Source organism: Bradyrhizobium sp. GW821-FHT13H06 (assembly GCF_058803975.1).
Map to the genome: position 1 here is coordinate 1 of NZ_JBXAPN010000017.1, position 111,618 is coordinate 111,618.

The window sequence follows — 111,618 nt, forward strand, 5'->3', positions numbered from 1 at the left end:
CCTCTCCCGCAAGCGGGAGAGGCGGAGCAAGCCAGCGGACAATCCCCGTGAAATCCATATGCGATTGCCCTGCCCGCAAGGGGGGAGGGAACGTAGCGGAGATCGGAGCTGGCAGCTCGCCCTACAGCGCGACGCTGCGCAGGCCGAAGCTGCGGGCTTCGTTCTGCAGCACCGGCCGCACCGCGTCGATCAGGCGCGCGGCAGCGGCGTCGACGCTCAGTCCTGCCGTGTCCACGACCGCTGTGGCGCGCGAATACAGCGGCTCGCGGCTGAGCAGGATGTTGCGCAGCTCCGCCATTGCGGAGCGATCATCCGCCATCGGGCGCAGATCGCCCTGGCGGCGGACGCGCGCCATGTGCTCCTCGGGCTCGGCCTTCAGCCAGATCGTGTAGAACGAGGTCAGGACCTGGTCGAAGGTCAGGGGCTCGGACACGATGCCGCCGCCGGTTGCCAGCACCATCAGCTCGTTGCGTGCGAGCAGCTGTTGCAGCGCCGCCTGCTCCATGCGGCGAAAGCCTTCCTGGCCGTAGAGCGCGATGATCTCGGCGACCGAGAGGCCGTTCTGCTGCTCGACCTCCTTGTTGAGCTCGACGAAGCTCCAGCCGATCTTCTTCGCCAGGATCTTGCCGAGCGTGGACTTGCCGGCGCCGCGCAGGCCGATCAGGGCGATGCCGCAGAATGGCGCGCGCCGCGGCGCGGAGGTGCTGCCGCCGGCGAGCAAATCCTTGGCCTGTGCGATCTGCGCCGGGGTCGCCTTGCGCAAGAGGTCGCGAAACATCTGCCAGTCCGGCGTCGGATCGGCCGAGGGGAGCAAATCTTCGAGGTGCGCGCCCATCGCGTCCGAGACGCGGCGCAGCAGCACGATGGAGACATTGCCTTTGCCGCTTTCGAGCTGCGCGATGTAGCGCTCCGAAATCCCCGATACCTTGGCGAGCACCTTGCGCGACATGCCGCGCAATGCGCGCATGGTGCGCACGCGCTGGCCGAGTTGTTCAAGAAATCGGGATTCGGCGTCGGGACTTTCGGTCATGATCCTTCTTTACGGGTGTCCTGCGGCGCGGTTTAATGAAACATAATGCCTGCTGGCATTGACAGCAAGTCGCCGCAGTGTCTTTCTATGAATTATAATTCTAAATTCGGGGGAGATGTCCGTGAGCGAGGGATCCTACAACGCGGTGACCTGGCTGCTCGACCGTAATGTCGAGGAAGGCCGCGCCGGCAAGCTCGCCTTCGACGACACGGTCTCGCGGCTCAGCTATGGCGAGCTCTCGCGCGAGACCCGGCGCGCCGCCAACATGCTGCGCCGGCTTGGCGTCCGCCGCGAGGAGCGCGTGGCGATGATCATGCTGGATACGATCGATTTCCCGGTCGTGTTCCTGGGCGCGATCCGCGCCGGCATCGTGCCGGTGCCGCTCAACACGCTGCTGACCGCGGACCAGTACGCCTACATCCTCGCCGACTGCCGCGCGCGCGTGCTGTTCGTGTCCGAAGCGCTCTATCCGGTCATCAAGGACGTCGTCGGCCGCATGCCCGATCTCGAGCATGTCGTGGTCTCCGGCGCCAAGCAGAACGGCCACAAGCAGCTCGCCGAGGAGCTCTCAGGTGAGAGCGACCAGTTCACCACTGCCGCGACGCACCCGGACGAGCCGGCATTCTGGCTGTACTCGTCCGGCTCGACCGGCATGCCCAAGGGCGTGCGCCATCTGCACTCGAATTTGCAGGCGACCGCCGACACCTACGCGAAGCAGGTGCTCGGCATTCGCGAGAGCGATGTCTGCCTGTCAGCGGCAAAATTGTTCTTCGCCTACGGTCTCGGCAATGCGCTGACCTTCCCGATGTCGGTCGGCGCCAGCGTCATCCTCAACAGCGAGCGTCCGACGCCGGCCCGCATGTTCGATCTAATGAACCGCTACAATCCCTCGATCTTCTACGGCGTGCCGACGCTGTTCGCGGCGATGCTCAACGACGAGACGATGAAAAGCGAGCGCTGTGGCAAGGCGTTGCGCATCTGCACCTCGGCCGGCGAGGCGCTGCCGGAATCGGTCGGCTACAGCTGGAAGGCGCGCTTCGGCGTCGACATTCTCGACGGCGTGGGCTCGACCGAGCTCTTGCACATTTTTCTCTCGAACGCGCCCGGCGACATCAAATACGGCTCCTCCGGCAAACCGGTGCCGGGCTACGCAGTGCGGCTCGTCAACGAGGCCGGGCGGGAGGTTGCCGACGGCGAGGTCGGCGAACTGCTGGTCGACGCGCCCTCCGCCGGCGAAGGCTACTGGAATCAGCGGCACAAGAGCCGCCGCACGTTCGAGGGACCGTGGACGCGAACCGGCGACAAATATGTTCGTGACGCCGAGGGCCGCTACACCTTCTGCGGCCGCGCCGACGACATGTTCAAGGTCTCCGGCATCTGGGTCTCACCGTTCGAGGTCGAGAGCGCGCTGATCACGCATCCGGCCGTGCTGGAAGCCGCCGTCGTGCCCGAGGCCGATCCGGAAGGGCTGCTGAAGCCGAAGGCCTTCGTCGTGCTGCGGCCGGGCGTGACGACGAGCAATCTCCAGGAAATGCTGAAGGAGCACGTCAAGCAGAAGATCGGCCCATGGAAATATCCGCGCTGGATCGACGTGGTGGACTCGCTGCCGAAGACGGCGACCGGGAAGATCCAGCGGTTCAAGCTGCGCGAGGGCGCGAATTGAGCGAGACGGTGCGTCGTATGACTCGCGCTATCGCCGCACACACCGCTGCGCTCCCTCCCCCCTTGCGGGGGAGGGCGGGGGAGAGGGGTAGCCCAGCAATCGGCCTTCATCGTCGCGCGCACGGTGTTCTTCGTCACGCTGGGAGTCCCCCGTGTGGCACCCCCGTTGTTTCCCTCCCCCGCAAGGGGGGAGGGAACGACGGGGGGTGCCGACGCGTCTCGTCCTCATTGCGAACAAGAGTGACAGCATGACCAACCTCACCCCCACCGGTTTCCTCAGCATCGATGGCGCCAGCCTCGAATACAAATGGCTCGCGCCGCAGGCCGCCGACGCGCCGACCATCGTGATGCTGCACGAAGGCCTCGGCTCTGTTGGCCTCTGGGGCGACTTTCCGGAAAAGCTGCAGCAGGCCACCGGCGCCGGCATCTTCGCCTATTCGCGCGCGGGTTACGGCCAGTCCAGTCCAGTCGCGCTGCCGCGGCCGCTCGACTACATGCAGCGCGAGGCGCTGGACGTGCTGCCGAAGCTGCTCGATGCGATCGGCTTCAAGCGTGGCCTCCTGCTCGGCCATTCCGACGGTGCCTCGATCGCGACGATCTATGCCGGGACGCATCAGGATCATCGCCTGAACGGTCTTGTGCTGATCGCGCCGCATTTCATCGTCGAGGACATCTCGATCAAATCCATCGCCGCGATCAAGACGACGTTAGAGACTACGGACCTCAAGGCAAAGCTGGCGCGCTGGCACAAGGACGTCGACAACGCCTTCTACGGCTGGAACGCCGCCTGGCTCGATCCGAAGTTCCGCGACTGGGACATCTCGGAATACCTGGCCTATATCCGCGTCCCCATCATGGTCCTGCAAGGCGCCGACGACCAATATGGCACCCTGCGTCAGGTCGAGATCGCGCAGGAAGAATGCTACTGCCCGGTCGATCCGAAGATCATTCCAGGCGCGGGACATTCTCCGCATCGTGAAGCGCCCGGGCCGACGCTCGAAGCGATCGAGCAGTTCGCAGGGGCGGCCCTGCGCGACGATGAGGGCCTGCAAGGACGTGCCGCGTGATGGCGGCCGAGAATGAGTGACATGAAACAAAGTGCATGCTATGGGTATTGAGGGCTAGACGCATCCGAAAATATGCACTATTGTGCATCTAACGCTCAAGCCAAAACGCATAATCAAGCTCAGGGATGACCCATGGCCGGGGAAGATCGGCGCCTCGCAGGCGGCGCGACATTCATCGATTTCCAGACCGAACCGTCCCGCTACAAGCATTGGAAGCTGGCGGTCGAGGGCGACGTTGCGACCCTGACCATGGACGTCGACGAGAACGGCGGCCTGTTCGAGGGCTACCTGCTCAAGCTCAACTCTTACGATCTCGGCGTCGACATCGAGCTTGCCGACGCGGTTCAGCGGCTTCGCTTCGAGCATCCCGAGGTCAAGGTCGTGGTGATGCGCTCGGCCAAGAACCGCGTGTTCTGCGCCGGCGCCAATATCCGCATGCTGGCGGGCTCGACCCATGCCCACAAGGTCAATTTCTGCAAGTTCACCAACGAGACCCGCAACGGCATGGAAGACTCCTCGGAGAATTCCGGCCAGCGCTTCATCACCGTGGTAAACGGCTCGGCCGCCGGCGGCGGCTATGAGCTGGCGCTTGCGACCGATCACATCATTCTCGCCGATGACGGCTCGTCCGCCGTTGCGCTGCCCGAGGTGCCGCTGCTCGCGGTGCTGCCCGGCACCGGTGGTCTCACGCGCGTGGTCGACAAGCGCAAGGTGCGCCGCGACCACGCCGATTTCTTCTGCACCATCGAGGAGGGTGTGAAGGGCAAGCGCGCGGTGCAATGGCGCCTCGTCGACGAGATCGCGCCGAATTCCAAGCTGGAAGCCAAGATCGCCGAGCGTGCCAGGGAATTCGCGGCAGCCTCAAAACGCTCCGGCAGCGGCAAGGGCATCGCACTGACGCCGCTCGATCGCGTGATCGATGAGACCGGCATCCGTTACGGCTTCGTCACCGTCGACATCGATCGCACGGCCCGCATCGCCACCATCTCGATCAAGGCACCGGAGGCCGCGCGGCCTGCCGACATCGACGGCATGATGGCGCAGGGCGCGTCGTTCTGGCCGCTCCAGGTTGCGCGCGAGCTCGACGACGCCATCCTGCATCTGCGCATCAACGAGCTCGAGATCGCGATGCTGGTGTTCAAGAGCCACGGCGATCGGGCCCATGTGCTCGCTTGCGATGCCTTCCTCGAAGCCAACAAGGCGCACTGGCTGGTCAACGAAATCCGCCACTACTGGAAGCGCGTGCTCAAGCGCATCGACGTCACGTCGCGCACACTGGTGACGCTGGTCGAGCCCGGCTCCTGCTTTGCCGGCACGCTGGCCGAGCTCGTGTTTGCCGCCGACCGCTCCTACATGCTGATCGGCACGCGGCAGGGTGACAACCGCCCGCCGCCGTCGATCGAGCTTTCCGCGATGAATTTCGGACCCTACCCGATGAGCCATGGGCTGACCCGGCTACAGTCGCGCTTCCAGGCCGACCCCTCCGATGTCGAGCGCGCGGAAGCAACGCTCGGCACCAGCCTCGACGCCGAGCAGGCCGAGGAGCTCGGCCTCGTCACCTTCGCGCTCGACGACATCGACTGGGACGACGAGGTCCGCGTGTTCCTCGAGGAGCGCGCCAGCTTCTCGCCCGACAGCCTCACTGGCATGGAAGCGAGCCTGCGCTTCGTCGGCCCCGAGACGATGGAATCAAAGATCTTCGCGCGCCTCACCGCCTGGCAGAACTGGATCTTCCAGCGCCCCAATGCGGTCGGCGAGGAGGGCGCGCTGCGCCGCTACGGCAGCGGCCAGAAGCCGAAATTCGATATGACGCGGGTGTAGCGAATAGGGAGTGGCGAATAGCGAATAGGGATTTTCATTCGCTACTCGCCATTCGCCATTCGCGCGAAACGATCAGGTTCAACACGGGAGAGCTCCCAATGAATATGAACATCATGAACGTCGACTACTCGACCAAGATTCCGAACAACGTCAATCTCGCTGAAGACCGCCAGGTGCTGAAGGCGCTGGAAGGCTGGCATCCCGGCTACATGGATTGGTGGAGCGACATGGGGCCGGAAGGTTTCCAGGAATCGCTGGTTTACTTGCGCACCGCGTACTCGGTCGATCCGCGCGGCTGGGCCAAGTTCGATTACGTCCGCATGCCCGAATATCGCTGGGGCATTCTCCTTGCGCCGCAGGAAGAGAACCGCGTCGTGCCGTTCGGTGAGCACTACGGCGAGCCGGCCTGGCAGGAAGTCCCGGGCGAGCATCGCGCCATGCTGCGCCGCCTGATCGTGATCCAGGGCGACACCGAACCGGCCTCGGTCGAGCAGCAACGCCATCTCGGCAAGACCGCGCCCTCGCTCTACGACATGCGCAACCTGTTCCAGGTCAATGTCGAGGAAGGCCGTCACCTCTGGGCGATGGTCTACCTGCTGCAGAAATATTTCGGCCGCGATGGCCGCGAGGAGGCCGACGATCTGCTGCGCCGCCGCTCCGGCGATGCCGACGCACCGCGCATGCTGGGGGCCTTCAACGAGGCAACGCCCGACTGGCTGTCCTTCTTCATGTTCACCTATTTCACCGACCGCGACGGCAAGATGCAGCTGCACTCGCTCGCGCAGTCCGGCTTCGATCCGCTGTCGCGCACCTGCCGCTTCATGCTGACCGAGGAAGCGCACCACATGTTCGTCGGCGAGACCGGCATCACCCGCGTCGTGCAGCGCACCTGCGATGCGATGAAGGCCGCCGGCATCACCGACCCGACCGACATTGCCAAGGTCCGCGCACTCGGGGTGATCGATCTGCCGACCATCCAGAAGAAGCTGAACCTGCACTACACGCTGTCGCTCGACCTGTTCGGCTCGGAGGTCTCGACCAACGCGGCCAACGCCTTCAACGCCGGCATCAAGGGCCGCTATCACGAGACCCAGATCGACGACGATCACCAGCTCAAGAACGCCACCTATCCGGTGCTGAAGTTCATCAACGGCGAGATCAAGCTGGTCGACGAGCCGGCGCTGACCGCGCTCAACATGCGCCTGCGCGACGATTACAGCCAGGATTGCGTCAAGGGCATGCTGCGCTGGAACAAGGTGATCTCGACCGCCGGCTACGACTTCAAGCTGACCCTGCCCAACGTCGCCTTCCACCGCCACATCGGCGAGTTCAAGGATGTTCACGCGACTCCCGACGGCATCCTGATCGACGATGCCACCTGGGCCAGGCGCAAGGACGAGTGGCTGCCCTCGGCCAGCGACGGCGATTTCATCACCTCGCTGATGCAGCCCGTCACCGAGACCGGCCAGTACGCCTCCTGGATCTCGCCGCCCAAGGTCGGCATCGACAACAAGCCGGGCGATTTCGAGTATGTGAAGATCGAGTCGTAAGCATCGGGAGCCGACGCTCCCGCAACACAAACGGTATCACCACCCGCATAAGCGGGTGGTCCTGAGGCGGTCTCGTGGCGTCAGAGAAGCCGCGGCGTACAGCGCATGTGATGTGAGGGGAGAGGTCCCAGGCCGACGGTGTCTTGCCCGACGGGTCAACATCATCGCAGCTGCAAATGTCCTTTCCGCGCGGCCTAAAAAACCCTTATTGATCAAGGGGCATTCTACTGTGCATGGGGTTGTTTTCGACATTTTAGTCTGGAGCCCCACTGCGCGCGGCGAGGGATCATTCGATCAATCACTATCCCACCCGCTGCCCTTGATCCCCGGGTTGGCGTAGACGATCCCGCCATCGACCGCGATGGTCGCGCCCACCACGTAGTCGCCCGCGCGCGAGGCGAGATAGATCGCAGCGCCCGCCATGTCCTCGTCGGTGCCGATGCGGCCTGCAGGCACGCGCGTTGCGACCTCGTCGCCATGGTCGCGCGCGGCACGGTTCATGTCGGACTGGAACGGGCCCGGCGCGATGGCCGTGACCACGACATGGTCGGAGATCAGCTTCACCGCCATGCGGCGGGTCAAATGGATCAGCCCGGCCTTGCTCGCGGCGTAGGAATAGGTCTCCATCGGATTGACGAAGATGCCGTCGATCGAGGCGATGTTGATCACCTTCGCCGGACGCTCGGCGCTTGCTGCCGCGCGCAGGGGGCCGGCCAGCGCCTTGGTCAGGAAGAACGGCGCCTTGACGTTGAGGTTCATCACCTTGTCCCAGCCGCTCTCCGGAAATTCGTCGAACGCCGCGCCCCAGGCCGCGCCCGCATTGTTCACGAGGATGTCGAGCCTGGGCTCGCGCTTCCTGAACTCGCTGGCCAGAAGTTCGGCGCCGGCGAGCGTCGAGATGTCGATCGGCAGCGCGATGCATTCGCCGTCATATTGCGCGGTGAGCGCCTTGGCGGTCTCCTCGCACGGCCCAGCCTTGCGCGCGGTGATATAGACCTTCGCCGCGCCGGCGCTCAGAAACCCCGCGGCGATCATCCTGCCGATGCCGCGCGAGCCGCCGGTCACCAGCGCGATACGGCCTTTGAGCGAGAACAGATCGTTGAACATGGTGCCTCCCTTGGTTGGGAAGCTGTGTGAGCCGGGGGAGGGGTGGGAGTCAAGGAATGTGCCCCGGCTCGCCGCGTGGCGCGACAGCCGAGAGACGGGGCCTACGCCGCCGCGATCCGGCGAAAGCCGTTCCACATCGCGGTCGCGGCGCCCGAGGTCAGCACCGGCAGGATGCGCGCGTCCTGGTAGTTGCCATTGAGCGAGACGCGGGGCAGCGCGGTCATGTGGCCGGCATTCTCCGCGAACAGCATGCCGGGCCGTGTCGTCACCGCGGTCTTGAAGCCGGCGGATGCGGCAAGGGCAAACTCGCGCTCGGCCGCGGCCTCCCGATCGCCATAGGGATAGGCGAGGTGCAACACGGGGCGCTCCAACACCCGCTCGATTCGCGCGCGGCTCGCGGCCATCTCCTGCGCGGCGATGTCTTCCGCCTGCTTGGCGAGGTTGCAATGGCTGACGCTATGCGCGCCGATCGTGACCAGCGGATCGGCGGCAAATGTCTTCACCTCGGCCCAGGACAGGCACAAGCTGCGGCACAGCGCTTCCATGTCGACGTCGTACGTCGTGCAGAGCGCTTCGATCTCGCGCTTGAGGTCGTGCTCGCCCGGCAGCGCGCGCAGCCAGTCGTGGAGGCGATCGAACGCCGCCTGTTTGGCGGCAGGCGTCGTCGCATCGAGCCGCAGCGCGGAGTTGCCGATTCTGACGTCGATCTGCTCGGCTTTGGCGATCACGGCCTCCAGCGCCGTCCACCACAATCGTCCGGTGCCCTCGGCAAAATCGCTCGCGACATAGACCGCCAAAGGCGCGTCAAATTCGCGCAGCACCGGCAGGGCATAGTCCAGATTGTCGCGATAGCCGTCGTCGAGGGTGAAGGCGGCGAAGCGGCGGCCGAACCGGCCCTGCACCAGCCGCTCATGCAGCTCGTCCATGCTGACGATGTCGATGTCGCGCGAGCGCAAATGGCACAGCGTCGCCCGCAGGAATTCGGGCGTGACTTCGAGATGCCGGTTCGGCTGGAACGCAGCCTCGCGGGCGGGCCGCACATGGTGCAGCATGAAGATGGCGCCGACACCCGACAAAAGCGGGCGCAGCAGGTGGTGCGCTCCGCTGAAATAGAGTGCTCCCAGCCCGGCGCGGATGACGTTGTTACGCAATTGTTTCATGACGGCTGGGGGGACTCTGGCATTCCGCCCTCAACTTACGGAAGAACCCTTGAAGAAAGAGTTATTCTGATTGTCCACGCGGGGTCCTTGGATCGGCAGCATTTCCGGTTTGACAGCCTGCCAAGGGTTTGTTTTGTCTCCGTTTCCAGAGTTCGGGTCGTCGAATGCAGAAGCTTTTCAGGTGGGCCAGCAAATGGTGGCCAGGGCTGATCCCCCTGGCCGTCATGTGGGGATTTGCGGCCTGGAATAATACCTTACCGGTCGAGGCCGATCTGTCGGCGCGCAGCTCGGCGGCGCTGAAGGATACCGTTCTGGACAAGACACGGATCTTGGTCGATGGCCGCGACGTCGGCCTGGCCGCAGACGCCTTCTCCGAGGAGGGTCGCCGCGACGCCGTGATGGCGGTCGAGACGGTCCCCGGCGTCCGCCTGGTCGACGATCGGACCCGTCTTGTTCCCGAAGCCAAGCCCTTCGTCTGGACCGCCGAGCGCGACGTGGTGCGGGTGACTCTGTCGGGCTCCGCGCCCCTGCCGTCGATGAAGGCCCGGCTGACCGAGGCCGCCCGCAAGGAGGTCGGCGGCGTCGAGGTGGCCGACCAGATGGGGCTGGCGCGCGGCGCGCCGCCGCGCTTCGAGGCTGCCGCGATGCTGTTGCTGGATCAGATCGGCAAGCTCAAGGACGGCAAGATCACGATAACCGACACCAAGGTCAATCTGTCGGGCATGGCGCGCGAGCTCGGCGGCCGCGAGGCGATCGCGGCCGCGCTGAAGAACCTGCCCGAGGGCTTCTCGATTGCCGCCAACGAGATCAAGGCGCCGCCCTACATCTTCCAGGCCTACAAGGATCCGGTGGCCGCGACGGTGACGCTGACCGGCTATGTTCCCGACAACAACGTCCATGCGGCGATCGCCACCAGCGCCGCGCGAAAGTTTTTCACCGAGAAGGTCGTCGACAACCTCAAGGCCAGCATCGGGGCACCCGGCTCCTTCAGCACGGCCGTGGTCCCAGCGCTCGGCGCGCTGTCGCGGCTGTCGACCGGCACGCTTGTCGTCTCCGACCGCGAGGTGAAGCTGTCGGGCGATGCGCTCTACGAGGGCGCCGCCAACGATATCCGCGCAGGGCTCGGCAAGGACTTCCCGAAAAACTGGCAATACAAGCCGGAGATCACGGTGAAGCCTGCGGCAGGCCCGGTCGACGGCACTGTGTGCCAGCAATTGTTCTCGGAGCTTCTGACCAAGGGCAAGATCCGTTTCGCGACCAGGCGTGCGGACATCGATCCCGACTCCGCCGGCATCCTCGATCGTCTCATCGAGACGGCGCTGCGCTGCCCCACCACCAATATCGAGATCGCCGGGCATACCGACGCCGACGGCGAGGATTCCTTCAACCAGGCTCTTTCGGAAAAGCGCGCGCAGGCGGTGATCGACTATCTGGTCAAGGCCGGCCTGCCCGCCAGCCGCTTCACCGCGGTTGGCCATGGCAGCACGCAGCCGCTCGCCGGCAACGACACCGATGAAGGCAAGGCCCAGAACCGCCGTATCGAATTTCTGGTGAGGTGACGATGCCCTATCTCGTCTCGTTCCATCTGGGCTGGCTGATCGGCTCGCTGCTGCTGGGCTTCTGCATGGGCTGGATCTCGGTGGTCCAGCGCGGCAACGGCACCTCGAAGGTGACGGCGCGCTGGCTCGCCGCGCTCGCCGCCGCGCTGGTCGCGGCCTCGCTCGCCCATGTGGTCCCCGGCCGCTTCGGCTACTGGCTCGATCTCGGCCTGATCATGTTCGCCTGCTACCTCGTCGGCTGCACCGTCGGTGCGTGGCTGCGCGACCGCGTGGTCTCGCGCACCGCGCCACCGGCCGCTCTGTGATGTTGCTGCGCACCCTCACTGAAGGGACGGGGGGCGCGTCCGCCGCGGCCTTCCGGCGCGTCAGAACGCGTCAACTGGCCGCTTCGATCCTCCTCTTTCAACAGTCAGGCCTGCCCCATAGATTGATGTCGGCTTAAGGCGTGACGGAACATTGTGCGGCCGAAATCATCAAAACTTCATGGCGTCCGCGCAGGATTGCCATGGAGATTCGCGTCAAGCCTTGCCGCCGAAAGCGCCAAATCGTGCATCAGGAGCCGTAACCCTGCCTAAAATATTGAAGGCACGTGTTTTTGTTCGGATTGGCGAATTCCACTCCGCCCGAAAACGCGCTAGTGGAGGGGCAGGGGGTATGCGCGATGCCGGAGCCGACGGCGAGGGTTCGCTAGGTGCCTGTGCGTCGTCCGCCTGTCCGCCGGCCACCCTGGCCGCCGAAGCGTTGTTCGAGGTCTAGATGCTGGAAGCCATACGCAGGGCGATGTCGTTTCTGCGCCAGAAGCAAGTCCTGCATAAGCTTGGAGTTGTGATCAGCATCGCGGTCATCGGCATCGCTTGCTACGTGCTCTACCACATGCTCCGAGGCATCGATTTCAACGAGGTCCTCGAGGCGATCAAGAGCACCGAGCCGAGCCAGATTGCGATGGCGGCGCTGTTCGTCGCTGCGGGCTATTTCACCCTGACCTTCTACGACCTTTTCGCCACGCGCGCGATCGGCCATGCCCATGTGCCCTATCGCATCAATGCGCTCGCGGCCTTCACCAGCTATTCGATCGGCCACAATGTCGGCGCCAGCGTCTTCACCGGCGGCGCGGTGCGCTACCGCATCTATTCGGCCTATGGGCTGAATGCGATCGACGTCGCAAAGATCTGCTTCCTCGCCGGCCTGACTTTCTGGCTGGGCAATGCCGCCGTGCTCGGCCTCGGCATCGCCTATCACCCGGAGGCTGCCGCCTCGATCGACCAGCTTCCGCCCTGGCTGAACCGGACGCTGGCGCTGATGATCATCGTGGCGCTGATCGGCTACGTGGTCTGGGTCTGGACCCAGCCGCGGGTGGTCGGCCGCGGCCCCTGGACCGTGGTGCTGCCGGGCGGCCCGCTGACGCTGCTTCAGATCGCGATCGGCATCGTCGATCTCGGCTTCTGCGCGCTGGCGATGTATGTCCTGGTGCCGGACGAGCCCCATGTCGGCTTCGTCGTGGTCGCGGTGATCTTCGTCTCGGCCACCCTGCTCGGCTTTGCCAGCCATTCCCCGGGGGGGCTCGGCGTGTTCGACGCCGCCATGCTGGTCGGCCTCTGGCAGATGGACCGGGAGGAGCTTCTGGGCGGCATGCTGCTGTTCCGCGTCCTCTATTATCTGTCTCCCTTCGTCCTATCTGTAATCTTGCTGACGCTTCGGGAAGTTATCATCGGCGCGCGATCGAAGCGTTTGCATCAGGCGGCGCTCAAGCTGGACCCCGGCCCGGCGCGTGAAGCCGCCTATGTGCGAGAGCGTAGCGACAGCGGCGCCTGACCGGTGCCAGGTCCGTAGGACAAGTCCCCCAGGAGAAGCCCGCCCCGATGGCGATCGACGCCCCATCTTCTCCCCCCGCCCAGCCCTGGTCCGACCGGCTGCGGCACTCGACCATCATCCTGATCGCCGCGGCGCTGGCGCTGTCCGTCGTGGTCTCGCTCGGCGAATTGTCCGCGCTGCACGCCGCGATTGTGTTCCTCTGCATCGCGGTGGCTGCCCTGATCCCGTGGCGGCTGCACGATCCCGCCGCCTCACGCGATGATGTCAGGCGGATCAACCCGGTCGAGAGCGCGGCGGTGGCTGCGGTGGTCGCCGGCATGCCGGATCCGGCGGTGCTGCTCGACCGCGCCGGCCGCGTCATCCATCTCAATGCCGCGGCCGCCCAGCTCGCGCCGGCGCTGCGCAGGAACGAGCTCGCCCAGTTCGCGCTGCGCTCGCCGGAGATCATCACGGCGCTGCGCGAGGCGATCGCCACCACCGAGCCGCGGCGCGCGACCTATCTCGACCATGTTCCGGTCGATCGCTGGATGGAGCTCATGATCACGCCGGTTCCGGTGCCGACCAGCTTCGGCGGCGCCGACAAATGCATGCTGATGACCTTCCACGACCAGACCCCGCTGCGCCGGGTCGAGGAGATGCGCGCCGACTTCGTCGCCAATGCCAGCCACGAGCTGCGCACCCCGCTGGCCGCGCTGTCGGGCTTCATCGACACGCTCCAGGGCCAGGCCAAGGACGATCCCAAGGCGCGCGAGCGCTTCCTCGGTATCATGCACAACCAGGCCACGCGCATGGCGCGCCTGATCGACGATCTGCTGTCGCTGTCGCGGGTCGAGCTGTCGGCCCATGTCCGGCCCGACACCCTGGTCGACCTCATACCGATCATCCGCCAGGTCGCCGACGGGCTCGAGCCGCTGGCCCGCGAGCGCCAGGTCGAGGTGGAGATCGATCTGCCGGAGCTGCCGGTGATGATCGCGGGGGACCGCGAGGAACTGCTCCGCCTGTTCGAGAACCTGATCGAGAACGCGCTCAAATACGGCGCCTCCGGCGGACGCGTCATCGTGTCGCTGACATCAAGTGTCGCCACTGATGGAACTCCGGAAATCCGGGTCCTGGTTCGCGATTTCGGCCCCGGCATCGCGCCCGAGCACCTGCCGCGGCTGACCGAGCGCTTCTACCGGGTGGACGTCGGCGACAGCCGCTCGCAAGGCGGGACCGGGCTCGGATTATCGTTGGTGAAACATATTCTTAACCGTCATCGCGGCCGGCTTCTGATCGAGAGCGTGCCCAGGCAGGGCGCCACTTTCACGGCGTGTTTTCCCCAGGCGAAGGTTTCGGCTTCGGCCTAAAAATCAAGCGAATTCAATCGCTTGGTCGCGTCATCCAACTGTCATGAAACCTTCGTAAAAGCACAGCCGACCGCTCCTAAACGGGCGGCGCGGGGAGCGCGATCGGGCGCGGATGGCGCTTCGCTCCCCTGTATGGAGACCAGCATGAATTTCCTCAAAACTATGGTCGCTGCTGGCTTGGTCGCCGCATCGACGACGGCAGCCTTTGCGGCCGACATCACCGGCGCCGGCGCGACGTTCCCGTTCCCGATCTATTCCAAGTGGGCTGACGCCTACAAAAAGGAGACCGGCAACGGTCTGAACTACCAGTCGATCGGCTCCGGCGGCGGCATCAAGCAGATCCAGGCCAAGACCGTGACCTTCGGCGCCACCGATGCGCCGCTCAAGGCCGAGCAGCTCGAGAAGGACGGCCTCGTCCAATGGCCGATGGTGATGGGCGCCATCGTCCCCGTCGTCAACCTCGAGGGTGTGAAGCCCGGCGAACTGGTGTTCGACGGCGAGACCCTGGCCGCCATCTATCTCGGCAAGATCACCAAGTGGGATGATGCCGCGATCAAGAAGCTCAATCCGAACGTGAAGCTGCCGTCGGAAGCCATCACCGTGGTCCGCCGCTCGGACGGCTCCGGCACCACCTTCAACTTCACCAACTACCTCTCCAAGGCCAGCGCGGACTGGAAGAGCAAGGTCGGCGAGGGCACCGCGGTCGAGTGGCCGGTCGGCGTCGGCGCCAAGGGCAACGAAGGCGTGTCGGGCAACATCGGCCAGACCAAGAACTCGATCGGCTATGTCGAGTACGCCTATGCGAAGCAGAACAAGCTGACCTACACCGGCCTCGTCAACAAGGCGGGCAAGACGGTGCAGCCGACCGTCGAAGCCTTCCAGGCGGCCGCCTCCAACGCCGATTGGGCCAAGGCTCCCGGCTACTACGTCATCCTGACCGAGCAGCCGGGCGAGAAGTCCTGGCCGATCACGGCGGCGACCTTCATCCTCATGCACAAGGATGCCACCGACAAGGCGGCTTCGCAGGAAGCCATCAAGTTCTTCCGCTGGGCGTTCAAGAAGGGCGACAAGCTGGCTGAAGAGCTCGACTACATCCCGATGCCGGACAGCGTCGTCCAGCTGATCGAGAAGACCTGGGCAGCCGATATCAAGAGCTAAGGCGCTCTTCTGTTCCGGAAGACGGTGCGGCGCGAAGACCGCACCGTCGCTCGGACCCCGCGAACGACCGTCCTCCGGACCAATCTCGCGATCCGCGAGCGTCCGGAGCACGAGACCACCGACTTAGAATTCGACTTAGAAAACGATATCATTCAGTAACAGGGGATCGGCGTGGCAGAAATGGCTGTCGAGAGCAACGTGATTGATGCTGCCGGACCTTATGACCGCGCCAAGGCGTTGAGCGCGTTCAAGCTGGGTGACGTCACCTTCTACTGGATCACGCGACTTTCCGCGATCTCGGTGCTGCTCATTCTCGGCGGCATCATCCTTTCGCTGATCGTGGGCGCCTTCCCGGCGATCAAGGAATACGGCCTGTCGTTCCTGTGGACGCAGCGCTGGGCCCCTTCGGCCGATCCGCCCGTGCTCGGCGCGCTCGGGCCGATGTACGGCACGCTCGTCACCTCCTTCATCGCGATGCTGATCGCCATTCCCGTCGGTCTCGGCATTGCGATCTTCCTCACCGAGCTTTGTCCGCAATGGCTGCGCCGCCCGATCGGCATGGCGATCGAGCTGCTCGCCGGCATTCCCTCGATCATCTACGGCATGTGGGGCTTCTTCGTGCTGGGCCCGTTCCTGGCCAACACATTCCAGCCCGCCATGATCAAGATCTTCGACGGCGTTCCTGTGCTGGGCGCGATCTTCGCCGGTCCCCCGTCCTATCTCAGCCTGTTCAATGCCGCGCTGATCCTCGCCATCATGGTGCTGCCCTTCATCACCTCGATCTCGGTCGACGTGTTCAAGACGGTGCCGCCGGTGCTGAAGGAAGCCGCCTACGGCGTCGGCTGCACCACGTGGGAAGTCGTGCGCAGCGTGGTGATCCCCTATACCCGCGTCGGCATCATCGGCGGCGTCATGCTGGCGCTGGGCCGCGCGCTCGGCGAGACGATGGCCGTGACCTTCATCATCGGCAATTCGTTCCGCATCTCTTCATCGATTTTCGCTCCGGGCACCACGATCTCGGCGGCGATCGCATCCGAGTTCGCCGAGAGCGACGGCCTGCACCAGTCCGGCCTGATCCTGCTCGGCCTGCTCCTGTTCGTGCTGACGTTCTTCGTGCTCGCGGCGGCGCGGCTGATGCTGATGCGCCTGGAAACCAAGGCCGGAAAGTGAAGCCATGAACCCGATCTATTCGCGCCGCCGCCGCTGGGACATCGTCATCCGCGGCCTCTGCATCGCAGCCGCCGCCTTCGGCGTCACCTGGCTCGCGCTGATCCTGATCACGCTGCTCTACAACGGTCTGGCCGGGCTCAACCTTCAGGTCTTCGCCGCAGACACGCCGCCGCCCGGATCGAGCGAGGGCGGCCTGCGCAACGCCATCGTCGGCTCGCTGATCATGACCGCGATCGGCGTCGGTATCGGCGCGCCGCTCGGCATGTTCGCCGGAACCTATCTTGCCGAATACGGCCGCAACGACAAGCTGACCTCGGTCATCCGTTTCATCAACGACATCCTGCTCTCGGCGCCCTCGATCATCATCGGCCTGTTCATCTACGGTGCGGTCGTGGTGCCGATGCGAGGCTTCTCGGCCATCGCTGGTGCGCTGGCGCTCGCCGTGATCGTGATCCCGGTCGTGGTGCGCACCACGGAGGACATGCTGCTGCTGGTGCCGAACCCGCTGCGTGAAGCCGCCAGCGCGCTCGGTCTGCCGCGTTCGCTGGTGATCAAGCGCATCGCCTACCGTGCGGCGCGCTCCGGCCTCATCACCGGCGTGCTGCTCGCCACCGCCCGCGTCGCCGGCGAAACCGCACCGCTGCTGTTCACCGCGCTGTCCAACCAGTTCTTCAGCCTGAGCCTGGACAAGACGATGGCCAACCTGCCAGTGACCATCAACAACTTCGTGCAGAGCCCCTACGCCTACTGGAAGCAACTCGCCTGGAGCGGGGCGCTGCTGATCACCCTGACTGTGCTTGCCCTGAACATTGGCGCCCGCATCCTTGGTGCCGAGAGGACCGCAAAATGAGTGAAATGTCTATTTCCGTAAGCGCGCCGACCGTTCATCCCGGCTCGCAGCCGCTGCCCGAGGCGCCTGCCAAGGTCACCGCGCGCAACCTCAATTTCTACTACGGTGAGCACCATGCGCTGAAGAACATCAATCTGGCGCTCGGCACCAATCGCGTCACGGCCTTCATCGGCCCGTCCGGCTGCGGCAAGTCGACCCTGCTGCGCATCTTCAACCGGATGTACGACCTCTATCCGGGCCAGCGCGCCACCGGCCAGCTGTTGCTCGACCACACCAACATCCTCGACCCCAAGCTCGACCTCAATCTGCTGCGCGCCCGGGTCGGCATGGTGTTCCAGAAGCCGACCCCGTTCCCGATGACGATCTATGAGAACATCGCCTTCGGCATCCGCCTCTACGAGAAGATCTCGAAGTCCGAGATGGACGGTCGCGTGGAGAAGGCGTTGCGCGGCGGCGCGCTGTGGAACGAGGTCAAGGACAAGCTCAACGCCTCCGGCCTGTCGCTCTCCGGCGGCCAGCAGCAGCGCCTCTGCATTGCCCGCACCGTCGCGGTGCGGCCCGAGGTGATCCTGTTCGACGAGCCGTGCTCGGCGCTCGACCCGATCTCGACCGCCAAGGTCGAGGAGCTGATCCAGGAATTGTCCGAGAACTACACGATCGCGATCGTCACCCATAACATGCAGCAGGCGGCGCGCGTCTCCGACAAGACCGCCTTCATGTATCTCGGCGAGTTGATCGAGTTCGACGACACCAGCAAGATATTCACGTCGCCGAGCGACCGGCGCACGCAGGATTACATCACCGGCCGGTTCGGCTGAGGAGACGGAACATGGGTTCTGAACATACCGCAAAGGCTTTCGATACCGACCTCCAGGAACTCACGCGCCTGGTCGCCGAGATGGGCGGCATCGCCGAGCGCATGATCGTCGATTCCGTCGACGCGCTGATCCGCCGCGACGTCACGCTCGGTCAGCGCGTCGTCGCCACCGACGCCGAACTCGACACGCTGCAGAAGCGCATTGAGGAGCGCGCCGTGCTCACCATCGCCCGCCGCCAGCCGATGGCCGTTGATCTGCGCGAGATCGTCGGGGCCATGCGCGTCGCGACCGATCTCGAGCGCATCGGCGATCTCGCCAAGAACATGGGCAAGCGTGTCGCAGCGCTGGAAACGGATTTTCATCCGCTGAAACTGTTCCGCGGCCTGGAACACATGACCGACCTCGTGCAGCAGCAGGTCAAGTCGGTGCTGGACGCCTATGCCGCGCACGATCTGCCGGCAGCGATGGCGGTGTGGAAGGGCGACGAGGAAGTCGACGCCATCTGCACCTCGCTGTTCCGCGAACTCCTCACCTACATGATGGAGGATCCGCGCAACATCTCGTTCTGCATCCATTTGATGTTCTGCGCCAAGAACATCGAGCGGATCGGCGACCACGCCACCAACATCGCCGAGACCGTGTTCTACATGATCGAGGGCCAGGCGATCACCGACAAGCGGCCGAAGGGCGACATGACGAACTTCGCCACGACGATCCCGAATACCTAAGGAGCGACGACAACATGGGCGCACGCATTATGGTGGTTGAGGACGAGGAAGCTCTCACCGAGCTTCTTCGCTACAACCTCGAAGGCGACGGCTATGACGTCGAGACGGTGATGCGCGGCGATGACGCCGACACCCGCCTCAAGGAGCACATTCCCGATCTGATCGTGCTCGACTGGATGCTGCCGGGCCTGTCGGGCATCGAGCTGTGCCGGCGGCTGCGCACCCGGCCCGAGACCAAGCAGCTGCCGATCATCATGCTCACCGCGCGCGGCGAGGAGAGCGAGCGGGTGCGGGGTCTTGCGACCGGCGCCGACGATTACATCGTCAAGCCGTTCTCGGTGCCGGAGCTGCTGGCGCGCGTGAAGGGTCTGCTCAGGCGCGCCAGCCCCGAGCGGCTCGCCACCGTGCTCGCCTATGGCGACATCGAGCTCGACCGCGACAAGCGCCGCGTGGCGCGTTCGGGCCGGCCGATCGATCTCGGCCCGACCGAATATCGTCTGCTGGAGTTCTTCCTGGAGCATCCCGGCCGTGTGTTCTCGCGCGAGCAGCTGCTCGACAGCGTCTGGGGCCGTGACATCTACATCGACGAGCGCACCGTCGACGTCCATATCGGCCGCCTGCGCAAGCTGCTCAATCTCGGCCGCGAGCAGGATCCGATCCGCACCGTCCGTGGCGCCGGCTATGCGCTGGACGATCGGTTTGCGAAGGCGGAGCAGGCGTAAGGTCGGGTGAGCTGTTTGCTGGCAGCTGTGGCCACAATCTCAGCTGTCGTCCCGGGGCGCGCGTAGCGCGAGCCCGGGATCCATAACCACAGGACCTGGTGTGGCGAAGACTCGGAGTGACCATCCCGCGCAACGATTGCGCCCTGTGGTTATGGATCCCCGCGTTCGCGGGGATGACACCGAGCAACTGGAGCCGTCATCGTGTGACGGCTGCGGTCTTGATCAGAGAATTCCGCGAGCTCAGCGCGTGCCCGGCTTCGCCGGTGCGCGGCGGCGATCCGCCGCCGGCTGATACGCCACGCGCGAATGCTGGGCGCAGTAGGGCAGGCCGGAGAGCGCCTTGCCGCCGCAGAAGAAGAAATCCGGGCTCGAGGGATCGCCGACCGGCCAGTGGCAGGTCGCCTCGTTCAGCTCCAGCAGTGACAGCCGCTGGCTCATCGGCACCACATTGTCGTAGGTGACGGGTTCGGCCTCGACCTCGACCTCGAAGGCCTGCGCCAGCGCGGTGTTGCCGCGGGCGACGGGGCGGGTCACCCGCATCATGTGCTGCGCGGGCCGCGCCTTGCGCGGCCGGGGCGCTGCCGATGAAGGGCTCTTGGCGCGGCCGGACAAGCCGAGCCGGTGCACTTTGCCGATCACGGCATTGCGGGTCACATTGCCGAGCTCCGCCGCGATCTGGCTGGCCGAAAGTCCGGCCTCCCAGAGCTTTTTCAGCTGCTCGACGCGATCATCGGACCAGGTCAAAACCGTCATTGCACCCTTTCCCTCGCTGCGCGCCTGCCATCCTGGGGCCTTCGCAGCGATTGCCTAAGCCTTCAAAAACCCGTGCCGCCAGAATCCCTTAAGGCTCGCCGGGCGCGCTCAAGACGCCCGAACGTTTACGCCGGTACATGAGGACTTAAGGGATCAGAACTGCTGCACGAGATGTCGTATCTGACAGTCCAAACGCTACAATATGGCGTGACTCCCGCGCAAGAGTCCGCCGACTCGCGTCCACATGTTCCGTGGTGAAAAACCCGCAAAATCGGCACCGCAAGACTACGGATTCAGCGTTTCGCGGGGCTTTCCGGGCGGCATTGACACCCGTCTTGCCAGGCATAAGATAGTGCTACGTGCCGCCCTTAAAAGGCGGCACGTTTCGTTTTCCGGGCCGGTCAATGGTGCGTTGCGTAATGCACGCGTCACACCGTCCGCAACATTCAAGTGACGTCATGACCAACAGCGCCGCGCCGCATTTGCTCCCCGTTTTCGCCAGGGCCGACCTCGGTTTCGAGCGCGGAGAAGGCTGCTGGCTGATCGCGACCAATGGCGATCGCTATCTCGATTTCACCTCCGGCGTGGCGGTGAATGCGCTCGGCCATGCGCATCCCACGCTGGTCAAGGCGTTGCAGGAGCAGGCGACGAAGCTCTGGCACATGTCGAACCTGTTCCAGAGCCCGGACGGCGAGAAGCTCGCGGCGCGTCTGTGCAATGAAAGTTTTGCGGACTTCGTGTTCTTCTGCAATTCCGGCGCCGAGGCGCTTGAAGGTGTGATCAAGCTGGTGCGCCACCATCACTTCTCCAAGGGGCATCCTGAGCGCTATCGCATGATCACATTCGAGGGCGCCTTCCATGGCCGCACGCTGGCGACGCTGGCCGCCACCGGTTCTGCAAAATATCTCGAGGGCTTCGGCCCGCCGATGGACGGCTTCGACCAGGTGCCGCATGGCGATCTGGAAGCCGTGAAGAAGGCGATCGGCCCGAACACCGCCGGTATTCTCATCGAGCCGATCCAGGGCGAGGGCGGCGTTCGTTCTGCGCCTCCCGCATTCCTGAAGGCACTGCGCGAGCTCTGCAACGAGCGCGGCCTCTTGCTCGCCTTCGACGAGGTGCAGACCGGCATGGGCCGCACCGGCGAACTCTTTGCCTACAAGCGCACCGGCGTCGTGCCCGACGTGATGTCGCTTGCGAAGGCGCTCGGTGGCGGTTTCCCGATCGGCGCGGTGCTCGCCACCGCCGACGCTGCACGCGGCATGGGGCCGGGCTCGCACGGTTCGACCTTCGGCGGCAATCCGCTCGCGATCTCGGCTGCCAACGCCGTGCTCGATGTCATGCTCAAGCCCGGCTTCTTCGATCACGTGCAGAAAATGTCGCTGCTGCTGAAGCAGAAGCTCGCCTCCGTGATCGATCGCCATCACGATGTCGTCAGCGAGGTGCGCGGCGAGGGGCTCCTGATCGGCATCAAGGCCGTGGTGCCCTCGGGCGATCTCGTCGCGGCGCTGCGCGCCGAAAAATTGCTCACCGTCGGAGCCGGCGACAACGTCGTGCGCTTCCTGCCGCCCTTGATCGTTACCGAGGCGGAGATCGAAGACAGCGTCGGGCGGCTCGAACGCGCCTGCACTGCGATCTCGTCCAGCCAGACCAAGCGGGCGGCAAGCTGATGAGCAAGACGCCCAATAAAGCTCCAAAGCACTTTTTGGACATCAACGAGCTGCCGCTGTCGGAGCTCAAGAGCATGCTCGCCGCCTCGTCCGCCATGAAGGCGAAGCAGAAGGCGCACCAGCCGGTCAGGCCGCTCGAAGGCAAGACGCTGGCGATGATTTTCGAGCGGCCCTCGACGCGGACGCGGGTGTCGTTCGATGTCGCCATGCGCCAGCTCGGCGGTGAGCCCATCATGCTCACCGGCGCCGAGATGCAGCTCGGTCGCGGCGAGACCATTGCCGATACCGCGCGGGTGCTGTCGCGCTATGTCGATGCGATCATGATCCGCATCCTCAATCACGAGGCGCTCCTGGAGCTTGCGGCCTATGCGACCGTGCCCGTGATCAACGGCCTGACGCGGCGGTCGCATCCCTGCCAGGTGATGGCCGACCTCATGACCTATGAGGAGCATCGCGGCCCGATCGAGGGCAAGACGGTGGCCTGGACCGGCGACGACAACAACGTGCTGGCGTCCTGGGCACATGCCGCCGAGCGCTTCAAATTCCAGCTCAACGTCGCAACACCTCCGGAGCTCGCGCCGAAGAAGGCAATGCGCGACTGGATCAAGACGTCAGGCGCGCCGATCGTGCTCGGCACCGATCCGGAAGCCGCCGTGCGCGGCGCCGATTGCGTCGTCACCGACACCTGGGTGTCGATGGGCGACAAGGAGGGCGAGCACCGCCACAACGTGCTCAAGCCCTACCAGGTCAATGCCAAGCTGATGTCGCTGGCCAAGCCCGATGCGCTGTTCATGCACTGCCTGCCGGCCCATCGCGGCGAGGAGGTCACGGATGACGTGATCGACGGTCCGCAATCGGTCGTTTTCGACGAGGCCGAGAACCGCCTGCACGCGCAGAAGGGTATTCTGGCCTGGTGCTTCGACGCGGTGAAATAGCGGGGGCGTGTGGTGGCGTTGCTGTCGCCCCGCGCACCGCTGTCGTCCCGGACCAGCGCTCGCTTGTCCGGAGCGATCGCGGAATATGTGGTGGTCGCCGCCCCCTTCCATTTTCAGCCCTCCGACCCCAGATAACGCGCCATGGTTTCCCAATCCCCTGACATGAAAACCGGGCCTGAAGGCCCGGTTCGCGCACCATCGGCGGTTCCGATCGACGACGCCGTGCTGCCTTACGAGGTCGACGCGCTCGATGTGCGCGGGCGGCTGGTGCGGCTCGGCCCGGCGCTCGACGATATCCTGACCAAGCACGATTATCCCGCACCCGTCGGCAAGCTGCTCGGTGAAGCCATCGTGCTGACGACGTTGCTCGGCACCGCGCTGAAGTTCGAAGGTCGCTTCATTCTTCAGGCCCAGACCGACGGTCCGGTGTCGTTCCTGGTCGTCGACTACATGGCGCCGGATCGCCTGCGCGCCTATGCACGCTTTGACGCCGAGCGCCTCGGCGAGGCCAAGGACGCCGGCATGCAGTCTGGCGCGCTGCTCGGCCGCGGCCATCTCGCCATGACCATCGACCAGGGCCCCGACATGAGCCGCTACCAGGGTCTGGTTGCGCTCGACGGCGGCAGCCTGGAAGACGCCGCGCACGAATATTTTCTCCGCTCCGAGCAGATCCCGACGCGCGTGCGCCTTGCGGTCGGCGAGGAGTGGCGCTCGAGCGACGGCGGCAAGCATCGCTGGCGGGCCGGCGGCATGCTGATGCAGTTTCTGCCGAAGGCGCCGGAGCGCGCCCGGCAGGCCGATCTGCATCCCGGCGATGCGCCTGAAGGTGTCGAAGTGCACAGTGTCGCCGAAGACGACGCCTGGGTCGAGGCGCGTTCGCTGATCGAGACCGTCGAAGACGTCGAGCTGATCGATCCCGAACTCTCGGGCGAGCGGCTGCTCTACCGTCTCTTCCACGAGCGCGGCGTGCGCGTGTTCAATCCGCAGGTCCTCAAGGCGCAGTGCTCCTGCTCGCGCAATGCGGTCGCCTCGATGCTCAAGAGCTTTTCGCCGGACGATCGTGCCGCAATGGTCAAGGACGACAAGGTCGTCGTCACCTGCGAGTTCTGCTCGTCGGTGTACCAGTTCTCGCCCCACGAGGCGGGCGTGGAAGACGCCTAACGCGGCATCCTCGCAAGGACGATGTGGAGGCAGCTCGCCAAACGTTCGGACATCGCAGGGTAGGCAAAGTGGAGCGTGCCCGCCATGTCCCGTGCGACGATCGGAATGGTGGGCATGGCGCTCTGCGCCTCTGCCCGCCCTGCGACACCGCGCTAGTTCAACACCCGCTTGTTGTCGGGACTGTCGAGCGAGAACGTCGGCACGTCGATCTCGAAGCGCTCGCCGGTTTCGCTGACCATCTGGTAGCGGCCGGTCATGAAGCCCGAGGCGGTCGAGAGCGGCACGCCGGAGGTGTATTCGAAGCGCTCGCCGGGGGCCAGGATCGGCTGCTCGCCGACCACCCCCTCGCCCTTCACCTCCTGCTGGCGGCCGGAGGCATCGGTAATGATCCAGTGCCGCGTCTTGAGCTGCACGGTCTCCTCGCCCGAATTGGTGATGACGATGGTGTAGGACCAGAAATAGCGCGAGCGGTCGGCCGACGACTGCTCCGGAACAAAGTTCGGCTCGACGGTTACTTCGATCTGGCGGGTCACGGCGCGGTACATGGTTGCTATAATAGCCAAATCCGTGCCGGGAACCAAACGCCACAGACGGCTTTGGCGACATCGTCCCGCCAGAATTCGAAGGGAAGGACACCCCAGAGGGAGATTCCCTTATATGATCCGGGCCGCTTTGCGAGACGACGGCGGGACCCCTACATTCCTTCAACGTCGCGTTTTGCGGAAGGGTTCTTAGGCCCCCGATGACCATTGCCGACCAAGTGACGGGATCGACGATCGCGGGGACCGCGGAGGCCAGACCCGCAGGGACCAAGCCGCGCGCCGCCGCGCCGGCCATCACGCTGCCCGCCATCGGCGAGCGCGAGCTCCGGCTCGATCTGTTCCGCGGGCTCGCGCTGTGGCTGATCTTCATCGACCACCTGCCGCCAAGTCTGTTGACCTGGTTCACGATCCGCAATTACGGCTTCAGCGACGCCACCGAGATCTTCATCTTCATCTCCGGCTACACCGCCGCCTTCGTCTACGGCCGGGCGATGCTGGAGAGCGGCGTCCTCATCGCCACCGCGCGCATCCTGCGCCGGGTCTGGCAGATCTACGTCGCCCACGTCTTCCTGTTCACGATCTTCCTTGCCGAAATCTCCTATGTAGCGACCAGATTCGAGAACCCGCTCTACACCGAAGAGATGGGCATCATGGACTTCCTCAAGCAGCCGGACGTCACCATCGTGCAGGCGCTGCTCCTGCGCTTTCGTCCCGTCAACATGGACGTGCTGCCGCTCTACATCGTGCTGATGCTGGCGCTGCCCCTGATCCTGTGGTCGATGAAATGGCGGCCCGACGTCACCCTCGGCCTTTCGGTCCTGCTCTACGCGGTCACCTGGGAGTACGATCTCTATCTGTCGGCCTATCCGAACGGCTTCTGGGCCTTCAATCCCTTTGCCTGGCAATTGCTGTTCGTGTTCGGTGCCTGGTGCGCGCTCGGAGGTGCGCGCCGCATGTCGCGTATTCTGTCGTCACGCGTCACGATGTGGCTGGCGATCGCCTATCTCGTCGCGTCGTTCTACGTGACGCTGACCTGGTATGTGCCGCAGCTCTCCCAGTTCATGCCGAAGCTGATCGAGCAATGGATGTATCCGATCAACAAGACCGATCTCGACGTGCTGCGCTTCACGCATTTTCTGGCGCTGGCCGCGCTCACGGTGCGCTTCCTGCCGCGGGACTGGCCGGGCCTGAAGTCGCCCTGGCTGCGGCCGCTGATCCTGTGCGGCCAGCATTCCCTCGAGATCTTCTGTCTCGGCGTCTTCCTTGCTTTCGCCGGCCACTTCATCCTGGCCGAAGTCTCCGGCGGCGCAGCCATGCATGCCTTGATTAGTCTCTCCGGAGTCCTGATCATGTGGGGGGTGGCCTGGGTCATTTCGTGGTACAAGCGCGTGGCTGACAAGAGCGGTGCGAAGACCAAAAACGCCGTCGGCAATGCCGATCTGGCGGGAGGGGGCTGATGAAGGCGAAGGTTCTCCTGAGCCTGATCCTGCTGTGCGGTGGCCTCGCCGCGCCTGTGGCGCGTGCGGGCGATGCTGCGCCCACGGCTCCCCCCGCGGCGCCCCCTTCCTGCGAATTGCCGGCCTACCTGCTGGCCAGCGAAAGCCCGCTGCCCAAGGTCGCCGCCGCCGTCAAGGCCGGCAAGCCGCTCGATATCCTGGTCATCGGCAGCCGCTCGACGACCATTCCATCTTCGGAGAACAGCTCGTACCCGGCGCGCATGGAGGCGATCCTCAAGGAGAAGCTGCCGCCGTCGGAGGCGGTGCATGTCTCCGTAGAAATACAGAGCAAGAAAACGGCGGAGGAGACCGCCTCCACTTTCGTTAAGCTGATGGAAGCAAAAACGCCTACGTTGGTCATCTGGCAGACCGGGACGGTGGACGCTATCCGCGCCAGCGATCCCGACGAGTTTCGCAGCGCCGTCACCGAAGGGGTTGCTGCGTTGCAAAATGCGGGGGCTGACGTCGTCTTGATGAATCTGCAGTATAGTCCACGCACTGAAACCATGATCTCGGCGCAGCCTTTTCTCGATAATATGCGGGTGGTGGCGCAGGAGCACAGTATTCCGCTGTTCGATCGTTTCGCGATCATGCGGCAGTGGAATGATCAGGGTCAGTTCGACCTGTTCAGCCCGTCCCGCGGGCCCGAGCTGGCGAAGCAGGTCCATGATTGCCTTGGCCGGGCGTTGGCACAGTTCGTGTTCGACGCAGCCCGTCTCGAGCCGGCCCAGCAGCAGAATTGAGGTCTAGCGTTAATGAGTTCTCTCCGCCCTTTTTGCCTGACGACATGGCTGGCCGCGCCTGCAGCCGCGGCGCTGTTGTTGCTGATTCCGGCCTCGAAATCGCATGCCCAGACGCCAGCCGCCCAGGCGACACCCGCCCCCGCGCAGTCGGCTGATCCCGCTCCCACTTCGCCCTCCCAGACCACCGTCGCTGCGACGTCGCCCGAGCAGCGAGGTATCACGGCGCGCGCCATCGACAAGGTGAAGCAGGCCGCCAAATCCGCCAGCGACATCTTCAACCGTGTGCCCTGCCAGCCGCCGAAGGACGGTTCGAAGGCGATGGGCTCGCTACCGCACGTTGCTGGCAAGCTCGTCGCCGGCCTGCCCGTCGTCATCGTCGCGTTCGGCTCGTCGTCGACTCAAGGGTTCGGCGCGAGCTCGCCGGAGTTCAATTACCCCAATCGTCTCGCCGCGCAGCTGCGCCGGCACTATCCGACCGCCGACATCAGCGTCGTCAATGCCGGCGTCGGCGGCGAGGACGCCCCCGAGATGATGAAGCGCCTTCAGACGCAGGTGATCGACATGCATCCGGATCTCGTGATCTGGCAGGTCGGCACCAACGCCGTGCTGCGCAATCTCGATCCCGGCGAAACCGCCAAGATGGTGGAGGACGGCATCAGCCGCATCCAGGCCGCGGGCGGCGCCGACATCGTGCTGGTCGATCCGCAATATTCGCCGGCCGTCAACCAGCGCGCCGAGAGCGCAGGCAAGATGGTGAAGCTGCTCAGCAAGGTCGCCGAGCTCCGTCACGTCGGAATCTTCCCGCGCTTCGAGGTGATGCGCGACTGGCATGAGAAGCAGGCCATTCCGGTCGAGGGCTTCGTGATCGCCGATGGCCTGCACATGAACGATTGGGGCTATGCCTGCTTCGCTCAGCTGTTGGGTGACGACATCATCCGTTCCGTCGGCCAGATCAAGCTCGGGGTGAACGTGCCCGCGGACGTGCGGACGTACCGGCCGATGTGAGAGGGCGAATAGGGAATGGCGAGTAGCGAATAGATCGACCTATTCGCCAATCACTATTCGCCATTCACGCCTTCTCCAGCGCCGCCGTCAGATCCTCGATCAGATCGTCGGCATGTTCGAGCCCCGCGGAGAAGCGAATGAATCCCTCGCTGATCCCGAGCGCGGCACGGTCCTCCGGCTTCAGGCGCTGATGCGTCGTCGTCGCCGGATGCGTGACGAGGCTCTTGGCGTCGCCGAGATTGTTCGAGATCTTCGCAAGCTTCAATTCGTTGAGCATGCGGAACGCGGCCTGCTTGCCGCCCGTGACCTCGAAGCCGACCAGGGTCGAGCCGCCGCGCATCTGCTTCTTCACCAAGGCTGCCTGCGGATGATCGGCGCGGCCGGGATAGACCAGCCGCGAGATCTTCGGATGGCTCGCCAGCACCTCGGCGATGCGCGCTGCGGTCTCGGTCTGCGCGCGCACGCGCACGCCCAGCGTCTCCAGGCCCTTGAGCAGGACCCAGGCATTGAACGGCGAGATCGAGGGGCCGGTCTGGCGCATGAAATTGTGGATGTGTTCGGCGATGAAGGCTTCCGACGACAGGATGATGCCGCCCAGGCACCGGCCCTGGCCGTCGATATGCTTGGTCGCGGAATAGACGACCACGTCGGCCCCTAGCGCGAGCGGGCTCTGCCAGATCGGAGTGGCGAACACGTTGTCGACCACGAGCCGCGCGCCGCCCTTGTGCGCGATCTCGGCGATCCCGGGGATGTCGAGGACGTCGAGGGTCGGGTTGGTCGGGCTCTCCAGGAAGAACGTTTTGGTGTTGGGCTTCAGCGCGCGCTGCCATTGGTCGAGATCGAGCCCGTCGACCAGCGTGGTCTCGATGCCGTAGCGCGGCAACAAGTCCTGGATGACGTAGAGGCACGAGCCGAACAGGGCGCGCGAAGCCACGACGTGATCGCCGGCCTTGAGCGGTGCGAGGATCGCGGTCGTCACCGCGGCCATGCCGGTCGCCGCCGAGCGGGCGGCTTCGGCGCCTTCGAGCTCGATCATGCGGCGCTCGAACATCGCGATGGTGGGGTTGGAGTAGCGCGAATAGATGAAGCCGGGATCCTCGCCCTTGAACCGCGCCTCGCACTCCTCGGCGCTGTTGTAGACGTAGCCTTGGGTGAGGAACAGCGCCTCCGACGTCTCGCCAAATTGCGAGCGCAGGGTCCCGGAATGGACCAGGCGGGTTTCGGGACGGTAGTTGGCAGGCGACTTCGACATAGGACCCTCCGACATGACCATTCGATGCGCAAACGGTCACAAAAAAACCGGCCTGGATATCTCCACTGGCCGGGATCACAGAGGTCCCCGGCCTGTTTAGCGACTTATTTAACGTGGCTGCAAGCCGGCCGGCTCAAATCACCACGGGATAAGTGATGCTCATATTCCGCAATGCCCTTTCCGTCAAGGCGTCCATCGGCTAGCCGTAACAGGCTGTTTTTCCCGTATGTCGGGATGCAAGAGAGCCCTGATGAGGACCCCCGGTTGACGTTCACGGTCGCCGCCGACGCCAATGGTATCCTGCCCGACCGCATGATCGCGGCGATGGCGGAAGCGGGGCTCATCCTGCCCGAATACGACTTTGTCGAGAGCCAGATCCAGCCGGCGAGCCTCGATCTGCGCCTCGGCGATATCGCCTATCGCGTCCGCGCGAGCTTCCTGCCCGGTCCCGGCGCCACGGTCGCCGAACGCATCGATGAATTGAAGCTGCACGAGTTCAGCCTCGCCGACGGCGCGGTGCTGGAGACCAACTGCGTGTACATCGTGCCGCTGCTGGAAAGTCTGGCGCTGCCGCCGGAAATCGTCGCGGCAGCCAACCCCAAGAGCTCGACCGGCCGGCTCGACGTCTTCACCCGCGTGATCGCCGACGGCACCCGCCGCTTCGACATGATCGGCGCCGGCTATCATGGCCCGCTTTATGCCGAGATCAGCCCGAAGACCTTTCCGGTGCTGGTGCGCGAGGGCTCGCGCCTGTCGCAGGTGCGTTTCCGCACCGGTGATGCCATCCTCAATGCCGACGAGCTCGAGGCGCTGCATGCCGCCGAGCGCCTCGTCGACATCGACGATGCTGACCTCTCCGGCGGTGTCGCCGTCTCCGTCGACCTCTCCGGCGAGAAGGCGAGCGGCTTCGTCGGCTATCGCGCCAAGCGCCACACCGGTGTCGTCGACGTCGATCGCCGCTCCGGCTACGCGGTCGAAGACTTCTGGGAGCCGATCTCGGCCCGCCCCGACGGTAGCCTCATCCTCGATCCCGGCGAGTTCTACATCCTCGCCTCCAAGGAAGCTGTGCAGGTGCCACCCGACTACGCCGCGGAGATGGTGCCGTTCGATCCTTTGGTGGGCGAGTTCCGCGTGCACTATGCCGGATTCTTCGATCCCGGCTTCGGCTATGCCGGCGCCGGCGGGCAGGGCTCGCGGGCCGTGCTTGAGGTGCGCTCGCGCGAAGTGCCGTTCATCCTCGAGCACGGCCAGATCGTCGGCCGCCTCGTCTATGAAAAGATGCTCGCCCGCCCCGACGCGATGTACGGCCAGCGCATCGGCTCGAACTACCAGGCGCAGGGCCTGAAGCTGAGCAAGCATTTTCGGGTGTAAGTGTCAGCAAGCGCTGCGCGTGAACCATGGCTCAAAGCGGCGGCTTCGGCCGTGGCGGCTTCGGACCAAAGGCGCGTGCCGTATCGCGCTGCGGACGGTTCACCCTGGTTAGTGCGAGCTGTCGCGCATACTCCTTGTCGCCGGCGTCCTTGTATTGCGGACTGGTCAGTGCCGCCATCAACGCCACCACGTCGTCGATCTCGGTCTCCCTCAGCGCCAGCGGCTGGATGTCCTCATCGAGCCACGCGTCAGCGACGCCGTCGCCCTTGTTGTAGTGATCCATGACGTCCCACAGCGTTTCCATCGATCCGTCGTGAAAGTAGGGCGCGGTCACCAGGATATTTCGCAGGCCGGGCGTCTTGAAGGACGCAATGTCGCCCGGCCGCTTGGTGATCAGGAAACGTCCCAGAACCGACATTTCGTTCGCGATCGCCGCGTTGTCGACATCCAGCGCACGTCCCTGCGCCAGCTCGCGCTCGGCCTGCTCCGCCAGCGCACCGACGCGATGCCGAAGGATGCCGATGCCGATGTTGTGAAAATCGTGATCGGTGAAGACAGTTGGATCGCGCTCTCTATCCGTCAGCGCATGGCAAAGATTGCAACGCGCCTTGTTGTTGAACAATTCCCAACCACGTTTGGCCGAATCGCTGATCGCATTCGCATCTCCAGCGATGAAATGATCGAAGGGCGAATCGAAGGACGCGAGCGTCCGTTCATAGGTTGCAATGGCGCGCAACATGTCCTGTTCGTTGACGCCGCGGCCGAAGGCCTGCATGAACTGGGCCTGATAGTCCTTGTCGCCGGCGATCTTGGATACAGCATCGCCGATGCTGGCCGAGCCCATCTCGAGAGCGTTGGTGATCGGCAGCGCCGCCTGCTGCTCAAGCGTGTCGACGCGACCGTCCCAGAACTGCGACTTGTTGTAGAGCGCATTCAGCACGGTCGGGGCGTTGCGTTGGCCGGCGCGCCCATGGATGCCGATCGACACTGGCCTGCCGTCGGTGAAGGCGCGTGCCGGATCGTGGCACGTGGCACAGGCGATGGTGCCGTCGCCCGAGAGCTGGGCGTCGAAGAACAGCTTCTGTCCCAACGCAACCGTCGCAGGTGCAAGCGGCGTTGCCGGCGGGATCACTGACGCTGTCAGCGCCGCGGGAAAACCGACCTGATCCCGCGAGCGCGGCTCGGCGAGTGGCCTTGCCCAGGCAGCGGCGGCGGTTGCCCCGGCGCCAGCGCTGGCGGTGGACTGACCACGCTGTCTTCGTCCGCCGCCGATACGGGAAGCAACGGCAAGATCTGCGACAGAAGCAGAAGAACAGCCAGCGATATTGCGCGCATCCGATAGCCCTTGTTCTCGGGACAAGTAAGAAAGCTAACACGAAAGGTCCTGAACGTCATGCTGAGCGAATCGATGAAAGCGTATCGAGATTGCTCCAAGCCGTAGACGAGCGAAGCGATATCCGGGATGATCAGAGGAAGGATCCGGATATAGCGTCGCTCATCCGGTTACTTTTCTGGATCGCCGATCTGGTCGGGCATGACGGCCGCGCGCGTGGCTCGGTTGCGTCGCCTCTCGCGCAATGACACAGTCCGTTACAACAGATCCATCGGGAGCAAGCATGAGGAGCGAAACAGAAGCGGCGCAGAAAGCGCAATGGAGACGCTGGCGGGCGGTCGCCGATCTCTATCATGCTTATTTCACCGGCCTCATCCTCACCGTGGTGACTCGGCGCGGGACAGCGGATGCCGCGGAATTCGTCTTCCGTGTGTTCCGCCGCCAGCAGCAGGAGCGTTTCCTGCCCGGGCTCGAGAAGCTCGGGCTCAGCCATCTGCCGCCGGCGGTGGCGGCTGCCCAATATCATTATCTCTCCAACTGGATCGGCGGCGTGCATGTCGAATACATGTATGAGAGCGACAGCAAAGCCTGGATTCGCTATCCGCCGCCACGCTGGATCTGGAGGGGCACCGCGATCTGCGGCGTGCCGGGCGAGGTCAGCCGCGCGATGCTGCGTGGCTGGCACGCCAACAACGGCGTTGCGCTTGGTGATCTCAGGCTCGGCTTCGTCTGCACCAAGCAGAGCGTCGATGGCCAGGATGGGCTCGAAGGCTATTATCATCAGTACGACCATCCGCTCGAGCTGGACCAGCGCCTGGTGTTCGCCCGTCATCTGGAAGCTCCATTGTTCGATGCGAAGACCGCGCCGGCGCTGCCGGTCGCGAATTGGCCGAAGCCGCGTCTGGAAAAAGCCTATCGCAACTACGCCATGGAATATGTCCGCACCGCCGCGCCCGTGATGGTGCAGCTGTTCGGTCCGGAGGATGCCGGCTATCTCCTGCATCTCACCGGCAAGCTGATCGGCATGCAATATTTCGACGAGGTTGCCCCGGCGCTGGCAATGACCCGCGGCGGCGCGAGAGAGTTCGCATCGTTCCTGAGCGCGTTGTTTGCCGCGCAGGATGATGCGGCCGAGACCACGCAATCAGAAGGCACGTTCGAAATACACCAGCAGAGCTGGAAGCTGATGGACGACGTCGCCGACCACCACCCCGCTTGTGCGCAGGTGCTGGCGGGATTGTTCGAGGGGCTCGCCGCGGGGTGCGGACGGCACATTGGCGTGCAGATGCGCTCTGCGGCCGCTGGCCGTCCGCCCCTGGTCTGGACGATCGGGTAAGTTCACCGATTGGGAGCGCTGCCGCAGGGCACGCCTGCACCCGACGCAGGAAGAATCGGCGCGCACCGTGCTAACAAGTCCCCGCCGCGCCCTGCGCGCGAATGGATTGATTGGCACACCCGTTCATTGCCGCGCCGCAAATGGCGCTTCTGCCCGGGAGAGGACATGACGGACATCGCCGAGATCCCGGTCGATGAGCAAGAGCGCCCGCTGCCGCCGCCCCCGCGCTCCGTCAAGAGCGCGCTGACCGACGGGCCGATTCTGCGCACGCTGCTCTCCCTCGCCTGGCCGAACGTGATCGGCTTGTCGGCCGGCATCTGCGTGGTGATCGCGGAGACCTCTTATGTCGGCCGGCTCGGTGTCGAGGCGCTGGCGGCGATGGCGCTGGTGTTTCCGACGGTGATCCTGACCATGACGATGTCGGGCGGCGCCATGGGCGGTGCGGTGGCCTCGGCCATCGCGCGTGCGCTCGGCGCCGGCGATCGCGAGCGCGCCGGAACGCTCGCCGTGCATGCGATGCTGATCGGCATCAGCTTCGGTCTCGTCTTCATGCTGGGCATGCTGATCTTCGGGCCCAGGGTGCTCGAAATGCTTGGCGGCCGCGGCGCCGTGCTGACGCATGCGATCGCCTACACGCAGGTGTTTTTCGGCGGCGCCGTGCTGCCGTGGTTGCTCAACACCATGGCGGGTGTCCTGCGCGGCACCGGCAACATGAAGCTGCCGTCATTTCTCATCCTCAACTCCGCGGCCTGGCAGATCGTGCTCGGCGGCACGCTGGGTCTCGGGCTCGGACCGGTGCCGCAGTTCGGAATGCGCGGGGTCGCGGCCGGCGCGCTGATCGCCTATTCCATGAACATCTGCATCATGGGCTGGTACCTGTTTTCCGGCCGCGCGCGGATCGTACTGAGGTTGCGCGGCTTGCGCATCCGATGGGCGATGTTCTTCGACATCCTCAAGGTCGGCGCCATCGCCTGCTTCTCGCCGCTACAATCGGTGCTGACGATCTCGATCTTCACCCACATGCTGGCGAAGTTCGGCACCGCGATCCTCGCCGGTTACGGCATCGGCGCGCGGCTCGAGTTTCTGCTGACCTCGATCGCGTTCTCGTTCGGCATCGCCTGTGTGCCGATGGTCGGGATGGCGATCGGCGCAGGCCGCATCGCACGCGCCCGGCGCATCACCTGGATCGCCAGTGCGGCCGCTTTCGTGGCGGTTGGTGCGCCTGCGTGCCTCGTTGCGATGTTCCCGGATCTCTGGGTCAACATGTTCACCGACAGCGTGGCCGTGCGCGCGGCGAGCCATCAATATCTCTCGACCGTCGGGCCGTTCTACGCCTTCTTCGGCCTTGCAACGACGATGTATTTCTCCTCGCAAGGCGCCGCCAAGGTGATCGGCCCGGTGCTCGCGCAGACGGCGCGGCTGATCTATATCGCGGCCGTCGGCTGGTGGCTGTCGACGCACGACGCCAGCGCGCAGAGCTTCTTCTGGCTGGCCGCAAGCTCGATGGTCGTGCTCGGTGTGCTGTCGTGCTCCAGCGTGGTGCTGACACGCTGGGGGCCGCGCAAGGCGAAAGCTGCGATCAGGCCGGCGCTTTCAGCTGCCGACTAAAGCGTTAGCTGGCAAATCACTGTCCGCACCCCTCATGGCATGCTCCTCGCGTGCTTGGCTCCATCGGGAGAGCGGAGCCGACCGGACGTACGCGGGCATGGTTACGGCTGGCGAGGGCGCGCCCTGTGAAGAACATCACGCAGACGCAGGCGGGAATGCCCTGTGGATCGCGCCGACGGCCTCCTTCGTTTGCCCTTGAATGTAGGCCGCGAGCTCGTTCGGCAGCACGTCGATGATCCAGACCAGCCGGCAGCGCACCTCGCTCTCGGCGATCACCTGCACGGAGGCGCTGTAATGCTTCAGCCGCTCGTTGCTGATCGCATAGACGAGGCGCTGTCGCGCATCGTCGCAATCGACCAGCACCTCGCGTGCGACCGAACCATTGGCAAAGGTGACGATGCGCGCATCGTCGTCGAGCGTGCAGGCGGTGACGAAGCCCGGCACCAGCCGCTGGTGCAGCGCGCCGAAATCGCGCACCGCGTCCCAGACGTCGCGTGCGGAGGCGGGGAGGGGGATGTCGTTGCGGATGGACGCCATCAACGTGTCCTTGATTGTGATAAGTGGTGCCGCGGGCATCGTCATTGCGAGCGTGGCGAAGCAATCCAGAAATGTTTCCGCGGGGACAGCCTGGATTGCTTCGTCGCGAGAGCAGAGAGCTCACACGCAAACCGCCTCGACATTGTTGCCGTCGGGGTCGATCAAGAACGCCGCATAATAGGTCGGGCTGTAGTCCTTGCGCGGCCCGGCGCCGCCATTGTCGCGGCCGCCGCTCTTCAGGCCTTCGCTGTGAAACGCCTTCACCTCGTCATGGTTCTTGGCGCGGAAGGCGATATGGGCGCCTTCGGCCTTCCGGCCCTTGTTCAGGTGCAGCCACAGCGCCGGCTCGCCCTTCGGCCCGAAGCCGGCATAACCGTCGCCACTCGAGCACAGGACATAGCCGAGCGGCGCCAGCACTGCGGTGTAGAAGCGTGTCGAAGCGTCGAGGTCGGCAACACGCAATCCGATGTGGTCGTACATGTTCGTCTCCATTGCAGAAGCGTGCCGAGAGGGGCACGCGGCGGAGACGACCCTAGTCAGTTGAGGGCAGGCTGCTCTTGGAGAATCTTGCGCTGTCCCTTCGAGGCCTGGCGGAATTTGGTCGGGGATACGCCGGCAGCGCGATGGAAGGTGCGGACGAAATTGGAGAGATCGCCGAAACCGACGTCATAGGCGATGTCGGTGATCGCGATGTCGTCGTCAGTGAGCAGCCGCGCGGCGTGCCGCAGCCGCGAGCGCACCAGATATTGATGCGGGGTGACGCCGAGCACGCTCGAGAACAGCCGCAGGAAATGGAACGGGCTGAGGCCCGCCTGCCGCGCGGCCTGTTCGAGGTCGAGCTCGGCATGCGAGTTGTCGTCGATCCACAGCGCGGCCTCGACGGCGCGGCGGCGGTCGCGCGCGGTGGGGGTAGCTGGCTTGCGCACCTTGCCCGAGACGACGTCAATGAAGCGGCCGGCGAGGATCTGGCCGATCTCGTCGAGACCGAGGTCGCTGTTGCCATCTGCTGCCGTCTGGGCGAGCTCGCCCAGCACCATCAGCTCGGGCAGCGGCGGCGTCGCGCCGATTTGCCAGACCTCACGGCGCCCGCCGAGAGTCTCGACCAGCTCCTCGCTGAGAAAGAACGACAGGCAGACGTCGCCGGACACGTGCTCATGCGTGCAGGTGTATTCCTCGCCGGGGGCGCCGACCAGCATCGAGCCTGCCACCAGCTCGAAGAAACCGGCGCGGCAATGGCAGCCGAAGCTCCCTGCGCGGACATAGGCGATGGAATGGCCGGCGCGGCATTCGGCAAACGGCGTATCGTCCGGTCCCGCATCGCAGCGAAATTCGGAGACCGTCATTGATGGCGTCGTCAGCAGCGTGGTCGCATCCATCCGGCCTATCTAGGTAGGCGCGCGGGGCGGAGCAACGGGCAGCAGCACCTCGAACAGCGTCTTGCTGGCGACGGGATGGGCGCCTTCGAGCGCCAGCAGCCGCCGCTTGGAGATCATGCCGGCATAGGGCGAAAGCCGGTCGGTGTAATTGCCGGTCTCCAGCACCCGGTGACAGGGCACGATCAGCATGTAGGGATTTTTGGCGATCGCCTGCGCCACCGAGTGCACGGCGCCGGAGGCGCCCAGCGCCTTGGCGATTTCGTGGCAGGTGCGCGTTTCGCCGCGCGGGATCGTGCAGGTGTACTCGTAGACCCGCCGGTTGAAGCCGGGCACCCCGCCGGCGTCCAGGCTGACGTCGGAGAAATCGGGGTCGCCGCCTTGCAGCAGGCCGACAATCCCCTCGATCGCCAGCTCAGCGTTCTCGGACGGCCGCTGCTCCCGTGCCTCGGGATGGGCCAGGAAAATCCGGCGGCGGGTGTCGATCTCCCGCGCCTCCGGCAATTGCACGGCGACCACGCCGGTGCCGCTCCAGATGATGCCACAGCGCCCCAGCGCCGTGTCGAATATCGCGTAAGCACGCCCCGCCATGCACACGCCCCACTCAGTGCACGTTTCGCCCCAGACACGAAATCATAACACCGCCACAATCCGGCGCACTTGGAATCTTTTCAGGACGTTAACAACCGTCGGGCCGGGCGCGCCAAACCGCTTGGCGGGACGCGCCGTCTCGGCTAATCAGGAGGGGCGCAAGGCGCGTAAGCGGGCGTAGTTCAATGGTAGAACGGCAGCTTCCCAAGCTGCATACGAGGGTTCGATTCCCTTCGCCCGCTCCAAGACTTTAGCCCGGCAAGCTTCGCAGAAACTCCACGATCGCCGCGTTCACCTCCGCCGGCCGCTCCTGCTGCGTCCAGTGTCCGCAGCCGGGCAGCATTATGATCTCGCGGAGCTGCGGCACCCATTGCTTCATGTGGGCGAGATGATCGGCCGCACCGGGGAAGGCGATGACCATGTCGTGGTCGCCTGCCATGAAAAGCGACGGCACCACAACCTTCACGCCCTCGAAGGCCCCATCAATTCCCAATTGCGATCGATGTTGCGGTAGTAATTGAGCGGCCCGCGAAAACCGCTGCGCGTAAATTCGGCGCCATAATAGTCGAGATCGGCGGCGCTCAGCCACGAGGGCAGCGGCACCTGCATCTTCGGCAACATTCCGTCCTTGCGCGAAACCATGCCGACGCCAACGGTCCGTCCCTGACGCTCGGCATTGGCGCGGATCGCCGCGGCCCCTTCGCCGGAACCGCCAAAGAGCATGGCACGGAGCGTTGCGCGAGGATCCTGTTCGAACTCCGCTTCGGCGATACCCGGCTCCTGGAAGTACAGCTGATAGAACTGCGCATCCGCCGTCTGCGGCATGACGCTCGTCGGCCGCACAGGACTGCGCGGTCGATAGGGTACGCTGAGGATAGCGGCGGCGCGGAAGCGATCGGGCCGCAGGCGCGCCGTGTGCCAGGCGATCGTCGCACCCCAGTCATGGCCGACGATGACGGCATCCTTCGCCCCGAAGGCGTCGAGCACGCCGACGAGGTCGCCGACCATGTGGAGGATCGTGTATTGATCGATTGCTTCGGGCCGGTCGCTCTTTCCGTATCCACGCATGTCGGGCGCAACCGCGTGGTAGCCAGCCGCTGCCAACGCCTCGAGCTGATGCCGCCAGGAGTACCAGCCTTCCGGAAAGCCGTGGCAGAGCAGAACCATTGGCCCCTCCCTCTGCTCGGCGACATTGAGGCTGATGCCGTTGGTCTTGATCGTCCGCTGCGTCGGCTCGCCCATATCGTCGCCTCCGATTGGTGATTGTGGTTGGTGCCCATCCTAATCGGCCCAACGTGCTCAGCAAAGATTCTAATATATTGGTCTTCCCGCTCCCGGCGTTTGCCTCTGTGCGCGCTAGGCTGCTCTTGCGCCGATGGGTGCGGTCCTCGTGTCGGGTGATGTTCGGATGAAAGCCATGGACCAGCAGAAACTCGATCGCGCGATCGGTCGGCGCCTGAAGACGCTTCGGACGCAGGCGGGCATGACGTTGAACGAGCTCGCAGCACGCTCCGGCGTCAGCCGGGCCATGATCGGGCGGGTGGAGCGGGCGCAGAGCAGTGCGACGGCGGCGCTGCTCAACAAGCTTTGCGCGGCGCTCGACGTCACGCTCAGCGACGTCGTCGCGATCGCCGAAAAGCCGCCGGAGCGCCTAGTGCGACTTGCGGACCAGCCGCTCTGGCGCGATCCCGACAGCGGCTATCGCCGGCGTCATGCCTCGCCGCCGGATGCGGCCAGCGGCATCGAGATCATCGTCGTCGACCTTCCGGCCGGCGCTCGCGTCTCCTACAGCCCCTGGGGCCGCAACGCCTTCACCCAGCAGCTGCTGATGCTGGAGGGCGCGATCGCCGTGCATATCGATGCCAAGGCCGTGCGGCTGCGGGAGGGCGATTGTCTGGATTTCGACGTGATGCGCGCCGTGATTTTCGAGAACGAAACGAAACAGGACGCGCGCTACGTCATCATCATCAGGCGCGGCGCGTCCTACGGCAAGATGTGAGGGCAGGACATGGAGACGAGCACGATGCAGATCCGCACCGGCGACACCTATGATCCCCGCGTCGTCGCGCTGCTCGATCACCACGTCACGGCCGCGCGGGCGCAGACGGCGCCGGGCAGCGCCCACGCGCTCGATCTTGCGGGCTTGCGTGCACCCGACGTCGCGTTCTGGACCGGCTGGGACGGCGAGACGCTGGTCGCCACCGGGGCGTTGAAGACGCTTTCGGCGAGCCACGGCGAGGTCAAGTCGATGCACACGCTGCAGACCGCGCGGCGGCGCGGCTATGGCGGCCGGATGCTGCGTCACATCATCACGGAGGCTCGTGCGCGCGGCATGACGCGGCTCAGCCTCGAGACCGGCTCGTGGGACTATTTCAAGCCGGCCCACGCGCTCTACCTTGCGCACGGCTTCATCGTCTGTGGCCCGTTCGAGGGCTATGTCGAGGATCCCAACAGCCTGTTCCTGGCGCTGGACCTGTCGGCGCCGGCGCGTCGGTAGCTCAGGAGCGCGTCTCCACGCAAGGCACGCAAATCAGCGAGGTCGCCTCAAAATGAGTTGCGCACCTCAAAACACCTCTGCTAGCCTTCAGCCATGGCCGAGACGCTCACCCCGACCGCGCTAACGCTAAAGGACATCGCCCGCGAGGCAGGCGTCAGCCTCGCCACGGTCGATCGCGTCCTGCACAATCGCCCGGGCGTGCGGCCGGACACGGTGCGGCGCGTCAAGGCGGCGATCGAGCGCAATTCGTTCCAGCCGCATGTGGCCGCCGCCGAGCTCGCACGCGGCCGCGCCCGCCGTTTCGCCTTCGTGATGCCGTCGGGGCCAAACCCGTTCATGCAGCAGATCGAGGCCTATCTCGGCGAGATGGCAGCCTGGCTGGCGGCCCGCCGCCTTAGCGTCGAGACGGTCGCAACCGACGTGTTCGACCCCTCGGCGCTCGCAGCCTCGCTGGAGGCATTGTCGGGCGATTGCGACGGCGTTGCCGTGGTGGCACTGGATCATCCCGCCGTGCGCGCTGCCATCAACGATCTCGTCGATGCCGGCACCAAGGTCGTGACGTTGGTCTCGGATGTACCATCCTCGCGCCGGCACCATTATGTCGGCATCGACAATATCGCCGCGGGCCGCACGGCGGGCGCGCTGGTCGGGCGGCTGGTCGGCCGGAAGCCCGGCAAGGTCGCGATCGTCGCGGGCTCGCAGGGCCTGCGCGATCATGCCGAGCGCATCTTCGGCTTCAACCAGGTGATGGCGACGGAATTCCCCGATCTCAGCGTGCTGCCCGTGCTGGAAGGGCGCGACGAGGACGACCGTTCGGAGCAGCTGCTGGGCCGGCTGCTCGGCAGTCATGCCGACATTGTCGGTCTTTATAATGTCGGTGCCGGCACGCAGGGCGTCGCCAAGGCACTGAACGACAAGGCGTTGAGCGAAATCGGTCGCGACAAGCAGGTGGTGTTCGTCGGACACGACGTCACGGCGCTGACGCGCCGATTGCTGCTGCAGGGCGTGATGGATGCTGCGATCTCGCAGAACCCCGGACATGAAGCGCGCGCGGCCGTGCGCGTGCTGCTGGCGCTCGCCCGCGGCGAGCCGATCCTGCGCGAACAGGAGAAGATCAGGATCGACATCGTGATGCGGGACAATCTGCCTTAGCGGCAGGCGGATTTCGGAACGGCCCGCTGCGGGGAAAGCGACGCAAGATCGCGCACCGCAGCAGGCGAAAGGGAGGATAGCGTGTATCTCGGGATCGACATCGGCACGTCCGGTGTGAAAGCGGCGCTCGTGAACGAAGCCGGCGCGGTCGTCGCGACGGCGGCGCGCGAACTTGCGCTGTCGCACCCTGCGCCGCTGTGGTCCGAGCAGGATCCCGACGCCTGGGTCGATGCGGCCATCGGCGCAATCGACGATCTCGCCGCGCGCCAGCCGCGCGAGGTTGCGCAGGTTCGTGGCATCGGGCTGTCAGGCCAGATGCATGGCGCGACGCTGCTCGGCAAGGACGGCCGGCCGCTGCGTCCGGCCATCCTCTGGAACGACGGTCGCTCGCAGGCCGAATGCGCCACGCTGGAGCGGCGCTGTCCCTCGCTGCACACGATCACCGGCAATCTGGCGATGCCCGGCTTCACCGCCCCGAAATTGCTATGGGTCGCGCGGCAAGAACCCGAAGTTTTCGACCGCGTGGCAAAGGTGCTGTTGCCGAAAGCCTATGTTCGCTATCGCCTCACCGGCGAGATGGTCGAGGACATGTCGGACGCGGCCGGCACGCTGTGGCTGGATGTCGGTCTGCGTCGCTGGTCGGCCCTGCTGCTGCATGCCACCGGGCTCGATCTGCACCACATGCCGCGCCTGGTCGAGGGCAGTGAGGTGAGCGCCGTGCTCGCGCCGGACTACGCGCGGCGCTGGGGCATGCAGAAGGATGTCGTGGTCGCGGGCGGTGCCGGCGACAATGCGGCCAGCGCGATCGGGCTCGGTGCCATCGTGCCGGGCGATGCCTTCCTGTCGCTGGGAACGTCGGGTGTCCTGTTCCGCGTCACCGATCGCTTCGCGCCGGCGCCGGCATCAGTCGTGCATGCCTTCTGTCACGCGCTGCCCGGCCTCTGGCACCAGATGGGCGTAATGCTGTCGGCGGCGGCCTCGCTCGCGTGGCTCGCAGGCGTGATGGAGACGCCGGCTGCAGCGCTGCTGGCGCCGCTCGGCGAGCGCGTCGACGGACCAAGCCCGGTCAAATTCCTGCCCTATCTCGATGGCGAACGCACGCCGCACAACGATGCCGCGGCCAGCGGCGCCCTTGTCGGCTTGCGCGGTGCGACCGGCCGGAGCCAGATCGTCCAGGCTGTACTCGAAGGCGTCGCCTTTGCCGCGCGCGACAATCTGGCGGCGCTGAGCGCGGCGAGCGGACCGATTGCCGAAGTCGATCTCGTCGGCGGCGGCTCGCGCTCGGCGCTGTGGGCGCAGATCTGCGCCGATGTGCTCGGCATTCCCGTTCACCGCGTCGAGGAAGGCGAGGTTGGAGCCGCGCTCGGCGCCGCGCGGCTCGGCCGCATCGCTGCGACCGGCGAAGACGCAGCGGAGGTCTGCACCCGTCCGCGGCGGCTCGCGACCTTCACGCCCCGTGCATCCATCGCTTCGGCCTATGACGAGGCCTATCGCCGGTGGCGCGCGCTTTATCCAGCACTGAAGGAGTCCCTTAAGTGAACGCGTCAGCCAAGTTCTTCGATGCAAGCGCACCCGTCGCCTTTGTCGGCAAGGATGCCGCAAACGCGCCCGCCTTCCGCTGGTACGACAAGGATCGGCTCGTGCACGGCCGCAGGCTCGAGGATCATCTGCGCTTTGCAGTCTGCTATTGGCATTCCTTCTGCTGGCCGGGCGGCGATCCCTTCGGTGGGGAGACGTTCCTGCGGCCCTGGCACCACGGCACCGACGCGATGGCGATGGCGCGCGCCAAGGCTGACGTCGCCTTCGAGCTGTTCCGCCTGCTCGACGTGCCGTTCTTCACCTTTCACGACGTCGATGCGGCGCCGGAAGGCGCCACGCTCGCGGAATCCGTCGCCAACCTCAACGCGATCGCCGATCTGTTCGAGCAGAAGATGGCCTCCGCAAAGGTGCGCCTGCTCTGGGGCACCGCGAACCTGTTCTCACACCGCCGCTACATGGCGGGCGCCGCGACCAATCCGGACCCTGATATCTTCACCTATGCCGCGGGTCAGGTCCGCGCCGCACTGGAGGTGACGCGCCGGCTCGGCGGCGAGAACTACGTGCTGTGGGGCGGACGCGAGGGCTACGAGACGCTGCTCAACACCGATCTCAAGCGCGAGCTCGACCAGCTCGGCCGCTTTCTCTCGCTCGTCGTCGAGCACAAGCACAAGATCGGTTTCAAGGGGCCGATCCTGATCGAGCCGAAGCCGAAGGAGCCGACCAAGCATCAATATGATTTCGACGTCGCCACCTGCTACGGCTTCCTCGAGCGCTACGATCTCCTGAACGACGTCAAGCTCAACATCGAGCAGAACCACGCCATCCTCGCCGGCCACTCGTTCCATCACGAGGTCGCGCTCGCCGAGGCGCTCGGCGTCTTCGGTTCGCTCGACATCAACCGCGGCGACGATCTGCTCGGCTGGGACACCGACCAGTTCGCGATGAACGTGGGCGAGCTTGCGCTGGTGTTCCACGAGATCCTGAACCGCGGCGGGTTCACCTCGGGCGGACTCAATTTCGACGCCAAGATCCGCCGCCAGTCCATCGACCCCGACGATTTGATCCATGCCCATGTCGGCTCGATGGATGCCTGCGCGCGTGCCTTCCTCGCCGCCGCCGACATGATCGATGCCGCCGTCCTCACCGAGCCGCTTGCCAAGCGTTACGACGGGTGGGCCAGCCCCGAGGGCCGCGCCATTCTCGGCGGCCAGCGCTCGCTCGCCGATCTCGCCGACCGTGCCACGAGTCCCAACTTCGACCCGCAGCCGCGCTCGGGCCGGCAGGAATACCTGGAATCCCTCGTCAACCGCTACGTCTGAGGAGGACCGCTGATGGCAAAGACCGACGCAACACCGGTCCTCGAGTTGACCGGCATCGGCAAGGAGTTCGGCGCCATCCGCGCGCTGCACGACGTCGAGATGCAGGTCTTCCCCGGCGAGGTGGTCGGCCTGATGGGCGACAATGGCGCGGGCAAGTCGACGCTGGTCAAGATCATCGCCGGCAATTTCCGTCCCACCCACGGCGAGATCCGCTTTGCCGGCAGCGCGGTCCACTTCAACCGCCCGGTCGATGCCCGCGCTGTCGGCATCGAGGTGGTCTATCAGGACCTCGCACTATCAGACAATCTGACGGCCGCAGCCAACGTGTTCCTCGGCCGCGAGCTGAAGCGCAAATTCGGACCCATCGCCTTGCTCGATCACAAGGCGATGGCGGCGCGCGCGCTGGAGCTGTTCGGCGAGCTGCGCTCGGAGACGCGCCCCGACGATCTCGTCAAGCAGATGTCGGGCGGCCAGCGCCAGGCGGTCGCGATCGCGCGGACGCGGCTGTCCAACGCCAGGCTCGTGATGATGGACGAGCCGACCGCCGCCATCTCTGTTCGCCAGGTCGAGCAGGTGCTCGGCCTGATTCACCGGCTGAAGGAGCAGGGCGTCGCCGTCATGCTGATCTCGCATCGCATGCCCGACGTGTTCGCGGTGTGCGACCGCGTCATCGTCATGCGCCGCGGCGAGAAGCGGGCCGACAAGCCGATCCACCAGACGTCGCCTGAGGAAGTCACCGCTCTCATCACCGGTGCGAAGGAGGCGGCGTGATGACCATGCCCATGGAATCCCCGATCACGTTCTCCAATGTCGGCAAGATCAGATGGTGGCAGCGCGGTATCTTCGCCTCCCAGACCGGCTACGTGCTGCTCGCGCTGGCGGTGCTGCTGGTGATCATGCATTTCGCCAGCCCCTACTTCTTCACCGAAGGCAACATGCAGAATGTGGCGAAGAATTTCTCCTTCATCGCCATTGCGACGCTCGGCGTCACCTTCGTAATCATCACCGGCGGCATCGATCTCTCAGTCGGCTCGATGATGTGCTTCTCCGCCATGATCACATCGATGGTGATGACCGAGCTGTCGACGCCCGGCTCGCCCGCGGGTGCGCTGTTCGTGCACATGGCGGCCGACGGCAAGACCGTGCTCGCCAATGTGCCCGGACTGATCCTGCTGGTCTCGATCGTCGCCGGCCTCGGCGTGGCGCTGATCGCGGGGCTCGTCAACGGCTTCTGCATCGCCGTGCTCGGCCTGTCGCCCTTCGTGACCACGCTCGGCATGCTCTCGATCGTGCGCGGGCTCGGCTACGTCGTCTCCAACGGCCGTGGCAGCTTTCCGGGCGGACCGGACGCCGACTATTTCTACGCAGCGACCTCGGGCGATGTGCTCGGCGTACCCGTGCCTTTCATTTATCTCGTGATCCTCGCGCTGGCGATGGCCGTGGTGCTGCATCACACCGCGTTCGGCCGCCACGTCTTCGCGCTCGGCGGCAACGAGAAGGCGGCCGAGCTCACCGGCATTCCGGTGGTGCGGGTGAAGATCGAGGTCTACGTGATCTGCGCGCTCGCCGCCGGGCTCCAGGGCATCATCATCTCCGGTTGGCTCGGGTCGGCGCCGGCCAACATGGCGACATCCTACGAGCTCAATGTGATTGCGGCGGCCGTGATCGGCGGCGCCAACCTCGCCGGCGGCATTGGCGGCCCGCTCGGGGCCATCGTCGGCTGTGTGCTGCTGGAAGTGATCCGCAACGGTCTCGTGCTGGCGCAGGTCAGCTCCTACTGGCAGCAGACGCTGGTGGGCGTGATCATCATTCTCGCTGTGCTGGTCGACCGTATCCGCTCGCGGATGACCTGACGTGACGTCGTTCCGGGAGGGCAACCAAGATGCCGCCCGTCCGCTTCCCGGACGCTTCTGACAGGATGGGCGCTAGAGAAGGGTGGAGGAGACAATGAGGAAACTTCTTCTTGCCGGCATCGCCGTTGCGATGATGGCTACGCCGGCATTTGCCGCGAACTACCGCTTCGTCATCGTACCCAAGGCGATGAACAATCCGTTCTTCGACTTTGCACGCGACGGCTGCCTGAAGCGCGCCAAGGAGCTCGGCAACATCGAGTGCATCTACAAGGGGCCGGTGGAGCATGAGCCTGCGACGCAGGCCCAGATCATCCAGGACTTCGTCACCCAGAAGGTCGACGGTCTCGCCATCTCGGTCGCCGACGTCGCTGCCATGACCAAGTCGATCGAGGCGGCAACCGCCGCCGGCATCCCCGTCATCACCTTCGATGCCGACGCACCGGGCTCCAAGCGCATCGCCTATATCGGCACCAACAACAAGGAGTTCGGCCTGGCTCTCGGCAAGCAGCTCCTGAAGATGCGGCCCGATGGCGGCAAATACGCGATGGTCTCGGGCGGTCCCGGCGCCAAGAACCTCGCCGAGCGCGTCGATGGCGTGCGCGAGGCACTGAAGGGCTCGAAGTGGACCGAGGTCGCGGGCTCCCCGACCTTCTGCAACGACGATCCCGCACTCGCGGTCCAGCAAATGACGGACATGCGCACCGCGACGCCCGACCTTGCCGCCATCGTTCCGATCGGCGGTTGGCCGATGTTCGCTCCTGAGGGCTTCAAGGCCTTCGCATCCAGGAACAAGAAGGACATCGATTCCGGCAAGTTCACGCTGGTCGTGGCCGATACGCTGAAGATGCAGCTCGAGCTGCTGCGCGACGGCTACGCCAATGCGCTGGTCGGTCAGCGTCCGTTCGAGATGGGCGAGAAGGCGATGGACACGCTGCTCGCGATCAAGAAAGGCGAGAAAGTACCGGAGATCGTCTACACCGGCCTCGATCTCGTCACCAAGGACAACGTCGCACAGATGTTGAAGTAGGCGCGCCGCCGGCCCCGCGCTCCTGCATGCCTCTCCCGCTTGCGGTTTGCGCAAGCGGGAGAGATGATCTCTTCCGGAAGAGGCTGCTGGAAGGCAATGGAAATGAAACGCTCGCGGCTCGGCGCTCTCGATGTCACCTCGATCGGCCTGGGTTCCGCTCCGCTCGGCGGATTGTTCACTCCCGTCAGCGATGCCGATGCGGAGGCGACGATCGCGCGCGCCTGGTCGGCCGGCATCCGCTTCTTCGACACCGCGCCGCTCTATGGCTTTGGCCTTGCCGAGCGGCGGCTGGGCGCATTCCTGCGACAGCAGCCGCGCGACTCCTACGTCATCTCGACCAAGGTCGGCCGTCTGCTGCGCGCCCCGGATGGCGCTGCCGCCGAGGACGAGCACTACAAGGGCACGCCGCGCGAGCGGCCGGTGTTCGATTTCAGCCATGACGGGGTGATGCGATCGGTCGAGGAGAGCCTGGCGCGCCTTGGGCTCGACCGCGTCGACGTCCTGCTCGTGCATGATCCCGACGACCATTATGACGACGCCGTCGCCGGCGCCTTCCGCGCGCTCCAGCGCCTGCGCAGCGAGGGCACGGTCAAGGCGATCGGCGCAGGCATGAACCAGTCGGAGATGCTGGTTCGCTTCGCCGAGGCGGTGCCGGTCGACTGCTTCCTGCTCGCCGGGCGTTACACGCTGCTCGACCAGGGTGCGCTGGATGCGCTGTTTCCGGTCTGTCAGGCGAAGGATATCGGCATTCTGCTCGGCGGCATCTACAACAGCGGCATCCTGGCCAATCCGCGGACCTCGGCGAAATTCAACTATCAGGACGCCGATCCGGCGCTCGTCGCGCGTGCGCTCGAGCTCGACGCGCTCTGCCGCCGGCACGGCACCGAGCTGAAAGCCGCCGCGCTCCAGTTCTGCATGGCGCATCCGGCCGTGACGGTCGCCGTCATGGGCGCGCGCAATGAAGCGGAGGTCGCCGACAATATCGCGATGTCGGAGGCGGCGATCCCACCGGCGTTCTGGCAGGAGTTGCGCGCACGAGAGCTCGTCGATGCGCGGGCGCCGCTGCCGGGCGGGGCGTAAGGCATGATCATCGACGGCCACCAGCATTTCTGGGACCCGGCACGCGCCGACTATCCCTGGATGGAGGCGGACGAACTCGGCCCGATCCGCCGCGCCTTCGGTCCTGCCGATTTCGCGCCGCTCATGAAGGCCAACGGCATCGACGCAAGCATCCTGGTGCAATGCCGCTCCGCGCTGGAGGAGACCGAGGCGTTCCTGCACATCGCGCACGAAAATCCCTTCGTCGTCGGCGTCGTTGGTTGGGCCGATCTGACGGATGGCGCCCTCGACGAAACGCTTGATCGCCTGCGCGCTTTGCCCGGCGGCGGCAGGCTGGTGGGAATTCGTCACCAGGTCCATGACGAAGCTGATCCGGATTGGCTGCTCCGCGAGGATGTGCAGCGCGGCCTCACGGCTGTTTTCGCCCGCGATCTGGCCTACGATCTTCTCGTCCGCACCCGCGAACTGCCGGCCGCGATCGCAACGGCGCAGGCCTTTCCGCAAGCGCGCTTCGTGCTCGATCACGCCGCCAAGCCGCCGATCGCCGACGGCGGCAGCGCCGAATGGGCCGACGGCATCGCAGCGCTGGCGGCTTGCGGCAATGTCTGGTGCAAGATCTCAGGCCTGGCAACCGAGGCGGTCTGGAATGACTGGGATGCGGAGCGCCTGTTTCCGTTCGTCGAGCACGCCGCGAAATGTTTCGGGGAGGACAGGCTGATCTACGGCTCGGACTGGCCGGTATGCCTGCTTGCGGGAAGTTACGGCGAGATCAAGTCCGCGCTGGAGGCCTGCCTGGCGAGGCTTGGGTCGCGCGTGCGCGACAAGGCTTTTGGTGTGAATGCGACGCAGGCTTATCGGCTGGCTATCGCCGCTTAGAGCGCGATGAAAGGAGGCTCGATCGCTACAAAGACGGAGGTGCGCTCCCTCTCCCGCTTGCGGGAGAGGGTTGGGGAGAGGGTGCTTCCGCACTGGGACAATCCCCCAAGTGGATAAAGCCCTCACCCGGCGCTTCGCGCCGACCTCTCCCGCAAGCGGGAGAGGTGAACGAGCCGCGGCAATCGATTGGACCTAAAGTCATTCCGCTCTAGCTCGAAGCGTCGGCGCCTTCCTCTCCTGGCGGAGCAGGAGAGGGGAAGCAACGGCCGGGGACCCGCGCCAGGTCCTACTCCGACATCGGCTTGTCGGAGATGTCCCAGTCCTTGCCGGTGAAGGTGGAGATGAACAGCGTCTTCATCGGCGTGTAGTTCTCGGGCGTGTAGCTGTAGGTGACGCCGTCGAGGAAGTAGGGCGAGTGGAAGCCCGCGAGCGTCGAGGCCTGCTTCAGCACGTTGGCGCGGGTGAGTTCGTCGCCGCAGCGGCGCAGGATCTCGCCCATGGTCACGGCCTGGCCGTAGCCGGCAAAGGCGATGGTGTTGTCGGGGTCGATTGCCGGCGTGTACTTTTTGCGCAGCTCCTCGAACGCCATCACGTCGGGGTCCTTCTCCCATTTGGGAAGGCCGACCTCCTTGTTGTAGCGGATGGCGACGATGCCGGTGGCGTTCTCGAGGCCCGCGGCGCTCAGGATGGAGCGGCCGGTCGAGCCCGCCGACAGCAATTGCAGCGGCTTCCAGCCGAGCTCGGCCACCTTACGAATCGACTGCGACGACGCCTTGCCGGTCGAGATGTTGTAGAACACGTCGGCGCCCGATTTCGAGAGGTTGATGAGCTGGGAATCGACGGTCGGCTCGGTGAGATCGTAGGTCTGCTCCATGATCACCTGGGCGGTACCGCCGGCATCGGCCAGCACCTTCTTGAAGGGACCCAGGAAGTCGCGACCGAAATCGTCGTTCTGGTAGAGGATGCCGATCTTTGCGTTCGGCTTCACGCTGACGACGTGCCGGGCCAGGATGCGCGCCTCGGTCGGATAGAGCGGCAGGCCCGCCATCGTCCATTTGAACTCTTTCGGGTTGTTCCACTTCGACGCGCCGGTGTTGAGCAAGAGCTGCGGCACGCCCTTGGAGTTCAGGTATTTGTGCACGGCGGTCTGCGGCGCGGTGCCGAGCGAGCCATAGAGCGCCAGCACTTCCTCCTGCTCGACCAGGCGCCGCGTCGCCTCGACGCATTTCGGCGCGCTGTAGGCGTCGTCCATGGTGAGGAACTTGACCTTGCGTCCGTTGATGCCGCCCTTCTCGTTCAGCATCTGGAAATAGGCTTCGCCGATGCGCCCGAGCACGCCGTAGAGCGAGCCGGGGCCGGAATGCGGCACGGTCTGCCCGATCTTGATCTCGGTGTCGCTGGCGCCCGCGTCGTATTTCTTCTCCGCGGCCCAGACATAAGGCGCAGGCAAGGTGGATGCGGCGATGGTGGCGAGCGCGCCGGCGCTGAAATCGCGCCGCGATGGATTCTTCGTCATTATTTGTTTCTCCCTAGCGAGGGCATTGTGCTGACATCGCAGCGCAGCTCGCAAGTGGGGAGTCGCAACTTTGCGACGCAATGACGCTCATATTGCGCGGTGCTAGCGCCTAGACTCAAGTTTTCTCGGCGACGACGACGAGGCCGCGCACCGGCTCGTTGTTCTCGATGCGCGGCGAAGCCAGCTCCAGTGTCAGCAGCTCGAGGCCGGCCTTGGCAATCGCGTCGCGGACATATTCCGCTGAATGGGCATAGCGCAGGCCTTCGCCGAGCACGATGCCGCCGCCGTCATGAGTCTCCAGCGTGAAGGCGAGCACGCCGCTGGACGCGAGCACGCGCCTGGCTTCGGTGAGCACCGGTGCGAGATCGGAGAGATACACGAAGGCGTCCGCAGCGACGACGAGATTTGCGCTCGCGTCCGCCTTGGTGCGCAAGCCTTCGATCATGTCGGTGATCTCGAGCTCGGCATAGAGGTTGGTCGCGCGGGCCTCCTTGATCATGCGCGGTGACAGGTCGATGCCGATGAAGTGGTCGACCTGCTTGGCGAAGGCTGCGGCCGCAAGCCCGGTGCCGCATCCGAGATCGATCGTGCGCTTGAAGTAGGCCGGCTTCTTGGCGGCGCCGCGCGCGGCCAGCACCGCCTTGAATATCAGGCTCGGGCCGCGATAGCCGAGATCGTTGATCAGCGTGTGCTCGAATCGCGGCGCGTATTGATCGAACAGCGTCTGCACATAGGCCTTGGGCATCTCCGCCATCTCTGCGTCGCCGAGCCGCATCAGGTGCAGACCGGCGCCGTGCCGGTCCTCGGCATCGGAGTCGAGCGCCTTGCGAAAAGCCGTGATCGCCTTGTCGCGTTCGCCAAGCTGCCGGCGGATCTCGCCGAGCGTGAACCAGGCAGAGGTGAAGTTCGGCGCAAGCTCGATCGCCTGCTCCAGCAGGTCCGCGGCCGCCGGCAGATCGCCCTTGAGCTGGAGATCGCGCGCGAACTCGAAACGGCGGTCGGCCATGAGATCGCCGGAGGACAGGAACAGGCGCAGAGGCATCTGGAACCACTCGTCATTGCCGGGCTTGACCCGGCAATCCATCAAAAATCGACTGTTTAGGAGGATGGATGCGCGGGCCCCGCCTCCCAAAAATTGGGATCGGCGGGCTTTTACACCGCCGGGCCGGCGAAGCCTAGCGGAGACGGCAAGCCCGCGCATGACGGGTTAATTTGAAGCGTCAGCTCCCTATATGAACCCCATGCGTCCGCAAGACATCCTGCTGCCAACTGCTGCCGGCCTGTGCTGCAAGCCCGGCGGCTTTCATATCGATCCTGTCCGCGCGGTCGAGCGCGCCGTGATCACCCACGGCCATTCCGACCATGCCCGTGCCGGCCATGGCGCGGTGCTGGCGACACAGGAAACGCTCGACATGATGCGGCTGCGCTACGGCGAGAACTTTGCCGGATCGACGCAAGCCATCCGCTATGGCGAGGAGATCCGGCTCGGCGACGTCCGCGTCAGATTTCACCCGGCCGGCCATGTGCTGGGCTCGGCGCAGGTCGCGGTGACGTGCCAGGACACCTGCATCGTCGCCTCCGGCGACTACAAGGACGCGGCCGATCCGACCTGTGCCCGGTTCGAGCTGGTGCCCTGCGACGTCTTCATCACCGAGGCCACTTTTGGCTTGCCGGTGTTCCGGCATGGCGATGCTAGCGACGAGGTGAAGAAGCTGCTGGCCTCCGTCGCGCTGTTTCCGGAGCGCGCGCATCTGGTCGGCGCCTATTCGCTCGGCAAGGCGCAGCGCGTGATCGCGCTGCTGCGGCAGGCCGGCTATGACGCGCCGATCTACCTGCATGGCGCCATGGAGACGATCACCCATTACTACCAGAGCCGCGGCATCGAGCTCGGCGAGCTCAGGCCGGTGAAGGGCGTCAAGAAGGCCGCGCTCGCCGGCACCATCACGCTGGCGCCGCCCTCGGCGACGTCAGACCTGTGGACGCGGCGCTTTCCCGATCCGGTCACCGCCTTCGCCTCGGGCTGGATGCGCGTGCGCGCCCGGGCGCGGCAGCGCGGCGTCGAGCTGCCGCTGGTGATCTCCGATCACGCCGATTGGGACGGCCTCACCGCCACGATCGGCGCGACCGGCGCCGGCGAGATCTGGGTCACCCACGGCCAGGAAGACGCGCTGGTGCATTGGTGCCGAAGCAAGGGCCTGAAAGCGCAGCCGCTCGATCTCGTCGGCTATGGCGACGAGGAGGAGAGCGAGACGCCGATTCCAGACGAGGCTGAGGCATGAACCGCTTCGCTGAACTGCTCGACCGCCTCGCTTACGAGCCCGGCCGCAACAACAAGCTGCGGCTGATCACCGGCTATTTCCGCGAGGTCGGTGATCCCGACCGCGGCTATGCGCTGGCCGCGCTGACCGGCGCGCTCAGCTTCAAGCATGCCAAGCCCGCGCTGATCCGCGATCTCATCGCGGCGCGCACCGACCCGGTGCTGTTCGGGCTCTCCTACGATTATGTTGGCGACCTCTCGGAGACGGTGGCGCTGATGTGGCCGAAGGCGCGAAACAATTCGCAATCTTTTCCGGGCCACCCCTCTCCCCCGCCCTCCCCCGCAAGGGGGGAGGGAGCGCAGCGGGGCGCGGCGCAGCAGACGCGATTTGAAACTGACAGTAGCTTAGCGAGTGATGGACGCACGAGCCCAACCGTTCCCTCCCCCCTTGCGCGGGAGGGGCAGGGAGGGGGGTACTCCGGGCGAGATCCCAACGAGTCCATTCACGCCCGCAACCACAACAACCCGCCACCCCCAACCCTCACCGAGGTGGTCACCACGCTGCGCACGCTCGGAAAGACCGAGTTGCCGAAGCAGCTCGAGCGCTGGCTTGACGAGCTGGATGAGACCGGCCGCTGGGCGCTGCTGAAGCTCGTCACGGGCGCGCTGCGCATCGGCATCTCCGCGCGCCTCGCCAAGACCGCGGCTGCCGCACTCGGCGACAAGGACCCGCATGAGGTCGAGCTGATCTGGCCGGGGCTTTCGCCGCCCTATCTCGACCTGTTCGCCTGGCTGGAGGGACGCGCCGAAAAGCCCGTCAATCGCGATCCCGCGCCGTTCCGGCCCGTGATGCTGGCGCATGCGATCGAGGACACGGATTTCGCGGCGCTCGATCCCGCCGACTACATCGCCGAATGGAAATGGGACGGCATCCGCGTGCAGGCGGTGGCGGGGCGGGACGATCGCGGCCGAATCACGGCGCGGCTCTATTCGCGCACCGGCGAGGACATCACGGGGAGCTTTCCCGACCTCGTGCCGTCGCTGCACCTGCCCGGCGCCATCGACGGCGAGCTCCTGATCCTGCGCGAGGGCCGCGTGCAGAGTTTCAACGTCCTGCAGCAGCGCCTCAACCGCAAGGTCGTCTCGCCGAAGCTGATCAAGGAGTTTCCGATCCACCTTCGCGCCTACGATCTGCTCGGCGACGACGAGAACGATCTGCGCGAGCTGCCTTTTGCCGAGCGACGCGAACGGCTGGAGAGATTCGTTGGGAAGCTCGACGATCCCCGGATCGACCTGTCGCCTACCGTCCCTTTCACAAGCTGGGACGCGCTGACCGCGGCGCGCGCCGATCCGGCGAGCGCAGGTGCCGGCGAGGATGCGGACGCCGTCGAGGGCGTGATGCTGAAGCGGCGCGATGCGCCTTATCTGCCCGGGCGGCCGAAGGGCCAATGGTGGAAGTGGAAGCGCGACCCGCACATCATCGATGCCGTGCTGATGTATGCCCAGCGCGGCCACGGCAAGCGTTCGTCCTATTATTCCGACTACACTTTTGGCGTCTGGACCGAGGGCGAAGGCGGCGACGAACTGGTGCCGGTCGGCAAGGCCTATTTCGGCTTCACGGACGAGGAGCTCCTCCAGATCGACCGCTTCGTCCGCCGCAACACCACGGAAAAGTTCGGCCCCGTGCGTCATGTCGTGCACGAGGGCGACAAGGGTCTCGTGCTGGAGGTCGCGTTCGAGGGCCTGCAACGTTCGCTGCGACACAAGTCCGGCGTCGCCATGCGCTTTCCCCGCATCAGCCGCTTGCGCTGGGACAAACCGCCGCGCGAAGCCGACCGGCTGGAAACGTTGGAGAAGATGCTGAAAGCGGAAGCGGCGGAGATCGAAATGTGAAGCGTTCGGTCTGGCCGCGACAGCAGTGCACTCCCTCTCCCCCTTGCGGGCAGGGCTATCGCATATGGTGTCACTCGCGAGCTGAGCGCGCGCCTCGTCCTTCGAGACGACGCGCTTCGCGGTCTCCTCAGGATGAGGCTAAGTGGCAGCGGCGCCCGCTGAAACTGCCGTCACGCACTCGGTCCTCATCCTGAGGGCCCGCCAAAGGCGGGCGTCTCGAAGGATGGGCCGCGCGGGAGAGGTGACCGAGCCCGCCACCGGCAGCGTCCCCAGATCTCGGCTCCGACGTGATGACGAAATTAAAACACGGTAAGCTGATTGACGCTCGCTTGCGGGTTCCCCATGTGCCTCGCCGTGCCCTATAATGGGGTCGAATCCCCTGAGGAGTTTGCGATGGTCCAAGACGTCAGAGATTTGCCGGCCGGCCGCAGCGACGGCCTGCACCGCTTTCTCGGCGGCTCCCCGCTGGCGGTCGCGTTTCGCCTGGTCCTGCTCTCGATCCTGGTCGGCGTCGTGCTGGCCGCGATCGGCTTCGACCCCTGGAACATCATCTACAGCATTCGCCTCTTGTTCCAGCGTCTCTGGGATCTCGGCTTCGATGCCGTGAACTGGCTGTGGCGCTACTTCCTGCTCGGCGCCGTCATCGTCATCCCGATCTGGCTGCTCTCGCGCGTCTTCGGCGCGCCGCGCGGCCGGTGAGATCTTGAAGGCTCGCGGCCGATGCAATTGCGCTTTGTCGGCTGCGGCGATGCTTTCGGCTCCGGCGGCAGGCTCAACACCTGCTTCCACGTCTCCGGGCGCGAGGCCAACTTCCTGATCGATTGCGGCGCGTCGGCACTGCCGGCGCTGAAGCGGCTCGAGATCGACTGCAACGAGATCGATCTGATCCTGATCACGCATTTCCACGGCGACCATTTTGGCGGGCTACCGTTTGTCCTGCTCGACGCGCAATTCTCGCGGCGGACGCGGCCGTTGACGATCGCGGGTCCGCAAGGCATCGCGGCGCGGCTTGCCCAGGTGATGGAAGCGCTGTTCGAGCATTCCTCGAAGACCAAACAGCGGTTCGAACTGAACGTGATCGAACTCGCCCCCGAGCAAGGCCGAAGCTTCGGCGCGGTGACGGTGACACCCTATCCGGTCGTGCACGGCGAATCCGGCGGGCCCTTCCTGGGTTATCGCGTCGAGACCGAGGGCCGCACGCTCGCCTACAGCGCCGACACCGAATGGACGGAGACGCTCATTCCGCTGGCGCATGGCGCGGACCTTTTCATCGCGGAAGCCTACATGTACGAGAAGGTGGTCAAGAACCATCTCAGCCTGAAGACCTTGGAACAGCACCTGCCCGCGATCGGCGCCAAGCGGCTCGTCCTCACCCATATGAGCGAGGACATGCTGTCGCGTCTGGGCGAAGTGCCGCATCTCGCTGCAGAGGACGGCATGGTGCTCGTGGTCTGACATGCACGCACCGGTTCATTCCAGGATCAGCTCCCGACAGGTGTTCTCCATCGCGGGACCGGCGATGGTCGCGAACCTGACCACGCCGCTGATCGGCGTGGTCTCGACCACCGCGATCGGACGGCTCGACGATGCCGCGCTGCTCGGCGGCGTCGCGATGGCCTCCGTCATCTTCGATTGCCTGTTCTGGCTGTTCGGCTTCCTGCGCATGAGCACGCTCGCCTTCACCGCACAGGCGCTGGGCGCCGGCGAGACGCGCGAGCAGACCGCGATCCTGGTACGCGGCTTCATCGTTGCCGGCCTGATCGGCACCGGGCTGATCGCGCTGCAACTGCCGCTGACCTCGGTGCTGTTCGATCTGATGGGCGGCAGCGAAGGCGTGACGCGCGCGGCGAAAACCTATTTCATGATCCGGATCTGGTCATCGCCATTCGCCTTCGCCAATTACGTCGTGCTCGGCTGGCTGGTCGGGCAGGCCCGCGCCAATCCCGCCCTCGCGCTCCAGGTCGTCATCAACGTCATCAACATGGTGGCGACGATCCTGCTGGTGCTCGTCTATGACACCGGCATTGCCGGCGCTGCGATCGCCGCGCTGCTCTCGGAGACGATCGGCTTCGTGCTCGGTGTGATCGTCTGCCGCCGCTATGCGGACGGTGGCTTCAGGGTGCCCAGGGCTACGCTGTTCAATCGCACAAAACTGATGCGTCTGCTGGCGGTGAACTCCGACATCATGATCCGCACGGCGGCGCTGATCGCAGTGTTTCTGTTCTTCACCGCCAAGGGCGCGCGCGCCGGCGACGTCACGCTGGCGGCGAACTCCGTGCTCAACAATTTCCTCCTGGTCAGCGCCTTCTTCCTTGACGGTCTCGCCAACGCAGCCCAGCAGCTCTGCGGCCGCAGCTTTGGCGCGCGCGACGCCAGGGGATTTGCGGATTCGACCAGGCTGGTGCTGCTCTGGGGGCTCGGCTTCGCGCTGGTCGTCGCCGTGCTGTTCGCGCTGTTCGGCCCCAACCTGATCAATGTCATGACGGCCAGTGAGGACGTTCGCCGCGCCGCGCGCGAGTTCCTGCCGTTCATCGTGCTTGCGCCGATCCCCGGCGTGTTCGCCTTCGGCTTCGACGGCATCTATGTCGGCGCGACCTGGGCGCGCGAGATGCGCAATCTGATGCTGGCTTCGCTCGCGATCTTTTTCGGCGTCTGGCTGGCGCTGCAATCGTTCGGCAATGCAGGATTGTGGTGCGCGCTGATCGCATTCTACGTCGCCCGCGGCGGCTTGCAGGGTGCGCGCTATCCGGCGCTGTACCGGGCGACGTTTTCTTCTCCTTCTCCCCGCTTGCGGGGAGAAGGTTGGGATGAGGGGGAGTCTCCGCAAGGACGGTGAGAGTCGGACGCGCGGAGAGTCCCCCTCACCCGGAATTTGCTTCGCAAATTCCGGCCTCTCCCCGCAAGCGGGGAGAGGCGAAGAGCTACATCCCCGGCCAGTCTTCCGCCGTGAGCGTCGCCGCATCGGCGCCGACGATATCGGAGAGCGAATCCCGGCCCGTGCGGAGCAGCGTCGATGTCAGGTCGCGCTTGATCTCGTCGACGAGGCCGAGTCCCTTGTAGACCAGCGACGAATAGAGCTGGATCAGGCTGGCGCCGGCGCGGATCTTCGTCAACGCGGCGCCGCCCGAGTCCACTCCGCCGACGCCGATCAGCGGGAATGCACCCTCGACGCGCACATAGGTTTCCGCGACCATGCGCGTCGAAAGGCGAAACAGCGGCCGGCCGGACAGGCCGCCTTGCTCCTTCGCCCGCACCTGCTCACGCAACGTGCTCGGCCGCGCGATCGTGGTGTTCGACACGATCATGCCGTCGACCCGGCGCGAACGCGCGACCTGCACGATGTCGTCGAGCTGGGCAAGGCTCAAATCCGGCGCGATCTTGAGCAGCACGGGCGTGTCGCCCGCCTTCTGGCGCACCCGCTCGCGGGCGTCGATCACGTGTGCGAGGAGATCGTCGAGCAGCGCGCCTTCCTGCAGATTGCGCAGGCCGGGCGTGTTCGGCGAGGAGACGTTGACGGTGAAATAGCTCGCCACCGGCGCAAAGGTCTCGATCAGCTTGACGTAGTCGGCGACACGGTCCGGCGAATCCTTGTTGGCGCCGACATTGACGCCGACGATGCCGCCGTGCTGCGCACGCGCCGCAAGCCGGCGCAACGCAACCTCCGCACCGTCATTGTTGAAGCCCATCCGGTTGATGATCGCCTCGTCGCGCTCGAGCCGGAACAGCCGCGGCCGCGGATTGCCTTCTTGCGGCTTCGGAGTCACCGAACCGATCTCGACGAAGCCGAAGCCGAGTCGCAGCAGCGCGTCCGGAACCTCGGCGCTCTTGTCGAAGCCCGCGGCCATGCCGATCGGATTGGGAAAGTTCAGCCCGAAGGCGCGCACCGCGAGCTTGGGATCATCGGCACGCGGCTTGGCCGGCGGCAGGAAGCGCAGGCCCTGGATCGCGAGGCGATGCGCATCCTCGGGGTCGAGCCAGCGCAGCACCGGCAGCGAAAAGGCGTCGAACGCGCGGATCACGGCAGCAGCTCCGGAACATCGTGACCGCCGTCGGAGCGCATGTTGAGGTTGATCACCGCGATCACCGCGCCGACATCGAGCTCGCCATAGAGATGCGGAAACAGCTCGTCGTTGCGCGAGCGCTCCCAGCGCAGCTCTCTGCCGAGCACGTCGCCGTCGACCTCGACCAGGAACAGCGCGCGCTGCCCGAAATAGTGCTTGCGCAGGGTCTCGGGAACCTGGGCAGCGGTCGAGAAATGGATGAATCCGTCGCGCGCGTCATCCGCGCTGCCCCGGTAGACACCCTGCCGTTCCGCCTCGCGCCAGGCCGAGGCCGGACAGATTTTGTAGATCTTGACCACCGCTTCCGCAGCCTTGTTTGTTCTTTGAGTTTTTTGGGTTTTTTCGTCTCACGCGGGTCCGCAAAACCCGGGCGCGACCGTAAAGGCCGTCCCTTCCGAACTCAAGACCTAGAGTCTTTTCCGTTCCGATGAAATCGGAACGGGGCTCTGGATTGTTGTTTTGACGCATTTTCGAGACGCGAACCGGTACCCACTTCGCCACCTCTTGCGCGAAAAACGGAAAACCGGTTGATTTGAGGATAGTTTTCCTGAGTTGCGACGGGCTGGGCCTTCCATGGTCAGACAAGCCAAAGCGCAGAGGATGCTGACTCACGACCAGATCTGGGCCGCGCTGGATCGGCTGGCGGCGCGCGCCGGATTGTCGCCGTCCGGGCTTGCCAAGCGTGCCGGGCTCGACCCCACCACTTTCAATAGGTCCAAGCGCATCACCGCCGACGGCCGCGAGCGGTGGCCCTCGACCGAATCGATCGCAAAGGCGCTGGCCGCGGCCGGCGCCTCGATCGACAGCTTTGCGAAATTGATTGACAATGACGGCGCGGGCGACGGGCGCTCGGTGCCGCTGCTCGGCTTCGCGCAGGCCGGGATGAGCGGCGCCTTCGACGAGGCCGGCCTTCCATCCGGCAGGGGCTGGACCGAGATCGCGCTTCCCGCCACCGAGGACGGCCACACCTTTGCGCTGGAGATTTCGGGCAATGCGCTTGCACCCGTCTATCGCGACGGCGACATCGTCCTGGTCTCGCCCGGCGCGCAGATCCGCAAAGGCGATCGCGTGGTGGTGAGGAGCAAGGCGGGCGAGGTGACGGTCGCGACGCTGAAGCGCCGCACTGCAAAGGCGCTGGAGCTTCAGCCGCTCAATGGGACACAGGCCGAACGCGCGCTGGCGGCGAGCGATGTGGCGTGGGTTGCGCGGATCCTGTGGGCGAGCCAGTGATTGCCTTCCGTCGGCATGGTGCCAGGTGCGGTGACACCACCGCGCCGCCGCCCGCAGCGGGCGACCTTGCGACTCACCGCTCCTCTTGCCTAGGCTGCAGCCGATATTGTCGATCCAGTTTGTCTTTGGGGGGATAAAGATGAATCGCCGTCACGCATTGAAGGCCCTGGCGGGCCTCGCGCTTTGTCCGCTCTGCAAGCCGGCTTTCGCCGCCGAAGGCACGCATTGGAGTTATGAGGGCGTCGGCGGTCCGGCCAAATGGGGCGATCTCGATGCGGCCAACAAGGCCTGCGCGGTCGGCCTGCAACAGTCGCCGATCGACATCGAGGCGACGATCAAGTCGCAATTGCCCGTCCTGAAGCTGAATTGGGGCAAGAGCGCCGACACCATCGTCAACAACGGGCACACGATCCAGCTCAACTTCGCCGAAGGCAGCAGCTTGATGCTCGGCAACGTCAAGTACAAATTGCTTCAGGTGCACTTCCATCGCCCGAGCGAGCACATGATCGGCGGCAAGAATTTTCCGATGGAGGCGCATTTCGTCCACCGCAACGAGGCCGGCGGGCTCGCCGTGGTCGGCGTGCTGATGACCGAGGGCAGGCCGAACGCAGCCTTCGGCAAGATCGTCAAGACCATGCCGGCAGCGGAAGGACCTGCCGTGAAGGCCGACGCCGCCATCGATCCTCGCGCCATGCTGCCGCAGCGGCTCGGCTATTTCCGCTATCCCGGCTCGCTGACGACGCCGCCCTGCTCGGAAGTGGTGGAATGGCTGCTGCTGACGGACCCGATCCAGGTCGCCAGCGCCGACGTCGCGGCGTTCGCAAAGCTCTATCCAATGAACGCGCGCCCGGTGCAGAAGGACAACCGGCGCTACGTGCTGAGGTCGACCTAAGCGGGAGCCTCACTCCGCAGCTTCGCTGTCAGGTTCACCGTCATTCCCCGCGGAGGCGGGGAATCCAGTACGCTGCGGCCTTTCAGCTCTATTACCGCGGCCTCTCGAATACTGGATCGCCCGCCTTCGCGGGCGATGACAGTAGAGTGGCCTCACGCTCACGCGCTCCGCGCCAGCGCGCCGTCGATCATGTTCACCGCGTTCTGCACGCCGTACACGGCGACGAAGGAGCCGAAGCGCGGGCCTTTCTCCTGGCCGAGCAGAACCTGGTAGAGCATGTTGAACCAGTCGAGCGTGACGCCGGGGCGGCCGTCCTTGCCCTTCTTGACCTGGTCGAGGAACGGTTCGCGGCGGCCGACCTCGTAGACGACGTTCTGGATGTCCTCGGCCGAAGCGTCCGGCGCCAACTGCGACAGCGCATCGCGCAGATCCTGGAGCGCGGCGCGCTCGCTGTCTGTCGGCACCCGGAACTGTTTCGTCGGCGCGACGAAGTCGCGATAGTAGTTGATGGCGTAGCCCACCATCGCGTCGAGCTTCGGATGCGTCTGCGGCGTCACGCCGGGACGATAGCGACCGATGAAGCCCCACAGCGTCTCGGCATTCTCCGCGTTCGACGACGAGACCAGCGTCAGGAGCAGCTGGAAGGTGACGGGCATGTCGCCCTTCGGCGGATGGCCGTTGTGGATGTGCCAGACTGGATTGCCGAGCTGCTGCTTGCCGTCCTGCTTCGCAAAGCCGTCGAGGAACTGCTGGTAGTCGTCGACATTGCGCGGGATGACGTCGAAATAGAGCCGCTTGGCCGCCTTCGGCTCGCGATACATGAACAGCGACAGCGATTCCGGCGAGGCATAGCGCAGCCATTCGTCGATGGTGAGGCCGTTACCCTTCGACTTCGAGATCTTCTGGCCCTTCTCGTCGAGGAAGAGCTCGTAGTTGAAGCCTTCGGGCGGCGTGGCGCCGAGCGCCCTGGCGATCGCGCCGGAGAGCTTCACCGAATCGATCAGATCCTTGCCGGCCATCTCGTAGTCGACGCCGAGCGCGACCCAGCGCATGGCCCAGTCGGCCTTCCACTGGCACTTGACGTTGCCGCCGGTGACGGGCGTTTCGACCTCCTGTTTCGTATCAGGATCGACATAGGTCACCGTGCCGGCCGCGACGTCGCGGCGGATCATCGGCACCTGCAGCACGACACCGGTTGTCTTGCTGATCGGAAGGAACGGCGAATAGGTCGCGCGGCGATCGGGACCCAGCGTCGGCAGGATGATCGCCATGATCTTGTCGTAGGCGGCGAGCATCTTGAGCAGCGTCGCGTCGAAGCGGCCCGACGTGTAGTAGTCGGTTGAGCTCGCGAACTCGTAGTCGAAGCCGAAATGGTCGAGGAAGGCGCGAAGCCGCGCATTGTTGTGCGCGCCGAAGCTGTCATGCGTGCCGAAGGGATCAGGCACACGCGTCAGCGGCTTGCCGAGATTGGCTTCCAGCGGCGCTCTGTTCTGCACGTTGTCAGGCACCTTGCGCAGGCCGTCCATATCGTCGGAGAAGGCGAGCAGGCGGGACTTGATCTTGTCCTCGGTCAGCACGCGGAAGGCATGGCGCACCATCGAGGTGCGCGCGACCTCGCCGAACGTGCCGATATGCGGCAGTCCGGAGGGACCGTAACCGGTCTCGAACAGCACCTCGTCCTTCGGGCTCTTCTTCAGCCGCGCGACAATGGCCTTCGCCTGCTCGAACGGCCAGGCGTTGGATTGTTCGGCGAGCGCACGCAGGTCGCTCGGGTTCGCGGCAAGATCGATAACGGACATCATGGGCCTCCGGGCCGCGGAAAATAGCGATTTCCGGGCAGAATGCAATTTTGCGGGGCGACACAGCCGCCTCCGCCGTCATTGCGAGCGAAGCGAAGCAATCCAGACTGTTTCCGCAGCAGCAATCTGGATTGCTTCGTCGCTGCGCTCCTCGCAATGACGGTGAGGAAACAGCGAAACTAGAATCGTAGGGTGAGCAAAGCGTAGCGTGCCCACCATTCATAAGACGTGGGCACGGCGCTTGCGCGCATTTGCCCACCCTACGGCAGCTCGCGCGCCGCAAGAGCGCAGGCTAGAACGGACTCACCGAGAAATACCGCAGCCACAGATCGGTGTAGCGGCCTTTTTCCCAGACGCGGAACATCGCCCAGTTCAGGGCTTGGCGCAGCACGTCGTTGCCCTTGCGCACGGCGATGCCGATGCCTTCGCCGAAGAAGCGGCTCTCGACGAAGGGGCCGCCCGAGAAGGCGCAGCAATCGCCGGAATCCGTGCCGTTGATCCAGAACGCCAGCGAGATGGCGTCGCCGAAGATGAAATCGACCTCGCCCCTGCGTAAGGCCGCGCGCATCGCATCGTCACTGGGATAGGCATGCAGTTCGGCGTCGGTGAACATCGCCTTGAGGTAGGCCTCATGCGCGGAGCCGGCGATGACGCCGACCTTCTTGCCCTCGAGATACTCGGGCCGGATCTCCGGCATCACCGCGTCCTTGCGCGAGGCGAAGCGCGCCGGCACGCGGTAATACGGATCGGTGAAGTCGACGCGGGCGCGAAGCTGCGGGCTCACCGCCATCGAGGCGATGATGGCATCGCCCCGGTTGGAGGTGAGCGCGTCGACCAGCGTCTCGAAGCGGCGCATTTGCACCGTGCAGGTGACCTTGATCTCCTCGCAAAGCGCACGGGCGAAATCGACATTGAAGCCGGCCGGATTGCCGTCCGCGCCGGTGAAGTTGAACGGCGGATAGTCGGTCTCGGTCAGGAAGCGGATCACGGTCAGGCGCGACAGGTCGGGCCGCTCCGGTCGCCGGCGCGGGTCCCAGAAGCCGGGCACGGCCTGCGGGGCTGCCTGGGGGGCGACCTGCGGCGCGGCCTGGGGCGTTGCTGGGGGCCGCTTGGCGGGAGCCTGCGCCTCGGCGCCGGGCAGTCCCGTGAGCAGGCAGGCGCCGACGGCCAGTCCCGTCAGCAAGCTACGGGCAGATTTAGACGATTTCGCCTGTTGCGATGGAGCCATCGGCCGGAGATGAACGAATTTCGTTGGGATCGGAGGGCCTTATAGACCATCCCGCCGGGAACGCGAGCCCGGAATGTGGCTGGGTGAAGGTCCCTCGGCCGTCATGCCCGGGCTTGTCCCGGGCATCCACGTACTTTGCCGTCCCGCCCAAGTACGTGGATGGCCGGGTCAAGCCCGGCCATGACGATGTGGAAGCAGTTGGGCCCGAACGCAGCCTTCACAGATACTTCCTCAAATCAGCCGCCGCCTCCTCCGGCGTCCGCTTCAAATTGAACGGCGAAACGAACCTTCCCTCGCGGTCCATCAGATAGATCAGCGCGGTGTGGTCCATGGTGTAGTCGCCGTCCTTGGTCGGGACCTTCTTGGCATAGACCCGGTAGGAGCTGATGACCTTGGCGGTCTCGGCGGGATCGCCGGATAGGCCCTCGAGGTGCGGATCGAAGCTCGACAGATAGTCCTTCATCGTCGCCGGCGTATCACGCTCGGGATCGACCGAGATGAAGACGGCATTGACCTTGTCGGCATCCTTGCCCATTACGCGCAGCACCTCCGAGATCTCGAACAGGGAGGTCGGGCAGACGTCGGGGCAATGGGTGTAGCCGAAGAAGATCAGGGTCGGCTTGCCCTTGAGGCTCTTGTCGGTGACGACTTTGCCGTTCTGGTCGGTCAGCTGGAACGGCCCGCCGATCGCGGCCGGCTGCGCCACCTTGCCCAGCCCGCCCATGGCCCAGAACATGATCAGGAGCCCGACAATCAGGCTTGCGGCGAAGGCGGTCGCGATCACCAGCGGACGGGCAGCGGAACTCATGGGCGGAAAACTTCCTGTCGCAGGTCAGAAGCAGGCGGCAAAGCCGGTCCTGATCATTTCGAAGAACACCTGGCTGCCATAGTGGAACCAGAGCGCCAGTGCGCCGATCATGACGAGACTGCCGATTGCCGCGCCAGCCCACAGCAGCACGGATGGCATCCGGCCGGCAGTGGGCGAATTGTCCGATAGCCGATGCGCTGGATGCAGTGGTTGAGCCATGACAACGATCGGGACGACGGTCCCGGTTCCCAGGCTTTCAGATAGGCTTTGTGCCGCCTGCGGGCAAGCCGCCGCCGGCGGTGCAAAAGGGTCCCGTCAGGCTGCGAATATCAGTGAAGGAGCTGACCCCGAGCGGATTCGAGCTGCTCGGTTTTTGGGAGCGATCGGCGCGACGGCCTGGCCGTCGAGGCCTGCGCGTCCAGGTAGCAGGGCTTGTACATGGCCTCGAGCTGCTTGCCCCTCAGGAAGAGCATGCGTGGGGTAAGCCCGCCGCGCTGGCCGATCCAGCGCTTCACCTGCGAGGGATACATCGCATAGAGCATCTGGGTTGCTTCGGGATTGGTGATGGCGCGGCCGTTGGAGCCGAAATCCCAGGCGGCGTGGAAGCCGAGCGTCGCATGCGAGGTCACGCAGATCCGGTCGTGCGGGATTGCGCCGAGGACTATGGTGCAGGCGGAAGCGCAAAGGCCGTCGATGATGACGGTCTCGCCCGATTGCCTGAGGTCCTGGTATTTGTCGACGTAGGTTCCAATCCGGCCGCCGCGGTCATCCGCGATCCGAACCACCGCGTGAGACGCCCCCATGCCCGCGATCAGGACAACCGCCGCAAGCAATCCCGTCAGCAACTTCATTGTCCCCGCCCCAGCGAATTCGAATCTGCGTGTCAGGTGGTGATGCACAGCTAGCGTCTGTCGTAACCAAGGTTTTGTCTAGGCAGCCCGGCTCGATCGAAACAAATTCAAATCCAGTGTTGCGTCCGCGCTGCACTCGGCCGGTCTCTATCCCAAAGCGGAACAAGTTAATGAGGTCTTACGCGCCACACCCTTGATCTCAGTTGCAACCGCTGGCTTCAATCCCGGGCAACTACAGGGGGAACTCATGGAGGGGGAAATGCATGGCTGAGGAAACAGACGTCATCGTCGTCGGCGCGGGACTGTCGGGCCTCGTTGCCGCCACCGAGATCGCCGACGCGGGCAGGCGCGTCATCGTCGTGGACCAGGAAGGCGAGCAATCGCTCGGCGGGCAGGCGTTCTGGTCGTTCGGCGGGTTGTTCCTGGTCGATTCGCCTGAGCAGCGGCGGCTCGGCATCAAGGACTCCTTCGACTTGGCCATGCAGGATTGGCTCGGCGCCGCTGGCTTCGACCGCGACGAGGATTTCTGGCCGCGCAAATGGGCCGAGGCCTATGTGGCGTTCGCGGCCGGCGAGAAGCGGGGCTGGCTGCGCGCGATGGGCCATCGCATCTTCCCCGTGGTCGGCTGGGCCGAACGCGGCGGCTATGACGCGATGGGCCACGGCAATTCGGTGCCGCGCTTCCATGTCACCTGGGGCACCGGCCCCGGCATCGTCGAGCCGTTCGAGCGCCGCGCGCGCGAGGCTACCAAGGGCGGCCGGCTGAGCTTCAGGTTCCGCCATCGCGTCGATGCGCTCTCGATCACCAATGGCACCGTGGATGGCGTCAGCGGCGCCGTCCTTGCGCCCGACACGATCGAGCGCGGCAAGAGCTCCTCCCGCAACGTCGTCGGCGAGTTTGCGCTGAAGGCGCAGGTCGTGATCGTCGCCTCCGGCGGCATCGGCGGCAATCATGAGCTGGTGCGGCAGAACTGGCCGAAGCGGTTGGGTGAGCCGCCGAAATTCATGATCTCCGGCGTGCCCGAGCATGTCGACGGCCGCATGATCGGCATCACGGAAACGACCGGCGCGCGGCTGATCAATCGCGACCGGATGTGGCACTACGTCGAGGGCATCCAGAATTGGAATCCGATCTGGCCGCGCCACGGTATCCGCATCCTGCCAGGCCCGTCGGCGATGTGGTTCGACGCCACGGGCACGCGGCTGCCGGCGCCGCTGTTCCCGGGCTCCGACACGCTCGGCCAGCTCAAATACATCATGTCCACAGGGTATGATTATTCCTGGTTCATCCTGACCCAGAGCATCATCAAGAAGGAGTTCGCGCTGTCGGGCTCGGAGCAGAACCCCGACCTGACCGGCAAGAGCTGGCGCATGACCTTGCGCCGGGCCACCAACAAGGGCGCGCCGGCGCCGGTGGAGGCGTTCAAAAGCCATGGTATCGACTTCATCGTCCGCGACAAGCTCGATGAGCTCGTTGCGGCCATGAACAAGCTCGCCGGCAGCGATCTCCTGAGGCTCGAGCACATCAAGATGCAGATCGAGGCGCGCGACCGCGAGATCGCCAATCCTTACGTCAAGGATGCGCAGGTCATGAACATCCACAATGCGCGCCGCTACATCGGCGACAAGTTGATCCGCACCGCCTCCCCGCACCGCATCCTCGATCCCGCGCATGGGCCGCTGATCGCGGTGAAGCTCAACATCCTCACCCGCAAGACGCTGGGCGGCTTCGAGACCGATCTCGACTCCCGCGTGTTCGGGGAAGAGGGCCGCGTCATTCCCGGCCTCTATGCCGTGGGCGAGGCCGCCGGCTTCGGCGGTGGCGGCATGCATGGCTACCGCTCGCTGGAGGGTACTTTTCTTGGAGGCTGCCTGTTCTCGGGCCGCAATGCGGGCCGTGCCGCCGCCAAGGCGGTGGGTTAGATCGTGCGGCGATGGATGCGCATCGCGGCGCTAGCCGCTTCATTGGCGGCAGCTTCAGCGGCGTCCGCCGATACGATCGACGTCAACGGCGTGAAGCGCTCCTACACCGCGCAACTGCCGGCCAAGAGGCCTGCACCGCTCGTGATCGTGCTGCATGGCAAGACCCAGCGTGGCGCCGACATGATCACGCGGACGTCCTGGCCGCAGGTGGCAAAGCGCGAGGGCCTGGCCGTGGTCTTTCCGGACGGGCTCAGCAATGCATGGGCGGACGCGCGCACGAAGGCGGGGCCTGCCCTGCGTGGACCACCGGCGGGGACCGATGACGTCGGCTTCATCGCAAAGCTCGCCGAGAAGCTGGTGGCCGACGGCACGGCCGATGCAAGGCGCGTCTTCGTCGCGGGCATCTCCAATGGCGGCGCCATGGCGATGACCATGGCCTGCGCGCGCGCCGATTTGTTTGCGGCAGCTGCGAGTGTGATCATGAATCTCACCGACGAGGCCGCCGTCACGTGCCATCCGTCGCGGCCGGTCCCGATGCTGCTCATGAACGGCACCGCCGACCTGCTGGTCCCCTACGGCGGTGGACACGGAACGAGCTATTTTGCCGCAGACGGATTCTGGTCGACCGACGAGACGCTGGCGTTCTGGCGCAGGCTCAATGGCTGCGAGACCGACGACGCCGAGACGACTGATTTGCCGGACAGGGCGCCTGCAGACCATTCCACGGTCACGCGGATCTCCTCACGCTGCCCCCGGGGACACGACGTCGTGCTCTATCGTGTCAACCATGGCGGCCATCGCGTGCCCGGATTTTCTCCGGATGCCCGCTTCCCGAAGGTCGCCGCCGGTCTGCTGGGGCCGCAGAACGCTGACATCGACGCTGCCGAGACGATCTGGACGTTCTTCAGCCAGTTTCCGTAAAGCGACGCTTGCATCGGCGGCGACGCATCCGCCGCACCGACGCATGCGCGCCCGGCCACGCATGCGTGCCCGGGGTGGCAGAGCGCGAGGTGCTGGGCTAGACAGGGCCGCCATTCCACCAGGAGATCCCCAATGAGCATTCAGCGTTTTGAAACCGGGCCGCGCATGAGCCAGGTCGTCGTGCACGGCAACACCGTCTATCTCGCCGGCGTCGTCGCGAACAAGGCGGCCGGCGAAAGCGTGACGAAGCAGACCCAGGACATCCTGGCGACCATCGACGGCCACCTCGCCAAGGCCGGCACCGACAAGTCGAAGCTGCTGTCGGCAACGATCTACATCACCGACATGAAGACCTTCGGCGAGATGAACGCGGTGTGGGACGCCTGGGTGTCGCCCGGCAACACCCCGGCGCGCGCCACCGTCGAAGCCAAGCTGGCTGCCCCGCAATACACCGTCGAGATCATGGTGACGGCGGCGAAGTAGTCTTGGCTGCATCAGGATGCGGCAGAAGCGCGATGAGAAGATCATCGCGCTTCTGTTTTTTTGGGGCGCATGATCTCCGAGGTAATCGATCGGCGCGCGTGAACCTTCGAGAGTGACGGTCGGCCGGACACGGCATCATCGAAGGAGAGCAGCATGACCGACCCCACCACCATCGCCCACCGCTACATCGAGCTCTGGAACGAGCGCACGGCCGGCCGACGTCGCGAGCTGCTCGGCGAGAGCTGGACGACGGATGCGAGCTATGTCGATCCCTTGATGAAGGGCGACGGCCGGGATGGCATCGAGGCGCTGATCGCGGGCGTGCAGCAGCGCTTTCCCGATTTCAGATTCAAGCTGATCGGCGAGCCCGACAGCTATGGCGATCACATCCGCTTTTCGTGGGGACTTGGTCCTGATGGCGCCGACAGCCCGATCAAGGGCACCGATTTTGCCGTGCTGAAGGACGGGCGCATCAGCAGGGTGACCGGATTTCTGGACCAGGTGCCGACCGGGGCGTGAGACGGTTGGCCCTCCTTGTGGGCGGATTTGAACTTCCACATGAGGGCGTCATGCCCGGGCTTGTCCCGGGCATCCACGTTCTTTGTGCTGCGGGAAAAGACGTGGATGGCCGGGACAAGCCCGGCCATGACGATGTGGAGACCAGCGTGCCTCAAACGGACAGCGCATACGCATCTGCCCTCCGTGCAAGGTGAGGAGGGCGCCCCCCTCGACGAAGCCACCCCTACGGCTTACCTGTCATGCCGTGCCGCCCCGTATCCTCCAAACATCGGCCGAGCCGGCCGCGCTGCTGCCGGATCGCTTCCAGGCGTGGTTCGCAGCCCGCGGCTGGTCGCCGCGCGCGCATCAGCTGGCGCTGCTGGAAAAGGCGCGCGAGGACCGCTCGGCACTCCTGATTGCTCCGACCGGAGCCGGCAAGACGCTCGCCGGGTTTCTGCCGACGCTGGTGGAGCTGTCGGCGCAGTCGGTCGAACGGGACGCGGGCGCGAAGAAGAACCTCGTCTCCACCGGCCGCAGCGTGCAACGCGCCGGCGGCCTGCACACCCTCTACATCTCGCCGCTCAAGGCGCTCGCCGTCGACATCGCGCGCAATCTGGAGCGGCCGATCGCGGAGATGGCGCTGCCGGTCAAGGTCGAGACCCGCACCGGCGACACGCCGGTGTCGCGGCGGCAGCGGCAGCGGCGCTATCCGCCGGACGTGTTGCTGACAACACCCGAGCAGCTCGCACTGCTGCTCTCCTCCGACGACGCACCGTTCCTGTTTTCCTCCCTGAAGCGCATCGTGCTCGACGAGCTGCATGCGCTGGTGACGTCCAAGCGCGGCGATCTGCTCTCGCTCGGACTGGCGCGGCTCTGGCGCCTCGCGCCGCAGATGCGCGCGATCGGCCTGTCGGCGACCGTGGCCGAGCCGGATCAGCTCGCGCGCTTCCTGGTGCCGCAGCCCGACGGCAAGGAAGCCGCTGCCGACATCGTCGTCGCCGGCGGAGCCGCGCCGCCCGTGGTCGAGATGCTCGATACGCGCGAGCGGCTGCCCTGGGCCGGCCACAGCGCGCGCCACGCGCTCCCCGAGATCTACGAGCTGATCAAGGCGAACAAGACCACGCTGGTCTTCGTCAACACCCGTAGCCAGGCCGAGATGCTGTTCCAGAATCTCTGGAGCATGAACGACGACGGCCTTGCCATCGCGCTGCATCACGGTTCGCTCGACGTCGCCCAGCGCCGCAAGGTCGAGGATGCCATGTCGGCGGGCAGACTGCGCGGCGTGGTCTGCACCTCCTCGCTCGACCTCGGCGTCGACTGGGGCGATGTCGATCTCGTCGTCAATATCGGTGCGCCCAAGGGCTCCTCGCGCCTGATGCAGCGCATCGGCCGCGCCAACCACCGCCTCGACGAAGCCTCGCGCGCCGTGCTGGTGCCGGCCAACCGCTTCGAGGTGCTGGAGTGCCGCGTCGCCATCGATGCCATTGCGGAGAACGCGCAGGATACGCCGCCGCTGCGCCTGGGGGCGCTCGACGTCCTGGCCCAGCACGTGCTCGGCTGCGCCTGCGGCGAGCCGTTCCTCTCCGATGATCTCTACCGCGAGGTCCGCACCGCCGCGCCCTATGCCGACCTGTCGCGACAGGATTTCGACGATGTCGTCGATTTCGTCGCCTCCGGCGGTTACGCGCTGAAGACCTATGAGCGCTTCGCCCGCATCAAGCAGGACAAGGAGGGCCGCTGGCGCGTCGCCAATCCAAAGGTGCGGCAGAGCTACCGCATGAATGTCGGCACCATCGTCGAGGACGACATGCTGAAGGTGCGGCTGGTACGCTCGCGCGGCGGAGGCCAGGGAAAGACAGGCGGCTCGACCGGGGTGATCGCACGCGGTGGCAGACTGCTCGGCGAGATCGAGGAGGCCTTCATCGAGGGCCTCAGCCCCGGCGATACCTTCGTGTTCTCAGGCGAGGTGGTGCGCTACGAGGCCCTGGTCGAGGACCAGGTCTACGTCTCGCGCGCGTATGACAAGGACCCGAAAGTGCCGTCCTATATGGGCGGCAAGTTTCCGCTCTCGACCTATCTCGCCGAGCGCGTGCGCCGGCTGCTCGACGACGGGCGCGCGTGGGTCGGCTTGCCGGAGCAGGTGCGCGACTGGCTGTCGCTGCAGAAGGACGTCTCGCGCGTGCCGGCGGTGCGCGAACTCCTGGTCGAGAGCTTCCCCCGCGCCAACAAGCATTATCTGGTCTGCTATCCGTTCGAGGGGCGTCTCGCGCATCAGACCCTCGGCATGCTGCTGACGCGCCGGCTGGAGCGCGCCCGCGCGAGGCCTCTCGGCTTCGTCGCCAACGAATATGCGGTGGCGATCTGGGCGCTCGGCGATCTCTCCTTCATGATCCGCGACGGCCGGATCGACCTCGATGCGCTGTTCGACCCCGATATGCTCGGCGACGACCTCGAGGCCTGGCTCGCCGAATCCGCGCTGATGAAGCGCACCTTCCGCAACTGCGCCATCATCTCCGGCCTGATCGCGCGCCGCCACACCGGCGAAGAGAAGAGCCGCCGTCAGGTGCTGTTCTCGACCGATCTCGTCTACGACGTGCTGCGCAAGCACCAGGCCGACCACGTGCTGCTGCGCGCCGCGCGTGCCGATGCCGCCACCGGCCTGCTCGACCTGCGCCGCCTCGGCGACATGCTGGCCCGAATCCACGGCCGCATCACGCACCGGGAACTCGACCGCGTCTCCCCGCTGGCCGTCCCCGTGATGCTGGAAATCGGCCGCGAGTCAGTCTATGGCGAAGCTGCAGACGAGCTCTTGGCCGAAGCAGCCGACGAACTCGTCAAAGAGGCAATGTCGTAGACTGCTGCAGCAATGTTTTTTGGGGGCTCAATTCTCTCCACGTCATGCCCGGGCTTGTCCCGGGCATCCACGTCCTTGTCTCTGCGGCAAGAACGTGGATGGCCGGGACAAGCCCGGCCATGACGGAGAATGTGGCGGTATCGATAACTTCGACGCGGCACGTTGACGTCGCAGGCATCGCGCTGCACGCCGATCTCTCCGGCGCGTTGTTCTGGGAAGAGCAACGCCTGCTCGTCGTCTCCGACCTGCATCTGGAAAAGGGTTCGAGCTTCGCTATGCGCGGCGTGCTGCTGCCGCCTTACGATACCTTCGCGACGCTCGGCCGGCTCGCCGCCGTCATTGCCCGCCATGATCCGCGAATCGTCGTCGCGCTCGGTGACAGCTTTCATGACCGCACCGCGCATGAGCGCCTGTCGCCCGACGATCGCAATGCCGTCGCGGCGCTCCAGGGTGGCCGCGACTGGATCTGGATCTCGGGCAATCACGATCCCATGCTGCCGCGCGATCTCGGCGGCACCGTCGCGGACGAGGTCACGATCGGCCCGATCACCTTCCGCCACGAGCCGACCGGCGCAAGCGGCGAGATCGCCGGCCATCTGCATCCGAAGGCGCGCGTGTCCGCGCGCGGTCGCTCGATGGAGCGCCGCTGTTTCGCCAGTGACGGGATGCGTGCCGTGATGCCCGCCTTTGGCGCCTATGCCGGCGGCCTCAGCATCCGCGACGCTGCCTTCGCCAGGATCTTTCCGAGGAACGGCTTCGTCGCCCATCTGCTCGGCGACCGCCGGGTCCACGCCATCGCGGCCTCGCGCTGTTACTGAGACCGGCCGCACCTCGGAACAAATTAAGAACACTTTAGCAAGTCTTTGATATATCATTGTGATTCGGCGCTTCGCCGACACAATATCTAGCGTCTGTCCGACTTTGCGAGGACTACATGTCCACCGTTGCCTTCGACCAATTTGCCCTTACCCGGATCGCCGATTTCGCGCGCTCGCTGTCAAGGCTGCATCAGGCGGCCCGGCGCTACGCCGTCGATGACGACCAGTTCGATCGCGAATTCAACGCGGTGTGCCAGTCGATCTGGGGCTACACCATCGACGACATCAGCGACGATCTGTTCTCGATCGAGGATCATCAGTTTCTCGACACGCTGGACGAGGCCCATGCGCGCATCTTCGCGGCCGAGCGGGGTTACGACCTTGTCGACGAAGCGGGCATGCTGACCGATTGGTGGGGCTTTTGCTGGATGATCCTCGCCGAGAAGCGCGGCCTCCTGACGCCGGAAAACCGCGCCGCCGCGCGCGCGGCGATCGAGGAGAAATATCTGGCAGCGCCGAACGTGATCGGGGTGATTATCGGGAGGTGACCGCCGTGCCCGGACAAAGCGCAGCGCGCCACGCGATGCGCTGCAGAGCCGGGGCCCATCTCGCGGCATTCTGGGTCCCGGCTCAGCGTCGCATCGCTTTCGCGCTGCGCCGCCGTCCGGGACACGAGATCAATCCAGCCCCGCGCGCTTCGCCGGCTTGGCGGCCGTTTTCGGCACCGTCACGTCAGGCAGCACCTCGCGCACGATCTCGGCGGGGGCCGGAGCGTCCGTCGACACCGTCTCTGCCCGCACCGGCGCCACTTTCATCTCGCCGAGGCGCGCGCGGACCTGGGCGGTGAGGCCGGGATAGGAGGCAACCGGGGTGAAGTCCGCAGCCTGGTCGTTGCCGACGCGGATGCCGGTATAGGCGACGAGGCCGTCGGTGGTGGCAATCACGTCGCCGGCCTTCAGCGACGAATCCAGCGCAAGATCGACCGGGGCGAGGCCGACCGGATCACGGCCGTTGCAGGTACAGTCGGCGCGCAGCGCCTTGCGATAGGCGAACGCGTTCTCGCTGTCGGCGTAGCGCTCGCCGGTTTGCGAATAGGCACCGTCGATGCTGGATCCAAAATAGACCTTTGTCGCGGTGGCAGGGCAGAAGGCCTGACACATCTGCGCTGGTGAGACCATGCCTCGCATCAGCGGGAAATATTTGCCATCGCAGCTGCGCACGCAGAAAGCCGGGCCCGAGCCACCGGCTGCGGCCGAGCGTGTCGGCGGTACATATTGCGGATTCTGCTGGCCTGTGAAGGGATCGGAGGAGGAGTTCGGCTGCTGTGGCTGCGGCCGCTGCATTCCGCCGAACAGGAAGTCGAACAGGCCTTCGGCCGAAACCGGGGCCGGGGCCACAAGCATGGGAACCGCAACCATCACGGCTGCGAGCATCGCGCGACGCTGCGTATGGGACAACTCTGTACGCACAGCTCACTCCACCCGACGCTACGGAACCGGTCAAGACCGTTCGAGGTCTCCAGCACACGATTCAACGTAATGCGCGATGGTAAATGAGCGGTTGCGTGGAGGCGGTTTCAAGACGAGGCGGTGATCTCTTTATGGCCGCGCGCAGCTTTCACGGGCGGCGTTGCTCCCGGGGCACGCTCGGGCGTGCCGACGGAGAATCAATCGTCCTCTCTTACGCCTTCAGGAACTCCGACGCCTTGTACAGCGAGCGGAACGGCAGGCCGGCCGCACCGAAGGTGTCGGTGGCGCCTTCCTCGCGGTCGACCATGGTGAGTACCAGCACCACATTGGCGCCGGCCTCGCGCACCGATTCCACCGCCTTCATCGCCGAACCGCCCGTGGTGGTGACGTCCTCGACGATCACGACGCGCTTGCCCGCCAGCGTCTCGCCCTTGGGCAGGCCTTCGATCGCGAGCTTGGCGCCGTGCTCTTTCGGCTTCTTGCGCACGAAGAAGGCCGCGATCGGATGGCCCTTGATCCAGGAGATCTGCGCCAGCGCGCCGGCGAGCGGCACGGCGCCCATCTCCAGCCCACCGATGAAGTCGAGCTGGTCGTCCTTGAGCGCCTCATAGGTCAGCTCGGCAAGCAGCGTCGCGCCTTCAGGGTCGAGCATGGTCGGCTTGAGGTTGAAGTAGAAATCGCTCTTGCGGCCCGACGCGAGCGTCACCTCGCCGCGGCCGAATGAGCGCCGGCGGATGATTTCGAACAGGCGGGCGCGGGAGGCAGATTTCGACACGGCGGTCCCTCGAACAGCGTCTTTGGTGGAGGCGGAATTTATCCGGCACAGTCGCGACATTCCAGAGGGGGCGTCTCCCGTCAACAGGGATCGGCCATCCCGGACCGCCGGTTGTGGGGGCGCAACCTTCTGGAGTAGTTGAGGGGGCAAGCCTCCTGGGGAAGGAAACGGAATGACCATCGAGCTTTACACCTGGAACACGCCGAACGGCCGCAAGATCTCGGTCGCGCTGGAGGAAATGGGGCTGCCCTACAAGGTGATCCCGGTGAACATCACCAAGGGCGAGCAGATGGCACCCGAGTTCCTCAAGCTCTCCCCCAATAACAAGATTCCCGCGATCGTCGATCCCGAGGGGCCCGACGGCAGGCCCGTCAGCATCTTCGAATCGGGCGCGATCCTGCTTTATCTCGGAGAAAAGACCGGCAGATTCCTGCCGAAATCGCTGAGCGAGCGGATTCCCGTCTACGAATGGCTGATGTGGCAGATGGGCGGCTTCGGCCCGATGCCGGGCCAGGTGCACCATTTCATCGCGCTGGAGAATGAGCAGGAGCGCGCTTACGGCCTGAAGCGCTTCATGGCGGAGACGCGCCGGCTCTACGGCGTGCTGGACCGGCGGCTCGAGGGGCGCGACTTCGTCGCCGGCGAGCTCTCGATTGCCGATTTTGCCATCCTGGGCTGGGCCTGGCGCCACCCTCGCCACAAGGTTGATCTGGCCGACTTCCCCAACGTCAAGCGCTGGTACGAGGCGCTGATGGCGCGCCCGGCGGTAAAGCGCGGGATGGAAGCGAAGCTGGATTGAGGTTTCTTCTCCCTCTCCCCTTGTGGGAGAGGGTGGCTCGCCGCGAAGCGGCGAGACGGGTGAGGGGTTCTCTCCGCGAGTCCAACTCTTATTCGAATGCGTGGAGAGACACCCCTCATCCGGCGCTTCGCGCCACCTTCTCCCACAAGGGGAGAAGGAAGAAAGCCCTCACACCTTCTTCGCTTCCACCGCCATCCGCACCGCGAGCCCGGCCAGCACCGTGCCCATCAGCCAGCGCTGCACCAGCATCCAGCTCGGCCGGTTCGCCAGGAACAATGCGATCGAACCCGCCGCGAGCGCGATCATCGCATTCACGCTGACGCTGATCGCGATCTGGATCGCCCCCAGCGCCACCGACTGCGCCAGCACGCTGCCGGCGGCGGGATCGATGAACTGTGGCAGCAGCGCCAGATACAGCATCGCGATCTTCGGGTTGAGCAGGTTGGTGACGAAGCCCATCGCGAACAATTTGCGTGGGCTGTCGACCGCGAGCTTTTTCACCTGGAACGGCGAGCGCCCGCCCGGCTTCACCGCCTGCCAGGCGAGCCACAGCAGATATCCGGCGCCGGCAAAGCGCAGTGCGTCATAGGCGAACGGAATGGCGAGCAAGAGCGCCGTGATGCCGAACGCTGCGCACAGCATGAAGAACACGAAGCCGAGCGCCACGCCGCCGAGCGAGACGATGCCGGCCGCCGGCCCCTGCGTGATCGAGCGCGAGATCAGATAGATCATGTTCGGTCCCGGCGTGAGCACGAGGCCAAGGCTGACCAGGGCAAAGCCGAGCAGGGCGGAGATATGAGGCATGGATGAACCGGTGCGGAGGACGCAACGATTCTAATATGCGCAACGGTCCCCATGCCATCGCGCAATTGCTCGGAGGACAATTGAGTTCGGCTAGGCGAAGCGCCTCAATGCGCCTCGTCCCAATTGTTCGCCGCGCGCGCGTCCACATGCAGCGGCACCGAGAGCAGCACGGCCGGGAACGGCGCATCCTGCATCACGTGCTGCACGACGGGAAGCGTCGCCTCGACCTCGGCGTCCGGCACCTCGAAGATCAATTCGTCATGCACCTGGAGCAGCATCTGCGCCGACAGCTTCTTTTCGGCCAGCGCATCCTCCACGCGCGTCATGGCGCGGCGGATGATGTCGGCGGCGGTGCCCTGAAGCCGCGCGTTGATCGCGGCGCGCTCGTTGAAGGCGCGCACCGAGGCGTTGGACGCCTTGATGTCGGGGTAGTGGCACTTGCGGCCGAACAGCGTGGTGACGTAGCCGTGGCTGCGGCAGAAGTCGCGCGTCTCGTCCATATAGGCGCGGATCCCGGGGAAGCGCTCGAAATACTTCTTGATGTAGGCCGAGGCCTCTTCGCGCGCGATGCCGAGCTGGTTGGCGAGGCCGAACGCCGAGATGCCGTAGATGATGCCGAAATTGATCGCCTTGGCGCGGCGGCGGATCTCGCTCGGCATGCCCTTGATCGGCACGCCGAACATTTCCGATGCCGTCATGGCGTGAATGTCGAGGCCGTCGCGGAACGCCTGCTTCAGCACGGGAATGTCGGCGATCTCGGCGAGCAGCCGCAGCTCGATCTGCGAATAGTCGGCGGAAACCAGCTTGTGTCCCGGCGCGGCGATGAAAGCACGGCGGATCTTGCGGCCATCCTCGGTGCGCACCGGAATGTTCTGCAGGTTCGGCTCGTTGGACGACAGCCGGCCCGTCGTGGTCGCGGCGAGGGCGTAGGTCGTGTGCACGCGATGGGTCTGCGGGTTGACATAGGTCGGCAGCGCATCGGTGTAGGTCGATTTCAGCTTGGAGACCTGGCGCCACTCCAAAATCTTCTTCGGGAAGTCGTGACCCTGCTCGGCGAGCTCGTCCAGCACCTGCGCGGTGGTCGACCATGCGCCGGTTTTCGTCTTAGTGCCGCCGGGCAGTCCCATCTTGCCGAACAGGATGTCGCCGATCTGCTTGGGGCTGCCGACATTGACCGGCTCGCCCGCGATCTCCTGGATTTCAGCCTCGACGCGCGCCGCGGTCTGGGCAAAGTCTCCGGAGAGCCGTGACAGGACCTGACGGTCGATCGAGATGCCGCGCCGCTCCATGCGTGCGAGCACCGAGACCAGCGGTCGCTCCAGGGTCTCGTAGACGGCGGTCATGTGCTCGGCGACGAGGCGCGGCTTCAGCACGCGCCAGACGCGCAACGCGATGTCGGCGCCTTCGGCCGAGAGTGGCGCGGCCTTGTCGACCGGCACCTGGTCGAAGGTGATCTTGCCCTTGCCGCTGCCGAGCAGCTCGTTTTCCTTCAGCATGGCATGGCCGAACCAGCGCTCGGACAGCGATTCCAGCGCGTGCGAGCCGCGGCCGGCGTCGAGCACGTAGGAGATCAGGAGCGCATCGTCGATGTTGCGCAGGGTGATGCCGTGCTGCGCCAGCATCACGGCCGTGAACTTGACGTCGAAGCCGATCTTGAGGATGCCGGATGATTCCAGCACCGGCCGCAGCGCCTGCAGCGCGTCGTCATGCTTGACCTGGTCCGGCGCGAGGCCGGCATCGAACAGGCCGGCGCCGCCGCCGGACTGCTTGTGCGCCAGCGGCACGTAGCAGGCTTCGTTCGGCGCCAGCGCCAGCGCGATGCCGCACAGATCGGCCTGCATCGGATCGATCGAGTTCGCTCTCGTCTCGATCGCGACTTGGCCGGCATCATGGATCCGCGCGATGAAGGCGTCGAGCTCCCTAGGGGTCTTGATGGTCTGGTATTTGCTGCGATCGACCGGAAGCTTGCGCAACGCCTCTTCGCGCGCGGCGGCGAGCGAGATGGGCGCACCCTTCGGGCTCGCAGCCTTGTCCTCCTTGCCGGCCGACTTGTTGGGTTTGCCCGGCGCGGCTTGCGCCGGCGTGCCGGTTCCCGGTGCGGGCACAACGTCCGAGGGCGGCAGCGTCGTGAACACGCTGGCGCCGCTGGCATAGCCCGGGTCGGCATCGACATTGGCGGGATCGATCTGCGCATATTCGGCGACGCGCCGCGTCAGCGTCGTGAACTCCATCGCCTTCAGGAAGGCGATCAGCTTGCGCGCGTCCGGCTCGTGGACGGCGAGGTCGTCCAGCGGCGCCTCCAGGTCGACCTTGTCGTCGAGCAGCACGAGCTGCCGCGAGATGCGCGCCTTCTCGGCGTTCTCGAGCAGCGCCTCGCGGCGCTTGGGCTGCTTGATCTCGCCGGCGCGGAACAACAATTGGTCGAGATCGCCATATTCGGTGATCAGCTGCGCCGCGGTCTTGATGCCGATGCCGGGCACGCCGGGCACGTTGTCGGTGGAATCGCCGGCCAAAGCCTGCACCTCCACCACCTTGTTCGGGGGAACGCCGAACTTCTCGATCACCTCGGGGATGCCGATGCGGCGGTCCTTCATGGTGTCGTACATGGTGACGCAATCGGTCACGAGCTGCATCAGATCCTTGTCGGAGGACACGATGGTCGCGCTGGCGCCGCGCTCGCAGGCCTGCCGCACATAGGTCGCGATCAGATCGTCGGCCTCGAAGCCGGTCTGTTCCAGGCAGGGCAGGTCGAAGGCGCGCACCGCCTCGCGGATCAACGCGAATTGCGGGATCAGATCCTCAGGGGCGGGCGGCCTATGCGCCTTGTACTCGGGATAGATCTTGTTGCGGAATGTGATCTCCGACTTGTCGAAGATGATCGCCAGATGCGTCGGCCGGTTGTCCTCGGGCATCTCGCGCAAGAGCTTCCACAGCATGTTGCAGAAGCCGAGCACGGCATTGACCTGGAGCCCGTCGGATTTGCGGTTCAGCGGCGGCAGCGCGTGATAGGCGCGGAAGATGTACGAGGAACCGTCGACCAGGAACACATGATCGCCCTTGCCGGCCGCCTTCGCAGCAACCGGTTTGGCAGCAGCTGTCGCAGTGGATTTGCTCTCGGCGACCGCCTTCGGCGCGGCCTTGGTGTCAGCTTTGGCGGAGGTCTTCGGGGAGGTTTTGGGCATGGCCGCAATGTATGGATTTTTGCGGCCTTTGACAGCCTCAGACAGCGAGTTTTTAAGGCGTCGGCGCAGCTATCCCCACTGTCATTCCCCACATCCCCACTGTCATTCCCCGCGAAAGCGGGGAATCCAGTACGCCGCGGCGCATCGGTCAATAATTGCTGTCTCTGGAATACTGGGTCGCCCGGTCGAGCCGGGCGACGACAGCGGGAATGCAGCTACTCCGCCGCCTGCAACACCGGCCCCGCCTTCCTCGGCGCGATCCAGAACGCATCGGGCCGCTCGAACAGGAAGCGTGCATTGAGCCGCAGCGCCACCTGCCAGATCGCCAGCGCGCCGAGCACGCCGGCGATGGTGACGATCAGCGACACCGTGCCGATGTCGGGAATGATGCCCGTGCGCAGCAGCAGCGTCCGCGTCGCCGCCATCGGCAGGAAGAAGGCGAGGTAGATCACGATCGAATGCTCGCCGCAGAAGCGGAGGAAATTGAGCCACTGCGCGCGCGCAAGCAGCGTGCCTGTCGTGATGATGGCGCAGGCGCCGGCAAAGCCGAGCACGAGTGAGACAATTTTCCATTCGCTGGCCCCATGCGCGACCAGGCCGGCATTGATCAATGCCCAGGCCGCGAGCGCTCCGAGCGCGAGCGCGGGATGCTTTCGCGCACGATCCGACAGGGCGAACACGTAAGGCGCGAACAGGTAGCCCGAATAGAAATAGACGAAGCGCGAGCAGAACTCGTCGATGACGGTCCAGCCGGTCGTGATCCGTGCGGTCTCCAGCGCGGCGGCGAGAAGCCAGATCGCGAGCGGCGGGAGTTTGCGTGTCAGTTTTGTGACGACGAAGAAGATCGGCAGCAGATAGATGAACCACAGCGTGCCGAACGGCTCGATGAACGATTCGAGATACAAGAGGCCGACGTCGCGCCAGCTTGTCTCCGCCGCAAAGGCGGGCGCCTTGAAGCCGAACTGGATTGTCACCCAGACGACATAAAAATAAGCGAAATGCACCACCTTGCGGTCGAGATAGGTTCGCCAGTCCCGATCGATCACGAGAGACAGGAACAGGCCCGAAATCAGGAAGAAATCCGGCATCCGGAACGGTTTTGCGAAGGCCACGGCGACATGCATGAAACCGGTCTGCCCGGCGGCGAACTCGACCCCCAGCACCGAATGCATCATCACGACCATGACGATGCAGATACCCTTGGCGTAATCGACCCAGTCGACACGCGCGGCAGAAGGGGCCTTGGAAAGCCCGGCCGCCGCGATTGTGCCTGATCGTGCCATGATGTCCCCTTTCGAGGCGTGTTCCGCCCGTCCCTGTATGGGTGCGGGGCAGTTTGGAGCCCAGTGGTTTCCGACTTCTTTACCCGTTCAAATCGCGGGCCGGTTTTTGCATCCGGACTGTTCCATGACCTCGGGAAAATGCTAAACCGCCGCGAATTGGGCTTCCGTTAACCAAGCTGGGACAGGATTTTTCATGCGCATCGCGATGATCGGCACGGGTTATGTGGGATTGGTTTCCGGAGCCTGCTTTGCGGATTTCGGCCACGACGTCACCTGCGTCGACAAGGACGAGAAGAAGATCGCGGCGCTCCATCGCGGTGAGATCCCGATCTACGAGCCCGGCCTCGACGAACTGGTCGCGACCAACGTCAAGGCCAAGCGGCTGGACTTCACCACCGATCTCACCAAGCCGGTCGCGGATGCTGATGCCGTGTTCATCGCGGTCGGCACACCCTCGCGCCGCGGCGATGGCCACGCCGACCTGTCCTACGTCTACGCCGCCGCCCGCGAGATCGCGCAAGCGCTCACCGGCTTCACCGTCGTGGTGACGAAGTCGACCGTGCCGGTCGGCACCGGCGACGAGGTCGAGCGCATCATCCGCGAGACGAACCCCGCGGCCGACGTCGTGGTCGCCTCGAACCCCGAGTTCCTGCGCGAGGGCGCGGCAATCCGCGATTTCAAATTCCCCGACCGCATCGTGGTCGGCACCTCGGACGAGCGCGGGCGCAAGGTGATGGGCGACATCTACCGCCCGCTGTCGTTGAACCAGGCGCCGCTGATGTTCACCGAGCGCCGCACCGCCGAGATGATCAAATACGCCGCCAACGCGTTCCTGGCGACCAAGATCACCTTCATCAACGAGATCGCCGATCTCTCGGAAAAAGCTGGCGCCAATGTCCAGGAGGTCGCGCGCGGCATTGGCCTGGACAACCGCATCGGCACAAAATTCCTGCATGCAGGCCCAGGCTTCGGCGGCTCTTGCTTCCCGAAGGACACCAAGGCCTTGATCAAGATCGCGCAGGACCACGACGTATCCTTGCGCATCGTCGAATCCGTGCTGGCGGTCAACGAGAACCGCAAGCGTGCGATGGCGCGGAAAGTGAGCCAGGCGCTCGGCGGCTCGCTGCGCGGCAAGACCATCGCCGTGCTCGGCCTCACCTTCAAGCCCGACACCGACGACATGCGCGACGCGCCATCGATCCCGCTGGTGACAGGCCTGATCGACATGGGCGCGACCGTCAAGGCGTTCGATCCCGTCGGCATGGAGCAGGCAAAAAGTGAGCTGCCCAGCATCACCTACTGCGAGGACGCTTATTCCTGCGCGGAAGGCGCGGACGCGCTTGTCATCGTCACCGAATGGGTGCAGTTCCGCGCGCTCGATCTCGATCGGTTGAAGCAGACCATGGCGCAGCCCGTCGTCGTCGACTTGCGCAACATCTACCGCCCGGAGGACATGGAAGCCGCCGGCTTCACCTACGAGAGTGTCGGCCGGCCCCCTGTGCAGGGCTGATAGCTGCATTTCTCGTTGAAAGAAGCCGTCATGGCCGGGCTTGTCCCGGCCATCCACGTCTTGTTCACTCTCGCCTGAAAGAACGTGAATGCCCGGCACGAAGGTCGGGCATGACGAGTGGATAGACCTTGCCCCGCAGCTTCGACACGCCCCTCCCGATCGATGCCGTGCTCGACGATTTGTCGCGCACGCTGGAGGCCAACAGCGCCGCCGTGCTGGTGGCGCCGCCCGGCGCCGGCAAGACCACGCGCGTGCCGCTGGCGCTGCTGGATGCGCCCTGGGCGAAGGACAAGAAGATCATCGTGCTGGAGCCGCGGCGCATCGCGGCGCGGGCCAGTGCCGATCGCATGGCCAAATCGCTCGGCGAGCGGGCCGGCGAGACCGTCGGCTATCGCGTCCGCTTCGGCTCGAAGATCTCGCGCGCGACGCGCATCGAGGTGGTGACCGAAGGCATCTTCACCCGCCAGATTCTCGACGACCCCGAACTGTCGGGCGTTGCCGCGATCCTGTTCGACGAATTTCACGAGCGCTCGCTCGACGCCGATCTCGGCCTCGCGCTTGCCCGCGATGCGCAAACCGGCCTGCGCGAGGATCTCCGCATCCTCGTGATGTCGGCCACGCTCAACGGCGCGCGCGTGGCAAAGCTGCTCGGCGATGCGCCCGTCGTCGAAAGCGAGGGCCGCGCCTTTCCGGTCGAGACGCGTTATCTCGGCCGCAAGGCCGATGCGCCGATCGAGCGGCAGATGGCTGACGCGATTGCGTCCGCGCTGCGCTCCGACAGCGGCTCGGTGCTGGCGTTCCTGCCGGGCGCCGCAGAGATCCGCCGCACCCAGACCTTTCTCGGCGAGCGCGTGCACGACGCCTCCATCGAGATCGTGCCGTTGTTCGGCGCGCTCGATGCCGCCGTGCAGGACCGCGCCATCGCGCCGGCGCCCAAGGGCTCGCGCAAGGTGGTGCTGGCGACCTCGATCGCCGAGACCTCGCTCACGATCGAAGGCGTGCGCATCGTGGTCGATTCCGGTCTTGCCCGCGTGCCGCGTTACGAGCCCGACATCGGCTTGACCCGGCTCGAGACCGTGCGCGCCTCGCGCGCGGCGGTGGACCAGCGCCGCGGCCGCGCCGGCCGCACCGAGCCCGGTGTCTGCTACCGGCTCTGGGACGAGCCGCAGACGGCCGCGCTTGCGCCCTACACCCAGCCGGAAATCCTCAGCGCCGATCTGTCCTCGCTGGTGCTCGATCTCGCGCAATGGGGCGTCAGCGATCCCGCCGCACTGTCGTTCCTCGATCCGCCGCCCGGGCCGGCCTGGAAGGAAGCGAAGAGCCTGCTGACCGAGCTCAACGCGCTCGACGCCGACGGCCGCATCACCGCCGAGGGCAAGAGGCTGCGTTCGCTGGCGCTGCCGCCGCGGCTGGCGCGCATGATCGTGGATTCGCATCGCGCGGGCAGCGGCGAGGCCGCCGCCGAGATCGCCGCCATCATCACCGAGCGTGGGCTCGGCGGCGACAGTGTCGATCTCGAGCACCGGCGCGACCAGTTCCGCCGCGACCGCTCGCCGCGTGCGTCCAGCGCGCGCGACCTGGCGCGGCGCTGGGCCTCGCAGGTCGCGGCGTCGGAGAAGGCGGGGCAGCACGAGGATCTCTCGACCGGCCTGATGCTCGCCTATGCCTTTCCGGACCGTGTCGCGCGCAACCGCGGCAATGGCAGTTTCGTGCTCGCCAACGGCCGCGGCGCTTCCGTCGAGCAGACCTCCTCGCTCGCCCGCGCGCCCTACATCGCGATCGGCGAGATGACGGGGACGGCGGCGAGCGGACGCATCCTGCTCGCTGCGCAAATCACCCAGGACGAGATCGAGCGGCATTTCGCCGAGCATATCGAGACCGCCGATGAGATCTCGTTCGATCGCGGCGCGATGGCGCTGCGCGCGCGGCGCAGACGCGTGCTGCATGCCATCACGCTGTCCGAGGCGACACTTGCCGTGTCGCCCTCGGAGGACACCGCGCGCATCCTTGCCGATGGGTTGATCGCCGCCGGTATCGACCGGCTGCCCTGGTCGAAGACCGCAAAACAATGGCGCGACCGCGTGATGTTCTTGCGCAAGGCCGAGGGTGAGGCCTGGCCCGATCTCTCCGACGACGGGCTGATCGCGCGGCGCGAGGATTGGCTGGTGCCGGCGCTCTACGACAAGATCGCCCTCAAGGACATCTCGGCGGGCGATCTCTCCGACGCGTTGATGGCCCTGCTGCCTTGGGACATGCGCGCGCGGCTGGATCGCGAGGCACCGACCCATTTCGAAGCGCCGACCGGAAGCGCGCTCGCGATTGACTACGAGGCCGAGCAGGGGCCGACCATCGCGGTGCGGCTCCAGGAACTGTTCGGCCTCAACACCCATCCCTCGATCGCCGCGGGCAAGGTGCCGCTGGTGCTGGAATTGCTGTCGCCAGCGCAGCGTCCGGTGCAGGTGACGCGCGATCTCCCCGGCTTCTGGCGCGGCAGCTACGCCGCGGTCCGCTCCGACCTGCGCGGCCGTTATCCGCGCCACCCCTGGCCGGATGATCCTGCCAATGCGCTGCCGACCCGGCGGGCGAAGCCGCGCGGGACGTGAAAGTTCGATTCGCGTATTAACCGTCCGCTCATGCTTTTCGTCAAAATAGCAGCGTACTGACCGCGGCTTCGCTCGCCGCCGGGCACGCTGCGTGATGAAATCGAGCTTTCCGGCTCGGAAGTGGTGTGATGCGTAACATTATGATCTTCGCGGCCGTGATGATCGGCCTCGGCACCTTCATGGCCCAGATGGCGGACAAGATGAGCTCCGCCTCCGCCACCTCGGTCCCCCGCACGACGGTGGCCGTTGCCTCCACCGCCCCGGCCGGCGGCGGCCGCAGCCTTAGCATCCCGCGCGACGTCCGCGGTCATTTCCAGACCGAGGGCCGGATCGACGGCCAGCGCATCGGCTTCATGATCGATACCGGCGCCTCCGTCGTGGCGCTGAACGAGACCTCGGCTGCCCGCTTCGGCCTGCGCCCCTCGCGCGGCGAGTACACCGCCACCGTCTCCACGGCCAACGGCACCATCAAGGCCGCGCGCACCCGTATCGCCATGCTCGACGTCGGCGGCCTCATCGTGCGCGACGTCGATGCCATGGTGCTGCCGGACGCGGCCTTGTCGGAGAACCTGCTCGGCCTCTCCTTCCTGTCGCGCCTGAGGCGCTTCGAATATTCCAACGGTCAGATGGTGCTGGAGCAGTAGGCTCGCCGTCGCGCCCGAAGGAGGGCCTCCCGCCGGGGCGGGCGGGGTGCTATATTCCATCCATGAACGGCCCCGATGCGATAGCGATTCTGCGACAGTTCGAGCCTGCCCTGCGCCAGCGGGGCGTTGTGCATGCCGCGTTGTTCGGGTCGGTGGCGAGGGGTGAAAATCATTCCGGCAGCGACCTCGATATCATGGTCGAGATTGATCCCGATGCGCGGATCACGGTCTTCGATTATGTCGAGCTCAAGGAGTATATTGCCAGGCTGTTTGACGAGCCCGTTGACGTCGTCAACCGCGACGCCCTGAAGTCATACGTCGCTCCCGCCGCCACGGCCGACGCAATCTATGCCTTCTGATCGCGTCGGCGGGATTCTCCAGGACATCCTGCATCACATCGATTTGGCGATCCAGTTCGCCGCAGGCCTTGATCGCAATGCTTTCGCCGCGGACCTGCGGACGGTCTATGCGGTTACACGATGCCTGGAGATTATTTCAGAGGCATCTCGCCGCCTGCCCGATGATGTGAAATCGAGGCATCCGACGATCGCCTGGAGGCAGATGGCGGCGGCGGGCAACGTCTATCGACACAATTATGAGGACGTTGCAGCCCATCTCGTCTGGGAGACTGTTCAGCAGGCTCTGCCACCTCTCAAGGAGGTCCTTGAAGAGGAGCTTGCACGGCTCCAGAGCTAGCCCGTTCTGGTCAGTCACTTATATCGCGCCGCGAGCCCCTGCTTCGTTACCAATCTGCCGCAATTATCGGCCATAAGCCTTCAATCCCGCCTTCCGCTGCGGCCGGGCATTCGCTTAGGCTGCAGCAAATCCCGCCCCTTTTTAACGAGACCGCCTCAATGTTCCCGAAGCCGAAATCCGTACTGTTGCCAAACACCTACGCCTTCGAATCCGAGCCGATGGTGAAGCCGACGGGCTTTCGCGAGTACGACGCGCGCTGGTTGTTCCAGAAGGAAATCAACCTGATGGGTGTGCAGGCGCTCGGCATGGGGCTGGGCGCGCTGATCGCCGAGCTCGGCGTCAGGCAGGAGATCGTCACCGGTCATGATTTCCGCGGCTATTCGGCCTCGATCAAGTATGCGCTGATCTCCGGCCTGATGGCGGCGGGATGCAAGGTGCACGATATCGGCCTCGCGGTGACGCCAATGGCCTATTTCGCGCAGTTCGACCTGGATGTGCCCTGCGTCGCCATGGTCACGGCCTCGCACAACGACAATGGCTGGACCGGCGTCAAGATGGGCGCCAACCGCCCGCTGACCTTCGGCCCCGACGAGATGACGCGGCTGAAGGAGATCGTGCTCAACGCGGAGCTCAAGAACAAGGCGGGCGGCTCCTACCAGTTCCACGAGAACTATCCGGCGCGCTACATTGCCGATCTCACCAATCGTCCGAAGCTCAAGCGTAAGCTCAAGGTCGTCGCGGCCTGCGGCAACGGCACCGCCGGCGCGTTCGCGCCGCAGGTGCTGGAGGCGATCGGCTGCGAGGTGATCCCGCTCGATACCGAGCTCGACCATACCTTCCCGAAATACAATCCGAACCCCGAGGACATGGAGATGCTGCACGCGATCCGCGACGCGGTGCTGCATCACAAGGCCGATGTCGGCCTCGGCTTCGACGGTGACGGCGACCGCTGCGGCGTCGTGGACGACACCGGCGAGGAGATCTTCGCCGACAAGGTCGGCGTCATGCTGGCGCGCGACATGTCGGCGATCCACAAGGACGCACAGTTCATCGTCGACGTGAAATCGACCGGCCTCTTCGTCACCGATCCCGTGCTGCAGAAGCAGGGCGCGAAGACCGCTTATTGGAAGACCGGCCATTCCTACATGAAGCGCCGCACCAACGAGACGGGCGCGCTGGCGGGGTTCGAGAAGTCCGGCCATTTCTTCTTCAACAAGCCGTATGGACGCGGCTATGACGACGGCCTGGTCTCGGCGATCGCGATCTGCGACATGCTCGACCGCGCGCCCGGCAAGTCGATGGCCGACCTGAAGAACGCGCTGCCGAAGACCTGGTCGTCGCCGACCATGTCGCCGCATTGCGCCGACGAGGTCAAATACGGCGTCATCGACAAGGTCGTGAAGCACTTCGAGGGCTTGCAGGCGAAGGGCGCCAAGATCGGCGGGCAGGCGATCCGCGATCTCGTCACCGTCAACGGTGTTCGCGTCACGGTCGAGGACGGCAGCTGGGGCCTGGTGCGCGCCTCCTCCAACAAGCCGGAACTCGTCGTCGTGGTCGAGAGCCCGGTCTCCGAGCAGCGCATGCACGACATGTTCGAGATGGTGAACAGCGTGCTGCGCACGCATCCCGAGGTCGGCGAGTACAACCAGAAGATCTGAGCGCTAACGCGCTCAGCCTCCGGGCGGGCCGAACAGCGCGCGGAGCTTCGCGCCCGCACCCTGTGCCTTCCAGGCGTCGCCCAGCATCGCGATCCATTCGCCGAGCGCAATCCGGATCGGGTTGAAGGATTGCACGCCGCCGACGAGGCCGAACCGGAGCGGCTGGTCGGAGGGCCGCTCGGCAAAGGTCCCGAACAGGCGGTCGAACACGATCAGGATGCCGCCGTAGTTCTTGTCGAGGCACGGCTCATTGCAGGCATGGTGCACGCGATGGTGGCTCGGCGTGTTGAGGACCCATTCCAGGACGCCGAGCTTCGGCCCGAACTGGCTGTGGATGAAGAACTGATAGAGCAGGTTGATGCCGAGCATTGCCACGATCGCGAACGGATGAAATCCGATCAGCGCCAGTGGCAGGAAGAACAGGAAGTTGCCCGAGACGTTTCCGGTCCAGCCGAGCCGGATCGCCGCAGTCAAATTCAGTCGCGTCGTCGAGTGATGCACTGCATGCGTCGCCCACATCCAGCGAATGCGATGCGAGGCGCGATGCTGCCAATAATACAGGAACTCGCTGCCCAGGAATAACCCTGCGAGTGCGATCGGACCGGTCTGCGCGAAGTCGAACAGGCGGTGCTCGTACAGGAACGCGAACGGCATCGCGAGCAGGCCTGCCTCGACCGCGCGCAGCAGGTTCTGTCCGAGGGCCACGCCGAAAGAGGCAGCGCTCTCGCGCCAGTCGTGGGTGTCGCGATGGGCAAGCCGGCCGATGCCGTATTCGAGCAGCATCAGGCCGATCGCCGTCGCCAGGACCATGTACCGGAGCGTTGGGTCGAGCAGGAGAGAAGCATAAGCCACGGTGTCCTCCTATTTCGGGGCGACGCCGGTGGCGACGGCGCTGTCCCTCAGCGCCTGCGCACGGGGCAGGGCTCGTGCGCAGGCCGAGGTGAGCTGGCCGGCGTGAGATTGCAGGCAGGCGAGGATGCGTCCACCACCCGGCGCGACGTCGCTGCAAAGGCGGTCATGGTCGGCGCGGCAGGCCTGCATGACGGTTTGCGCTTCGCTGCGCATCTGCGGCGTGATCTGCGTTTGCAGCTGGCTCTGGGCGAATGCGGACGTCGAAACGCCGAGCGCGACGATGGCCGCAGTTCGCGGCAGGACACGGAAAATCGATGACACGATGCCGTCCTTTCTGGTCTGAAGTGATGGACCGTCGCCGCCCGGGGCTGGGTGCGGCGACGGTCCGGCCCGCTCAGCGCGAGATCGTGCCGGAGCGGGTGTAGGTGTTGCCAGCCGGGCCGGTGCGGGTGACGTTGCGCGTGCAGCTTCCGTTGGCGCAGCCGCCGGTCGCGGTGACGCTGGAGGTGCCGCGCGGCCCGCTCGCCGTTGCCGACCGCGTCCAGGCGTTGGCGTCGGCCGCCGCGGCGACCGACAGGGTGCCGATGACGAGGGAGGTAAGGAAAAGCTTGGTCATGGTCGTCGTCTCCTTCTGGGGGCTGCCGTGAGCGGGAGCCATGAGGAGGAGACTGGTCGTGCCGCGTCTGCGGCGCATTGCCGGAACGAAACGATTGTTATGGCTTTGTCCGACCCGTGTAACACTATGTAACAACGGCGCCCGCGCCCTTGCTTGACGCGAGCCGTTGCCCACAATGCAGTCATGAACGCGCAAGCAGCCACGATTCTCATGGTGGAGGACGATCCCGAGATCAGCCGCCTCGTTGCCGACTTCATGCGGCGCGAGGGGTTCGAGGTCGCTTGCGTCGCCGACGGCAAGGCCATGGATTCGATGCTCCAGCGCCTGCGGCCCGACCTCGTCATCCTCGATTTGATGCTGCCGGGCGAGGACGGGCTTTCGATCTGCCGCCGCTTGCGCGCCGACGATGCCATCCCGATCCTGATGCTGACCGCCAAGAGCGACGAGATCGATCGCGTGGTCGGCCTCGAGATGGGCGCAGACGATTACCTGACGAAGCCGTTCGGTCCGCGCGAGCTGCTGGCGCGGGTTCGCGCCATTCTGCGCCGTGCCAACGGGACTCCGGCAAAGCCGCTGGTCCGGCGTTTTGCCTTCGACCGCTTCGTGATCGATCTCGATGCGCGCAGTGTCGAGACGACCGGGGGCGAGGCGCCGGAGCTGCAATTGACCAGCGCCGAGTTCGACCTGCTCGGTTGCTTCGTGCAGCGGCCGCGAAGGGTGCTCACGCGCGACCAGATCCTCGACTGGACCCGCGGACGTTCGGCCGAGCCGTTCGACCGCACCGTCGACATGCTGATCTCGCGGCTGCGCCGCAAGCTCGACGGTGCAAGTCCCGGCTCCAACCTGATCACGACGGTGCGCAACGGCGGCTATCTGTTCACCGCGACCGTCAAGCAGGTGTCGTGATGCTGCGCGTGACGCTCGCCGCGCGGCTCGCCCTGATCGGACTGGTGGGGATTACCCTGGTGACCATCGTGGTCGTCGCGATCTTCTACCGGACGACCCTCCGCGAAAACGAGCTGACACGGCCTTCGCCCGCGCGTCTCGATGCGCTGGCCACGCTCCTGGAGCGAACGGCCGCCGGTTCACGGCAGGCCGTGCTCGATGCGGTGTCTTCGCCGCAGTTCACCGTGCGCATCGTGCCGTCGGGCGCGCCGGTCGGCGGCGAGACGCCGCCGGAGCAGCAGGAACTGCGCGAGACCTATGCGGCCGGCCTTGCGGGCCGCCCCGTTGAGATCGTGCCGCCGTCCGATCATCGGGGCAGCCGGGCGTTTCCCCGCCTCGCGCGGCTGATGGCCAATGCGATCGAATTCCGCATTGGCCTGCGCAGCGGCGAGTTGCTGGTCATCGATGCCTATACCCGCCTGCCGGTGACCCCGTTCGGCCTGCCCGTCGGCTTCGGCGCGGGCCTGTTCGGCTCGATCGTGGCGCTGCTGGCGCTGCTGGTCATGCAGCGCGAGACGCGGCCGCTGGCGCGGCTCGCCGCCGCCGTCGATCGTGTCGACCTGTCGGCCGATCCGCCGCCGCTGCCGGATGCGCGACGCAGCGCGCCGGAGATCCGCGCCGTCATCGCCGCGTTCAACCGCTTGCAGGGGCGGCTTGCCGAGATGCTGCGTGCGCGCATGACGCTGGTTGGCGGCATCGCCCACGACGTCAGGACTTTTGCAACGCGGTTGCGGCTGCGCGTCGAGCACATTCCCGATGATGCCGAGCGGCAGCGGGCGGTCGCCGATATCGACGACATGATCCGCCTGCTCGATGACGCGCTGCTGTCGACGCGGGCGGGTGCCGGCGGACTGTCACAGGAGATGGTCGAGCTCGCCGCGCTGGTGGCCGTCGAGGTGAACGACCGGCATGCTCAGGGCGCGGCGGTCGATCTGGTCACGGACGAGCGTGCGCGCGACGTCGTCGTCCTCGGCGACCGGCTCGCCCTGCGGCGTGTCTTCGCCAACATCATCGACAACGCGCTCGCCTATGGCCATGCCGCGCATGTGCGCACGGCCCTGAAGGACGGTGCCGTCGTCGTGTCGATCGGCGACGAGGGTCCCGGGATTCCCGCCGATCAGCGTCAGACCGTGCTCGAGCCGTTCCACCGGCTGGAGAAGTCGCGCAATCGCGCAACCGGCGGCGCCGGTCTTGGTCTCGCCGTTGTCCGCAGCCTGGTCGAGGCCCATGGCGGGACGATCGCGATCGGCGCGCCCCCGGACGGAGGCACGCGCGTCAGCGTCACCCTTCCGGTGTTTCAGCCGGTCTAAAGCATGATCCGGAAAAGTGTGAAGCGGTTTTCCGAGAAGATCATGCCCAAACAACAACCTAAAGCGCGATGATGAGGCCCATCCCGATCTCATCGCGCTTTAGAGCGTCTTCGAGCGAAGTGGATACCGGTTCGCGTGAAGAAAGCGCGTCAAAATGAGAATCGGCGTCAGGCCGTCACCACCGCGGGAATCGGCAACGCGGTAACGGACTTGATCTTCTCCATCGCGAAGCGCGAGGTCACGTTCTTCAGCGGCACCGCGCTGATCAGCTTCTTGTAGAACACGTCATAGGCCTGCATGTCCGCGACCACCACGCGCAGCATGTAGTCGACGTCGCCGGCCATGCGATAGAACTCCATCACCTCCGGCATGGCGCTGACGGCTTCGGCGAACCGCTTGAGCCAGGCGTCCGAGTGATCGGCGCTCTCGACCGACACGAACACGGAAATGCCGAGTCCGATCTTGTTCTGGTCGACCAGCGCCACGCGCTTGATGATCACGCCGTCGGCCTCCAGGCGCTGGATGCGCTTCCAGCAAGGGGTCGAGGACAGGCCGACGCGGTCGCCGATCTCGGCCACCGAGAGGGAGGCATCCTCCTGAAGGACCATCAGGATCTTGCGGTCGATGGCATCGAGGCGGCGGCTGGTCTCGGGAACCTGAACGGCAACATCAGTCATTTGAAGAACTTTATTTCATTTATGGGGCTGACTTCCCTGATATAGAGAAAATCCTTCCACGGCAAGCCTATAATCTTCGCGGAGCAGTGGAATTGCTCTAGGGTCGGTCCCGTAAAAAGTCTTCAACTTCAATGCGTTGCGGAGCAGCAAGGCCGGCGCCATGGCGGGTGCATTTCAGCGCTGCGGCGGCCGCAGCGAATCGTAACGGCTCGCGCGCGCCCTCGCGCTTGGCAAGCCGGAGCGTAGAGGCGCCATGGAAGAGAATGCGCGGCGCGATGCCGGCCATCGATGGTCCCGACTCAGGTGCTGCTCTTGTCGTGCACCCAGCGGCCGAGCAGATGATGAGCGATCGCGAAGGGATGCGGGCCGGCGAGCCCGTCGGGATGCGTCCGCGTCAGCATCAGGGCCGCCTCCTCGCGCGTGAACCAACGCGCGTCTTCCAGCTCCATGCGATCGACGACGATGTCCTCGTTCAGCGCCCGTGCGCTGCAGCCGATCATCAGCGATGACGGATAGGGCCAAGGCTGGGTCATGTAATATTGCACGTCGGTGCAGCGAATGCCGGACTCTTCCAGGATTTCGCGGCGCACCGCGTCCTCGATGGTCTCGGCCGCCTCGACGAAGCCGGCGAGGCAGGAATACATGCCGGGCGGAAACTGCTTCTGGCGGCCGAGCAGGCACCTGTCGCCGGAGGCGACCAGCATGATCACGACCGGGTCGGTGCGCGGAAAGTGCTCGGCCTTGCAGGCCGGGCAGTCGCGCTTCCAGCCGCCTTCCTTCATCGCGGTACGCGTGCCGCAATTGGCGCAATAGCCGTGGCGCTGATGCCAGCTCACCATCGACTTCGCCATCGCGATCGCCGACAGCTCCTGCGGCGGAAGCGCCCCCTGCATCGCCATGCCGCGCAGCTCGGTTATGGTGTAGTCCTCCCGGCCGACCAGCTTCTCGGCGGCGGCCTGCGAGAGTCCCATCCCGAACACGGCCGCGCCATCGCGAAGCCCGAGGAAGATCGTGCCGGGATTGGCGCCGCACTTCAGCGCCTCGTCGATCGAGAGCAGCGCGCGCACCGTCTCGCCCTCGCGCTTCACCAGCAGCGAGTCGCGATAGATCACATAGGCGCGCGATGACGGCTTCTGCTCCAGCGCGAACAGCTTCTCGTCGTCGCGGCGCAGATGCGCGGCGCGGTCGAGGATGTTGGTGACGAAGGCCGGCTGCCCCAGCGGAAACGCGTCGAATGCTGACATTTCTCGTTCTTTCAACCCAACCAGATCTTGCGGCGAAGCGCGCTGATGAAATTCTGCACCTCGGTGGCGTCATGGGCCAAAGGCTGCATCACGCCCCACACGGGCCGTGGCCAGGCCGCGTCACTGGTCCGGCGCGCGATGATGTGGACGTGAAGCTGCGGCACGAGGTTGCCGAGCGCGGCGATGTTGAGCTTGTCGCATTTGGTGATCTCCTTCAGCGCGCGCGAGACACGGGAGATCTCGGTCATCAGCTGCGCCTGCTGCACCTCGTCGAGATCGATGATCTCGACCGCGTCGGGCCGTCGCGGCACCAGCAGCAGCCAGGGATAATGCGCGTCCTTGATGACCAGCACCTTCGACAGCGGCAGATCGCCGATGTCGATGGTGTCCTCTTTCAGGCGGGAGTGCAGCGACCAGGCGGGTTCGGGCATATGCGTTTCCGGATGGCCCGATGGGAGCGGGCTTGTTGGTCGCGAGCATACGATAGGGAGTCCAATAGGGGAAGGATGGGGCTCCGCAGGGGCCTCATGCTCTGCTGTCGTCCCGGCGAACGCCGGGACCTATAACCACAGGAAGAAGTTTGGCGAAAGCTCGTCGTGACGGGTCTTTCTGCGGTACGGTCATCTGCGCCTATCGAGAGATCACGCGGTATGGGTCCCGGCGTTCGCCGGGACGACACCAGATCTGTGGCACCGTTCTCACGCCTCCGCCAGCACCTTTGCATTGGCGCGGATCGAGGCCTCGCTGACGCGGATGCCGAGGCCCGGGCCGTCGGGTACCACGACGTGGCCGGCTCGGTTCGCAACGCGCTCTTCCAGCACGTCCTCGGTCAGCACGTGATGTGGCATGTAGAATTCGCAGCCAAGCGAGATGCCGGGTGTGGCCGCGATCAGCTGCGTGCCGGCGGCAAGCCCGATGCCGCCCTCCCACAGCGTGCCGCCATAGCCGGGCAGGCCGGCGATGTCGGCGATCGCCATGATGGCCTGCGCCTCGAACAGGCCGCCAGCCTTCATCAGCTTGATCGAGACCGCGTCCGCCGCCTCGCGCCGTACCACCTCCATCATGTCGCGGCGGTCGAAGCAGCTTTCGTCGGCGAGCACGGGCGTTTCCAGCGCCGCGGTGAGCTGCGCCATCACGTCCAGATATTTGCGCGGCACCGGCTGCTCGATGAAGGTCGGCGCAAATTCCTCGACATCGCGCAGGATCTTGATGGCGCCGAACGGCGCCAGCGCCTGGTTGTAGTCGACCCGCAGGTCGACCTTGTCGCCGAACTCCTTGCGGATCGCATCGAGATGATCGAGGTCTTCACGATGCGGCTTCACGCCGGTCTTGACCTTGTAGATGACATTGCCGTCCGGAACCATTTTCCGCATGCGCTCGAGATCGGCGGCGAAATTCGGATCGGCAATCGAGAAGGAGAGCGGGATCGTGTCGCGCACCCGGCCGCCGAGCAGGTCGGCAACCGAAAGTCCCGACGACTTGCCGACGATGTCGAGCAACGCCATCTCGATTCCGACCTTGGCCTCGGCATGTCCGACCAGTGCGCGGTCGAGCTCGGACATCAGCGCGCGGATGCGGCGCACCGGCTTGCCGAGCACGACCGGGCGCAGATAGATATCAAGCGCCGAGAAGGCCGCTTCCGGCGTTCCCGTAAAGACCTCCCACGGCGCGGCCTCGCCCCAGCCGACCACGCCGTCGCTGGACGTCAGCTCGATCAGCACGCGCTTCACGGTGCCCTTGACGTTGCCGACGCCCTGCAGGCGCGCCATCTTGATCGGGCTTTCGATCAGGAACAGCCTGATGCGTTCGACGGTTGCTTCGTTCATGTCAGGCCCCCATTGACGTGCCAGACCTGGCCGGTGACGTAGGACGCCTTCGGTGATGCCAGGAAGGCGATGATTTCGGCGACTTCCTCCGGCCGCCCGCGGCGGCGCATCGGAATCAACGCCTCGGTGGCAGCGATCTGCTCGGGCGAGAGCCGGCTCTCGCTGGGCTTGTCCTTGACGATCAGGCCCGGCGCGACCGCGTTGACGGTGATGCCGTCTTTCGCAAGCTCGATCGCGGTGAGGCGCACCAGCGCTTCCAGCGCGGCTCGGCTCGCGGCGGTCGCGGCGAACGGCGCGAATTCGGGGCGGATCGCATGTGCCACGAAGGAGGAGACTGCAACGATCCGCGCGTCACGTCCCGCGCGCAGCAGCTGAAGCGCGGCCTCGACCATCCGCGTGAATGCCAGCGCCGATTCATCCATTGCTTGGCGAAACTGGACCGCTGGCGTGCCGATCGCGCTGCCGCGGCGGGCATGGCCACCGACGAGGACCAATCCGTCGAGGCGGCCGAAGGCTGCTTGCGCGGCGGCGATGGCGTCGGTGACGGCCGCTTCCTCGGCGAGATCGCCGAGACATTTGGCGACCACAGCGCCGTTCGCTCCGGCTTCCGCCGCGGTGGCGTCCAGGCCTTCTGCGTTGGAGCGCGTGTGCAGCACAAGCCCGGTGCCGGGCGCGGCGAGAAGTCTTGCCGTGGCGCGGCCGATGCCACTGGCGGCACCGGTGACGAGATAGACGCGGTTGATATCAGGCATCACGATGTCGCGTTGGCCGGCGGCAGCGCGCCGGTGCGGTGGAAATGGCTGAGGAAAGCGCGCGTGGCGGCTTCCCTGGGATTGTCGATCACCTGCCGCGCCGGGCCCTCTTCGACCACGACGCCGTCGCGCATGAAGATCAGGCGGTCGGCGACCTCGCGTGCAAAGGCGATCTCGTGGGTCACGATCACCATGGTCATGCCTTCGGACGCCAGTTGCTGGATCACGTTCAGCACCTCGCCGACCAATTCAGGGTCGAGCGCCGACGTCGCCTCGTCGAACAGCATGACATCAGGCTCCATGGCGAGCGCCCGCGCGATGGCGACGCGCTGCTTCTGGCCGCCGGACAGCGTCGCCGGATATTGATCTGCCTTTTCGGCAAGGCCGACCTTGGCCAGTTGCGCCCGCGCGAGCTTCTCGGCGTCGGCCTTGGCCATGCGCCGCACCGTGACTGGTCCCTCCATGACGTTCTGCAGCGTCGTCATGTGCGGGAACAGGTTGAAATGCTGGAACACCATTCCGGTGGTGGCCCGGAATTTTGCCAGAGTCTTCGTGTCAGGAAGCTTCGTACCATCACCGAACGCAAACCTCGTATCGCCGACGCGGACGTTGCCGCCGTCCGGCACCACCAGCAGATTGATGCAGCGGAGCAGGGTCGATTTGCCCGACCCCGACGGGCCGATCAGCGCCACGACGCCGCCCTTGGCGACGTCGAGATTGATGTTCTTCAAGACTTCGTTGCTGCCAAAGCTCTTGCGCAAGGCCCGGATCTCGATTTTCGACGTGCCGCTCATTCGCTCACCGCCAGTCGCTTTTCGCCGCGGCGGACGATGATGGTGAGCGGAATCAGGATCGCGGCATAGGCGACCGCGACCGCGGTGTAGGTCTCCAGCGGCCGATAGCTGTCATGCGCCGCGACCTGGCTCTGGTAGACGAGGTCGGGCACCGCCAGCACCGAGACCAGCGAGGTGTTCTTGAACTGGATGATCGACTGGTTCATCAGCGCTGGAATCATGCGCTTGATCGCCTGCGGGAGCACGATGCGCCGCATGGTCTGGACCGGCGTCATGCCGAGCGCGGCGCCGGCCTCCGACTGGCCCTTGTCGATCGAGATGATGCCGCCGCGGATGATCTCCGAATAGAACGAGCCGCCATAGAGCGAGAGCGCCAGCGCCGAAGCCGTGATCGGCGTCATCTCGACGCCGGCGAGGATCGGCAGCGCGTAATAGAACCAGATCAGCTGCACCAGGATCGGCGTGCAGCGGAACGCCTCGATGAAGGTGAGGGCGAGAAGACGCAAAGCCTTGAAGCGCGACAGGCTGCCGAACGCTCCCAACAGGCCGAACAGCAATCCGCATACGACGATGACGATGGTGAAGCCGACGGTGACGCCGAGCCCGTTGAGAAAGAGCCAGCGATAGCTCCAGAGGATGCCGAAGTCCCACTGATACATGCGTGTGTCTTACTCGTCGTGGGTGCCGTTGGCACCGTCATTCCGGGGCGCCCGAAGGGCGAACCCGGAAGCTCGAGATTCCGGGTTCTCGCTGCGCGAGCCCCGGAATGACAGGGGAGAATTACAACGAAACGCCCGGCGGAATGTCCGCCTCGGTCACGCCCACCAACTCCATGTTGGTGATGATCGCGTTGCGGATGAAGCCGAGGCCCTTGTTGAAGTCGATCCAGGTGTTGACGTAGTCGCGCCAGGTCTTGTCCGTCTCGCGGCGGAAGCCGGCATTCGACGTGGTGGCGAAGATCGGCGTCGGAAGCACGAGCTGGCCGAGCGACGGATTCTTCTTCAGCACGGTCAGCGACAGCATGGTGATCAGGCACTGCGCGTCGACGCGGCCGGTCTGGAGCGCGGCGGTGGCGTCGTCGGCGGTCTTCAGCCGCGTGATCTGCGCCTTCGGCGTCAGGCGGCTGACCACCTGGTCGTGCGAGGAGCCCTGGTCGACCGCGATCTTGATGTCGGGCGAGTTCAATTCGGCCCAGCTCTTCGGCTTGAAGTCCTTCTTGCAGAGGATGGCGAACGCGTTGTTGAAGACCGGCACCGAGAAGTCCACCACCAGTGCGCGCTTCGGAGTCGGGTTGAGGCCGAAGAAGATGTCGATCTTGTTGGCCTGCAGGTCGAGCACCGAATTGCCCCAAGTGGTCTCGGTGATCTCGAGCTCGGCCTCCATGTCGTCGGCGAGGCCCTTCGCGATGTCGATGTAGAAGCCCTTCCACTGGCCGGAGGCGAGGTCCTTCATGTAATAGGGCGCGCCGCCGCCGACCGCGCCGATCCGCATCTTCTTGGTCCGGCGGATGCGGGCGAAGGTCGATTCGTTCGGATCGGCCGTCTGGGCCACGGCCGGCGAAGCCAGCGCGGCCGCTGTCACCGCGCCCAATCCGACAATCGATGCAACATCACGACGTGTAACCATTAGGATCAATCGCTTTTCTGGTTGGATGGAGTTCCGGGCAGGCGTTCTTAGCAAGGTGGTCCGCACGGTGAAAGCACAGCCTGTCGGCTGGGCAGGCCGGGAATTGCCCGGATACTGGGCAAGCTCGATCTGGTTCAATCCGATACCCGCTTGCTTTCCGCTCCCTTTGGCCCCAAATAGGGACCGGGAGATTGGCGGTGGACGAGCCACTCGCCAACCGGGTCAGGTCCGGAAGGAAGCAGCCCTAACGAGGTCCGGATCGGGTCGCTCGTCAGTCTCCTACCTGTTTTTTCGAGCGAATTGCGCCGGCGGTTGTCCCGCCAGCGCGCTCCTTTCCGCAAGAGCCGGCCGAGAGAGATTTCATTGCGGATCGACCGATGACCGACGCCGGCGCCCCTCCCAATCCCGATAGCGCCAGCCAGGCTGGCTTTGCCCTCGGTGCCCAGCCGGGCACACCCTATCGGGTGCTGGCGCGCAAATACCGTCCTTCCTCATTCGACGACCTGATCGGCCAGGAGGCGGTGGTCCGCACCGTCTCCAATGCGTTCGAGACCGGGCGCATTCCGCAGGCCTGGATCCTCACCGGCGTCCGCGGCGTCGGCAAGACCACCACCGCGCGCATCCTCGCCCGCGCGCTCAACTACGAGATGCCTGATGGTTCGGTGAAGGGTCCGACCATCCACATGCCGACCTTGGGCGTGCACTGCCAGGCGATCATGGAAAGCCGGCACATGGACGTGCTGGAGATGGACGCCGCCTCGCACACCGGCGTCGACGACGTCCGCCAGATCAATGACAGCGTGCGCTATGCCCCCGCCAGCGCTCGCTACAAGGTCTACATCATCGACGAAGTTCACATGCTGTCGACGGCGGCGTTCAACGCCTTCCTGAAGACGCTGGAGGAGCCGCCGGAGCACGCCAAGTTCGTGTTCGCGACGACGGAGATCCGCAAGGTTCCGGTCACCGTGCTGTCGCGCTGCCAGCGCTTCGACCTGCGCCGGGTCGAGGCGGACGTGCTGATGAAGCACCTCGCCAACATCGCGGCCAGGGAAAACGTCGAGATCGAGCCGGAGGCGCTCGGCATCATCGCGCGCGCAGCCGAAGGCTCCGTGCGCGATTCGCTGTCGCTGCTCGACCAGGCGATCGCCCACGCGGCCGGCACCGTCAAGGCCGATGCCGTCCGGCAGATGCTGGGCCTCGCCGACCGCACCCGCGTCATCGATCTCTTCGATTCGCTGGTGCGTGGCGACATCGCCGCGGCATTCAAGGAGTTCCGCGAGCAGTACGACGTCGGCGCCGATCCCATCGTCGTGCTCTCGGACCTCGCCGAATTCGTCAATTTCGTCACCCGCGTGAAGGTCATCCCGGCGACCGCCGACAACGTCGCCTACGGCGAGACCGAGCGGGTGCGCGCGCGCGACTTTGCGTCCAAGATTTCCATGCGCGTGCTGTCGCGGATGTGGCAGATGCTGCTCAAGGGCATCACCGAGGTGCAGGCCGCGACGCGCCCCGCAGCCGCGGCGGAAATGGTTCTGGTGCGCATTGCCTATGTCGCCGACCTGCCGACACCGGACGAAGCGATCAGGATGCTGGAGCAGAACGGCGGCGGTTCCCCGGTCGTGAGCGGCGGCAGTGCGGCGCGCAGCGCGCCTTCGGCGCCGGTTGCGTCCGCGGCGCCCGTTCGCTTGCCGACCTCCTCGCCCTCTTCGTTCGGCGGTGGCGCGGCCCGGCCGCAGATGGCGGCCCCGGTGCCGGATCCGCAAGCCGCGGCACCGCAGCTGCGCATCACCAGCTTCACCCAGCTCGTCGCGCTCGCCGGGCAGAAGCGTGACATCATGACCAAGAGCGCGCTCGAAGGCGACATGCGCCTCGTCCGCTTCGAGGAGGGCCGGCTGGAAGTCGCGCTCGAGCCCAACGCCTCCAAGACCATGATCTCCGAGCTCGCGAGGAAGTTCGAGCTGTGGACCGGCCGCCGCTGGACGGTGATCGTCTCCAACGAGCAGGGCCAGCCGACGCTGCGCTCGGTGAACCAGGCGGCCAAGCAGCAGCATGCCCGTACCGCGGAAGCCGATCCGCGCGTGCAGGAGGTGCTGTCGCGCTTCCCCGGAGCAAAGGTCGTCGAGGTTCGCAGGCTTGCCCCCGAGGCGCCGGAAACCAATATTAACGCCGACTATGGCAGTGACGATCCGCCCGACGGTTCCGACGGCGACGATTTCTAGCGCATGATCCGGAAAAGTGCGAAGCGGTTTTCCGATAAGATCATGCGCAAACAATATGCTAAGGCGCGATGATGATTCATAGCGCCTGAGCCTCTTTCAAGGACACCCGACCCATGGCTGATTTTCTCGGCATGATGAAGCAGGCGGCACAGCTGCAATCCAAGATGCAGGAGATGCAGGAGCAACTCGCCAACGTCGAGGTCGAAGGCATCTCCGGCGGCGGGCTCGTCGCCGTGCGCATGACCGCGAAGATGGATGTGAAGGGCATCAAGATCGATCCCTCGCTGATGAAGGCGGAAGAGCGCGAGGTGCTGGAAGACCTGCTCGTCACCGCGCTCAGTGATGCCCGCCGCAAGGCCGAGACCGCCATGCAGGAGAAGATGCAGGCCCTCACGGGCGGGCTCGGCCTGCCACCGGGGTTGTTCGGCCAGTAAGATGGGCGCGGTTGCAGGTCCTGAGATCGAGCGGCTGGTCCAGCTGCTCGCACGGCTGCCGGGCCTCGGTCCGCGCTCGGCGCGGCGCGCTGCGCTGCATCTGATCAAGAAGCGCGAAGCGCTGATGATGCCGCTGTCTTCGGCCCTCCAGGTCGCGCTGGACAAGGTCCAGGTCTGCAAGACCTGCGGCAACATCGACACGCAAAATCCCTGCACGGTCTGCACCGATCCGAAACGCGATCCCTCCATCATCGTCGTCGTCGCCGACGTCGCCGACCTCTGGGCGCTGGAGCGGGCCAATGCCACCCAGGGGCGCTATCATGTGCTGGGCGCGACATTGTCGCCGCTCGACGGCGTCGGTCCGCAGGATCTCACCATCGATTCGCTGGTGGCGCGCGCGCATGATTCGCAGGTGCACGAGATCATCCTGGCGCTGAATGCGACGGTCGACGGCCAGACCACCGCGCATTACATCACCGACCTGCTTCAGGACGCCAATGTGAAGGTGACGCGGCTCGCCCACGGAGTTCCTGTCGGCGGCGAGCTTGATTATCTCGATGAAGGTACGCTATCGGCTGCGATGCGGCAGCGCACCCTGTTCTAGCCATCCAGACTTCACGGAACGGACGACATGACGAAACTTTTCGCCACACGATCGGCTTTGGTCGCGACGATGATGATGCTTGTGACCCCGGCCATGTCCGCGCAGCAGGGCGGTGAGATGCCACCGCCGTCCAAGCCCGGCAAGCCGATCAACACCGGCGACGTGCTGTCAGGCGAGCTGAACGCGATGAAGGTCCGCGACGTCAAGAACGGCAAGCGCGTCGCGACCTACCAGATCACCTCCGAGCCGCGCCGCCTGCCGCCGCCGAACGGGCTGTGCAATCTCGAGACCGGACCGGAGACCTTCCAGCTAGTCACCTCCACCGATGCGCAGGCTGCACAGCTGAAATCGTTCGTCGGCAAGGAGATCTCGGTCAAGGTCGACGAGATCGCCTGCGCCAGCGATGCCGGCCAGATGAGCGAGGCCGTGATCACGAAGTGGAGCCTGATCAAGAAGCAGTAGGGGGGCGCGACGCTGTCTCCGCCGTCATTGCGAGGAGCCCTTGCGACGAAGCAATCCAGACTGCCCCTGCGGTGACAGTCTGGATTGCTTCGCGGAGCCTGTCATCGGGCCGCGCGTTCGCGCGGACCCGGTGGCTCGCAATGACGAACGAGAGAGGTGAGTTCTACACTCGCACCTGCTCCAACGTGTCGAAATGTCCGCGCTTCTGCAGCCACGCCAGCAGCATCAGGCTCGGAATGGCGACGAGCACGGAGATCGCGAAGAACATCGGCCAGCCCGTCGCCTTCGCCAGATAGCCCGCGCCCGATGACAGGTAGGTGCGTCCCACGGCGGCAAGCGCCGTCAGCAGCGCATATTGGGTCGCGGTGTGCAGCGGGTTCTGGCACAGCGCCGAGAGATAGGCGACGAAGATCACGGTGCCGATGGCGTTGCAGAAATTGTCGGAGGTGATTGCGAGGGTCAGCGCCCATTCATTGACGCCGACGAGCGCCAGCCATGAGAACGACAGGTTGGAGATTGCCTGCACGATGCCGCCGATCCACAGGCTCGTTGCGAGCGAATAACGCCGTGCCACGAAGCCGCCGGCAAACCCGCCGGCCAAGGTCGCTGCGATGCCGACGCCCTTCACGATCACCGCGTAGTCGTTCCGCGTGAAGCCGATGTCGATCACGAACGGCACGGTCATGTTGCCGGAAAATGCGTCGGTGAACTTGAACAGCACGACGAAGGCAAGCGCCGCCCACGCTTCCTTTCGCTGCAAGAATTCCGAGAACGCGCCCATCGCGGCATGGAACACCCGCATGAGCGCGTCCTCGTTCTGCGTGGCAGCCTCGGCGCGCTTGGATTGTGCGGGCTCGGTGGCGGCCAGCGCCGTCACCGTGCCAATCAGCACCAGAGCCGCCATCACCACATAGCCCCACATCCAGGCGGCGCCACGAGGGACGATCGCCTCGAAGCCGGTGACGATGAACAAGGCGCCCGCGGTCGATATCAGCATGCCGATGCGATAGGCCGCGACATAGGCGGCCATGCCGGCCGCCTGCTCGCTTTCGGGCAGGCTCTCGACGCGGAATGCATCGACGACGATGTCCTGCGTCGAGGACATCGTCGCGACCAGGAGCGCACCAAGCGCGACGAACAGCGGCGAGCGCGCCGGATCGGTCAGCGCCAACAGCAGGATCGCGCCGATCAGCAGCAGCTGCGAAAACACCAGCCACCCACGCCGGCGGCCAAATGTGCGCGTGAAGAACGGGACATGCAGTGCATCGACCAGCGGCGCCCACAGGAATTTGAGCGTGTACGGCGTTCCAACCAGTGCAAAGAGCCCGATCGTTCCGAGATCGACCCCCGCTTCGGCCATCCACACCAGCAGCGTCGAACCCGACAGCGCCAGCGGCAGCCCCGAGGAGAAGCCGAGGAAGAGCACGATCAGCACCCGCGGTTGCAGGTAAACGGCAAGGCTGTCGCGCCAGGAGGCAGCGGGAGCGCCAGCGGAGGAAGTCGCGTCGGGTGCGGTCATGGGAGAGGTGTTAGCAGATTCTGGGGGCGCTGCCTCTGCTACAAAACTCGTCATGCCCGGGCTTGTCCCGGGCATCCACGTTCTTGGCGCCGCTCAAAGGTCGTGGATGGCCGGGACAAGCCCGGCCATGACGGCGTGGGCTCTACTCTCCCGCCTGAAGTTTCCGCGGGAACAGCTCCGGCGCGGCTGTCGCCACCAGCCGCGGAGTCTCCGGCGCATCGGTCTTGCTGAAATCCAGCTCCTCGATGCGTCCCGCGCGCTTCTCGATCTTGTCGGCGGAGATCAGCACCTGGCGGACGTCCTCATTCACATCGGCAAAATGCTTTTGCAGCTTCAGCACGCGATCGCGCAGGCGGCCGAGATCGTCGCCGAGCTTGGTCACTTCGGTGCGGATCTGGTCGGCGGCGTCGCGCATGCGCGCGTCCTTCATGATCTGCTGCATCACCTGGATCGCGAGCATCAGCAGCGACGGCGACACCAGCACGACGCGGGCGCGATAGGCCTTCTGGATCACGTCGTCGAAACCGTCATGGATCTCAGCGTAGACGGATTCCGACGGCACGAACATCAGCGCCATCTCCTGGGTCTCGCCGGCGACGAGATATTTTTCTGCGATGTCGCTGACATGCTTCATCACATCGCCGCGCAGTCGTTGCGTGGCGATTCGCCGTTCCTCGTCGGTGCGGGCGTCGTGCAGCGCCGTCATCGCTTCCAGCGGGAATTTCGCGTCGATGCAAAGCGGACGCTGATCGGGCAGGAACACGACGCAGTCCGGGCGCTTGCCGGTGGAGAGCGTGAACTGGAACTCGTAGGCACCCTTCGGCAGCCCGTCCTGGACGATCGCCTCCATCCGCGCCTGGCCGAAGGCGCCGCGCGACTGCTTGTTGGCGAGCACGTCGCGCAAGGTGGTCACCTGCGTGGTGAGATCGGTGAGGTTCTTGTGCGCGCTGTCGATGATGCCGAGCCGTTCATGCAGGGCGCGCAGGCTCTCCATGGTGTTGCGGGTGGAGTGTTCCATGGACTGGCCGACGCGGTGGGTCACCGAATCCAGCCGCTCGTTCACCGCCCGCGCCATCTCGGCCTGGCGGCCGGCCAGAGCCTGGGTCATGGCATCGACCCGGCCCGACGACTCGCTCTGCGCCCGCAGCACCTCGCTCAGACGTTCCTCGAGCTCGTCGGCCCGGATGGCGTTGGCCATGGCGAGTTCCGCGCCGCGCCGCCCGGATCGCGCGATCACGACCGCAATCACCACCAGCAGGATGAGAACCAGGGCGCCGAAGCCGATCAGCGCGTCCACGACGCGCACGGGCCACTCGCCGAGCATGAAGATGAGGTCGTTCATGCCGACCCTTCTAGCCGATTCGCCGGGGCGTACGAACGAATAGCGAACATTTATGGTGAATGCTCCGTTAATTTTTATGGTTAACGAAACCTGAAGTTTTATGGTTAGCGGAGGGTTAACGGGGTTCCTGGCCGCATTGACCGCATCCGGCGCGCGGCTTAAATCGCCGCCATGGCCCTACGAGAAATCATCATCCTGCCGGACAAGCAGCTGCGCCTGGTCTCCAAGCCGATCGAGAAGGTCACGTCGGAGATCCGCAAGCTTGCCGACGACATGTTCGAGACCATGTACGACGCGCCCGGCATTGGCCTCGCGGCGATCCAGGTCGCGCAGCCCTTGCGCCTGATCACCATGGACCTTGCCAAGCGCGACGAGAGCGGCGAGACCAAGCGCGAGCCGCGCGTCTTCATCAATCCTGAAATCCTAGCTTCCTCCGAGGAGCTCTCGGTCTACGAGGAAGGCTGCCTCTCGATCCCCGAATATTACGAGGAGGTCGAGCGTCCGGCGAAGGTGCGCGTGCGCTTCACCGATCTCGACGGCAAGGTGCATGAGGAGGACGCCGAAGGCCTCTTCGCCACCTGCATCCAGCACGAGATCGACCATCTCAATGGCGTGCTGTTCGTCGACTACCTGTCGAAGCTCAAGCGCGACCGCGTGATGAAGAAGTTCGAGAAAGCCGCCAAGCGCGCCGGCGAGTGAATTGTAAACAACTGGTGTTGCCGAGAACTCCCCTGCGCTCCCTCCCCCCCTTGTGGGGGAGGGTGGGGGGAGAGGGGTAGCCCAGCAAATGGTCTGACCGGGGCAATGAACCAATCCGCGCTCACGCCGCAGGAGCGCGTCGTGTGGCACCCCTCTCCCTAACCCTCCCCCGCAAGGGGGGAGGGAACGCAGCGAGTCTGTTGATGTCCCTTCGCCTCATCTTCATGGGCACGCCCGATTTCTCCGTGCCGACGCTGCTTGAGCTCGTCGCGCACGGTCACGAGATCGTCGCCGTCTACACCCGTGCGCCGAAGCCGGGCGGACGGCGCGGGCTGCAATTGCAGCCGACCCCGGCCGAGGAGGCCGCGCGAAAACTCGGCATTCCCGTGCTGACGCCGAAGACGCTGAAGACGCCGGAAGCGCTGGAAGAGTTTCGCGCGTTCGAGGCCGATGCGGCCGTCGTCGTCGCCTATGGCATGATCCTGCCGCAGGCGATCCTCGATGCGCCAAAGCTCGGCTGCTACAATCTGCACGCTTCGCTGCTGCCGCGCTGGCGTGGCGCCGCGCCCATCAACCGCGCGATCATGGCCGGCGATGCCGAGAGCGGCGTGATGGTCATGAAGATGGACGTCGGCCTCGACACCGGCGACGTCGCCATGGCCGAGCGGCTCGCGATCACGGACAACATGACGGCGGCGGATCTGCACGATCGTCTCTCGCGCCTCGGTGCCGATCTGATGGTGCGGGCGATGGCCGCGCTCGACCGCGGCGGGCTCCAGCTCAAGAAGCAGAACGAGGACGGCGTCACCTATGCCGCCAAGATCGACAAGGCCGAGGCGCGGATCGCCTGGACCAGACCGGCGCGCGCCGTGCTTCGCCACATCCACGGCCTGTCGCCGTTCCCCGGCGCCTGGACGGAGCTGGAGAGCGCGCGCGTCAAGATCCTGCGCTGTGAGCTGGCGAAAGGCGCGGGCGAGCCGGGCGCGGTGCTCGACGATCAACTCACCATCGCCTGCGGCGACGGCGCGATCCGAATCATCGAGCTCCAGCGCGAGGGCAAGGGCCGGATGCAGGCCGCGGACTTCTTGCGCGGCGTGCCCGTGAGCCCGCCGATGCGGTTCGGTTGATGCCCCGCTACAAGCTCACCATCGAATATGACGGCGCGCCGTTCTTCGGCTGGCAGATGCAGGAGACGCTGCCGTCGGTACAGGGCGCGCTGCAGGCTGCGGTGAAGGCGATGACCGGGGCGGATTTGCGCGTGCACGGCGCCGGCCGCACCGATGCCGGCGTGCATGCGCGCGGACAGGTCGCGCATGTCGACGTCGACAAGCCGTTTCCGCCGGGCCGTTTTCGCGACGGGCTCAACGCGCATCTGCGCCCGCATCCGATCGCGGTGCTCGAGGCCGAGATCGTGCCTGATAGTTTCGAGGCGCGCTTTTCGGCGGTCAGGCGCCACTACCGCTATCGCATCGTCAACACCCGCGCCAATCTCGCGCTCGACGCCGGCCACGCCTGGCGCGTGCCGCGCCGGCTCGATGCCGACGCGATGCACGCGGCGGCCCAGCGCCTGCTCGGCAAGCACGATTTCACCACCTTCCGCGACACCGAGTGCCAGGCCAAGTCGCCGGAGAAGACGCTTGACCAGCTCGACGTGCTGCGCGACGGCCGCGAGATCACGATTCTCACCTCGGCGCGCTCGTTCCTGCACAGCCAGGTCCGCTCGATGGTGGGATCGCTGGTCTGGGTCGGCGAGGGCCGCTGGACCGCCGACGATCTCTCCGCCGCGTTGGCAGCCCGCAACCGCGCCGCCTGCGGCGTCGTCGCCCCGCCGGAGGGACTGTATCTGATGAAGGTGGAGTATTAAACGAGAGGCGCGCGCTCTCGCCACGCCCACCGTTGTCATGCCCGGCTTGACCGGGGCATCCAGTACGCCGCGGCCTCTCGACTCGATCACTACCGTCTCTGGGATACTGGATCGCCCGGTCAAGCCGGGCGATGACAGCGAAATGTGGGGACTGCGGAGGGTTTGGCGGCGGTTCGCGACTACCCAAAATACCTTGTCAGGATCCCGCGATACACCCGCGTCAGCTTCTCCAGATCCGCCACCGGCACGCGCTCGTCGACCTGATGCATGGTCTGGCCGACCAGGCCGAACTCGATCACCGGGCAATAGCTCGCGATGAAGCGCGCATCCGAGGTCCCGCCGCTCGTCGACAGCTCCGGCTTGCGCCCCGTCACCTCCTCGATCGCGGCGACGGCGAGATCGGTGAAGGGGCCGGGCTTGGTCACGAACACGTTGGAGTTCGACGCCTCCCAGACGATGCGGGCCTTGATACGGTTGCCGCAGGCCTTGGCGAGGCGGGCCTCGACCAGCTCGCGCAGGCTCGCCTGGGTGTGGTTGTCGTTGTAGCGGATGTTGAATCGGGCGCGTGCCTCGCCGGGGATGACGTTGAACGCCTTGTTGCCGACATCGACCGAGACGAATTCGAGATTGGAGGCCTGGAACTGCGCGCTGCCATGGTCGAGCGGCTCGTCGGAGATCGCCACGATCAGCCGCGAAATGTCCGGCACAGGATTGGAGGCGCGATGCGGGTAGGCGACGTGACCCTGCACGCCGTCGACGACGAGCGTGCCGGATTGCGAGCCGCGGCGGCCGACCTTGATGGTATCGCCGAGCGTCTCGACATTGGAGGGCTCGCCGAGCACGCAATGATCGAATTTTTCGCCGCGTTCGGCGGCCCATTTCAACAGCTTGACGGTGCCGTTGATGGAGACGTCTTCCTCGTCGCCCGTGATCAGGAACGAGATCGAACCTTTTCCGTCGCTGCGCGGCTTGCCACCATTGGCCGCGAGATGCTCCAGCACCGCAGCCACCGAGCAGGCGATGCCGCCCTTCATGTCGACGGCGCCGCGGCCGTGCAGGACGCCGTCCTTCACCTCGCCGGAGAATGCGCCGACGCTCCAGGCACTCTCGTCACCCGGCGGCACCACGTCGGTGTGGCCGGCGAAGGTGATGTGCGGCCCTTCCGTGCCGATCCGCGCGTAGAGATTGTCGACGTCGGCGGTGCCGGGTTCGCTGAAGGTCACGCGGTGGCAGGTGAAGCCGGCCGCATTCAGGGCCTTTTCAAGCACCCCGAGCGCGCCGGCATCGGCCGGGGTCACCGAGGGGCAGCGGATGAGATCGCGGGCAATGGAGAGAGCATCGGTCATGCGCGTCGGATCAATCCCGCAGCAGCTCGTTGATGCTGGTCTTGGACCGCGTGCGTTCGTCGACGCGCTTGACGATCACGGCGCATGCGGTGCTCGGGCCGATCTGGCCGTTCTTCATCGGCTTGCCGGGCAGCGCGCCGGGCACCACGACGGAATACTCCGGCACTTCGCCCATGAAGACCTCGCCGGTCTCGCGGTCGACGATCTTGGTCGAGGCGCCCAGGAACACGCCCATCGCCAGCACCGCGCCCTTGCGCACGATCACGCCTTCGGCGACCTCGGAGCGCGCGCCGATGAAGCAATCGTCCTCGATGATGACGGGCTCGGCCTGCAGCGGCTCGAGCACGCCGCCGATGCCGGCGCCGCCCGAGATGTGCACGCGCTTGCCGATCTGCGCGCAGGAGCCGACGGTGGCCCAGGTGTCGACCATCGTGCTCTCATCGACGTAAGCGCCGAGATTGACGAAGGACGGCATCAAGACGACGTTCTTGGCGATGAAGGCCGAGCGGCGGACGATGGCGCCCGGCACCGCGCGAAAACCGGCGTCGCGAAAGCGGTTCTCGCCCCAGCCCTCGAACTTCGATGGCACCTTGTCCCACCAGGTCGCCTTGCCGGGGCCGCCGGGAATGACACCCATGTCGTTGAGGCGGAAGGACAGCAGCACGGCCTTCTTCAGCCACTGATTGACCTTCCACTTGCCGTCGGCGCCGCGCTCGGCAACGCGCGCCTCGCCCTTGTCCAGGATTTCCAGCGACTGGTCCACGGCCTCGCGCACCTCGCCCTTGGTCGTGGTCGAGATGCCGTCGCGCGCCTCGAAGGCGCTGTTGATGGTGGATTCGAGGGCTGCAAGGGACATCGGGATTTCCTCTAGGGAGCGGGAATTTTGATGGATTGGGGCGCTTTTTCGGGATTTGGAAAGGTCAAGTCAAGCGCACATTCGTCGTTGCCGGGTTTGTCTCGGCCATCCTCCACGGTCATTCCGGGGCGATGCGGAGCATCGAACCCGGAATCTCGAGATTCCGGGTTCGCCCTTCGGGCGCCCCGGAATGACGGTGGCCGCTACCTCACCGCAGCGCAGCCAAGAAACCCGCCAGATCATCCGTGACGTGGTCGACATGGGCGGCGTCGCGGCCCTCCAGTTCCCAATCCTCGCGCACCACCTCTTTCGTCCCATCCGGCACCACCAGCACGGTGGTCATGCCGAGCTGGTGCGGGACGGTGAGGTTGCGGGCGAGGTCCTCGAACATGGCGGCGCGGGTGGGATCGACCGCATGCTGGCTGAGGAATTTCTGGTAGGTCTGCGGCGAAGGCTTGGGCTCGAATTCGGCGGCGATGATGTCGAATACACCGTCGAAATGCGAGGCGAAGCCGAGCCGCGCCAGCACCGCGTCGACATGGTCGACCGAGCCGTTGGTGAGGATCAGCTTGCGGCCCGGCAGCTTTGCGATGGCAGCGCCGAGCGCCGGATTCGGCTCCAGCGGCGAGTGGTCGATCTTGTGGACGTAGGCGAGATAGTCGTCGGCGGAGACGCCATGCAGGGTCATCATGCCGCGCATCGTGGTGCCGAAGCGCCGGTAATAGTCCTTCTGGATCGCCCGCGCTTCCTCGGGGCCGACATTCAGCCAGTTGCAGACGAACTCCCCGATCCGCGCATCGACCTGCTGCCACAGATTGACGTGATGCGGATAGAGCGTGTTGTCGAGGTCGAACACCCAGGTGTCGACGTGGTCGAAGGCGCGGGGCGGGGTCATTGCAGATCTCTAAGTTTTGCCAGCGGACGCAGCCTCATTCTCCGCTGTCGTCCCGGACAAGCGAACGAAGTGAGCGCCGATCCGGGACCCATAACCCCAGGGAGTTGTTTGGCGAAGGCTGATAACCACCATCTCGTGCCATAACCAAATCCTGTGGTTATGGGTCCCCGCGTTCGCGGGGACGATGGCGAAATGTGAGGCGTCACCATCATCACCATCACGGCACCGCGAACCGCACCGTCTTGCCGCCGCTCGACATGTCCACGGCGCCAAAGCCCGTCGGCGCAAATCCGCGCGCGCCGCAATCGGTCTGCTCGCTGGTCTCGAACTTGGTCTCGCGCGTGCAGAGCTGCCTGTCGCCGCCCCAGTTCAGCGGCCGATCCTTCAGCTTGACGATGCGGTTGTCGGCGTCGACCGCTTCCGCGAAGCTGAAGATCTGCTTGGGCTGGCCGGTCACATCGGGGTGCAGGCAGGTCTTGGGATCGATGCGATACCAGCCACGGCTCGTCACGGACTTGCCGTCATCGGTCGCGATCGCGGCCATCACCTTGTGCGGCGTGTCGTTGCACCAGGTGAGGCCGGTCGCAGAGGGCGTCTGCACGGCGTCGACCATAGTCTTGAACAGGTTCGGGGAGGCCACGACGTCCGACGACAATCCGCGGCTCTTGAGGAAGGCGGCCAGCGCGGCCTGCGTCTT

At 65.4% G+C, this 111,618-nt stretch carries 107 protein-coding genes, 1 tRNA gene, 1 other RNA gene, 1 pseudogene and 1 riboswitch (1 of these 111 only partly in view); of the genes and pseudogenes, 65 read left to right on the forward strand and 45 right to left on the reverse strand.

Annotated features, from left to right (window positions below; genetic code table 11):
- Positions 1 to 121: 121 nt before the first annotated feature.
- Positions 122 to 1,030: a helix-turn-helix transcriptional regulator gene (locus AC1RQP_RS38195; RefSeq protein ID WP_492942747.1), complete on the reverse strand. Its 909-nt coding sequence runs from the start codon at positions 1,028 to 1,030 to the stop codon at positions 122 to 124.
- Between the two features lie 121 nt (positions 1,031 to 1,151).
- On the opposite strand from AC1RQP_RS38195, the gene AC1RQP_RS38200 reads away from it, so the two are divergent.
- The 4 genes from AC1RQP_RS38200 (at position 1,152) to boxB (ending at position 7,130) form a co-directional block, all read left to right on the forward strand.
- Positions 1,152 to 2,693, forward strand: coding sequence for a benzoate-CoA ligase family protein (locus AC1RQP_RS38200; protein WP_492942749.1), 1,542 nt, complete (start codon positions 1,152 to 1,154; stop codon positions 2,691 to 2,693).
- 247 nt (positions 2,694 to 2,940) lie between these two features.
- A complete protein-coding gene (locus AC1RQP_RS38205; protein ID WP_492942751.1) occupies positions 2,941 to 3,759 on the forward strand; it encodes an alpha/beta fold hydrolase in 819 nt (272 codons plus the stop codon).
- 132 nt (positions 3,760 to 3,891) lie between these two features.
- Positions 3,892 to 5,580: a 2,3-epoxybenzoyl-CoA dihydrolase gene (gene boxC, locus AC1RQP_RS38210; protein WP_239627975.1), complete on the forward strand. Its 1,689-nt coding sequence runs from the start codon at positions 3,892 to 3,894 to the stop codon at positions 5,578 to 5,580.
- Positions 5,581 to 5,678: 98 nt separating this feature from the next.
- Entirely contained in the window at positions 5,679 to 7,130 is a 1,452-nt protein-coding gene (gene boxB / locus AC1RQP_RS38215) for a benzoyl-CoA 2,3-epoxidase subunit BoxB (protein ID WP_492942753.1), read from the forward strand.
- 294 nt (positions 7,131 to 7,424) lie between these two features.
- Here boxB and AC1RQP_RS38220 read toward each other — a convergent pair whose 3' ends face one another.
- Together AC1RQP_RS38220 and AC1RQP_RS38225 are read right to left on the reverse strand one after the other, a co-directional pair.
- Entirely contained in the window at positions 7,425 to 8,237 is an 813-nt protein-coding gene (locus AC1RQP_RS38220) for an SDR family oxidoreductase (RefSeq protein WP_239627973.1), read from the reverse strand.
- Positions 8,238 to 8,338: 101 nt separating this feature from the next.
- Complete coding sequence (locus tag AC1RQP_RS38225) at positions 8,339 to 9,397, reverse strand: polysaccharide deacetylase family protein (protein ID WP_492942755.1); 1,059 nt, start codon at positions 9,395 to 9,397, stop codon at positions 8,339 to 8,341.
- A gap of 164 nt (positions 9,398 to 9,561) precedes the next feature.
- Here AC1RQP_RS38225 and AC1RQP_RS38230 point away from each other — a divergent pair, with 164 nt between their 5' ends.
- The 10 genes from AC1RQP_RS38230 (at position 9,562) to phoB (ending at position 19,560) form a co-directional block, all read left to right on the forward strand.
- Positions 9,562 to 10,956, forward strand: a complete 1,395-nt coding sequence (locus AC1RQP_RS38230; protein WP_492942757.1) for an OmpA family protein — start codon at positions 9,562 to 9,564, stop codon at positions 10,954 to 10,956.
- Between the two features lie 2 nt (positions 10,957 to 10,958).
- Entirely contained in the window at positions 10,959 to 11,261 is a 303-nt protein-coding gene (locus AC1RQP_RS38235) for a hypothetical protein (protein ID WP_239627967.1), read from the forward strand.
- Between the two features lie 451 nt (positions 11,262 to 11,712).
- Complete coding sequence (locus AC1RQP_RS38240; RefSeq protein WP_028179025.1) at positions 11,713 to 12,768, forward strand: lysylphosphatidylglycerol synthase domain-containing protein; 1,056 nt, start codon at positions 11,713 to 11,715, stop codon at positions 12,766 to 12,768.
- Positions 12,769 to 12,815: 47 nt separating this feature from the next.
- On the forward strand, positions 12,816 to 14,114 hold the full coding sequence (locus tag AC1RQP_RS38245) for an ATP-binding protein (RefSeq protein WP_492942759.1): 1,299 nt from the start codon (positions 12,816 to 12,818) through the stop codon (positions 14,112 to 14,114).
- A 144-nt stretch (positions 14,115 to 14,258) separates the two neighbouring features.
- Complete coding sequence (gene pstS, locus AC1RQP_RS38250; RefSeq protein WP_492942761.1) at positions 14,259 to 15,272, forward strand: phosphate ABC transporter substrate-binding protein PstS; 1,014 nt, start codon at positions 14,259 to 14,261, stop codon at positions 15,270 to 15,272.
- Positions 15,273 to 15,452: 180 nt separating this feature from the next.
- Complete coding sequence (gene pstC / locus AC1RQP_RS38255; RefSeq protein ID WP_492942876.1) at positions 15,453 to 16,442, forward strand: phosphate ABC transporter permease subunit PstC; 990 nt, start codon at positions 15,453 to 15,455, stop codon at positions 16,440 to 16,442.
- Between the two features lie 4 nt (positions 16,443 to 16,446).
- Positions 16,447 to 17,292: a phosphate ABC transporter permease PstA gene (gene pstA / locus AC1RQP_RS38260; RefSeq protein WP_239627962.1), complete on the forward strand. Its 846-nt coding sequence runs from the start codon at positions 16,447 to 16,449 to the stop codon at positions 17,290 to 17,292.
- Positions 17,289 to 18,110, forward strand: coding sequence for a phosphate ABC transporter ATP-binding protein PstB (pstB, locus tag AC1RQP_RS38265; protein WP_239627961.1), 822 nt, complete (start codon positions 17,289 to 17,291; stop codon positions 18,108 to 18,110). Before pstA ends, pstB begins: the two co-directional genes overlap by 4 nt.
- Positions 18,111 to 18,121: 11 nt before the next feature.
- Positions 18,122 to 18,838, forward strand: a complete 717-nt coding sequence (phoU, locus tag AC1RQP_RS38270) for a phosphate signaling complex protein PhoU (RefSeq protein ID WP_239627959.1) — start codon at positions 18,122 to 18,124, stop codon at positions 18,836 to 18,838.
- A 14-nt stretch (positions 18,839 to 18,852) separates the two neighbouring features.
- Positions 18,853 to 19,560, forward strand: coding sequence for a phosphate regulon transcriptional regulator PhoB (gene phoB / locus AC1RQP_RS38275; RefSeq protein WP_014491300.1), 708 nt, complete (start codon positions 18,853 to 18,855; stop codon positions 19,558 to 19,560).
- 240 nt (positions 19,561 to 19,800) lie between these two features.
- Here phoB and AC1RQP_RS38280 read toward each other — a convergent pair whose 3' ends face one another.
- On the reverse strand, positions 19,801 to 20,313 hold the full coding sequence (locus tag AC1RQP_RS38280; RefSeq protein ID WP_024337097.1) for a GcrA family cell cycle regulator: 513 nt from the start codon (positions 20,311 to 20,313) through the stop codon (positions 19,801 to 19,803).
- A 458-nt stretch (positions 20,314 to 20,771) separates the two neighbouring features.
- On the opposite strand from AC1RQP_RS38280, the gene AC1RQP_RS38285 reads away from it, so the two are divergent.
- The 3 genes from AC1RQP_RS38285 (at position 20,772) to AC1RQP_RS38295 (ending at position 24,076) form a co-directional block, all read left to right on the forward strand.
- Positions 20,772 to 21,980, forward strand: coding sequence for an aspartate aminotransferase family protein (locus AC1RQP_RS38285; protein WP_492942765.1), 1,209 nt, complete (start codon positions 20,772 to 20,774; stop codon positions 21,978 to 21,980).
- Positions 21,980 to 22,915 (forward strand): ornithine carbamoyltransferase, encoded by a 936-nt coding sequence (gene argF, locus AC1RQP_RS38290; protein ID WP_061879661.1) that lies wholly within the window; start codon positions 21,980 to 21,982, stop codon positions 22,913 to 22,915. The genes AC1RQP_RS38285 and argF overlap by 1 nt, the downstream gene beginning before the upstream one ends.
- A 141-nt stretch (positions 22,916 to 23,056) precedes the next feature.
- Positions 23,057 to 24,076 (forward strand): Hsp33 family molecular chaperone, encoded by a 1,020-nt coding sequence (locus AC1RQP_RS38295; RefSeq protein WP_492942767.1) that lies wholly within the window; start codon positions 23,057 to 23,059, stop codon positions 24,074 to 24,076.
- Positions 24,077 to 24,228: 152 nt separating this feature from the next.
- On the opposite strand, the gene apaG is transcribed toward AC1RQP_RS38295, so the two are convergent.
- Complete coding sequence (gene apaG / locus AC1RQP_RS38300) at positions 24,229 to 24,621, reverse strand: Co2+/Mg2+ efflux protein ApaG (RefSeq protein ID WP_024337101.1); 393 nt, start codon at positions 24,619 to 24,621, stop codon at positions 24,229 to 24,231.
- Between the two features lie 197 nt (positions 24,622 to 24,818).
- On the opposite strand from apaG, the gene AC1RQP_RS38305 reads away from it, so the two are divergent.
- From AC1RQP_RS38305 to AC1RQP_RS38315, 3 genes are read left to right on the forward strand one after another with little or no spacing between them, the layout of a single operon-like run.
- Positions 24,819 to 26,075 carry an OpgC domain-containing protein gene (locus AC1RQP_RS38305; RefSeq protein WP_239627954.1) on the forward strand — a complete coding sequence of 419 codons (1,257 nt, stop codon included), beginning with the start codon at positions 24,819 to 24,821 and terminating at the stop codon, positions 26,073 to 26,075.
- Complete coding sequence (locus AC1RQP_RS38310; RefSeq protein ID WP_239627952.1) at positions 26,075 to 26,857, forward strand: SGNH/GDSL hydrolase family protein; 783 nt, start codon at positions 26,075 to 26,077, stop codon at positions 26,855 to 26,857. Before AC1RQP_RS38305 ends, AC1RQP_RS38310 begins: the two co-directional genes overlap by 1 nt.
- A gap of 12 nt (positions 26,858 to 26,869) precedes the next feature.
- The gene (locus AC1RQP_RS38315; protein WP_492942770.1) at positions 26,870 to 27,862 is read left to right on the forward strand and encodes an SGNH/GDSL hydrolase family protein; all 993 of its coding nucleotides are present in this window, start codon (positions 26,870 to 26,872) and stop codon (positions 27,860 to 27,862) included.
- A 64-nt stretch (positions 27,863 to 27,926) separates the two neighbouring features.
- Here the strand turns inward: AC1RQP_RS38315 and AC1RQP_RS38320 are convergent, their stop codons facing one another.
- The gene (locus tag AC1RQP_RS38320) at positions 27,927 to 29,114 is read right to left on the reverse strand and encodes an O-succinylhomoserine sulfhydrylase (protein WP_492942772.1); all 1,188 of its coding nucleotides are present in this window, start codon (positions 29,112 to 29,114) and stop codon (positions 27,927 to 27,929) included.
- A gap of 75 nt (positions 29,115 to 29,189) precedes the next feature.
- Positions 29,190 to 29,269, reverse strand: a riboswitch (SAM riboswitch).
- A 79-nt stretch (positions 29,270 to 29,348) separates the two neighbouring features.
- Between AC1RQP_RS38320 and AC1RQP_RS38325 the strand changes: the two genes are divergently transcribed.
- On the forward strand, positions 29,349 to 30,485 hold the full coding sequence (locus AC1RQP_RS38325; RefSeq protein WP_492942774.1) for a 2'-deoxycytidine 5'-triphosphate deaminase: 1,137 nt from the start codon (positions 29,349 to 29,351) through the stop codon (positions 30,483 to 30,485).
- Positions 30,486 to 30,516: 31 nt separating this feature from the next.
- Here the strand turns inward: AC1RQP_RS38325 and AC1RQP_RS38330 are convergent, their stop codons facing one another.
- Complete coding sequence (locus tag AC1RQP_RS38330) at positions 30,517 to 31,617, reverse strand: cytochrome-c peroxidase (RefSeq protein ID WP_492942776.1); 1,101 nt, start codon at positions 31,615 to 31,617, stop codon at positions 30,517 to 30,519.
- Positions 31,618 to 32,101: 484 nt separating this feature from the next.
- Here AC1RQP_RS38330 and AC1RQP_RS38335 point away from each other — a divergent pair, with 484 nt between their 5' ends.
- Together AC1RQP_RS38335 and AC1RQP_RS38340 are read left to right on the forward strand one after the other, a co-directional pair.
- The gene (locus AC1RQP_RS38335) at positions 32,102 to 33,154 is read left to right on the forward strand and encodes a hypothetical protein (RefSeq protein WP_492942778.1); all 1,053 of its coding nucleotides are present in this window, start codon (positions 32,102 to 32,104) and stop codon (positions 33,152 to 33,154) included.
- Between the two features lie 165 nt (positions 33,155 to 33,319).
- Positions 33,320 to 34,762: an MATE family efflux transporter gene (locus AC1RQP_RS38340; RefSeq protein ID WP_492942780.1), complete on the forward strand. Its 1,443-nt coding sequence runs from the start codon at positions 33,320 to 33,322 to the stop codon at positions 34,760 to 34,762.
- 135 nt (positions 34,763 to 34,897) lie between these two features.
- Here AC1RQP_RS38340 and AC1RQP_RS38345 read toward each other — a convergent pair whose 3' ends face one another.
- The 4 genes from AC1RQP_RS38345 to AC1RQP_RS38360 all read right to left on the reverse strand — a co-directional run bounded on the left by AC1RQP_RS38345 (position 34,898) and on the right by AC1RQP_RS38360 (position 37,263).
- Positions 34,898 to 35,299: an SRPBCC family protein gene (locus AC1RQP_RS38345; RefSeq protein ID WP_492942782.1), complete on the reverse strand. Its 402-nt coding sequence runs from the start codon at positions 35,297 to 35,299 to the stop codon at positions 34,898 to 34,900.
- A 120-nt stretch (positions 35,300 to 35,419) separates the two neighbouring features.
- Positions 35,420 to 35,779, reverse strand: a complete 360-nt coding sequence (locus AC1RQP_RS38350; RefSeq protein ID WP_492942784.1) for a VOC family protein — start codon at positions 35,777 to 35,779, stop codon at positions 35,420 to 35,422.
- Between the two features lie 56 nt (positions 35,780 to 35,835).
- The gene (locus AC1RQP_RS38355; protein ID WP_492942786.1) at positions 35,836 to 36,675 is read right to left on the reverse strand and encodes a helix-turn-helix transcriptional regulator; all 840 of its coding nucleotides are present in this window, start codon (positions 36,673 to 36,675) and stop codon (positions 35,836 to 35,838) included.
- Between the two features lie 9 nt (positions 36,676 to 36,684).
- Positions 36,685 to 37,263, reverse strand: a complete 579-nt coding sequence (locus AC1RQP_RS38360; RefSeq protein WP_492942788.1) for a methylated-DNA--[protein]-cysteine S-methyltransferase — start codon at positions 37,261 to 37,263, stop codon at positions 36,685 to 36,687.
- Positions 37,264 to 37,434: 171 nt separating this feature from the next.
- On the opposite strand from AC1RQP_RS38360, the gene AC1RQP_RS38365 reads away from it, so the two are divergent.
- A tRNA-Gly gene (locus AC1RQP_RS38365) sits at positions 37,435 to 37,508 on the forward strand.
- A 5-nt stretch (positions 37,509 to 37,513) separates the two neighbouring features.
- On the opposite strand, the gene AC1RQP_RS38370 is transcribed toward AC1RQP_RS38365, so the two are convergent.
- Positions 37,514 to 37,717, reverse strand: coding sequence for an alpha/beta fold hydrolase (locus AC1RQP_RS38370; protein WP_492942790.1), 204 nt, complete (start codon positions 37,715 to 37,717; stop codon positions 37,514 to 37,516).
- Positions 37,718 to 37,725: 8 nt separating this feature from the next.
- Positions 37,726 to 38,505, reverse strand: coding sequence for an alpha/beta fold hydrolase (locus AC1RQP_RS38375; RefSeq protein WP_492942792.1), 780 nt, complete (start codon positions 38,503 to 38,505; stop codon positions 37,726 to 37,728).
- Positions 38,506 to 38,680: 175 nt separating this feature from the next.
- Between AC1RQP_RS38375 and AC1RQP_RS38380 the strand changes: the two genes are divergently transcribed.
- The 10 genes from AC1RQP_RS38380 to AC1RQP_RS38425 all read left to right on the forward strand — a co-directional run bounded on the left by AC1RQP_RS38380 (position 38,681) and on the right by AC1RQP_RS38425 (position 48,585).
- Positions 38,681 to 39,262 (forward strand): helix-turn-helix domain-containing protein, encoded by a 582-nt coding sequence (locus AC1RQP_RS38380; RefSeq protein ID WP_492942794.1) that lies wholly within the window; start codon positions 38,681 to 38,683, stop codon positions 39,260 to 39,262.
- Positions 39,263 to 39,286: 24 nt separating this feature from the next.
- Positions 39,287 to 39,760, forward strand: coding sequence for a GNAT family N-acetyltransferase (locus AC1RQP_RS38385; protein ID WP_370123750.1), 474 nt, complete (start codon positions 39,287 to 39,289; stop codon positions 39,758 to 39,760).
- 93 nt (positions 39,761 to 39,853) lie between these two features.
- The gene (locus tag AC1RQP_RS38390) at positions 39,854 to 40,912 is read left to right on the forward strand and encodes a LacI family DNA-binding transcriptional regulator (RefSeq protein WP_239627930.1); all 1,059 of its coding nucleotides are present in this window, start codon (positions 39,854 to 39,856) and stop codon (positions 40,910 to 40,912) included.
- An 81-nt stretch (positions 40,913 to 40,993) separates the two neighbouring features.
- On the forward strand, positions 40,994 to 42,451 hold the full coding sequence (gene xylB / locus AC1RQP_RS38395; protein ID WP_492942796.1) for a xylulokinase: 1,458 nt from the start codon (positions 40,994 to 40,996) through the stop codon (positions 42,449 to 42,451).
- The gene (xylA, locus tag AC1RQP_RS38400) at positions 42,448 to 43,770 is read left to right on the forward strand and encodes a xylose isomerase (protein WP_492942798.1); all 1,323 of its coding nucleotides are present in this window, start codon (positions 42,448 to 42,450) and stop codon (positions 43,768 to 43,770) included. The genes xylB and xylA overlap by 4 nt, the downstream gene beginning before the upstream one ends.
- A gap of 12 nt (positions 43,771 to 43,782) precedes the next feature.
- Positions 43,783 to 44,541 carry an ATP-binding cassette domain-containing protein gene (locus tag AC1RQP_RS38405; protein WP_492942800.1) on the forward strand — a complete coding sequence of 253 codons (759 nt, stop codon included), beginning with the start codon at positions 43,783 to 43,785 and terminating at the stop codon, positions 44,539 to 44,541.
- Positions 44,541 to 45,623 (forward strand): ABC transporter permease, encoded by a 1,083-nt coding sequence (locus tag AC1RQP_RS38410; protein ID WP_492942802.1) that lies wholly within the window; start codon positions 44,541 to 44,543, stop codon positions 45,621 to 45,623. The genes AC1RQP_RS38405 and AC1RQP_RS38410 overlap by 1 nt, the downstream gene beginning before the upstream one ends.
- A 94-nt stretch (positions 45,624 to 45,717) precedes the next feature.
- Positions 45,718 to 46,650, forward strand: a complete 933-nt coding sequence (locus tag AC1RQP_RS38415; protein WP_061879645.1) for a sugar-binding protein — start codon at positions 45,718 to 45,720, stop codon at positions 46,648 to 46,650.
- Positions 46,651 to 46,752: 102 nt separating this feature from the next.
- On the forward strand, positions 46,753 to 47,730 hold the full coding sequence (locus AC1RQP_RS38420; RefSeq protein ID WP_492942804.1) for an aldo/keto reductase: 978 nt from the start codon (positions 46,753 to 46,755) through the stop codon (positions 47,728 to 47,730).
- A gap of 3 nt (positions 47,731 to 47,733) precedes the next feature.
- Positions 47,734 to 48,585, forward strand: coding sequence for an amidohydrolase family protein (locus AC1RQP_RS38425; RefSeq protein WP_492942806.1), 852 nt, complete (start codon positions 47,734 to 47,736; stop codon positions 48,583 to 48,585).
- 286 nt (positions 48,586 to 48,871) lie between these two features.
- On the opposite strand, the gene AC1RQP_RS38430 is transcribed toward AC1RQP_RS38425, so the two are convergent.
- Entirely contained in the window at positions 48,872 to 50,101 is a 1,230-nt protein-coding gene (locus tag AC1RQP_RS38430; protein ID WP_239627916.1) for an ABC transporter substrate-binding protein, read from the reverse strand.
- Between the two features lie 115 nt (positions 50,102 to 50,216).
- Positions 50,217 to 51,143 (reverse strand): class I SAM-dependent DNA methyltransferase, encoded by a 927-nt coding sequence (locus AC1RQP_RS38435; protein WP_492942879.1) that lies wholly within the window; start codon positions 51,141 to 51,143, stop codon positions 50,217 to 50,219.
- Between the two features lie 199 nt (positions 51,144 to 51,342).
- Between AC1RQP_RS38435 and AC1RQP_RS38440 the strand changes: the two genes are divergently transcribed.
- The 5 genes from AC1RQP_RS38440 (at position 51,343) to AC1RQP_RS38460 (ending at position 57,087) form a co-directional block, all read left to right on the forward strand.
- Positions 51,343 to 52,380: a ligase-associated DNA damage response exonuclease gene (locus AC1RQP_RS38440; protein WP_492942808.1), complete on the forward strand. Its 1,038-nt coding sequence runs from the start codon at positions 51,343 to 51,345 to the stop codon at positions 52,378 to 52,380.
- Entirely contained in the window at positions 52,377 to 54,251 is a 1,875-nt protein-coding gene (locus tag AC1RQP_RS38445) for an ATP-dependent DNA ligase (protein WP_492942810.1), read from the forward strand. The genes AC1RQP_RS38440 and AC1RQP_RS38445 overlap by 4 nt, the downstream gene beginning before the upstream one ends.
- A gap of 393 nt (positions 54,252 to 54,644) precedes the next feature.
- On the forward strand, positions 54,645 to 54,950 hold the full coding sequence (locus AC1RQP_RS38450; RefSeq protein WP_197949184.1) for a DUF6460 domain-containing protein: 306 nt from the start codon (positions 54,645 to 54,647) through the stop codon (positions 54,948 to 54,950).
- A 21-nt stretch (positions 54,951 to 54,971) separates the two neighbouring features.
- The gene (locus AC1RQP_RS38455; RefSeq protein ID WP_492942812.1) at positions 54,972 to 55,706 is read left to right on the forward strand and encodes an MBL fold metallo-hydrolase; all 735 of its coding nucleotides are present in this window, start codon (positions 54,972 to 54,974) and stop codon (positions 55,704 to 55,706) included.
- Between the two features lies 1 nt (position 55,707).
- Positions 55,708 to 57,087, forward strand: coding sequence for an MATE family efflux transporter (locus tag AC1RQP_RS38460; protein WP_492942814.1), 1,380 nt, complete (start codon positions 55,708 to 55,710; stop codon positions 57,085 to 57,087).
- Between the two features lie 85 nt (positions 57,088 to 57,172).
- Here AC1RQP_RS38460 and AC1RQP_RS38465 read toward each other — a convergent pair whose 3' ends face one another.
- Positions 57,173 to 58,270 (reverse strand): quinone-dependent dihydroorotate dehydrogenase, encoded by a 1,098-nt coding sequence (locus AC1RQP_RS38465; protein WP_028181548.1) that lies wholly within the window; start codon positions 58,268 to 58,270, stop codon positions 57,173 to 57,175.
- On the reverse strand, positions 58,267 to 58,611 hold the full coding sequence (locus AC1RQP_RS38470; RefSeq protein ID WP_239627905.1) for a DUF952 domain-containing protein: 345 nt from the start codon (positions 58,609 to 58,611) through the stop codon (positions 58,267 to 58,269). The genes AC1RQP_RS38465 and AC1RQP_RS38470 overlap by 4 nt, the downstream gene beginning before the upstream one ends.
- A gap of 274 nt (positions 58,612 to 58,885) precedes the next feature.
- On the opposite strand from AC1RQP_RS38470, the gene AC1RQP_RS38475 reads away from it, so the two are divergent.
- Together AC1RQP_RS38475 and AC1RQP_RS38480 are read left to right on the forward strand one after the other, a co-directional pair.
- Complete coding sequence (locus tag AC1RQP_RS38475; RefSeq protein WP_239627903.1) at positions 58,886 to 59,542, forward strand: S24 family peptidase; 657 nt, start codon at positions 58,886 to 58,888, stop codon at positions 59,540 to 59,542.
- Between the two features lie 139 nt (positions 59,543 to 59,681).
- Entirely contained in the window at positions 59,682 to 60,434 is a 753-nt protein-coding gene (locus AC1RQP_RS38480) for a carbonic anhydrase (RefSeq protein ID WP_239627901.1), read from the forward strand.
- A gap of 158 nt (positions 60,435 to 60,592) precedes the next feature.
- On the opposite strand, the gene AC1RQP_RS38485 is transcribed toward AC1RQP_RS38480, so the two are convergent.
- The 5 genes from AC1RQP_RS38485 to AC1RQP_RS38505 all read right to left on the reverse strand — a co-directional run bounded on the left by AC1RQP_RS38485 (position 60,593) and on the right by AC1RQP_RS38505 (position 65,120).
- The gene (locus tag AC1RQP_RS38485) at positions 60,593 to 62,233 is read right to left on the reverse strand and encodes a lysine--tRNA ligase (protein ID WP_492942817.1); all 1,641 of its coding nucleotides are present in this window, start codon (positions 62,231 to 62,233) and stop codon (positions 60,593 to 60,595) included.
- Positions 62,234 to 62,525: 292 nt separating this feature from the next.
- Positions 62,526 to 63,461 carry a transporter substrate-binding domain-containing protein gene (locus AC1RQP_RS38490; RefSeq protein WP_239627899.1) on the reverse strand — a complete coding sequence of 312 codons (936 nt, stop codon included), beginning with the start codon at positions 63,459 to 63,461 and terminating at the stop codon, positions 62,526 to 62,528.
- Positions 63,462 to 63,678: 217 nt separating this feature from the next.
- Positions 63,679 to 64,269, reverse strand: coding sequence for an SCO family protein (locus AC1RQP_RS38495; protein WP_239627897.1), 591 nt, complete (start codon positions 64,267 to 64,269; stop codon positions 63,679 to 63,681).
- A 24-nt stretch (positions 64,270 to 64,293) separates the two neighbouring features.
- Positions 64,294 to 64,488 carry a hypothetical protein gene (locus AC1RQP_RS38500; protein ID WP_131871839.1) on the reverse strand — a complete coding sequence of 65 codons (195 nt, stop codon included), beginning with the start codon at positions 64,486 to 64,488 and terminating at the stop codon, positions 64,294 to 64,296.
- A 110-nt stretch (positions 64,489 to 64,598) separates the two neighbouring features.
- On the reverse strand, positions 64,599 to 65,120 hold the full coding sequence (locus AC1RQP_RS38505) for a Clp protease/crotonase-like domain-containing protein (RefSeq protein ID WP_239627894.1): 522 nt from the start codon (positions 65,118 to 65,120) through the stop codon (positions 64,599 to 64,601).
- Positions 65,121 to 65,383: 263 nt separating this feature from the next.
- Between AC1RQP_RS38505 and AC1RQP_RS38510 the strand changes: the two genes are divergently transcribed.
- From AC1RQP_RS38510 to AC1RQP_RS38540, 7 genes are all read left to right on the forward strand, one after another.
- Complete coding sequence (locus tag AC1RQP_RS38510) at positions 65,384 to 67,042, forward strand: FAD-binding dehydrogenase (RefSeq protein ID WP_492942820.1); 1,659 nt, start codon at positions 65,384 to 65,386, stop codon at positions 67,040 to 67,042.
- A gap of 3 nt (positions 67,043 to 67,045) precedes the next feature.
- Positions 67,046 to 67,963 carry a CE1 family esterase gene (locus AC1RQP_RS38515; protein WP_492942822.1) on the forward strand — a complete coding sequence of 306 codons (918 nt, stop codon included), beginning with the start codon at positions 67,046 to 67,048 and terminating at the stop codon, positions 67,961 to 67,963.
- A 132-nt stretch (positions 67,964 to 68,095) separates the two neighbouring features.
- Positions 68,096 to 68,446, forward strand: coding sequence for a RidA family protein (locus tag AC1RQP_RS38520; RefSeq protein ID WP_027575148.1), 351 nt, complete (start codon positions 68,096 to 68,098; stop codon positions 68,444 to 68,446).
- A 153-nt stretch (positions 68,447 to 68,599) separates the two neighbouring features.
- Positions 68,600 to 68,965 (forward strand): nuclear transport factor 2 family protein, encoded by a 366-nt coding sequence (locus AC1RQP_RS38525; protein ID WP_492942824.1) that lies wholly within the window; start codon positions 68,600 to 68,602, stop codon positions 68,963 to 68,965.
- 244 nt (positions 68,966 to 69,209) lie between these two features.
- Entirely contained in the window at positions 69,210 to 71,798 is a 2,589-nt protein-coding gene (locus AC1RQP_RS38530) for a ligase-associated DNA damage response DEXH box helicase (protein ID WP_492942826.1), read from the forward strand.
- Between the two features lie 119 nt (positions 71,799 to 71,917).
- Complete coding sequence (gene pdeM / locus AC1RQP_RS38535) at positions 71,918 to 72,616, forward strand: ligase-associated DNA damage response endonuclease PdeM (protein WP_239627883.1); 699 nt, start codon at positions 71,918 to 71,920, stop codon at positions 72,614 to 72,616.
- 116 nt (positions 72,617 to 72,732) lie between these two features.
- On the forward strand, positions 72,733 to 73,164 hold the full coding sequence (locus tag AC1RQP_RS38540; RefSeq protein ID WP_239627881.1) for a hypothetical protein: 432 nt from the start codon (positions 72,733 to 72,735) through the stop codon (positions 73,162 to 73,164).
- 129 nt (positions 73,165 to 73,293) lie between these two features.
- Here the strand turns inward: AC1RQP_RS38540 and AC1RQP_RS38545 are convergent, their stop codons facing one another.
- Both AC1RQP_RS38545 and pyrE read right to left on the reverse strand, forming a co-directional pair.
- Positions 73,294 to 74,049 (reverse strand): DUF2865 domain-containing protein, encoded by a 756-nt coding sequence (locus tag AC1RQP_RS38545; protein WP_239629425.1) that lies wholly within the window; start codon positions 74,047 to 74,049, stop codon positions 73,294 to 73,296.
- Positions 74,050 to 74,296: 247 nt separating this feature from the next.
- The gene (gene pyrE / locus AC1RQP_RS38550; protein ID WP_028176382.1) at positions 74,297 to 74,860 is read right to left on the reverse strand and encodes an orotate phosphoribosyltransferase; all 564 of its coding nucleotides are present in this window, start codon (positions 74,858 to 74,860) and stop codon (positions 74,297 to 74,299) included.
- 172 nt (positions 74,861 to 75,032) lie between these two features.
- Between pyrE and AC1RQP_RS38555 the strand changes: the two genes are divergently transcribed.
- Positions 75,033 to 75,659 (forward strand): glutathione S-transferase family protein, encoded by a 627-nt coding sequence (locus AC1RQP_RS38555; protein ID WP_492942829.1) that lies wholly within the window; start codon positions 75,033 to 75,035, stop codon positions 75,657 to 75,659.
- Between the two features lie 168 nt (positions 75,660 to 75,827).
- Here the strand turns inward: AC1RQP_RS38555 and AC1RQP_RS38560 are convergent, their stop codons facing one another.
- From AC1RQP_RS38560 to AC1RQP_RS38570, 3 genes are all read right to left on the reverse strand, one after another.
- Complete coding sequence (locus AC1RQP_RS38560) at positions 75,828 to 76,463, reverse strand: LysE family translocator (protein ID WP_492942831.1); 636 nt, start codon at positions 76,461 to 76,463, stop codon at positions 75,828 to 75,830.
- Positions 76,464 to 76,567: 104 nt separating this feature from the next.
- Positions 76,568 to 79,645, reverse strand: a complete 3,078-nt coding sequence (gene polA, locus AC1RQP_RS38565; protein WP_492942833.1) for a DNA polymerase I — start codon at positions 79,643 to 79,645, stop codon at positions 76,568 to 76,570.
- A 215-nt stretch (positions 79,646 to 79,860) separates the two neighbouring features.
- Positions 79,861 to 80,928: an acyltransferase family protein gene (locus AC1RQP_RS38570; RefSeq protein WP_492942835.1), complete on the reverse strand. Its 1,068-nt coding sequence runs from the start codon at positions 80,926 to 80,928 to the stop codon at positions 79,861 to 79,863.
- Positions 80,929 to 81,121: 193 nt separating this feature from the next.
- Between AC1RQP_RS38570 and AC1RQP_RS38575 the strand changes: the two genes are divergently transcribed.
- The 6 genes from AC1RQP_RS38575 to AC1RQP_RS38600 all read left to right on the forward strand — a co-directional run bounded on the left by AC1RQP_RS38575 (position 81,122) and on the right by AC1RQP_RS38600 (position 88,039).
- Positions 81,122 to 82,438 carry a UDP-glucose dehydrogenase family protein gene (locus AC1RQP_RS38575; protein ID WP_239627872.1) on the forward strand — a complete coding sequence of 439 codons (1,317 nt, stop codon included), beginning with the start codon at positions 81,122 to 81,124 and terminating at the stop codon, positions 82,436 to 82,438.
- Between the two features lie 128 nt (positions 82,439 to 82,566).
- Positions 82,567 to 85,041, forward strand: coding sequence for an ATP-dependent helicase HrpB (gene hrpB / locus AC1RQP_RS38580; protein ID WP_492942837.1), 2,475 nt, complete (start codon positions 82,567 to 82,569; stop codon positions 85,039 to 85,041).
- Positions 85,042 to 85,169: 128 nt separating this feature from the next.
- Complete coding sequence (locus AC1RQP_RS38585; protein ID WP_492942839.1) at positions 85,170 to 85,685, forward strand: TIGR02281 family clan AA aspartic protease; 516 nt, start codon at positions 85,170 to 85,172, stop codon at positions 85,683 to 85,685.
- 62 nt (positions 85,686 to 85,747) lie between these two features.
- Positions 85,748 to 86,044 (forward strand): nucleotidyltransferase family protein, encoded by a 297-nt coding sequence (locus AC1RQP_RS38590; protein WP_028176374.1) that lies wholly within the window; start codon positions 85,748 to 85,750, stop codon positions 86,042 to 86,044.
- A complete protein-coding gene (locus tag AC1RQP_RS38595) occupies positions 86,034 to 86,381 on the forward strand; it encodes a HepT-like ribonuclease domain-containing protein (protein ID WP_492942841.1) in 348 nt (115 codons plus the stop codon). The genes AC1RQP_RS38590 and AC1RQP_RS38595 overlap by 11 nt, the downstream gene beginning before the upstream one ends.
- A gap of 158 nt (positions 86,382 to 86,539) precedes the next feature.
- Positions 86,540 to 88,039, forward strand: coding sequence for a phosphomannomutase/phosphoglucomutase (locus tag AC1RQP_RS38600; RefSeq protein ID WP_492942843.1), 1,500 nt, complete (start codon positions 86,540 to 86,542; stop codon positions 88,037 to 88,039).
- 12 nt (positions 88,040 to 88,051) lie between these two features.
- Here the strand turns inward: AC1RQP_RS38600 and AC1RQP_RS38605 are convergent, their stop codons facing one another.
- From AC1RQP_RS38605 to AC1RQP_RS38615, 3 genes are all read right to left on the reverse strand, one after another.
- On the reverse strand, positions 88,052 to 88,891 hold the full coding sequence (locus AC1RQP_RS38605; protein ID WP_492942845.1) for a sterol desaturase family protein: 840 nt from the start codon (positions 88,889 to 88,891) through the stop codon (positions 88,052 to 88,054).
- A 9-nt stretch (positions 88,892 to 88,900) separates the two neighbouring features.
- On the reverse strand, positions 88,901 to 89,212 hold the full coding sequence (locus tag AC1RQP_RS38610) for a cysteine rich repeat-containing protein (protein WP_239627865.1): 312 nt from the start codon (positions 89,210 to 89,212) through the stop codon (positions 88,901 to 88,903).
- 73 nt (positions 89,213 to 89,285) lie between these two features.
- Positions 89,286 to 89,507: a hypothetical protein gene (locus AC1RQP_RS38615; RefSeq protein WP_131871821.1), complete on the reverse strand. Its 222-nt coding sequence runs from the start codon at positions 89,505 to 89,507 to the stop codon at positions 89,286 to 89,288.
- Positions 89,508 to 89,690: 183 nt separating this feature from the next.
- On the opposite strand from AC1RQP_RS38615, the gene AC1RQP_RS38620 reads away from it, so the two are divergent.
- The gene (locus tag AC1RQP_RS38620) at positions 89,691 to 90,413 is read left to right on the forward strand and encodes a response regulator (protein ID WP_239627864.1); all 723 of its coding nucleotides are present in this window, start codon (positions 89,691 to 89,693) and stop codon (positions 90,411 to 90,413) included.
- Entirely contained in the window at positions 90,413 to 91,762 is a 1,350-nt protein-coding gene (locus tag AC1RQP_RS38625) for a sensor histidine kinase (protein ID WP_239627862.1), read from the forward strand. Before AC1RQP_RS38620 ends, AC1RQP_RS38625 begins: the two co-directional genes overlap by 1 nt.
- 167 nt (positions 91,763 to 91,929) lie before the next feature.
- Here the strand turns inward: AC1RQP_RS38625 and AC1RQP_RS38630 are convergent, their stop codons facing one another.
- The 9 genes and pseudogenes from AC1RQP_RS38630 to AC1RQP_RS38670 form a co-directional block, all read right to left on the reverse strand.
- Entirely contained in the window at positions 91,930 to 92,439 is a 510-nt protein-coding gene (locus AC1RQP_RS38630; RefSeq protein ID WP_197966480.1) for an Lrp/AsnC family transcriptional regulator, read from the reverse strand.
- 97 nt (positions 92,440 to 92,536) lie between these two features.
- Positions 92,537 to 92,701, reverse strand: a pseudogene (locus tag AC1RQP_RS38635) (sugar kinase); the annotation flags it as partial.
- Positions 92,702 to 92,738: 37 nt separating this feature from the next.
- A complete protein-coding gene (gene nudC / locus AC1RQP_RS38640) occupies positions 92,739 to 93,683 on the reverse strand; it encodes an NAD(+) diphosphatase (protein WP_492942849.1) in 945 nt (314 codons plus the stop codon).
- A gap of 11 nt (positions 93,684 to 93,694) precedes the next feature.
- A complete protein-coding gene (locus AC1RQP_RS38645) occupies positions 93,695 to 94,114 on the reverse strand; it encodes an HIT domain-containing protein (RefSeq protein ID WP_239627857.1) in 420 nt (139 codons plus the stop codon).
- Between the two features lie 267 nt (positions 94,115 to 94,381).
- Complete coding sequence (locus AC1RQP_RS38650; protein ID WP_492942851.1) at positions 94,382 to 95,509, reverse strand: muconate cycloisomerase family protein; 1,128 nt, start codon at positions 95,507 to 95,509, stop codon at positions 94,382 to 94,384.
- Positions 95,506 to 96,261: an SDR family NAD(P)-dependent oxidoreductase gene (locus tag AC1RQP_RS38655; protein ID WP_492942853.1), complete on the reverse strand. Its 756-nt coding sequence runs from the start codon at positions 96,259 to 96,261 to the stop codon at positions 95,506 to 95,508. Before AC1RQP_RS38655 ends, AC1RQP_RS38650 begins: the two co-directional genes overlap by 4 nt.
- Positions 96,261 to 97,055: an amino acid ABC transporter ATP-binding protein gene (locus AC1RQP_RS38660; RefSeq protein WP_492942855.1), complete on the reverse strand. Its 795-nt coding sequence runs from the start codon at positions 97,053 to 97,055 to the stop codon at positions 96,261 to 96,263. Before AC1RQP_RS38660 ends, AC1RQP_RS38655 begins: the two co-directional genes overlap by 1 nt.
- Positions 97,052 to 97,714, reverse strand: a complete 663-nt coding sequence (locus AC1RQP_RS38665) for an amino acid ABC transporter permease (RefSeq protein ID WP_239627850.1) — start codon at positions 97,712 to 97,714, stop codon at positions 97,052 to 97,054. Before AC1RQP_RS38665 ends, AC1RQP_RS38660 begins: the two co-directional genes overlap by 4 nt.
- Before the next feature lie 121 nt (positions 97,715 to 97,835).
- On the reverse strand, positions 97,836 to 98,681 hold the full coding sequence (locus AC1RQP_RS38670) for a transporter substrate-binding domain-containing protein (RefSeq protein WP_131871811.1): 846 nt from the start codon (positions 98,679 to 98,681) through the stop codon (positions 97,836 to 97,838).
- Positions 98,682 to 98,867: 186 nt separating this feature from the next.
- Here AC1RQP_RS38670 and ffs point away from each other — a divergent pair.
- From ffs to AC1RQP_RS38695, 5 genes are all read left to right on the forward strand, one after another.
- Positions 98,868 to 98,964, forward strand: an RNA gene (ffs, locus tag AC1RQP_RS38675) — signal recognition particle sRNA small type.
- Between the two features lie 94 nt (positions 98,965 to 99,058).
- Positions 99,059 to 100,900: a DNA polymerase III subunit gamma/tau gene (locus tag AC1RQP_RS38680; RefSeq protein WP_492942857.1), complete on the forward strand. Its 1,842-nt coding sequence runs from the start codon at positions 99,059 to 99,061 to the stop codon at positions 100,898 to 100,900.
- Positions 100,901 to 101,013: 113 nt separating this feature from the next.
- On the forward strand, positions 101,014 to 101,334 hold the full coding sequence (locus AC1RQP_RS38685) for a YbaB/EbfC family nucleoid-associated protein (RefSeq protein WP_028176358.1): 321 nt from the start codon (positions 101,014 to 101,016) through the stop codon (positions 101,332 to 101,334).
- A 1-nt stretch (position 101,335) separates the two neighbouring features.
- Positions 101,336 to 101,938 carry a recombination mediator RecR gene (gene recR / locus AC1RQP_RS38690; protein WP_124161651.1) on the forward strand — a complete coding sequence of 201 codons (603 nt, stop codon included), beginning with the start codon at positions 101,336 to 101,338 and terminating at the stop codon, positions 101,936 to 101,938.
- 27 nt (positions 101,939 to 101,965) lie between these two features.
- Positions 101,966 to 102,400 carry a hypothetical protein gene (locus AC1RQP_RS38695; RefSeq protein ID WP_492942860.1) on the forward strand — a complete coding sequence of 145 codons (435 nt, stop codon included), beginning with the start codon at positions 101,966 to 101,968 and terminating at the stop codon, positions 102,398 to 102,400.
- Positions 102,401 to 102,563: 163 nt separating this feature from the next.
- Here AC1RQP_RS38695 and AC1RQP_RS38700 read toward each other — a convergent pair whose 3' ends face one another.
- Both AC1RQP_RS38700 and AC1RQP_RS38705 read right to left on the reverse strand, forming a co-directional pair.
- Entirely contained in the window at positions 102,564 to 103,919 is a 1,356-nt protein-coding gene (locus AC1RQP_RS38700; RefSeq protein ID WP_492942862.1) for an AmpG family muropeptide MFS transporter, read from the reverse strand.
- Positions 103,920 to 104,061: 142 nt separating this feature from the next.
- The gene (locus tag AC1RQP_RS38705; protein ID WP_492942864.1) at positions 104,062 to 105,261 is read right to left on the reverse strand and encodes a DNA recombination protein RmuC; all 1,200 of its coding nucleotides are present in this window, start codon (positions 105,259 to 105,261) and stop codon (positions 104,062 to 104,064) included.
- Between the two features lie 171 nt (positions 105,262 to 105,432).
- On the opposite strand from AC1RQP_RS38705, the gene def reads away from it, so the two are divergent.
- The 3 genes from def to truA all read left to right on the forward strand — a co-directional run bounded on the left by def (position 105,433) and on the right by truA (position 107,824).
- Complete coding sequence (gene def, locus AC1RQP_RS38710) at positions 105,433 to 105,960, forward strand: peptide deformylase (RefSeq protein ID WP_492942866.1); 528 nt, start codon at positions 105,433 to 105,435, stop codon at positions 105,958 to 105,960.
- Between the two features lie 203 nt (positions 105,961 to 106,163).
- Positions 106,164 to 107,087, forward strand: coding sequence for a methionyl-tRNA formyltransferase (gene fmt / locus AC1RQP_RS38715; RefSeq protein ID WP_492942868.1), 924 nt, complete (start codon positions 106,164 to 106,166; stop codon positions 107,085 to 107,087).
- Positions 107,087 to 107,824 (forward strand): tRNA pseudouridine(38-40) synthase TruA, encoded by a 738-nt coding sequence (truA, locus tag AC1RQP_RS38720; protein ID WP_492942870.1) that lies wholly within the window; start codon positions 107,087 to 107,089, stop codon positions 107,822 to 107,824. The genes fmt and truA overlap by 1 nt, the downstream gene beginning before the upstream one ends.
- Positions 107,825 to 108,003: 179 nt before the next feature.
- Here truA and dapE read toward each other — a convergent pair whose 3' ends face one another.
- From dapE to AC1RQP_RS38740, 4 genes are all read right to left on the reverse strand, one after another.
- Entirely contained in the window at positions 108,004 to 109,170 is a 1,167-nt protein-coding gene (dapE, locus tag AC1RQP_RS38725; protein WP_492942872.1) for a succinyl-diaminopimelate desuccinylase, read from the reverse strand.
- Positions 109,171 to 109,180: 10 nt separating this feature from the next.
- Positions 109,181 to 110,026 (reverse strand): 2,3,4,5-tetrahydropyridine-2,6-dicarboxylate N-succinyltransferase, encoded by an 846-nt coding sequence (dapD, locus tag AC1RQP_RS38730; protein ID WP_035669192.1) that lies wholly within the window; start codon positions 110,024 to 110,026, stop codon positions 109,181 to 109,183.
- Positions 110,027 to 110,234: 208 nt separating this feature from the next.
- Complete coding sequence (locus AC1RQP_RS38735; protein WP_492942874.1) at positions 110,235 to 110,921, reverse strand: pyrimidine 5'-nucleotidase; 687 nt, start codon at positions 110,919 to 110,921, stop codon at positions 110,235 to 110,237.
- A 217-nt stretch (positions 110,922 to 111,138) separates the two neighbouring features.
- Positions 111,139 to 111,618, reverse strand: the end of a protein-coding gene (locus AC1RQP_RS38740) for a DUF1036 domain-containing protein (RefSeq protein WP_239629424.1). It continues 507 nt past the right edge of the window; 480 of the gene's 987 nt are visible here — the last part of the coding sequence; its start codon lies off the right edge, out of view; it ends in the stop codon at positions 111,139 to 111,141.

Coding starts and splice junctions, on each gene's coding strand:
- AC1RQP_RS38450 (WP_197949184.1), top strand. CDS start 54,645: ATGGTCCAAGACGTCAGAGATTTGCCGGCCGGCCGCAGCGACGGCCTG.
- AC1RQP_RS38510 (WP_492942820.1), top strand. CDS start 65,384: ATGGCTGAGGAAACAGACGTCATCGTCGTCGGCGCGGGACTGTCGGGC.
- AC1RQP_RS38240 (WP_028179025.1), top strand. CDS start 11,713: ATGCTGGAAGCCATACGCAGGGCGATGTCGTTTCTGCGCCAGAAGCAA.
- AC1RQP_RS38380 (WP_492942794.1), top strand. CDS start 38,681: ATGGACCAGCAGAAACTCGATCGCGCGATCGGTCGGCGCCTGAAGACG.
- AC1RQP_RS38435 (WP_492942879.1), bottom strand. CDS start 51,143: ATGCCTCTGCGCCTGTTCCTGTCCTCCGGCGATCTCATGGCCGACCGC.
- AC1RQP_RS38425 (WP_492942806.1), top strand. CDS start 47,734: ATGATCATCGACGGCCACCAGCATTTCTGGGACCCGGCACGCGCCGAC.
- AC1RQP_RS38575 (WP_239627872.1), top strand. CDS start 81,122: ATGCGCATCGCGATGATCGGCACGGGTTATGTGGGATTGGTTTCCGGA.
- AC1RQP_RS38645 (WP_239627857.1), bottom strand. CDS start 94,114: ATGCCCGAACCCGCCTGGTCGCTGCACTCCCGCCTGAAAGAGGACACC.
- pstB (WP_239627961.1), top strand. CDS start 17,289: ATGAGTGAAATGTCTATTTCCGTAAGCGCGCCGACCGTTCATCCCGGC.
- AC1RQP_RS38665 (WP_239627850.1), bottom strand. CDS start 97,714: ATGTATCAGTGGGACTTCGGCATCCTCTGGAGCTATCGCTGGCTCTTT.
- AC1RQP_RS38225 (WP_492942755.1), bottom strand. CDS start 9,397: ATGAAACAATTGCGTAACAACGTCATCCGCGCCGGGCTGGGAGCACTC.
- AC1RQP_RS38590 (WP_028176374.1), top strand. CDS start 85,748: ATGAACGGCCCCGATGCGATAGCGATTCTGCGACAGTTCGAGCCTGCC.
- AC1RQP_RS38350 (WP_492942784.1), bottom strand. CDS start 35,779: ATGTACGACCACATCGGATTGCGTGTTGCCGACCTCGACGCTTCGACA.
- AC1RQP_RS38680 (WP_492942857.1), top strand. CDS start 99,059: ATGACCGACGCCGGCGCCCCTCCCAATCCCGATAGCGCCAGCCAGGCT.
- AC1RQP_RS38545 (WP_239629425.1), bottom strand. CDS start 74,049: ATGCTCGCAGCCGTGATGGTTGCGGTTCCCATGCTTGTGGCCCCGGCC.
- AC1RQP_RS38705 (WP_492942864.1), bottom strand. CDS start 105,261: ATGAACGACCTCATCTTCATGCTCGGCGAGTGGCCCGTGCGCGTCGTG.
- AC1RQP_RS38620 (WP_239627864.1), top strand. CDS start 89,691: ATGAACGCGCAAGCAGCCACGATTCTCATGGTGGAGGACGATCCCGAG.
- AC1RQP_RS38310 (WP_239627952.1), top strand. CDS start 26,075: ATGAAGGCGAAGGTTCTCCTGAGCCTGATCCTGCTGTGCGGTGGCCTC.
- AC1RQP_RS38385 (WP_370123750.1), top strand. CDS start 39,287: ATGCAGATCCGCACCGGCGACACCTATGATCCCCGCGTCGTCGCGCTG.
- argF (WP_061879661.1), top strand. CDS start 21,980: ATGAGCAAGACGCCCAATAAAGCTCCAAAGCACTTTTTGGACATCAAC.
- AC1RQP_RS38375 (WP_492942792.1), bottom strand. CDS start 38,505: ATGGGCGAGCCGACGCAGCGGACGATCAAGACCAACGGCATCAGCCTC.
- AC1RQP_RS38520 (WP_027575148.1), top strand. CDS start 68,096: ATGAGCATTCAGCGTTTTGAAACCGGGCCGCGCATGAGCCAGGTCGTC.
- AC1RQP_RS38625 (WP_239627862.1), top strand. CDS start 90,413: ATGCTGCGCGTGACGCTCGCCGCGCGGCTCGCCCTGATCGGACTGGTG.
- AC1RQP_RS38735 (WP_492942874.1), bottom strand. CDS start 110,921: ATGACCCCGCCCCGCGCCTTCGACCACGTCGACACCTGGGTGTTCGAC.
- AC1RQP_RS38455 (WP_492942812.1), top strand. CDS start 54,972: ATGCAATTGCGCTTTGTCGGCTGCGGCGATGCTTTCGGCTCCGGCGGC.
- AC1RQP_RS38555 (WP_492942829.1), top strand. CDS start 75,033: ATGACCATCGAGCTTTACACCTGGAACACGCCGAACGGCCGCAAGATC.
- AC1RQP_RS38410 (WP_492942802.1), top strand. CDS start 44,541: ATGACCATGCCCATGGAATCCCCGATCACGTTCTCCAATGTCGGCAAG.
- AC1RQP_RS38245 (WP_492942759.1), top strand. CDS start 12,816: ATGGCGATCGACGCCCCATCTTCTCCCCCCGCCCAGCCCTGGTCCGAC.
- def (WP_492942866.1), top strand. CDS start 105,433: ATGGCCCTACGAGAAATCATCATCCTGCCGGACAAGCAGCTGCGCCTG.
- AC1RQP_RS38320 (WP_492942772.1), bottom strand. CDS start 29,114: ATGTCGAAGTCGCCTGCCAACTACCGTCCCGAAACCCGCCTGGTCCAT.
- boxC (WP_239627975.1), top strand. CDS start 3,892: ATGGCCGGGGAAGATCGGCGCCTCGCAGGCGGCGCGACATTCATCGAT.
- AC1RQP_RS38445 (WP_492942810.1), top strand. CDS start 52,377: ATGAACCGCTTCGCTGAACTGCTCGACCGCCTCGCTTACGAGCCCGGC.
- truA (WP_492942870.1), top strand. CDS start 107,087: ATGCCCCGCTACAAGCTCACCATCGAATATGACGGCGCGCCGTTCTTC.
- recR (WP_124161651.1), top strand. CDS start 101,336: ATGGGCGCGGTTGCAGGTCCTGAGATCGAGCGGCTGGTCCAGCTGCTC.
- apaG (WP_024337101.1), bottom strand. CDS start 24,621: ATGTACCGCGCCGTGACCCGCCAGATCGAAGTAACCGTCGAGCCGAAC.
- AC1RQP_RS38700 (WP_492942862.1), bottom strand. CDS start 103,919: ATGACCGCACCCGACGCGACTTCCTCCGCTGGCGCTCCCGCTGCCTCC.
- pstA (WP_239627962.1), top strand. CDS start 16,447: ATGAACCCGATCTATTCGCGCCGCCGCCGCTGGGACATCGTCATCCGC.
- AC1RQP_RS38295 (WP_492942767.1), top strand. CDS start 23,057: ATGGTTTCCCAATCCCCTGACATGAAAACCGGGCCTGAAGGCCCGGTT.
- AC1RQP_RS38360 (WP_492942788.1), bottom strand. CDS start 37,263: ATGGCGGGGCGTGCTTACGCGATATTCGACACGGCGCTGGGGCGCTGT.
- AC1RQP_RS38195 (WP_492942747.1), bottom strand. CDS start 1,030: ATGACCGAAAGTCCCGACGCCGAATCCCGATTTCTTGAACAACTCGGC.
- AC1RQP_RS38430 (WP_239627916.1), bottom strand. CDS start 50,101: ATGACGAAGAATCCATCGCGGCGCGATTTCAGCGCCGGCGCGCTCGCC.
- polA (WP_492942833.1), bottom strand. CDS start 79,645: ATGCCCAAAACCTCCCCGAAGACCTCCGCCAAAGCTGACACCAAGGCC.
- AC1RQP_RS38285 (WP_492942765.1), top strand. CDS start 20,772: ATGACCAACAGCGCCGCGCCGCATTTGCTCCCCGTTTTCGCCAGGGCC.
- pstS (WP_492942761.1), top strand. CDS start 14,259: ATGAATTTCCTCAAAACTATGGTCGCTGCTGGCTTGGTCGCCGCATCG.
- nudC (WP_492942849.1), bottom strand. CDS start 93,683: ATGTCAGCATTCGACGCGTTTCCGCTGGGGCAGCCGGCCTTCGTCACC.
- AC1RQP_RS38230 (WP_492942757.1), top strand. CDS start 9,562: ATGCAGAAGCTTTTCAGGTGGGCCAGCAAATGGTGGCCAGGGCTGATC.
- AC1RQP_RS38670 (WP_131871811.1), bottom strand. CDS start 98,681: ATGGTTACACGTCGTGATGTTGCATCGATTGTCGGATTGGGCGCGGTG.
- AC1RQP_RS38460 (WP_492942814.1), top strand. CDS start 55,708: ATGCACGCACCGGTTCATTCCAGGATCAGCTCCCGACAGGTGTTCTCC.
- pdeM (WP_239627883.1), top strand. CDS start 71,918: ATGACGGAGAATGTGGCGGTATCGATAACTTCGACGCGGCACGTTGAC.
- AC1RQP_RS38560 (WP_492942831.1), bottom strand. CDS start 76,463: ATGCCTCATATCTCCGCCCTGCTCGGCTTTGCCCTGGTCAGCCTTGGC.
- AC1RQP_RS38420 (WP_492942804.1), top strand. CDS start 46,753: ATGAAACGCTCGCGGCTCGGCGCTCTCGATGTCACCTCGATCGGCCTG.
- phoB (WP_014491300.1), top strand. CDS start 18,853: ATGGGCGCACGCATTATGGTGGTTGAGGACGAGGAAGCTCTCACCGAG.
- AC1RQP_RS38540 (WP_239627881.1), top strand. CDS start 72,733: ATGTCCACCGTTGCCTTCGACCAATTTGCCCTTACCCGGATCGCCGAT.
- dapE (WP_492942872.1), bottom strand. CDS start 109,170: ATGACCGATGCTCTCTCCATTGCCCGCGATCTCATCCGCTGCCCCTCG.
- AC1RQP_RS38525 (WP_492942824.1), top strand. CDS start 68,600: ATGACCGACCCCACCACCATCGCCCACCGCTACATCGAGCTCTGGAAC.
- AC1RQP_RS38345 (WP_492942782.1), bottom strand. CDS start 35,299: ATGGCGTCCATCCGCAACGACATCCCCCTCCCCGCCTCCGCACGCGAC.
- AC1RQP_RS38695 (WP_492942860.1), top strand. CDS start 101,966: ATGACGAAACTTTTCGCCACACGATCGGCTTTGGTCGCGACGATGATG.
- AC1RQP_RS38595 (WP_492942841.1), top strand. CDS start 86,034: ATGCCTTCTGATCGCGTCGGCGGGATTCTCCAGGACATCCTGCATCAC.
- AC1RQP_RS38355 (WP_492942786.1), bottom strand. CDS start 36,675: ATGGATGCGACCACGCTGCTGACGACGCCATCAATGACGGTCTCCGAA.
- dapD (WP_035669192.1), bottom strand. CDS start 110,026: ATGTCCCTTGCAGCCCTCGAATCCACCATCAACAGCGCCTTCGAGGCG.
- AC1RQP_RS38220 (WP_239627973.1), bottom strand. CDS start 8,237: ATGTTCAACGATCTGTTCTCGCTCAAAGGCCGTATCGCGCTGGTGACC.
- fmt (WP_492942868.1), top strand. CDS start 106,164: ATGTCCCTTCGCCTCATCTTCATGGGCACGCCCGATTTCTCCGTGCCG.
- AC1RQP_RS38280 (WP_024337097.1), bottom strand. CDS start 20,313: ATGACGGTTTTGACCTGGTCCGATGATCGCGTCGAGCAGCTGAAAAAG.
- AC1RQP_RS38475 (WP_239627903.1), top strand. CDS start 58,886: ATGGTCAGACAAGCCAAAGCGCAGAGGATGCTGACTCACGACCAGATC.
- AC1RQP_RS38685 (WP_028176358.1), top strand. CDS start 101,014: ATGGCTGATTTTCTCGGCATGATGAAGCAGGCGGCACAGCTGCAATCC.
- phoU (WP_239627959.1), top strand. CDS start 18,122: ATGGGTTCTGAACATACCGCAAAGGCTTTCGATACCGACCTCCAGGAA.
- AC1RQP_RS38335 (WP_492942778.1), top strand. CDS start 32,102: ATGAGGAGCGAAACAGAAGCGGCGCAGAAAGCGCAATGGAGACGCTGG.
- AC1RQP_RS38415 (WP_061879645.1), top strand. CDS start 45,718: ATGAGGAAACTTCTTCTTGCCGGCATCGCCGTTGCGATGATGGCTACG.
- AC1RQP_RS38490 (WP_239627899.1), bottom strand. CDS start 63,461: ATGGCTCCATCGCAACAGGCGAAATCGTCTAAATCTGCCCGTAGCTTG.
- AC1RQP_RS38480 (WP_239627901.1), top strand. CDS start 59,682: ATGAATCGCCGTCACGCATTGAAGGCCCTGGCGGGCCTCGCGCTTTGT.
- AC1RQP_RS38505 (WP_239627894.1), bottom strand. CDS start 65,120: ATGAAGTTGCTGACGGGATTGCTTGCGGCGGTTGTCCTGATCGCGGGC.
- AC1RQP_RS38235 (WP_239627967.1), top strand. CDS start 10,959: ATGCCCTATCTCGTCTCGTTCCATCTGGGCTGGCTGATCGGCTCGCTG.
- AC1RQP_RS38340 (WP_492942780.1), top strand. CDS start 33,320: ATGACGGACATCGCCGAGATCCCGGTCGATGAGCAAGAGCGCCCGCTG.
- AC1RQP_RS38325 (WP_492942774.1), top strand. CDS start 29,349: ATGCAAGAGAGCCCTGATGAGGACCCCCGGTTGACGTTCACGGTCGCC.
- AC1RQP_RS38650 (WP_492942851.1), bottom strand. CDS start 95,509: ATGAACGAAGCAACCGTCGAACGCATCAGGCTGTTCCTGATCGAAAGC.
- AC1RQP_RS38495 (WP_239627897.1), bottom strand. CDS start 64,269: ATGAGTTCCGCTGCCCGTCCGCTGGTGATCGCGACCGCCTTCGCCGCA.
- AC1RQP_RS38485 (WP_492942817.1), bottom strand. CDS start 62,233: ATGTCCGTTATCGATCTTGCCGCGAACCCGAGCGACCTGCGTGCGCTC.
- AC1RQP_RS38390 (WP_239627930.1), top strand. CDS start 39,854: ATGGCCGAGACGCTCACCCCGACCGCGCTAACGCTAAAGGACATCGCC.
- AC1RQP_RS38405 (WP_492942800.1), top strand. CDS start 43,783: ATGGCAAAGACCGACGCAACACCGGTCCTCGAGTTGACCGGCATCGGC.
- AC1RQP_RS38315 (WP_492942770.1), top strand. CDS start 26,870: ATGAGTTCTCTCCGCCCTTTTTGCCTGACGACATGGCTGGCCGCGCCT.
- AC1RQP_RS38660 (WP_492942855.1), bottom strand. CDS start 97,055: ATGAGCGGCACGTCGAAAATCGAGATCCGGGCCTTGCGCAAGAGCTTT.
- AC1RQP_RS38305 (WP_239627954.1), top strand. CDS start 24,819: ATGACCATTGCCGACCAAGTGACGGGATCGACGATCGCGGGGACCGCG.
- boxB (WP_492942753.1), top strand. CDS start 5,679: ATGAATATGAACATCATGAACGTCGACTACTCGACCAAGATTCCGAAC.
- AC1RQP_RS38630 (WP_197966480.1), bottom strand. CDS start 92,439: ATGACTGATGTTGCCGTTCAGGTTCCCGAGACCAGCCGCCGCCTCGAT.
- AC1RQP_RS38615 (WP_131871821.1), bottom strand. CDS start 89,507: ATGACCAAGCTTTTCCTTACCTCCCTCGTCATCGGCACCCTGTCGGTC.
- AC1RQP_RS38500 (WP_131871839.1), bottom strand. CDS start 64,488: ATGGCTCAACCACTGCATCCAGCGCATCGGCTATCGGACAATTCGCCC.
- AC1RQP_RS38205 (WP_492942751.1), top strand. CDS start 2,941: ATGACCAACCTCACCCCCACCGGTTTCCTCAGCATCGATGGCGCCAGC.
- AC1RQP_RS38600 (WP_492942843.1), top strand. CDS start 86,540: ATGTTCCCGAAGCCGAAATCCGTACTGTTGCCAAACACCTACGCCTTC.
- AC1RQP_RS38655 (WP_492942853.1), bottom strand. CDS start 96,261: ATGCCTGATATCAACCGCGTCTATCTCGTCACCGGTGCCGCCAGTGGC.
- pstC (WP_492942876.1), top strand. CDS start 15,453: ATGGCTGTCGAGAGCAACGTGATTGATGCTGCCGGACCTTATGACCGC.
- AC1RQP_RS38585 (WP_492942839.1), top strand. CDS start 85,170: ATGCGTAACATTATGATCTTCGCGGCCGTGATGATCGGCCTCGGCACC.
- AC1RQP_RS38570 (WP_492942835.1), bottom strand. CDS start 80,928: ATGGCACGATCAGGCACAATCGCGGCGGCCGGGCTTTCCAAGGCCCCT.
- AC1RQP_RS38440 (WP_492942808.1), top strand. CDS start 51,343: ATGCGTCCGCAAGACATCCTGCTGCCAACTGCTGCCGGCCTGTGCTGC.